At 72.4% G+C, this 109,604-nt stretch carries 115 protein-coding genes (1 of these 115 running past the window's edge); 67 read left to right on the forward strand and 48 right to left on the reverse strand.

All coding sequences use genetic code 11. The features are described 5' to 3' along the window. The coding region (gene rpoB, locus J4573_RS46560; RefSeq protein ID WP_208262852.1) for a DNA-directed RNA polymerase subunit beta at positions 1–1,971 on the forward strand (1,971 nt) is incomplete at its 5' end. Between the two features lie 252 nt (positions 1,972–2,223). On the opposite strand, the gene J4573_RS46565 is transcribed toward rpoB, so the two are convergent. Continuing rightward, positions 2,224–2,637 (reverse strand): VOC family protein, encoded by a 414-nt coding sequence (locus J4573_RS46565; RefSeq protein WP_208262853.1) that lies wholly within the window; start codon positions 2,635–2,637, stop codon positions 2,224–2,226. Between the two features lie 87 nt (positions 2,638–2,724). Here J4573_RS46565 and J4573_RS46570 point away from each other — a divergent pair, with 87 nt between their 5' ends. Then, the gene (locus tag J4573_RS46570) at positions 2,725–3,765 is read left to right on the forward strand and encodes a helix-turn-helix transcriptional regulator (RefSeq protein WP_307797479.1); all 1,041 of its coding nucleotides are present in this window, start codon (positions 2,725–2,727) and stop codon (positions 3,763–3,765) included. 25 nt (positions 3,766–3,790) lie between these two features. Here J4573_RS46570 and J4573_RS46575 read toward each other — a convergent pair whose 3' ends face one another. Beyond that, the gene (locus J4573_RS46575) at positions 3,791–6,181 is read right to left on the reverse strand and encodes an ATP-binding cassette domain-containing protein (protein ID WP_208262855.1); all 2,391 of its coding nucleotides are present in this window, start codon (positions 6,179–6,181) and stop codon (positions 3,791–3,793) included. Positions 6,182–6,424: 243 nt separating this feature from the next. Here J4573_RS46575 and J4573_RS46580 point away from each other — a divergent pair, with 243 nt between their 5' ends. Further along, positions 6,425–7,399 carry a GlxA family transcriptional regulator gene (locus J4573_RS46580; RefSeq protein ID WP_208262856.1) on the forward strand — a complete coding sequence of 325 codons (975 nt, stop codon included), beginning with the start codon at positions 6,425–6,427 and terminating at the stop codon, positions 7,397–7,399. A gap of 85 nt (positions 7,400–7,484) precedes the next feature. Beyond that, positions 7,485–8,087 (forward strand): cysteine hydrolase family protein, encoded by a 603-nt coding sequence (locus J4573_RS46585; RefSeq protein WP_208262857.1) that lies wholly within the window; start codon positions 7,485–7,487, stop codon positions 8,085–8,087. Positions 8,088–8,122: 35 nt separating this feature from the next. Here J4573_RS46585 and J4573_RS46590 read toward each other — a convergent pair whose 3' ends face one another. After that, positions 8,123–8,992, reverse strand: coding sequence for a LysR family transcriptional regulator (locus J4573_RS46590; protein WP_208262858.1), 870 nt, complete (start codon positions 8,990–8,992; stop codon positions 8,123–8,125). A gap of 101 nt (positions 8,993–9,093) precedes the next feature. Here J4573_RS46590 and J4573_RS46595 point away from each other — a divergent pair, with 101 nt between their 5' ends. The 3 genes from J4573_RS46595 (at position 9,094) to J4573_RS46605 (ending at position 11,459) form a co-directional block, all read left to right on the forward strand. After that, positions 9,094–9,633: a dihydrofolate reductase family protein gene (locus J4573_RS46595; protein ID WP_208262859.1), complete on the forward strand. Its 540-nt coding sequence runs from the start codon at positions 9,094–9,096 to the stop codon at positions 9,631–9,633. 97 nt (positions 9,634–9,730) lie between these two features. Beyond that, the gene (locus tag J4573_RS46600) at positions 9,731–10,288 is read left to right on the forward strand and encodes an RNA polymerase sigma factor (RefSeq protein WP_208262860.1); all 558 of its coding nucleotides are present in this window, start codon (positions 9,731–9,733) and stop codon (positions 10,286–10,288) included. Then, positions 10,281–11,459, forward strand: a complete 1,179-nt coding sequence (locus tag J4573_RS46605) for a CU044_5270 family protein (protein WP_208262861.1) — start codon at positions 10,281–10,283, stop codon at positions 11,457–11,459. Before J4573_RS46600 ends, J4573_RS46605 begins: the two co-directional genes overlap by 8 nt. Before the next feature lie 58 nt (positions 11,460–11,517). Here J4573_RS46605 and J4573_RS46610 read toward each other — a convergent pair whose 3' ends face one another. Together J4573_RS46610 and J4573_RS46615 are read right to left on the reverse strand one after the other, a co-directional pair. Further along, positions 11,518–12,015 (reverse strand): methyltransferase family protein, encoded by a 498-nt coding sequence (locus J4573_RS46610; RefSeq protein ID WP_208262862.1) that lies wholly within the window; start codon positions 12,013–12,015, stop codon positions 11,518–11,520. Continuing rightward, positions 12,012–12,626 (reverse strand): TetR/AcrR family transcriptional regulator, encoded by a 615-nt coding sequence (locus J4573_RS46615; RefSeq protein ID WP_208262863.1) that lies wholly within the window; start codon positions 12,624–12,626, stop codon positions 12,012–12,014. The genes J4573_RS46610 and J4573_RS46615 overlap by 4 nt, the downstream gene beginning before the upstream one ends. 117 nt (positions 12,627–12,743) lie before the next feature. Here J4573_RS46615 and J4573_RS46620 point away from each other — a divergent pair, with 117 nt between their 5' ends. The 4 genes from J4573_RS46620 to J4573_RS46635 are packed head-to-tail and all read left to right on the forward strand — an operon-like array spanning position 12,744 to position 17,477. Beyond that, positions 12,744–13,136 carry a GntR family transcriptional regulator gene (locus J4573_RS46620; protein ID WP_208262864.1) on the forward strand — a complete coding sequence of 131 codons (393 nt, stop codon included), beginning with the start codon at positions 12,744–12,746 and terminating at the stop codon, positions 13,134–13,136. Then, positions 13,133–14,023 (forward strand): ABC transporter ATP-binding protein, encoded by an 891-nt coding sequence (locus tag J4573_RS46625; protein WP_208262865.1) that lies wholly within the window; start codon positions 13,133–13,135, stop codon positions 14,021–14,023. The genes J4573_RS46620 and J4573_RS46625 overlap by 4 nt, the downstream gene beginning before the upstream one ends. Next, positions 14,020–15,129 (forward strand): ABC-2 membrane transporter-related protein, encoded by a 1,110-nt coding sequence (locus tag J4573_RS46630; RefSeq protein WP_208262866.1) that lies wholly within the window; start codon positions 14,020–14,022, stop codon positions 15,127–15,129. The genes J4573_RS46625 and J4573_RS46630 overlap by 4 nt, the downstream gene beginning before the upstream one ends. Next, positions 15,126–17,477 (forward strand): penicillin acylase family protein, encoded by a 2,352-nt coding sequence (locus J4573_RS46635; RefSeq protein ID WP_208262867.1) that lies wholly within the window; start codon positions 15,126–15,128, stop codon positions 17,475–17,477. The genes J4573_RS46630 and J4573_RS46635 overlap by 4 nt, the downstream gene beginning before the upstream one ends. Positions 17,478–17,479: 2 nt before the next feature. Here J4573_RS46635 and J4573_RS46640 read toward each other — a convergent pair whose 3' ends face one another. Next, the gene (locus J4573_RS46640) at positions 17,480–17,926 is read right to left on the reverse strand and encodes a PaaI family thioesterase (RefSeq protein WP_208262868.1); all 447 of its coding nucleotides are present in this window, start codon (positions 17,924–17,926) and stop codon (positions 17,480–17,482) included. Positions 17,927–18,019: 93 nt separating this feature from the next. Between J4573_RS46640 and J4573_RS46645 the strand changes: the two genes are divergently transcribed. Together J4573_RS46645 and J4573_RS46650 are read left to right on the forward strand one after the other, a co-directional pair. Beyond that, positions 18,020–19,018: a tyrosine-type recombinase/integrase gene (locus J4573_RS46645; protein ID WP_208262869.1), complete on the forward strand. Its 999-nt coding sequence runs from the start codon at positions 18,020–18,022 to the stop codon at positions 19,016–19,018. Between the two features lie 43 nt (positions 19,019–19,061). After that, positions 19,062–19,427 (forward strand): MerR family transcriptional regulator, encoded by a 366-nt coding sequence (locus J4573_RS46650; RefSeq protein ID WP_208262870.1) that lies wholly within the window; start codon positions 19,062–19,064, stop codon positions 19,425–19,427. 33 nt (positions 19,428–19,460) lie between these two features. On the opposite strand, the gene J4573_RS46655 is transcribed toward J4573_RS46650, so the two are convergent. Further along, positions 19,461–19,895: a MarR family winged helix-turn-helix transcriptional regulator gene (locus J4573_RS46655; RefSeq protein WP_208262871.1), complete on the reverse strand. Its 435-nt coding sequence runs from the start codon at positions 19,893–19,895 to the stop codon at positions 19,461–19,463. Positions 19,896–19,992: 97 nt separating this feature from the next. Here J4573_RS46655 and J4573_RS46660 point away from each other — a divergent pair, with 97 nt between their 5' ends. Continuing rightward, positions 19,993–20,850, forward strand: a complete 858-nt coding sequence (locus J4573_RS46660) for an NAD(P)H-binding protein (protein WP_208262872.1) — start codon at positions 19,993–19,995, stop codon at positions 20,848–20,850. Here the strand turns inward: J4573_RS46660 and sigJ are convergent, their stop codons facing one another. Then, positions 20,851–21,726 carry an RNA polymerase sigma factor SigJ gene (gene sigJ / locus J4573_RS46665; protein ID WP_208262873.1) on the reverse strand — a complete coding sequence of 292 codons (876 nt, stop codon included), beginning with the start codon at positions 21,724–21,726 and terminating at the stop codon, positions 20,851–20,853. It lies immediately after the preceding gene. Between the two features lie 67 nt (positions 21,727–21,793). Next, on the reverse strand, positions 21,794–23,158 hold the full coding sequence (locus J4573_RS46670; RefSeq protein WP_208262874.1) for an FAD-binding oxidoreductase: 1,365 nt from the start codon (positions 23,156–23,158) through the stop codon (positions 21,794–21,796). Between the two features lie 109 nt (positions 23,159–23,267). On the opposite strand from J4573_RS46670, the gene J4573_RS46675 reads away from it, so the two are divergent. Both J4573_RS46675 and J4573_RS46680 read left to right on the forward strand, forming a co-directional pair. Beyond that, positions 23,268–23,828: a TetR/AcrR family transcriptional regulator gene (locus tag J4573_RS46675; RefSeq protein WP_372443033.1), complete on the forward strand. Its 561-nt coding sequence runs from the start codon at positions 23,268–23,270 to the stop codon at positions 23,826–23,828. Positions 23,829–23,838: 10 nt separating this feature from the next. Beyond that, a complete protein-coding gene (locus tag J4573_RS46680) occupies positions 23,839–24,450 on the forward strand; it encodes a DUF4865 family protein (protein ID WP_208262876.1) in 612 nt (203 codons plus the stop codon). On the opposite strand, the gene J4573_RS46685 is transcribed toward J4573_RS46680, so the two are convergent. Beyond that, positions 24,416–25,219 carry a polyprenol monophosphomannose synthase gene (locus tag J4573_RS46685; RefSeq protein ID WP_208262979.1) on the reverse strand — a complete coding sequence of 268 codons (804 nt, stop codon included), beginning with the start codon at positions 25,217–25,219 and terminating at the stop codon, positions 24,416–24,418. The two genes, J4573_RS46680 and J4573_RS46685, sit on opposite strands and share 35 nt — an antisense overlap. 123 nt (positions 25,220–25,342) lie before the next feature. On the opposite strand from J4573_RS46685, the gene J4573_RS46690 reads away from it, so the two are divergent. Continuing rightward, positions 25,343–25,966, forward strand: a complete 624-nt coding sequence (locus J4573_RS46690) for a class I SAM-dependent methyltransferase (protein WP_208262877.1) — start codon at positions 25,343–25,345, stop codon at positions 25,964–25,966. Positions 25,967–26,003: 37 nt separating this feature from the next. Further along, positions 26,004–26,966 carry a helix-turn-helix transcriptional regulator gene (locus J4573_RS46695; RefSeq protein ID WP_208262878.1) on the forward strand — a complete coding sequence of 321 codons (963 nt, stop codon included), beginning with the start codon at positions 26,004–26,006 and terminating at the stop codon, positions 26,964–26,966. Here the strand turns inward: J4573_RS46695 and J4573_RS46700 are convergent. Beyond that, positions 26,963–27,739 (reverse strand): TetR/AcrR family transcriptional regulator, encoded by a 777-nt coding sequence (locus J4573_RS46700; RefSeq protein WP_208262879.1) that lies wholly within the window; start codon positions 27,737–27,739, stop codon positions 26,963–26,965. The genes J4573_RS46695 and J4573_RS46700 overlap by 4 nt on opposite strands. A gap of 97 nt (positions 27,740–27,836) precedes the next feature. Between J4573_RS46700 and J4573_RS46705 the strand changes: the two genes are divergently transcribed. Further along, positions 27,837–28,781, forward strand: a complete 945-nt coding sequence (locus tag J4573_RS46705; RefSeq protein WP_208262880.1) for an ATP-binding cassette domain-containing protein — start codon at positions 27,837–27,839, stop codon at positions 28,779–28,781. Further along, on the forward strand, positions 28,781–29,623 hold the full coding sequence (locus tag J4573_RS46710) for an ABC transporter permease (protein WP_208262881.1): 843 nt from the start codon (positions 28,781–28,783) through the stop codon (positions 29,621–29,623). Before J4573_RS46705 ends, J4573_RS46710 begins: the two co-directional genes overlap by 1 nt. Positions 29,624–29,669: 46 nt before the next feature. On the opposite strand, the gene J4573_RS46715 is transcribed toward J4573_RS46710, so the two are convergent. From J4573_RS46715 to J4573_RS46735, 5 genes are all read right to left on the reverse strand, one after another. Continuing rightward, the gene (locus J4573_RS46715) at positions 29,670–30,176 is read right to left on the reverse strand and encodes a GNAT family N-acetyltransferase (protein ID WP_208262882.1); all 507 of its coding nucleotides are present in this window, start codon (positions 30,174–30,176) and stop codon (positions 29,670–29,672) included. Positions 30,177–30,184: 8 nt separating this feature from the next. Continuing rightward, on the reverse strand, positions 30,185–31,282 hold the full coding sequence (rsgA, locus tag J4573_RS46720) for a ribosome small subunit-dependent GTPase A (protein ID WP_243774710.1): 1,098 nt from the start codon (positions 31,280–31,282) through the stop codon (positions 30,185–30,187). A 169-nt stretch (positions 31,283–31,451) separates the two neighbouring features. Then, the gene (locus J4573_RS46725; RefSeq protein WP_243774711.1) at positions 31,452–32,903 is read right to left on the reverse strand and encodes a SulP family inorganic anion transporter; all 1,452 of its coding nucleotides are present in this window, start codon (positions 32,901–32,903) and stop codon (positions 31,452–31,454) included. Between the two features lie 18 nt (positions 32,904–32,921). Continuing rightward, entirely contained in the window at positions 32,922–33,509 is a 588-nt protein-coding gene (locus tag J4573_RS46730; RefSeq protein WP_208262884.1) for a carbonic anhydrase, read from the reverse strand. A gap of 119 nt (positions 33,510–33,628) precedes the next feature. Then, positions 33,629–34,030 carry a hypothetical protein gene (locus J4573_RS46735; protein ID WP_208262885.1) on the reverse strand — a complete coding sequence of 134 codons (402 nt, stop codon included), beginning with the start codon at positions 34,028–34,030 and terminating at the stop codon, positions 33,629–33,631. A gap of 278 nt (positions 34,031–34,308) precedes the next feature. Here J4573_RS46735 and J4573_RS46740 point away from each other — a divergent pair, with 278 nt between their 5' ends. The 14 genes from J4573_RS46740 to J4573_RS46805 all read left to right on the forward strand — a co-directional run bounded on the left by J4573_RS46740 (position 34,309) and on the right by J4573_RS46805 (position 47,858). Further along, positions 34,309–35,652, forward strand: a complete 1,344-nt coding sequence (locus tag J4573_RS46740; protein ID WP_208262886.1) for a hypothetical protein — start codon at positions 34,309–34,311, stop codon at positions 35,650–35,652. Positions 35,653–35,766: 114 nt separating this feature from the next. Beyond that, positions 35,767–36,504, forward strand: a complete 738-nt coding sequence (locus J4573_RS46745; RefSeq protein WP_208262887.1) for a response regulator transcription factor — start codon at positions 35,767–35,769, stop codon at positions 36,502–36,504. Beyond that, entirely contained in the window at positions 36,501–37,964 is a 1,464-nt protein-coding gene (locus J4573_RS46750) for a sensor histidine kinase (RefSeq protein WP_208262888.1), read from the forward strand. The genes J4573_RS46745 and J4573_RS46750 overlap by 4 nt, the downstream gene beginning before the upstream one ends. An 89-nt stretch (positions 37,965–38,053) precedes the next feature. Continuing rightward, positions 38,054–39,301: a bifunctional glycosyltransferase family 2/GtrA family protein gene (locus J4573_RS46755; RefSeq protein WP_208262889.1), complete on the forward strand. Its 1,248-nt coding sequence runs from the start codon at positions 38,054–38,056 to the stop codon at positions 39,299–39,301. Further along, positions 39,301–41,424 carry a glycosyltransferase family 39 protein gene (locus J4573_RS46760; protein WP_208262890.1) on the forward strand — a complete coding sequence of 708 codons (2,124 nt, stop codon included), beginning with the start codon at positions 39,301–39,303 and terminating at the stop codon, positions 41,422–41,424. Before J4573_RS46755 ends, J4573_RS46760 begins: the two co-directional genes overlap by 1 nt. 21 nt (positions 41,425–41,445) lie before the next feature. Next, positions 41,446–43,485, forward strand: a complete 2,040-nt coding sequence (locus J4573_RS55790; RefSeq protein ID WP_279575832.1) for a glycosyltransferase family 39 protein — start codon at positions 41,446–41,448, stop codon at positions 43,483–43,485. Between the two features lie 39 nt (positions 43,486–43,524). Beyond that, complete coding sequence (locus J4573_RS46770; protein ID WP_208262892.1) at positions 43,525–43,923, forward strand: YdeI/OmpD-associated family protein; 399 nt, start codon at positions 43,525–43,527, stop codon at positions 43,921–43,923. Positions 43,924–43,973: 50 nt separating this feature from the next. Continuing rightward, positions 43,974–44,258 carry a hypothetical protein gene (locus J4573_RS46775; RefSeq protein WP_208262893.1) on the forward strand — a complete coding sequence of 95 codons (285 nt, stop codon included), beginning with the start codon at positions 43,974–43,976 and terminating at the stop codon, positions 44,256–44,258. Continuing rightward, entirely contained in the window at positions 44,258–45,115 is an 858-nt protein-coding gene (locus J4573_RS46780; RefSeq protein ID WP_208262894.1) for an FAD:protein FMN transferase, read from the forward strand. Before J4573_RS46775 ends, J4573_RS46780 begins: the two co-directional genes overlap by 1 nt. Then, positions 45,115–45,693, forward strand: a complete 579-nt coding sequence (locus J4573_RS46785; RefSeq protein ID WP_208262895.1) for a ferric reductase-like transmembrane domain-containing protein — start codon at positions 45,115–45,117, stop codon at positions 45,691–45,693. Before J4573_RS46780 ends, J4573_RS46785 begins: the two co-directional genes overlap by 1 nt. Beyond that, on the forward strand, positions 45,690–46,820 hold the full coding sequence (locus J4573_RS46790; RefSeq protein WP_208262896.1) for an NADH-ubiquinone oxidoreductase-F iron-sulfur binding region domain-containing protein: 1,131 nt from the start codon (positions 45,690–45,692) through the stop codon (positions 46,818–46,820). Before J4573_RS46785 ends, J4573_RS46790 begins: the two co-directional genes overlap by 4 nt. 11 nt (positions 46,821–46,831) lie before the next feature. Further along, positions 46,832–47,020, forward strand: coding sequence for a ferredoxin (locus J4573_RS46795; protein ID WP_208262897.1), 189 nt, complete (start codon positions 46,832–46,834; stop codon positions 47,018–47,020). 58 nt (positions 47,021–47,078) lie between these two features. Then, positions 47,079–47,384 (forward strand): 4a-hydroxytetrahydrobiopterin dehydratase, encoded by a 306-nt coding sequence (locus J4573_RS46800; protein WP_208262898.1) that lies wholly within the window; start codon positions 47,079–47,081, stop codon positions 47,382–47,384. Further along, positions 47,385–47,858 (forward strand): TIGR00725 family protein, encoded by a 474-nt coding sequence (locus tag J4573_RS46805; protein WP_208262899.1) that lies wholly within the window; start codon positions 47,385–47,387, stop codon positions 47,856–47,858. Positions 47,859–47,896: 38 nt separating this feature from the next. Here J4573_RS46805 and J4573_RS46810 read toward each other — a convergent pair whose 3' ends face one another. Then, on the reverse strand, positions 47,897–48,193 hold the full coding sequence (locus J4573_RS46810) for a winged helix-turn-helix transcriptional regulator (RefSeq protein WP_208262900.1): 297 nt from the start codon (positions 48,191–48,193) through the stop codon (positions 47,897–47,899). Positions 48,194–48,359: 166 nt separating this feature from the next. Between J4573_RS46810 and J4573_RS46815 the strand changes: the two genes are divergently transcribed. Both J4573_RS46815 and J4573_RS46820 read left to right on the forward strand, forming a co-directional pair. Beyond that, positions 48,360–48,653 (forward strand): DUF1330 domain-containing protein, encoded by a 294-nt coding sequence (locus J4573_RS46815; RefSeq protein ID WP_208262901.1) that lies wholly within the window; start codon positions 48,360–48,362, stop codon positions 48,651–48,653. 61 nt (positions 48,654–48,714) lie between these two features. After that, positions 48,715–49,155 carry an RBBP9/YdeN family alpha/beta hydrolase gene (locus tag J4573_RS46820; RefSeq protein WP_208262902.1) on the forward strand — a complete coding sequence of 147 codons (441 nt, stop codon included), beginning with the start codon at positions 48,715–48,717 and terminating at the stop codon, positions 49,153–49,155. A 145-nt stretch (positions 49,156–49,300) separates the two neighbouring features. On the opposite strand, the gene J4573_RS46825 is transcribed toward J4573_RS46820, so the two are convergent. The 4 genes from J4573_RS46825 to J4573_RS46840 all read right to left on the reverse strand — a co-directional run bounded on the left by J4573_RS46825 (position 49,301) and on the right by J4573_RS46840 (position 51,644). Continuing rightward, on the reverse strand, positions 49,301–49,666 hold the full coding sequence (locus J4573_RS46825) for a nuclear transport factor 2 family protein (protein ID WP_208262903.1): 366 nt from the start codon (positions 49,664–49,666) through the stop codon (positions 49,301–49,303). Between the two features lie 127 nt (positions 49,667–49,793). After that, positions 49,794–50,582 (reverse strand): SDR family NAD(P)-dependent oxidoreductase, encoded by a 789-nt coding sequence (locus J4573_RS46830; protein WP_208262904.1) that lies wholly within the window; start codon positions 50,580–50,582, stop codon positions 49,794–49,796. A 31-nt stretch (positions 50,583–50,613) separates the two neighbouring features. Beyond that, positions 50,614–50,817: a DUF397 domain-containing protein gene (locus J4573_RS46835; RefSeq protein ID WP_208262905.1), complete on the reverse strand. Its 204-nt coding sequence runs from the start codon at positions 50,815–50,817 to the stop codon at positions 50,614–50,616. After that, the gene (locus tag J4573_RS46840; protein WP_208262906.1) at positions 50,814–51,644 is read right to left on the reverse strand and encodes a DUF5753 domain-containing protein; all 831 of its coding nucleotides are present in this window, start codon (positions 51,642–51,644) and stop codon (positions 50,814–50,816) included. The genes J4573_RS46835 and J4573_RS46840 overlap by 4 nt, the downstream gene beginning before the upstream one ends. Positions 51,645–51,752: 108 nt before the next feature. Here J4573_RS46840 and J4573_RS46845 point away from each other — a divergent pair, with 108 nt between their 5' ends. Both J4573_RS46845 and J4573_RS46850 read left to right on the forward strand, forming a co-directional pair. Beyond that, complete coding sequence (locus J4573_RS46845; protein ID WP_243774712.1) at positions 51,753–52,202, forward strand: ATP-binding protein; 450 nt, start codon at positions 51,753–51,755, stop codon at positions 52,200–52,202. Between the two features lie 56 nt (positions 52,203–52,258). Beyond that, positions 52,259–52,843, forward strand: coding sequence for a dihydrofolate reductase family protein (locus tag J4573_RS46850; RefSeq protein ID WP_208262908.1), 585 nt, complete (start codon positions 52,259–52,261; stop codon positions 52,841–52,843). A gap of 15 nt (positions 52,844–52,858) precedes the next feature. On the opposite strand, the gene J4573_RS46855 is transcribed toward J4573_RS46850, so the two are convergent. Both J4573_RS46855 and J4573_RS46860 read right to left on the reverse strand, forming a co-directional pair. Then, entirely contained in the window at positions 52,859–53,857 is a 999-nt protein-coding gene (locus J4573_RS46855) for an RNA polymerase subunit sigma-70 (RefSeq protein ID WP_208262909.1), read from the reverse strand. 78 nt (positions 53,858–53,935) lie between these two features. Then, positions 53,936–55,372, reverse strand: a complete 1,437-nt coding sequence (locus tag J4573_RS46860; RefSeq protein WP_208262910.1) for an MFS transporter — start codon at positions 55,370–55,372, stop codon at positions 53,936–53,938. Positions 55,373–55,460: 88 nt separating this feature from the next. Here J4573_RS46860 and J4573_RS46865 point away from each other — a divergent pair, with 88 nt between their 5' ends. Then, positions 55,461–56,036: a TetR/AcrR family transcriptional regulator gene (locus J4573_RS46865; protein ID WP_208262911.1), complete on the forward strand. Its 576-nt coding sequence runs from the start codon at positions 55,461–55,463 to the stop codon at positions 56,034–56,036. Positions 56,037–56,059: 23 nt separating this feature from the next. Here the strand turns inward: J4573_RS46865 and J4573_RS46870 are convergent, their stop codons facing one another. Then, on the reverse strand, positions 56,060–56,230 hold the full coding sequence (locus tag J4573_RS46870; RefSeq protein WP_208262912.1) for a hypothetical protein: 171 nt from the start codon (positions 56,228–56,230) through the stop codon (positions 56,060–56,062). Further along, positions 56,227–58,074, reverse strand: a complete 1,848-nt coding sequence (locus J4573_RS46875) for a hypothetical protein (protein ID WP_208262913.1) — start codon at positions 58,072–58,074, stop codon at positions 56,227–56,229. Before J4573_RS46875 ends, J4573_RS46870 begins: the two co-directional genes overlap by 4 nt. Positions 58,075–58,210: 136 nt before the next feature. Here J4573_RS46875 and J4573_RS46880 point away from each other — a divergent pair, with 136 nt between their 5' ends. Next, complete coding sequence (locus J4573_RS46880; protein ID WP_208262914.1) at positions 58,211–58,660, forward strand: cupredoxin domain-containing protein; 450 nt, start codon at positions 58,211–58,213, stop codon at positions 58,658–58,660. A 3-nt stretch (positions 58,661–58,663) separates the two neighbouring features. Continuing rightward, entirely contained in the window at positions 58,664–59,968 is a 1,305-nt protein-coding gene (locus J4573_RS46885) for a hypothetical protein (protein WP_208262915.1), read from the forward strand. 796 nt (positions 59,969–60,764) lie between these two features. On the opposite strand, the gene J4573_RS46890 is transcribed toward J4573_RS46885, so the two are convergent. Next, entirely contained in the window at positions 60,765–63,038 is a 2,274-nt protein-coding gene (locus J4573_RS46890; protein WP_208262916.1) for an ATP-binding cassette domain-containing protein, read from the reverse strand. A gap of 100 nt (positions 63,039–63,138) precedes the next feature. On the opposite strand from J4573_RS46890, the gene J4573_RS46895 reads away from it, so the two are divergent. After that, the gene (locus J4573_RS46895; RefSeq protein ID WP_208262917.1) at positions 63,139–64,113 is read left to right on the forward strand and encodes a helix-turn-helix transcriptional regulator; all 975 of its coding nucleotides are present in this window, start codon (positions 63,139–63,141) and stop codon (positions 64,111–64,113) included. 16 nt (positions 64,114–64,129) lie between these two features. On the opposite strand, the gene murJ is transcribed toward J4573_RS46895, so the two are convergent. The 4 genes from murJ to J4573_RS46915 all read right to left on the reverse strand — a co-directional run bounded on the left by murJ (position 64,130) and on the right by J4573_RS46915 (position 68,281). Beyond that, entirely contained in the window at positions 64,130–65,740 is a 1,611-nt protein-coding gene (murJ, locus tag J4573_RS46900) for a murein biosynthesis integral membrane protein MurJ (RefSeq protein WP_307797482.1), read from the reverse strand. Between the two features lie 47 nt (positions 65,741–65,787). Further along, the gene (locus tag J4573_RS46905) at positions 65,788–66,372 is read right to left on the reverse strand and encodes a TetR/AcrR family transcriptional regulator (protein WP_208262918.1); all 585 of its coding nucleotides are present in this window, start codon (positions 66,370–66,372) and stop codon (positions 65,788–65,790) included. 85 nt (positions 66,373–66,457) lie between these two features. Then, on the reverse strand, positions 66,458–67,237 hold the full coding sequence (locus tag J4573_RS46910; RefSeq protein ID WP_208262919.1) for an alpha/beta fold hydrolase: 780 nt from the start codon (positions 67,235–67,237) through the stop codon (positions 66,458–66,460). A 60-nt stretch (positions 67,238–67,297) separates the two neighbouring features. After that, on the reverse strand, positions 67,298–68,281 hold the full coding sequence (locus tag J4573_RS46915; protein WP_208262920.1) for a LysR family transcriptional regulator: 984 nt from the start codon (positions 68,279–68,281) through the stop codon (positions 67,298–67,300). A gap of 84 nt (positions 68,282–68,365) precedes the next feature. Here J4573_RS46915 and J4573_RS46920 point away from each other — a divergent pair, with 84 nt between their 5' ends. Together J4573_RS46920 and J4573_RS46925 are read left to right on the forward strand one after the other, a co-directional pair. Continuing rightward, entirely contained in the window at positions 68,366–69,424 is a 1,059-nt protein-coding gene (locus J4573_RS46920; protein WP_208262921.1) for an aminotransferase class V-fold PLP-dependent enzyme, read from the forward strand. A 55-nt stretch (positions 69,425–69,479) separates the two neighbouring features. Further along, complete coding sequence (locus tag J4573_RS46925; RefSeq protein ID WP_208262922.1) at positions 69,480–70,619, forward strand: serine hydrolase domain-containing protein; 1,140 nt, start codon at positions 69,480–69,482, stop codon at positions 70,617–70,619. Positions 70,620–70,725: 106 nt separating this feature from the next. Here J4573_RS46925 and J4573_RS46930 read toward each other — a convergent pair whose 3' ends face one another. Next, positions 70,726–71,760: a 3-oxoacyl-ACP synthase III family protein gene (locus J4573_RS46930; RefSeq protein WP_208262923.1), complete on the reverse strand. Its 1,035-nt coding sequence runs from the start codon at positions 71,758–71,760 to the stop codon at positions 70,726–70,728. A gap of 218 nt (positions 71,761–71,978) precedes the next feature. On the opposite strand from J4573_RS46930, the gene J4573_RS46935 reads away from it, so the two are divergent. The 3 genes from J4573_RS46935 to J4573_RS46945 all read left to right on the forward strand — a co-directional run bounded on the left by J4573_RS46935 (position 71,979) and on the right by J4573_RS46945 (position 75,700). After that, complete coding sequence (locus tag J4573_RS46935; protein ID WP_208262924.1) at positions 71,979–73,046, forward strand: ACP S-malonyltransferase; 1,068 nt, start codon at positions 71,979–71,981, stop codon at positions 73,044–73,046. Positions 73,047–73,160: 114 nt separating this feature from the next. Then, positions 73,161–74,960, forward strand: a complete 1,800-nt coding sequence (locus J4573_RS46940) for an acyl-CoA dehydrogenase (RefSeq protein WP_208262925.1) — start codon at positions 73,161–73,163, stop codon at positions 74,958–74,960. Between the two features lie 164 nt (positions 74,961–75,124). Beyond that, positions 75,125–75,700 carry a TerD family protein gene (locus tag J4573_RS46945; protein WP_208262926.1) on the forward strand — a complete coding sequence of 192 codons (576 nt, stop codon included), beginning with the start codon at positions 75,125–75,127 and terminating at the stop codon, positions 75,698–75,700. 113 nt (positions 75,701–75,813) lie between these two features. Here the strand turns inward: J4573_RS46945 and J4573_RS46950 are convergent, their stop codons facing one another. Both J4573_RS46950 and J4573_RS46955 read right to left on the reverse strand, forming a co-directional pair. Then, the gene (locus tag J4573_RS46950; RefSeq protein ID WP_307797483.1) at positions 75,814–76,260 is read right to left on the reverse strand and encodes a RidA family protein; all 447 of its coding nucleotides are present in this window, start codon (positions 76,258–76,260) and stop codon (positions 75,814–75,816) included. 22 nt (positions 76,261–76,282) lie between these two features. Then, positions 76,283–77,965, reverse strand: a complete 1,683-nt coding sequence (locus tag J4573_RS46955) for a class I adenylate-forming enzyme family protein (RefSeq protein WP_208262927.1) — start codon at positions 77,963–77,965, stop codon at positions 76,283–76,285. A 173-nt stretch (positions 77,966–78,138) separates the two neighbouring features. Between J4573_RS46955 and J4573_RS46960 the strand changes: the two genes are divergently transcribed. The 4 genes from J4573_RS46960 (at position 78,139) to J4573_RS46975 (ending at position 80,979) form a co-directional block, all read left to right on the forward strand. Next, a complete protein-coding gene (locus J4573_RS46960; RefSeq protein WP_208262928.1) occupies positions 78,139–78,924 on the forward strand; it encodes an HAD-IIA family hydrolase in 786 nt (261 codons plus the stop codon). 184 nt (positions 78,925–79,108) lie between these two features. Beyond that, complete coding sequence (locus tag J4573_RS46965; protein ID WP_208262929.1) at positions 79,109–79,390, forward strand: hypothetical protein; 282 nt, start codon at positions 79,109–79,111, stop codon at positions 79,388–79,390. A 117-nt stretch (positions 79,391–79,507) separates the two neighbouring features. Then, the gene (locus tag J4573_RS46970) at positions 79,508–80,317 is read left to right on the forward strand and encodes a DUF3152 domain-containing protein (RefSeq protein WP_307797485.1); all 810 of its coding nucleotides are present in this window, start codon (positions 79,508–79,510) and stop codon (positions 80,315–80,317) included. A gap of 38 nt (positions 80,318–80,355) precedes the next feature. Further along, positions 80,356–80,979: a YigZ family protein gene (locus J4573_RS46975; protein WP_208262931.1), complete on the forward strand. Its 624-nt coding sequence runs from the start codon at positions 80,356–80,358 to the stop codon at positions 80,977–80,979. Between the two features lie 37 nt (positions 80,980–81,016). Here the strand turns inward: J4573_RS46975 and J4573_RS46980 are convergent, their stop codons facing one another. From J4573_RS46980 to J4573_RS46990, 3 genes are all read right to left on the reverse strand, one after another. Then, positions 81,017–82,024: a GlxA family transcriptional regulator gene (locus J4573_RS46980; protein WP_208262932.1), complete on the reverse strand. Its 1,008-nt coding sequence runs from the start codon at positions 82,022–82,024 to the stop codon at positions 81,017–81,019. A gap of 7 nt (positions 82,025–82,031) precedes the next feature. After that, positions 82,032–82,643, reverse strand: a complete 612-nt coding sequence (locus J4573_RS46985; RefSeq protein WP_208262933.1) for a cysteine hydrolase family protein — start codon at positions 82,641–82,643, stop codon at positions 82,032–82,034. A gap of 109 nt (positions 82,644–82,752) precedes the next feature. Further along, positions 82,753–83,304, reverse strand: a complete 552-nt coding sequence (locus tag J4573_RS46990; RefSeq protein ID WP_243774713.1) for a CGNR zinc finger domain-containing protein — start codon at positions 83,302–83,304, stop codon at positions 82,753–82,755. Positions 83,305–83,387: 83 nt separating this feature from the next. On the opposite strand from J4573_RS46990, the gene J4573_RS46995 reads away from it, so the two are divergent. After that, the gene (locus J4573_RS46995; RefSeq protein WP_243774714.1) at positions 83,388–84,284 is read left to right on the forward strand and encodes a DMT family transporter; all 897 of its coding nucleotides are present in this window, start codon (positions 83,388–83,390) and stop codon (positions 84,282–84,284) included. Between the two features lie 119 nt (positions 84,285–84,403). Continuing rightward, a complete protein-coding gene (locus J4573_RS47000) occupies positions 84,404–85,108 on the forward strand; it encodes a 2OG-Fe(II) oxygenase (RefSeq protein ID WP_208262934.1) in 705 nt (234 codons plus the stop codon). Here the strand turns inward: J4573_RS47000 and J4573_RS47005 are convergent. The 8 genes from J4573_RS47005 to J4573_RS47040 are packed head-to-tail and all read right to left on the reverse strand — an operon-like array spanning position 85,105 to position 90,996. Beyond that, a complete protein-coding gene (locus J4573_RS47005; protein WP_208262935.1) occupies positions 85,105–86,331 on the reverse strand; it encodes an MFS transporter in 1,227 nt (408 codons plus the stop codon). The genes J4573_RS47000 and J4573_RS47005 overlap by 4 nt on opposite strands. Beyond that, a complete protein-coding gene (locus J4573_RS47010) occupies positions 86,328–86,810 on the reverse strand; it encodes a MarR family winged helix-turn-helix transcriptional regulator (RefSeq protein WP_208262936.1) in 483 nt (160 codons plus the stop codon). Before J4573_RS47010 ends, J4573_RS47005 begins: the two co-directional genes overlap by 4 nt. 19 nt (positions 86,811–86,829) lie before the next feature. Continuing rightward, on the reverse strand, positions 86,830–87,087 hold the full coding sequence (locus tag J4573_RS47015) for an Ada metal-binding domain-containing protein (RefSeq protein ID WP_208262937.1): 258 nt from the start codon (positions 87,085–87,087) through the stop codon (positions 86,830–86,832). After that, positions 87,084–87,554 (reverse strand): hypothetical protein, encoded by a 471-nt coding sequence (locus tag J4573_RS47020; RefSeq protein WP_208262938.1) that lies wholly within the window; start codon positions 87,552–87,554, stop codon positions 87,084–87,086. The genes J4573_RS47015 and J4573_RS47020 overlap by 4 nt, the downstream gene beginning before the upstream one ends. Continuing rightward, positions 87,521–88,291: a methylated-DNA--[protein]-cysteine S-methyltransferase gene (locus J4573_RS47025; protein ID WP_208262939.1), complete on the reverse strand. Its 771-nt coding sequence runs from the start codon at positions 88,289–88,291 to the stop codon at positions 87,521–87,523. Before J4573_RS47025 ends, J4573_RS47020 begins: the two co-directional genes overlap by 34 nt. Continuing rightward, positions 88,281–89,003, reverse strand: coding sequence for an RNA polymerase sigma factor (locus tag J4573_RS47030; RefSeq protein ID WP_243774715.1), 723 nt, complete (start codon positions 89,001–89,003; stop codon positions 88,281–88,283). The genes J4573_RS47025 and J4573_RS47030 overlap by 11 nt, the downstream gene beginning before the upstream one ends. Positions 89,004–89,056: 53 nt before the next feature. Further along, on the reverse strand, positions 89,057–89,722 hold the full coding sequence (locus J4573_RS47035; RefSeq protein WP_208262940.1) for a response regulator: 666 nt from the start codon (positions 89,720–89,722) through the stop codon (positions 89,057–89,059). Next, positions 89,719–90,996, reverse strand: a complete 1,278-nt coding sequence (locus J4573_RS47040) for a sensor histidine kinase (RefSeq protein ID WP_307797487.1) — start codon at positions 90,994–90,996, stop codon at positions 89,719–89,721. Before J4573_RS47040 ends, J4573_RS47035 begins: the two co-directional genes overlap by 4 nt. 203 nt (positions 90,997–91,199) lie before the next feature. Here J4573_RS47040 and J4573_RS47045 point away from each other — a divergent pair, with 203 nt between their 5' ends. Together J4573_RS47045 and J4573_RS47050 are read left to right on the forward strand one after the other, a co-directional pair. Continuing rightward, a complete protein-coding gene (locus tag J4573_RS47045) occupies positions 91,200–92,852 on the forward strand; it encodes a sensor histidine kinase (protein WP_208262941.1) in 1,653 nt (550 codons plus the stop codon). A gap of 68 nt (positions 92,853–92,920) precedes the next feature. After that, positions 92,921–93,601, forward strand: coding sequence for a response regulator (locus J4573_RS47050; RefSeq protein ID WP_208262942.1), 681 nt, complete (start codon positions 92,921–92,923; stop codon positions 93,599–93,601). Here the strand turns inward: J4573_RS47050 and J4573_RS47055 are convergent. Beyond that, positions 93,564–94,163 carry a DedA family protein gene (locus tag J4573_RS47055; RefSeq protein ID WP_243774716.1) on the reverse strand — a complete coding sequence of 200 codons (600 nt, stop codon included), beginning with the start codon at positions 94,161–94,163 and terminating at the stop codon, positions 93,564–93,566. The two genes, J4573_RS47050 and J4573_RS47055, sit on opposite strands and share 38 nt — an antisense overlap. Between J4573_RS47055 and J4573_RS47060 the strand changes: the two genes are divergently transcribed. The 3 genes from J4573_RS47060 (at position 94,162) to J4573_RS47070 (ending at position 96,212) form a co-directional block, all read left to right on the forward strand. Next, positions 94,162–94,827, forward strand: a complete 666-nt coding sequence (locus J4573_RS47060) for a DUF1707 SHOCT-like domain-containing protein (RefSeq protein WP_243774717.1) — start codon at positions 94,162–94,164, stop codon at positions 94,825–94,827. The genes J4573_RS47055 and J4573_RS47060 overlap by 2 nt on opposite strands. 82 nt (positions 94,828–94,909) lie before the next feature. After that, positions 94,910–95,554, forward strand: a complete 645-nt coding sequence (locus tag J4573_RS47065) for an HAD family hydrolase (RefSeq protein WP_208262943.1) — start codon at positions 94,910–94,912, stop codon at positions 95,552–95,554. Positions 95,555–95,642: 88 nt separating this feature from the next. After that, positions 95,643–96,212 carry a hypothetical protein gene (locus J4573_RS47070; protein WP_208262944.1) on the forward strand — a complete coding sequence of 190 codons (570 nt, stop codon included), beginning with the start codon at positions 95,643–95,645 and terminating at the stop codon, positions 96,210–96,212. A gap of 59 nt (positions 96,213–96,271) precedes the next feature. Here the strand turns inward: J4573_RS47070 and J4573_RS47075 are convergent, their stop codons facing one another. Continuing rightward, positions 96,272–96,982, reverse strand: a complete 711-nt coding sequence (locus tag J4573_RS47075) for an SDR family NAD(P)-dependent oxidoreductase (RefSeq protein ID WP_208262945.1) — start codon at positions 96,980–96,982, stop codon at positions 96,272–96,274. 103 nt (positions 96,983–97,085) lie between these two features. Then, entirely contained in the window at positions 97,086–98,147 is a 1,062-nt protein-coding gene (locus tag J4573_RS47080) for a tyrosine-type recombinase/integrase (RefSeq protein ID WP_208262946.1), read from the reverse strand. 198 nt (positions 98,148–98,345) lie between these two features. Here J4573_RS47080 and J4573_RS47085 point away from each other — a divergent pair, with 198 nt between their 5' ends. Both J4573_RS47085 and J4573_RS47090 read left to right on the forward strand, forming a co-directional pair. Then, positions 98,346–98,816, forward strand: coding sequence for a hypothetical protein (locus J4573_RS47085; RefSeq protein ID WP_208262947.1), 471 nt, complete (start codon positions 98,346–98,348; stop codon positions 98,814–98,816). A 314-nt stretch (positions 98,817–99,130) separates the two neighbouring features. Next, positions 99,131–100,927 carry a hypothetical protein gene (locus J4573_RS47090; RefSeq protein ID WP_208262948.1) on the forward strand — a complete coding sequence of 599 codons (1,797 nt, stop codon included), beginning with the start codon at positions 99,131–99,133 and terminating at the stop codon, positions 100,925–100,927. Between the two features lie 19 nt (positions 100,928–100,946). Here J4573_RS47090 and J4573_RS47095 read toward each other — a convergent pair whose 3' ends face one another. Then, positions 100,947–101,792 carry a LysR family transcriptional regulator gene (locus J4573_RS47095; protein ID WP_208262949.1) on the reverse strand — a complete coding sequence of 282 codons (846 nt, stop codon included), beginning with the start codon at positions 101,790–101,792 and terminating at the stop codon, positions 100,947–100,949. Between the two features lie 83 nt (positions 101,793–101,875). Between J4573_RS47095 and J4573_RS47100 the strand changes: the two genes are divergently transcribed. The 7 genes from J4573_RS47100 to cydC form a co-directional block, all read left to right on the forward strand. After that, positions 101,876–102,349, forward strand: a complete 474-nt coding sequence (locus J4573_RS47100; RefSeq protein WP_208262989.1) for a cupin domain-containing protein — start codon at positions 101,876–101,878, stop codon at positions 102,347–102,349. Positions 102,350–102,364: 15 nt separating this feature from the next. After that, a complete protein-coding gene (locus J4573_RS47105; protein WP_208262950.1) occupies positions 102,365–102,727 on the forward strand; it encodes a DoxX family protein in 363 nt (120 codons plus the stop codon). Between the two features lie 306 nt (positions 102,728–103,033). Further along, positions 103,034–104,191, forward strand: a complete 1,158-nt coding sequence (locus J4573_RS47110) for an MFS transporter (protein WP_307797493.1) — start codon at positions 103,034–103,036, stop codon at positions 104,189–104,191. 121 nt (positions 104,192–104,312) lie between these two features. Beyond that, positions 104,313–105,557 (forward strand): cytochrome ubiquinol oxidase subunit I, encoded by a 1,245-nt coding sequence (locus J4573_RS47115; protein ID WP_208262951.1) that lies wholly within the window; start codon positions 104,313–104,315, stop codon positions 105,555–105,557. Between the two features lie 45 nt (positions 105,558–105,602). Beyond that, entirely contained in the window at positions 105,603–106,346 is a 744-nt protein-coding gene (locus tag J4573_RS47120) for a cytochrome d ubiquinol oxidase subunit II (protein ID WP_243774718.1), read from the forward strand. A gap of 9 nt (positions 106,347–106,355) precedes the next feature. After that, positions 106,356–108,017: a thiol reductant ABC exporter subunit CydD gene (gene cydD, locus J4573_RS47125; RefSeq protein ID WP_208262952.1), complete on the forward strand. Its 1,662-nt coding sequence runs from the start codon at positions 106,356–106,358 to the stop codon at positions 108,015–108,017. Further along, positions 108,014–109,604, forward strand: the 5' portion of a protein-coding gene (gene cydC / locus J4573_RS47130; RefSeq protein WP_208262953.1) for a thiol reductant ABC exporter subunit CydC. Its footprint extends 65 nt past the window's final position; 1,591 of the gene's 1,656 nt are visible here — the first part of the coding sequence; its start codon is at positions 108,014–108,016; the stop codon falls past the right edge of the window. The genes cydD and cydC overlap by 4 nt, the downstream gene beginning before the upstream one ends.

Here is a 109,604-nt window from a genome sequence, read left to right on the forward strand (position 1 = left end):
AAGCTGACCGATCAGATCGACTACCTGACGGCCGACGAAGAGGACCGCTTCGTCATCGCGCAGGCCAACTCGCTCATGAACGAGGACGGGACCTTCACCGAAGCGAAGGTTCTGATCCGCAAGAAGGGCGGCGAGGTCGAGCTCGTTCCGCCGGGCGAGGTCCAGTACATGGACGTGTCGGCGCGGCAGATGACCTCGGTCGCCACGGCGATGATCCCGTTCCTGGAGCACGACGACGCCAACCGTGCGCTGATGGGCTCCAACATGCAGCGCCAGTCGGTCCCGCTGCTGCGCAGTGAGGCTCCGCTGGTCGGCACCGGCATGGAGTACCGCGCGGCCGTGGACGCCGGCGACGTGATCGTGGCCGACAAGGCCGGTGTGGTCGAAGAGGTCTCCGCCGACTACATCACGATCATGAACGACGACGGCACGCGGACGACGTACCGCGTGACCAAGTTCAAGCGCTCCAACCAGGGCACCTCTTACAACCAGAAGCCGATCGTCGAAGAGGGCGACCGCATCGAGTCCCGGCAGGTCATCGCCGACGGTCCGTGCACCGACGAAGGCGAGATGGCGCTGGGTAAGAACCTTCTGGTGGCGTTCATGCCGTGGGAGGGGCACAACTACGAAGACGCGATCATCCTGAGCCAGCGTCTGGTGCAGGACGACGTCCTCTCCTCGATTCACATCGAGGAGCATGAGGTCGACGCGCGGGACACCAAGCTGGGGCCTGAGGAGATCACCCGGGACATCCCGAACGTCTCCGAAGAGGTCCTGGCCGACCTGGACGAGCGCGGCATCATCCGCATCGGTGCCGATGTCGTCCCCGGCGACATCCTGGTCGGCAAGGTCACGCCCAAGGGCGAGACCGAGCTGACGCCCGAGGAGCGGCTGCTGCGCGCGATCTTCGGTGAGAAGGCGCGTGAGGTGCGTGACACCTCGCTGAAGGTGCCGCACGGTGAGCAGGGCAAGGTCATCGGGGTCCGGGTGTTCTCGCGCGACGAGGGTGACGAGCTCCCGCCGGGCGTGAACGAGCTGGTCCGCGTGTACGTGGCTCAGAAGCGCAAGATCACCGATGGTGACAAGCTCGCGGGCCGGCACGGGAACAAGGGCGTCATCTCCAAGGTGCTGCCGGTCGAGGACATGCCGTTCCTCGAAGACGGCACCGCCGTCGACATCGTCCTCAACCCGCTCGGTGTCCCTGGTCGTATGAACGTGGGACAGGTCCTGGAGACCCACCTCGGGTGGATCGCCGCCCAGGGCTGGAACCTGGACGGCGTCGAGGAGGAGTGGGCCGGGCGGCTGCGCGAGATCGGCTTCGACCACGTCGAGCCGCGCACCAACGTCGCCACCCCGGTCTTCGACGGCGCCAGCGAGGAGGAGATCATCGGTCTCCTGGACGCCACGCTGGTCAACCGCGACGGCGGCCGGATGGTGCAGCAGAGCGGCAAGGCCCAGCTGTTCGACGGCCGGTCCGGTGAGCCGTTCCCGCACCCGATCTCGGTGGGCTACATCTACATCCTGAAGCTCCACCACCTGGTCGACGACAAGATCCACGCTCGCTCGACCGGCCCGTACTCCATGATCACCCAGCAGCCGCTCGGCGGTAAGGCCCAGTTCGGCGGCCAGCGCTTCGGTGAGATGGAGGTCTGGGCACTGGAGGCCTACGGCGCCGCCTACGCCCTCCAGGAGCAGCTGACCATCAAGTCCGACGACGTCCTCGGCCGCGTGAAGGTCTACGAGGCCATCGTCAAGGGCGAGAACATCCCCGAGCCCGGCATTCCGGAGTCCTTCAAGGTCCTCATCAAGGAAATGCAGTCGCTGTGCCTCAACGTCGAGGTCCTGTCCAGCGACGGCATGTCCATCGAGATGCGCGACACCGACGAGGACGTCTTCCGCGCCGCGGAAGAGCTCGGCATCGATCTCGCCCGCCGCCCGAACGAGGGCGCGATGAGCATCGACGACGTCTAGGAGTCGACGCACCGAACGACCGACGGCCCGAGTGCCCGTCCGCCACCCGGCGGCGGGGCGTTCGGGCCGTCGCCTTTCCCAGCGCCCGCGCGGGACGGTTGCCGCGTCCACCTGCACCACAGCAGCGTCGCCCGCCGCCTCGAGCAGATCGGCCGGGCCCTCAGCATCGAGCTCACCGAGCTCACCGAGCCCGCCGGGCTGGTCAGGGCCCGGGTCGCCCTGACCGCCTGGCGGCTGTTGGAGGCCTGAACGTCACGCGGCGCTGACGTCCACGACCCACGTGACGCCGAAACGGTCCTTGAGCATCCCGTACAGGGGCGCCCACTGCGCGGGGCCGAGCGGCTGCACGATCGTCGAGCCCTCGGAGAGCCGCTTCCAGTACTCGGTGACCTCCTCGGCGCCGTCACCGCGCACCGACACGAAGAAGGCGTTCTCGCCCGGGCTCCACGGCAGGCTGGACGGCACGTCGTAGGCCATGACGCTGAGGCCGTTGCCGGCGGTCACCTGGCCCCACATCACCTGATCGGCCTCCGACGGCTCCTGGACGGCGCCCGCGTCCCTGTAGGTGATCACGACCAGGTCCCCGCCGAACGCGGACTGGTAGAAGCCGAGCGCGGCGCGGGCGTCGCCTCGGAAGTTCAGGTGGGTCGTGGTCTTCACGGACATGATCGACTCCTCTTCGTTTGCTGTGATGGCCACGCTCGCAGGAGAAGAGGACAGGTTGTGGCCGCTACTTGCGGCAGTATGGAGATCGTGCAGAAGACTTCAGGGCGGCTGCTGGCCTTGCTCTCGCTGCTGCAGGCGCGGCGCGACTGGCCGGGGGCGCTGCTGGCCGAACGGCTGGACGTCAGCCGGCGGACCGTTCGCCGCGACGTCGACCGGCTCCGCGAGCTCGGCTACCCGATCGCGGCCATCAAGGGGCCGGACGGCGGGTACCGGCTCGACGCGGGGTCGCAGCTGCCGCCGCTGCTGTTCGACGACGAGCAGGCCGTCGCCCTCGCCATGGCGCTCCAGATGGCCACCACGGCAGGGGCGGGCATCGAGGAGGCGGCGGCGCGCGCCCTCACCACGGTCCGGCAGGTCATGCCCGCACGGCTGCGCCACCGCATCGACACCTTGCAGGTCACGGCGGTCGAACGTCCGTCCAGCCGACCGCAGGTCGACAGCGGCGTTCTCATGACGCTGAGCGCGGCCGTCCACGCCTGCGAGGAACTGCGCTTCGACTACGGGGCGGACGAGGACGCGCCGCAGCGGCGGGTGCAGCCCCACCACCTGGTCGCCTGGGGCGGACGCTGGTACCTGGTCGCCTGGGATCTCGATCGCGATGACTGGCGTACGTTCAGGGCCGACCGGATCACCCCGCGCATCCCCAACGGCCCGCGCTTCAGCCCGCGCGAGCTACCCGGTGGAAACGTTTCCGCCTTCGTGACCGGCAGGTTTCTCGGCTCAAGCGGACCAGAGGGCCCGGGCGGCTTGGACCGGTCGGGTGGCTCGGTGGGCTTGGACGGGGCGCGCGGCTTGGGGGAGTGGCCGTGCTGGGGTGAGGTGATCCTCGACCTGCCCGCGGGCGAGGTGTCGCCGTACGTGCGTGACGGGGTCGTCGAGGAGCTGGGGCCGGGGCGCTGCCGTCTTGTTCTCGGCTCCTGGTCGTGGATGGGGCTGGCCGCATCCATCGGCAGGTTCGACGCGGACATCGAGGTCGTCGGCCCGGCGGAGCTCAAGGAGGCGTTCGCGCGCCTGGCCAGGCGTTATGGCAGCGCCGGAAACGAGACGCGGCGCGCGCGACAGCCCTGAGGCCGTCGCGCGCGCCGGGTCCGCGTCAGGCGCCCACGTAGTCGGCGAGGTGCTCGCCGGTGAGGGTGGAACGGTCGGCGATGAGGTCGGCGGGCGTGCCCTGGAAGACGATCTTGCCGCCGTCGTGGCCTGCGCCGGGGCCGAGGTCGATGATCCAGTCGGCGTGCGCCATGACGGCCTGGTGGTGCTCGATGACGATGACCGACTTGCCGGCCTCGACGAGGCGGTCGAGCAGGCCGAGCAGCTGCTCGACGTCGGCCAGGTGCAGGCCGGTGGTGGGCTCGTCGAGGATGTAGACCCCGCCCTTGTCGCCCATGTGGGTCGCCAGCTTGAGCCGCTGGCGTTCACCGCCCGACAGCGTGGTGAGCGGCTGGCCGATCGTGAGGTAGCCGAGACCGACGTCCGCCAGGCGGGACAGGATGCGGTGCGCGGCGGGGGTGCGGGCCTCGCCGTCGCTGAAGAACGCCTCGGCCTCGGTGACCGGCATCGCCAGCACCTCGCTGATGTTCTTGCCGCCCAGGTGGTATTCCAGCACCGAGGCCTGGAACCGCTTGCCCTCGCACTCCTCGCAGGTGGTGGAGACGCCGGCCATCATGCCGAGGTCGGTGTAGATGACGCCGGCGCCGTTGCAGGCGGGGCAGGCGCCCTCGGAGTTGGCGCTGAACAGCGCGGGCTTCACGCCGTTGGCCTTGGCGAACGCCTTGCGGATCGGGTCGAGCAGGCCGGTGTAGGTGGCCGGGTTGCTGCGCCGCGAGCCGCGGATCGGGGTCTGGTCGATCGCGACCACGCCCTCGCGGCCCGCGACCGAGCCGTGGATCAGCGAGCTCTTGCCCGAGCCCGCGACGCCGGTGATGACGGTCAGCACACCGAGGGGGATGTCGACGTCGACGTTCTGCAGGTTGTGCATGGAGGCGCCGCGCACCTCCAGCTGCCCGGTCGGCTTGCGGACCTCGGGCTTGAGCGAGGCGCGGTCGTCCAGGTGCCGCCCGGTGAGGGTGCCGCTGCCGCGCAGGCCCTCGATGGTGCCCTCGAACACGACCTCGCCGCCCTCGGTGCCGGCGCGCGGGCCGAGATCGACGACGTGGTCGGCGATCACGATGGCCTCGGGCTTGTGCTCGACGACCAGCACGGTGTTGCCCTTGTCGCGCAGCCGCAGCAGCAGGTCGTTCATCCGCTGGATGTCGTGCGGGTGCAGGCCGATCGTGGGCTCGTCGAAGACGTAGGTGACGTCGGTGAGCGCGGACCCGAGGTGGCGGATCATCTTGGTGCGCTGCGCCTCGCCGCCCGACAGCGTGCCCGCCGGGCGGTCCAGGCTGAGGTAGCCGAGCCCGATCTCGACGAACGAGTCCAGCAGGTGCCGCAGCGAGGCCAGCAGCGGCGCGACCGACGGCTCGTCCACGCCGGTCACCCAGTCGGCGAGGTCGGTGATCTGCATCGCGCAGGCGTCGGCGATGCTGATCCCCTTGATCTTGGAGGAGCGGGCCTCCTCGCTGAGGCGGGTCCCCTCGCACTCGGGGCAGATGGCGAAGGTGACCGCCCGTTCGACGAACGCCCGGATGTGCGGCTGGAGCGAGTCGACGTCCTTGGACAGCATCGACTTCTGGATCTTGGGGATCAGGCCGTCGTAGGTGAGGTTGATGCCGTCGACCTTGATCTTGGTCGGCTCCTTGTAGAGGAGGTCGTTCAGCTCCCGCTTGGTGAACTTCTTGATCGGCTTGTCCGGATCGAAGAAGCCGCAGCCGCGGAAGATCCGGCCGTACCAGCCGTCCATGGTGTAGCCGGGGATGGTGAGCGCGCCCTCGTTCAGCGACTTGTCGGCGTCGTAGAGCTGGGTGAGGTCGATGTCGTTGACCGAGCCGCGGCCCTCGCAGCGCGGGCACATGCCGCCCAGGATGCTGAAGCTGCGCCGCTCCTTGACCTTCTGCCCGGACTTCTCGATGGTGACCGCGCCCGCGCCGCTGATCGAGGCGACGTTGAACGAGAACGCCTGGGGCGAGCCGATGTGCGGCTGCCCGAGCCGGCTGAACAGGATCCGCAGCATGGCGTTGGCGTCGGTGGCGGTGCCGACGGTGGAGCGCGGGTCCGAGCCCATCCGCTGCTGGTCCACGATGATCGCGGTGGTCAGGCCGTCGAGCACGTCGACCTCGGGCCGCGCCAGCGTCGGCATGAAGCCCTGGATGAACGTGCTGTACGTCTCGTTGATCATCCGCTGCGACTCGGCGGCGATCGTGCTGAACACCAGCGAGCTCTTGCCGGAGCCCGAGACGCCCGTGAAGACGGTCAGCCGGCGCTTGGGCAGCTCGACGCTGACGTCCTTCAGGTTGTTCTCACGCGCGCCGGTCACGCGGATCAGATCATGGCTGTCGGCGACGTGCTCCTCGGGCCGCTGCGCGCCCGTCGTCGTCGGCTTGCTCATCGTCTCTCCATATCCGTCGGGCGGGGGCCGCCGTCTGCGGTGATCACTGTCTACCTGATCCGGCCGCCATCAGGGACATCAGGGCCATTCGGTCGCCTTCGGTCACGTTAAGGCCTGCCCGGCGGCCGTGGCTTCTCGATTCCTGATCGGTCCGGTCAAGGATCGGCCAGGCCCGGGGCGATGTCCGGATATGACAGAAGCTTGTCATAGCGGTCGGACGGTTTCATTGGTGACAATGGGTGCATGTCCGCTCCGCACCGTGTCGTCCTCGCCGTGTTCCCCGACGTCGATCTTCTCGACGTCACCGGGCCCGCCGAGGTCTTCGCCCTGGCCAACCGGGAGATGTCCGGCCGTACGCCGTACGAGGTGTGCCTGGCCGCGCCGGAGGGCGGCCTGGTGCGCACCAGCGCCGGGGTGCGGCTGGCCACCGACCTGAGCTTCGACCAGGTCGGCGACCGGGTGGACACGCTGGTGGTCCCGGGTGCGGTGGACGCGACCGGCGCCCCGGTGATCGACCCGGAGGTGGTGGCCTGGATCGAGACCACCGCGCCGCACGCCCGCCGGGTCGCCTCGGTGTGCGTCGGGGCGCACATGCTCGCCGCCGCGGGGCTGCTGGCGGGCCGTAGGGCGACCACCCACTGGGCGACCGCCGACCGGCTGGCGGCCGACCACCCCGACATCACCGTGGATCCCGATCCGATCTACGTCCGTTCGGGGAACGTGTGGACGGGCGCGGGCATCAGCGCCTGCATGGACCTGGCGCTCGCGCTGGTCGCCGAGGACCACGGTGAACGGCTCGCGCTGACGGTCGCCCGGCAGCTGGTGATGTACCTCAAGCGCCAGGGCGGGCAGAGCCAGTTCAGCGTCCCGCTGTGGCAGGCGCCGACCGAGCGCCGCGAGATCGACGAGCTGCGGTCCTGGATCGCCGCGAACGTGACCGAGGACCTGTCGGCGGCAGCGCTCGCCGACCGGATGTGCCTGAGCGAACGCCACTTCACCAGGGTCTTCCGCAAGGAGACCGGCGTTACCCCGGCCGCCTTCGTCGAGGAGGCCCGGGTGGAGACGGCGCGGCGGCTGCTGGAGGGCACCGACGAATCGCTCGAACGGGTCGCCGCCGAGTGCGGCCTGAAGACGCCCGAGACGCTGCACCGGGCGTTCCGGCGGCGGCTCGGCACCACCCCGGCGGCCTACCGGCGAAGGTTCCGCACCGCCGCCTAGCCCGCTTCCACCACGACCCCACGACACCCGGCCTGGTCAGGCCGGTGGTTCACCCTGCACGAAGTCACGAAATCTGGAGGATGAAATGACCGTTTCCACCACCCTGCGCGACGTGATCGGCCTGGACAACGACCTTCCGGCGCTCTCCGGCAGCACCCTGATCATGATCGACTTCCAGAACACCTACACAACCGGTGTCATGGCGCTGCCGGGCGCCGACCGTGCGCTGGACGCCGCCGCCGAGCTGCTGGAGCGCGCCCGCGCCGCGGGCACCCCAGTGATCCACATCGTGAACGACGGCGGCGAGGGCACCCCGTACGACATCCGCGCCGAGATCGGCGAGATCGAGCCCCGGGTGGCGGCCAAGGACGGCGAGGCTGTCGTGGTGAAGGGCTTCCCGAACTCCTTCCACGAGACCGAGTTGCTGGAGGTGCTGCGCAAGCAGAACGCCGGGCCCGACCTGGTGCTGGCGGGCTTCATGACCCACATGTGCGTCCAGTTCACCGCCCAGGGAGCGTTCAATCTCGGCTACCGGCCGACCGTCGTGGCCGAGGCGTGCGCGACCCGGCCGCTCGCGGGCCCGGACGGCTCGGCGGTCCCGGCGGACGTCCTGCACAACGCGGCCCTGACCACGATCGGCGACATCTTCGGCCTCGTTGCCGCCAAGGGCGCCGACCTGCCCGCCTGACCTGCGGATGGTGGCCGGGTATCGATGCCTGGCCGTCAGTATCCGGCGTCGCGTACGGCGTCCCGGAGGGCGTTGCTGAACGCGGTCGTGGCCGGGGGATCGGGCGGGTCGCCGTAGGTGGCCAGGTAGACGCGCCGCCGGAAGCCGGGCACCTCGGTGGCCTCGATTCCGGCGGCCCGGTGGGTGCGCAGCGCCAGCCTCGGCATGGTGGTCACGCCCATCCCGGCCGCGACGAGCGCCTGCTCCACGATCGCGTCGTCGCTGGTGTACGCGATGTGAGGGGTGAATCCGGCCCGCTCGCACGCCTCGACGAACTCGCGGCGGCAGTGCACGCAACCGGCGATCCAGGCCGCGTCCCGGTGGTCGAGCAGGCTCTGGCCGGGGGAGAGGCTGAGCAGGTACATCGGGTCGTCGAAGAGATGGACGGCCCGGACGTCGTCCGGCGGGTCATCGTCGTACCGGAAGATCACGGCGGCGTCGGTCTCGCCGTCCCGCAGCATGGTCAGCGCCACCTGCGGGTGGGCCTCCACCAGGCTCAGCTCGACGCCGGGATGATCACGCCGCAGGATCGCGGCGGCCGGTGGCACCAGGGCGGCCAGCGCCGACTGGAACCCCGCCAGCCTGACCCGCCCGGTCCGCAGCCCCACCATGGCCGACAGCTCGGCGCTGGCGGCGTCGACCCGTCCGATGATCTCGGCGGCGCGGCGGGCCAGCTGCTCGCCCTCGGGCGTGAGCCGGATGCCCCGGCCGACCCGCTGAACGAGCCGCGCGCCGGTCTCTGCCTCCAGCCGCGCCAGGTGGTGGCTGACCGACGGCTGTGAATAGTGGAGCTGCCGCGCCGCCTTGGTGACCGAGCCCTGGGCTGCGATCGCCGCCAGGACGCGTAGCCGGACGAGATCCAACATTCATCAAGCCCATCTATGAGTAGCCGCCGTTATTGACATTAGACGCATGGGTCGGTGTCCGGCGAGGCTGAGGGGAAACAGCGCTCACGAGGGGAAAGCCCATGGCAGGCAAGGTTCTGTGGCACGTGACGATGTCCCTGGACGGCTTCATCACCGGCCCGGACGACTCGATGGACTGGGTCTTCAGCCAGACCGACCGTTCCGAGCTCGGCCACGCGGCGATCGACACGATCGGGGCGATCCTGGCCGGCCGGCGCGGCTATGAGGTCAATCGCGGGCCGCGCGACAAGCCCTACGGCGGTGCCTGGTCCGGGCCGATCTTCGTGCTGACCCACCGGCCGCCCGCCGAGGACGACCCTGAGGTGACGTTCCTGTCCTGCGACGTGGCCGAGGCGGTGTCCATCGGCCTGAAGGCGGCCGACGGGAAGAACCTGGCGCTGTTCGGCGCCGACATCCCCCGCCAGTGCCTCCAGCTGGGACTGGTCGACGAGATCCTCCTGCACCAGATCCCGATCCTGCTCGGCGACGGCGTCCGCTTCTTCGCCGACGCCGCCCTCGCCGAGCCCGTCCGGCTGGAGCGGATCGAGTGCGCCACGTCAGGCCAGATCACCGACTTCCGCTTCCGTCCGCTCAAGCCCTGACCGCCAGGCCCTGACCTGGACAGACCCCAGAGGGGAAAGTGTTCGCGGCTGCGGGTGATACCTATGTGACCGCCATCCGCGCATGGAAAGGCATCACATGACAGGGGATCCCCCGCCCCACCCGGCCGAGCGTTTCGACGAGGTCTTCGACGCCTACTTCGCCGAGATCCACCGGTACGCGGCCAAGCGGCTCGGGCAGGACGCCGCCGCCGACATCGCGGCGCAGACGTTCCTGGAGGCGTTCCGGCAGCGGCGCCGCTACGACCCGGACCGCGCCGGCGTGCGCACCTGGCTGTACGGCATCGCGACCAAGGTGATCGGCAAGCACCAGCGTTCGGAGACGCGGGCGCTGCGGGCCAGGGCCCGGCTCGGTCCCGGCCGCGAGGGTGCCGAGCACGCCGAACGCGTCGAGGCGCGGGTGAGTGCCCAGGGACTGCGGGGCGAGCTCGCCGGGGCGATCGCGGCGCTGCCGCGGGGGCAGCGCGACGTGCTGCTGCTCGTGGCGCTCGCCGACCTCAGCCACGACGAGATCGCGGCGGCGCTGGGGATCCCCTATGGCACGGTCGGCTCCCGGCTGAACCGTGCCCGAACCACGTTGCGCAAGGCGCTGGGCGGGACCAATCCGATGCTCACTTTGGAGGAACAGCATGGATGAGATGCGGATGGTCCGGGACGCCTACGCCGAGCCCGCGCCGCCCACCGCCCAGGAGATCGCGCGGGCGAAGGCGCTGCTGAACGACCCGCCGCGCCGCCCGGTGCGCCGACAGTGGTGGGGCTTCGGCGGTGTCGTCGTGGTGGGCGCCGCCGCGGCCGTGGCGATCTCTCTCACCGGGGGAGGCACGTCCGGCACGCCGGGCGGTCCCGCGAGCACGACCAGCCTGGACGCCAAGGGTGCGGTGCTCGCCGCGGCCTACAACGCCGAACGGCAGCCGCTCGGCAAGTACTGGTACAGCAACTCGCTCGACGGTCAGGCGTACATCATGCGCGCCACGACCGGGACGTACGCGATCACCGGTGCGACGGCGGAGTCGTTCAGCTGGTTCGGCGTGAAGAAGGGCATGGGGGAGGCCTACTTCGCCCGCGACCTGCCTGCGCACCCGCAGACCGCGCGCGACACCGAGTTGTGGCGCAAGGCCGGATCGCCGACGAGCTTCCACGTGTGGTCCAACGACCACTACTACACCTACCCCGGCAAGGTGTCGCCGAAGTGGCGTTCGAGCGGACCGGAAGTCGGCTCCGACCCTCGCGGCGGCGGCAAGTTCCTGGTCGGCCTGACGACCGAGGAACTGCAGAAGCTCCCGACCGACCCGGCCGCGCTCGCCGCGAAGTTCCTGGACATGAGCGGTGACGGCAAGGACCCGATGAGCAAGGCCATGGGGATCCGCGGCGGCAAGGCGGCCCCGGCGGCGCTGGCCAGAATGAGGATCGCCAGGGTCGGGGGGCTGCTGAACGGCGCGCCGATGCCGCCGAAGGTGCGGGCGGGCCTGATGCGGGCCCTGGCCGACCAGCCGGGCATCTACGCGATCGGCCGCGACACCGACGCGCTGGGCCGTACCGGCGTCGCGCTCGCCTCCGACGACCGGGCCTCGACGGTCACCGGCGAGTGGGGCGGGCCGAAGGCCGAGCGGGGGACCTACCGCTCCCGCTCGGTGATCATCTTCGATCAGCGGACCGGCGGGGTGCTGGCCCAGCAGGAGGAGCTGACCACGCCCGGCGGCCCGTACTCGGAGATGAAGCCCGGCTTCATCATCAACTACGTGGCGGCCCGCTCGTCCAACTGGACCGACACCAAGCCTGGCCCCCCGGCCGAGCTGCCGTTCCGCTGACCCGGCAGCTCTGAGATCGCCCGCGTCCGCCGACCCCGGTGGGCGCGGGCGATCTGCTTTACGGCAGCGGATCGTACGGGCGCAGCCTCGGCAGCCAGCCCGGGACCGCGTCGCGATAGCGGTCGTAGGCTTCGCCGAACGTCCTCGACAGCGTCGGCTCCTCGTACCACCGCGCGAAGCTCCACATCGTCAGCCCGGCGACCACCGCGTAGACCAGCAGCACGGGGCGCGCGAGCAGCAGTCCCTGGCCGACGATCGCCGCGACGACCGCGACGTACATCGGGTTGCGGACGTAGCGGTACAGCCCGCCCACCACCAGGTTCTCGGTCGGCGCGACCGGCGCGGGCGTGCCCAGCCCCTCGTTCACGAAGCGGGCGAACGCGTGCACCAGCACCACCGCGCCGCCGACCAGCGGGATCAGGCCGAGCGCCCGGAGCGGCGGCCACCAGTCGCCCGCCTCCCACTGCGTCAGCCACCAGGGGATCAGGCCCGCGACGGTGCCGGGCGCGAGCGCCATGAACAGCGAGCTGCCCGCTGCGGCATCCCATTTCCTCATACGTCCCTCCTCGTGCTTTCCACGATGAGCGGGAGCACGGCCTTGAAGGTGTCCAGGACCTCCTCGACCGGGTGCCATTGGTAGCCGTCGATCGTCCGTGACAGGGCGAGGCCGTCCAGCAGCGCCCACACCACGTGCATCCCGACCTGCGGATAGCCCTCCTCGGGCGGAAACAGCGCGGCGTACATCTCCTGGCAGGACCGCATGAAGCGCCGGTCGACCTCGACGAACGAGGCGGCGAGGTCGGGATCGGTGCGCGCCGCGACGACCAGCTCGACGCTGACGGTGAACGCGGGGCCGCTGAGCGCCCGCCACAGCAGGTCGACGGAGGCCTCGAACCTGTCGGCGCCGGGGTCCAGGTCGTTCATCGCCTGCAGGAACTCCTCCTGGCGGCGTTCGAAGACGTGCTGGGCCGCCGCGCTGAGCAGGTCGGCCTTGGTCGGGAAGTGGTGGAGCAGCGCGCCCAGCGAGACGCCGGCGCGATGGGCGACCTCGGTCGTGGTGGTGGCCCGGTAGCCGCCCTCGACGAGGGAGTCGTAGGTGGCGTCCAGGAGCGCCCGGCGCGTCTCGGCCGTGCGCTGCGCCTGCGTGCGGCGCGCCCTGGGTGGCATGCGAGCAGCATCCGCCCGAAACCGTAAACCGTCAATGTTTCTTGTTTCCGCCCATCGTTGACGGTCTAACCGGTTAGCGTTCTATAGTGCTAGGCAACTAGATAAATGGAGCTTTGGATGATCGAGTTTCATCTGGACACCGGGTCGGGGCTCTCCCCGTACCTCCAGCTGGTCCGGCAGGTCCGGCAGGCGCTGCGGCTCGGGCTGCTGCGCGAGGGAGACCAGCTCCCCACGGTCAAGGAGGTCGTCGCGCAGCTGGCGATCAACCCCAACACCGTGCTGAAGGCCTACCGCGAGCTGGAGCACGACGGGCTGGTCGCCGCCCGTCCCGGCGTCGGGACCTTCGTCACCCGGACGCTGACCGACACCTCGCTGGCCGCGCACGGGCCACTCCGCCAGGAGCTGCGGCGCTGGCTGGCCAAGGCCCGGATCGCCGGCCTGGACGACGAGAGCATCGAGGCGCTGTTCATGACGACCTTTCGGTCCTCCGCTCAGGAGGACATAGCATGACCGCCGTTCTGCGGGCCCAGGGGCTCGGCAAGAAGTACGGGCGGCGCTGGGCGCTCGCCGACTGCACGCTGGACATCCCGTCCGGCCACGTGGTGGGGCTGGTCGGCCCGAACGGGGCGGGCAAGACGACCCTGCTGAACATCGCCTGCGGCCAGCTGGCACCGACCGCCGGGACCATCGAGGTCCTCGGCGACCGGCCCGGCAGCGGTCCCGGCCAGTTGGCCAAGGTCGGCTTCGTCGCTCAGGACACCCCCACGTACGCGGGCCTGACCGTGAACGACCACCTGAAGCTGGGCGCCAAGCTCAACCCGCGCTGGGACGACGCGCTGGCCCGCGACCGGATCGCACGGCTCGGCCTCGACCCGGACCGCAAGGCCGGGAAGCTGTCGGGCGGTCAGCGCGCCCAGCTGGCCCTCACGCTCGGCATCGCCAAACGGCCCGAGCTGCTGATCCTGGACGAGCCCGTCGCGGCCCTGGACCCCCTGGCGCGCCGGGAGTTCCTGCAGATCCTGATGGAGGCGGCCGCCGACCAGCAGCTGAGCGTCATCCTGTCCTCGCACCTGGTCTCCGACCTCGAACGGTCCTGCGACTACCTCATCGTGCTGGTCGACTCGCGCGTGCAGATGAACGGCGAGGTCGACGAGCTGCTGAACACCCACCACCGGCTCACCGGCCCGCGCCGCGACGCCTCCCGGCTGCCCGGCGACCAGCACGTCATCTCTGCCAGCCACACCGACAGGCAGAGCACGTTCATCGTCCGCACCACCGCCCCGATCCACGACCCGGCCTGGTCGGTCAGCCGGGTCGGCCTCGAAGACCTCGTCCTGGCCTACATGAGCAAGTCCGCCGAAGCGGGCAGCCGCCCCGTCCTGGAGGTACAGCGATGATCTGGCTGACCTGGCGCCAGCTGCGCGCCGGAGCGGCGATGCTGGCCGCGGCGCTCGCCGCGCTCGCCCTCCTGCTGGCCGTGACCGGCCCCGGCCTGTCCGACGACTTCTCCAAGGGCAGCGCCGCCTGTGTCACCCAGAACGACGGCTGCTCGCAGTTCTTCCAGACCTTCTACCACGACAACCAGGCGCTCTTCCTCATCACGGCCGTCGTCGTGATGCTCGTTCCGGCGCTGGTCGGCCTGTTCTGGGGCGCGCCGCTCATCGCCCGCGAGCTGGAGGCGGGCACGCACCGGCTGGTCTGGAACCAGAGCATCACCCGCACCCGCTGGCTCGCGGTCAAGCTCGGCCTCACCGGCCTGGCCGCGATGGTCGCCGCCGGCATCGGCGGGCTGGCGGTGACCTGGTGGGCGGGGCCGGTCGATAAGGCGGCGGCGGGCAACACCCCCGGCTTCCCGCGGCTCGGCGCCGTCCTGTTCCCCGCCCGCGGCATCGTGCCGATCGGGTACGCGGCGTTCGCGTTCGCACTCGGCGTCGCGCTCGGGATGCTGATCCGCCGCACCCTGCCCGCGATGGCGATCACCCTCACCGTCTTCGCCGCTCTGCAGGTGGCCATGCCCCTGCTGCTGCGGCCCCACCTGATCCCCGCCCAGCACTCCTACTTCAGGATCGACCCGGCGACCAACGTCGACTTCATGGAACGGGCGAACGGCGGCCCACTGAACCTGACCCTCAAAGCGCAGGTGCCCACCGACACCAGCGCCTGGGTCCTGTCGCAGCGCCTGGTGGACAAGGCGAGGCACACGGTCCACGGGGCGTTGCCCCTGGCCGCCAACGGGCCCTGCAACGCACCGCCGCCATCTCAGGAGCAAAACCAGGGGCCTCAGGGCCAGGGCCCAGGACAGGGCCAGGCAGGGAAGACTTCGCCGCCGGGTGAAAAGCAGTGCTTCGACGAGATCGACCGGCTCGGGTACCGGCAAGAGGTCACCTATCAGCCCTCCAGCAGGTTCTGGACGTTCCAGGTGATCGAGACCGGTATCTACACCGCTCTCGCCGCGCTGCTGGCGGGATTCAGCTTCTGGTGGATCCGGCGCCGCCTGACATGAGGCTCAAGCGCGCGCCGGCCGCCGTCATCGCGTCGCTCATGGTCGTGGGCGCCCTGGTGGTGTGGCGGATGAACGCGACTTCGACGGCCGGGGAGCAGCACTACTCGGCACAGATCCGCCGTACCGAGCACGGCATCCCGCACATCACCGCCAAGGACTATGGAGGCCTGGGCTACGGGTACGGCTATGCGTTCGCCCAGGACAACCTGTGCGTCCTTGCGTCGTGGGTGGTCACGTTGCGGGGCGAGCGCTCCCGGTACTTCGGGGCCAGGACGATGTCGGACGACCCGATCGAGCCGACGCGCAACATCGCCAGCGACGTCTACTACAAGGGCCTGCGGCAGTCGGGCGTGATCCAGCGCGAGCTCGACCGCCCGGCGCCGCACGGCCCGACGGCCCAGCTGCGTTCGATGGTCGACGGGTACGTCGCCGGCTATAACCGCTACCTGCGCGACACCGGCGCCGCGAAACTCCCGGATCCGTCGTGCCGTGGCAAGGACTGGGTCCGGCCCATCACCGCGATGGACATCTGGACCAGCGTCGTCGACACCAACCGCACCGAATCGAGCACGCGGTTCAAGGAGGCGATCGCGCTCGCGGTGCCCGGCGGCGGAACGGCCGCTCAGCATTCGGCGCCGCCCAAGAAGGGCGCGAAGCTGGTCGGGCCGGGGAGCAACGCGTGGGCGCTGGGCCGCAAAGCGACGCGCAGCGGGAACGGCATGCTGCTGTCGGACCCGCACCGTCCCTGGAACGGGATCAGCCGCTTCTACCAGGCACAGCTGACCATTCCCGGGGTCCTGAACGTGTCGGGGGCCGGTCTGTACGGCACGCCGGTGCTCCAGCTCGGGCACACCGCAGGGTTGGCGTGGACGCACACGACCTCCCACGCCCAGCGCTACTCCCTCTACAAGCTGACCCTCGTTCCGGGTAAGCCCACCCGCTACCTGGTGGACGGCAAGCCCGAATCCATGCGCGAGCAGAAGGTGAAGGTCACCGTCCAGGACGCGGGCCAGACCTTCACCGTCACCCGCACTCTCTACAGCTCGCGCTATGGGCCGGTGCTGGCGAACGAATGGACGGACAAGACCGCGTACGCCCTCGCCGATGTCAATGCCGTCAATCTGCGTTCGGCGAGCGAATGGCTGGCGATGGGCGCGGCCCAGAACCTCACCCAGTTGCGCGCCGTGCAGACCGCCTACCAGGGCTTGCCGTACGTCTACACGCTCGCCACCGACGCGAGCGGGACCGCCTACTTCGCCGACGCCTCGGTCGTCCCGAACGTCACCGACGCCCTGGCGGCGCGCTGCCGCGCCACCGGAGGCGAGTCCGAAGGCTCGTCGGTCCTGGACGGCTCGAGATCGGCCTGCGGCTGGGGCAGGGACGCCGACGCCATCGAGCCGGGCATCTTCGGGCCGAGCCGCTACCCGACGCTGACCCGCACCGACTACGTGGCCAATTCCAACAACGGTCCCTGGCTGGTCAACCCCTCCGCACCGCTCACCGGCTATCCGCGCATCTACGGCGGCGGCCGCACCGAACCCAAGCTCCGGCCGCGCCTGAGCCTCGACCTGATCGCCCAGCGCCTTTCAGGTGCGGACGGACTGGGCCCTTCCCGCTTCACGCTGCCGACGCTGCAGGCCGCCGCCACGACCAAACGCAACCTGAGCGCCGATCTCGGCCGCGCCGACGTCGTGGCCGCCTGCCGCGCTCACCCGTCACTGACCGCCACCAGCGGCCGGCGGATCGACGTACGGCAGGCCTGCGACACCCTCGCCTCGTGGAACGGCCGGGCCGGCCTCGATGGCAAGGGCGCCATCCTGTGGCGCCAGTTCTTCACTCAACTGGGCATCGACCACCCCACGTCCAAGGATCAGCGATGGCGGGTCCCGTTCGACCCCAGGCAGCCGCTCACCACACCACGCGGCCTCAACGGCGACAGCCCGGCCGTACAGCACGCCTTGGCGGACGCCGTCGAGTTCTTCCAGACCAACCGCATCCCGGTGACCCTCACCCCAGGAGCCGCCCAGCACTACGCCTCCGTCCCGGTCCCCGGGTGCACCGACGACGAGGGATGCTTCGACCGCATCGACCCGTCCGGTGATCTCGGCAATGGGGGCCGCTACGACGACATTCAGGACGGTTCCAGCCTCATGATGGCCGTCGAGATGACGCCGACCGGGCCGCGGGGCCGCACCCTGCTCACCTACTCCGAGTCCGCCGACCCCACCTCGCCCCATCACGCCGACCAGACCGCTCTGTTCTCCCGAGGCCAGTGGGTCACCGAGCGCTTCACCGAGTCCGAGATCAATGCCGCTCCGGGCCTCACCACCCGCACCGTTCACAATTGAGGTCAGCCGGAGCGGACGGTCTGGATGAGGGCCGTGGCGGTCGCGACGGCGACGGTCTTGCCGTCGGGGCCGATGAGCTCCCCGGCGAGGTAACAGACGTCGCGGCCGCGCTGCACGATGCGGCCGTGACCGACGATCCGTCCCGGGCGGGCCGGGCGCAGGAACTGGACGTGCAGGTCGAGCGTCGGGGCGAACTGGTCCTCGGGCAGCGTCGCCACCAGCGCGGGGCCTAGGGTGTCGTCGAGCATGGCCGCCAGGAACCCGCCCTGGACGACCCCGACCGGGTTGAGGAACTGCTCGCCCGCCTCGAACGCGACCTCGATGGTGCCCTGGTCGGGGTCGATCGCCACCAGCTCCCAGCCGAGCAGGGCGGCGGCGGGCGGCATGGGGGCCCGGCCCTCGATCGCGTCCCAGAACTTCCCGCGCCGTCGTTGTGCGTCGATCTCCATGCGTGACAGTGAAGCAGTCGCCTCGGACCTCTCGCGGCGCGCCCGGCCGGGATCGGCGTGCGATACGGGGCCGCGTGCGATCATCGGACGACGATGCTTCAGCCTGTTCCGGCGCCGTCGGCGCTCACCATCGCCGAGGTCCCGCCGTCGCGGAACCCGTTCCTGGTGTACGTGGCGTCGCTGGAGGGCGCCCGTTCGCGCCGGGTGCTGAGCGCGTGCCTGCACCGGATCGCGGCGATGCTGCTGGAAGCGGGCGGCAGGCGGGTCGGTCCGCAGCCGGGCGTGGACTTTCCCTGGTCTGCCCTGCGAGCCGAGCACACCGCCGCCCTGCGAGCGCTGCTCGGCGAGCAGAACGTCGAAGAGGACGAGGGGCCGCGCGGCTGGTCCCCGGCCTACAAGAACCAGCACCTGTCCGCCCTGCGCGGGGTGCTGAAGGCCGCCTGGCGGCTGGGACTGATGGGCACCGACGACTACCAGCGCGCCCAGGACGTTCCGAACTTCAAGGGGACGCGCCTGCCCGCCGGGCGCAGCATCCACGCCGAGGAGTTCGCGGCGCTGCTCCGGGTCTGCGCCGCGGAGACGTCGCCTGCGGGACGCCGGGACGCGGCGTTGTTCGCCACCCTCTACTCGACGGGCGCGCGTCGTTCGGAGATCGTCGGCCTGCGGCGCGAGCACTACGACCCCGGTGAACGCTCGCTGCGGATCGTCGGGAAGGGCGACAAGGAGCGGTTCGAGTACCTGCACGAGGTCGCGGCGAGCCTGCTCGGGGCGTGGCTGGCGCTGGACGAGCGGCCGACCGGGCCGCTGTTCAAGCCCGTTCACCGGTCCGGGGCGATCCAGCATCGCCCGCTGACCGACGCGGCGGTGCGGAACGCGCTGATCAAGCGCAGGCGTGAGGCGGGCCTGCCGCCGATGACCCCGCACGACTTCCGCCGCACGTTCATCGGCGACCTGCTGGACGCCGGAGTGGACCTGGCGACCGTTCAGCAGCTGGTCGGCCACGCCAACCCCGCCACGACCGCCCGCTACGACCGGCGGCCCGAGCGCCGGCGCCGCACGTCGGTGGACAAGTTGTCGTTCCCCGCGGTGTAGTGGAAACTGACATCGATGTGAGGTTCTAGGCCCGAGGTGGGACATGCGGATCGGTGAACTGGCCCGGCGGACCGGGGTGAGCGAGCGGTCGCTGCGCTACTACGAGCAGCAGGGGCTGCTGGTGGCCGACCGCACCTCGGGCGGCCACCGCGACTTTCCCGAGGTTGCAGTCGACCGGGTGATCCGCATCCAGGAGCTCTTCGCGGCGGGCCTGAACAGCGCGAAGATCGCCGAGCTGCTGCCGTGCATGCGGGACGCGGACGGCGGGCCGTCGGCGATCGCCACGCCGCGGCTGACCGCCGACCTGGTCGCCGAGCGCGACCGCATCAACCGCCTGATCTCCGACCTGGTGCGTTCCCGCGACGTGCTGGACGAGGTCATCGACGCGGCGGCGATCCGCGCGCGCTGATCCGGCCTCGGCAGTCGCTCGTAGCGGTCTGCCTCAGCGGTCGGTGTCGGCCGCCAACTCGAACGCCGCCTGATTGATCTTCTTGAGCGCGCTGATCAGGTGCGCTCGTTCCTCGCCGGTCAGGGACGCGGTGACCTGCTCTTCCAGGCGCCGCCGGTCCTGCTCGACCGGCTCTCTCAGGTCGCGTCCCGCATCGGTGAGCCAGAGGCGGACGAGCCGGTTGTCCTTGTCGTCGCGGCGGCGGGTGAGCAGCCCGGCGGCCGACATCCGGGTCGCCATCTTCACCACGGTCGGCGTGGTCACGTGCAGGGCCGTGGCGATCTCGCCGGGCGTGCTGCCGTCGCGTTCCCACAGCACCGCGAGCAGGTGGTTCTGGCCCTCGTGCAGCCCGTGGCGGCGCATCGCCCCGTCGGCCAGCGCGCGCAGCAGCTTGTTGGTGTGGCCGTGCAGGTCGAGGAACTCGGGCATCGTGGGGTCTCCGGCAGATCGATTGACGGCTAATCATTTACCGGCTAACGTTCTGCTCCGAAAGTCGCTAGACGGCTAATGAGTCTTGAGGAGTCCGATGATACTGGTCACCGGCGCCACCGGAAGCATCGGCGGCGCGGTCACGCGCCTGCTGGACGCCGCCGGCGCCTCCGTCCGCGTCCTGGTCCGCGATCCCGCCCGCGCGGCGGCGCTTCCCGAACGTGCCGAACGCGTCGTCGCCGACCTGTCCGATCCCGCGACGCTGGCCCCCGCCTTCGAGGGCGCCGCCAAGCTGTTCCTGCTCACCCCGGGCATCGGCACCGACATGGCCGCCAGCGCGGTCGCCGCCGCCCAGGCCGCGGGCGTCGGCCACATCGTGCTGCTGTCGTCCACCAACGTGCTCGGCGACCCGGTGTCGGCGATGGGGCGCTGGCATCACGAACGCGAGGAGATCGTCCGCGCCTCGGGCATCCCCGCCACGATCCTGCGCCCGGACGGGTTCATGACCAATGCCCTCCAGTGGGCGGGCACCATCCGCGAGGGCGGGTACGTGTTCGACCCGCTCGGGCCCGGCCGCATCGCGGTGATCGACACCGCCGACATCGCGGCCGTGGCCGCGCTCGTCCTCACCGAGGACGGCCACCAGGGCCAGGAGTACGCCCTGACCGGCGGCGAGGCGCTCACCGTGGCCGAGCAGGTCGCGGCCATCTCGGCGGCGATCGGCCGCGACCTGAAGGTGCGCCCGGCGGGGACGCCCGAGGAGGCGGTCCGGGCGCGCTTTCCCTCCGGGGCGCCGCCCGTGCTCGCCGAGGCGCTCATCGACGCGATCGAACGGGTGCGCGCCGCCCCCGAAGGGCTGCGCACCGACACTTTCGAGCGCCTGGTCGGGCGCCCGCCGGTGACGTTCGCGGACTGGTGCGCCCGCAACGCCGGGGCGTTCGCGGGCGCCGCCTGATCAGTGGTCGAGGAAGGCGACGTCGAGGCGGCTCAGCCGGTCGGGGTCGGCGAGGATGTCGATGGCGGCGATCTTGCCGTCGGCGATGGTGAAGCACAGCACCGACTGCGGCACGCCGTCGTCGGTGCTGACCACGCCTGCGGAGCCGTTCACCAGCGCCGGGTGCGCGGCGTAGGTGCTGGCGAACCTGCTGAACGACAGCGCCTGACCGGCCACGGCCTTCCGTCCGCGGATCACCCGCATCGCGCCGGTGTCGGCGCGCAGCACCACCTCCGGGTCCAGCAGCGCGACCAGTGACTCCAGGTCGCCGCCGCGCGCGGCGGCGATGAAGGCGTCGACGACGTGGCGCTGGGTCGCCAGGTCCGCGTCGGGTTCCGGGGCTGTGCCCTGCACCCGGCGGCGGGCGCGGCTGGCCAGCTGGCGTGCCGCGGCGGGGGAGCGGCCGACCACCGAGGCGATGTCGTCGTAGGGCAGCGCGAACATGTCGTGCAGGACGAACGCCAGCCGTTCGGCGGGCGCGAGGGTCTGCAGCACGACCAGGAGGGCCAGACCGACCGAGTCGGCGACCACGGCCTCCTGTTCGGGGTCGATCCCCTCTTCCCAGCTGATGATGGGGTCGGGCATGTGCACGTCCAGCGGATCCTCGCGCCGCGCCACCCGGGAGCGGAGCATGTCCAGGCACACGCGCCCGACCACCGTGGTCAGCCAGCCGCCCAGGTTCTCCACCTCGTCGGCGTCGGAACGGCTGAGCCGCAGCCACGCCTCCTGGACGGCGTCGTCGGCCTCGGTGAGCGATCCGAGCATCCGGTAGGCGACCGACTTCAGCCGGGCCCGATGGGCCTCGAACCGGTCGGCGAGAAAATCGACGTCGTTCATCGGCCACACCCCTCGTTCACGGTCTCCATCTAGATGACGGATGGGGCGCGGCCGATGTGACCGGCGATCAGGCCGGGCGGATGTTGCGGTTGAAGCGGAAGCGGTTCTGCGGGTCGTAGGCGGCCTTGAGGACCGACAGGCGCTCGTAGGTCCCGGGGTCGTAGCCGCCCCGGGTCTGGGCCTCGTCGGCGTCCTGGCCGTAGCCGTAGATGAAGTTGAGGTTCTGGCCGACCGTCCAGGGCGCCAGGGCCTGGCGTATTAGGGCGAAGCGTTCGCGGACCTCGTCGGGGCCGTCTCCGCCGGGTCCGTGCCCGCTGATGATCCGGACGATGTACTCGGCGTCGCGGTGGTCCACCGCGACCTGCGCCGGGCCGCGCTTGCGCAGCGCGCCGCCGAGGTGGCGGATGTCGGTGACGACCGGGACCGGCGAGTCCGGACCGGCCGCCTTGAGCAGGGCGTGCAGCGTGTCGGGGGTGAGGTCGCCGAGCAGCGCGTTGGTCGCGGCGTAGGCGTGCGGGTCGGCGGGGTCGCTGTGGATGGTCTCGCTCTCGCTGTACGGCATGGAGCGCAGATCGTCCTTGATGCGGTCGCCGACGGCCCGCAGCGGCGCGACCAGGCGCTCGCCCTCCTCGGCCGGGCCGTTGTAGGCGATCCGGAACGAGGCGACGTAGCGTCCGCGCAGCGGCGGCGGGAGCTGCGGCAGGTCGGGGAAGCCGATCATGGTGACCGACGAGGTGAGCTCGTCGGGCGCCCCGGCGGTCAGCCGCCGCCACGCCTCCAGGGCCTCCTCGATGAGCGGGGTGTCGAAGATCAGCTGGCCCCCGTACACGGTGGCGACCGGGACGAGTTCCAGCTCCAGGGCGGTCACGACGCCGAAGTTGCCGCCCGTGCCGAGGACGGCGCCGAACAGCTCGTCGCCCGGCTCCAGGCGGCGCAGCCTCGCGTCGGCGGTGACGATCTCGATGGCGCGGACATGGTCGGCGGCGTAGCCGAACTGCCGGGCCAGGATCCCGACGCCGCCGCCCAGGGTGTAGCCGACCACGCCGACCGAGGGCGAGGACCCGTTGAGCGGCGCCAGCCCGTACGCGGCGGCCGCCTCGATCAGGGCGCCCGCGCGGACCCCGGCGCCGATGCGGCCCACGCGCGCCTCGGGGTCGATCTCCACCCCGTCAAGGCGCCGGGTGCCGATCAGCACGCCGTCCTCGCCGGTGGCGACCGAGAGCCCGTGGCCGGTCGCCTGCACGGCCACCGGCAGCCCGTTGTTCGCCGCGTACTCGACGGCGAGGCGGACGTCCTCGGCATCGGCCGCACCGGCGATCAGCGCCGGCCGGTGGGCATACGCGGTCTGGAAGCCGGAGATCTCCTCGTCGTAGCCCGCGTCGCCGGGTCGGAAGATCGGACCGGTGAAGGTGTCGAGTGCGATGTCGTTCATGACTCCATGCTGTCCCGGCCCCTCTCATAAGTCCAAGACATGATCCTTCTTGCCTCCAGAAGCAATGCTTATGCACGGACTGTAGATACTAGTAGGTACAATGATCTCCGTGGACACCTCCGAACGGCTCATAGAGACCACCCGCGACCTGCTGTGGGAGCGCGGCTACGTCGGCACCAGCCCCAAGGCCATCCAGCAGCGTTCGGGCATCGGCCAGGGCAGCATGTACCACCACTTCGACGGCAAACCGGATCTGGCGCTCGCCGCGATCACCCGTACCGCCGAAGAGCTCCGCGCCCAGGCCGAGGCCGAGCTCACCGGGCCCGGCACGGCGGTCGAGCGCGTGGCGGCCTACCTGCGCCGCGAACGCGAGGTCCTGCGCGGCTGCCCGGTCGGCCGCCTCACCCAGGACCCGGACGTGATGGCCGACCCGACCCTTCGCGGCCCGGTCCAGGAGACGTTCGCCTGGATCCGCTCGCGCATCACCGACGTGCTGAACGAGGGCCGCGAGCGCGGCGAGGTCGACGCGGTCCTGGACCCGGTCGCCACCGCCGCCACGGTCGTCGCGGTCCTCCAGGGCGGCTACGTCCTGGCCCGCGCCGCCGGCTCGGTCGAGCCGTTCACCCAGGCCATCGACGGTGTCCTCGGCCTGCTCACGCCGCGCGCCTAGGAGCAGCGACATGTATGCGATGCAGTACGCCTTCAAGCTGCCCGCCGACTACGACATGCAGGGCCTGCGCGAGCGCGTCTCCAAGGCCATGCACACCCTCGACGAGCGCGCCGGGCTGGCGTTCAAGGCCTACATGTTCCGCGACGCCGGCGTCGACGGCTCCCCGGTCAACGAGTACGCCTGCCTGTACCTGTGGCACGACACCACCGAGATGAGCCGTCTCCTGCTGACCGGGGACGACAGGTTCCAGAACATCATCCGCTTCTTCGGCCGCCCGGCCGTCCAGCACTGGACGGGCATCGACGTCGTCACGGGCCCGGCCCGGGGCGTCGCGCCGATTCATGCCTCGCGCCGGGTGACGACGCTGCCCGTCTACGCCGATGACGAGGACGGCATGGCCTTGTCACGCGCGGTGGAGCGGGAGACCGAGGAGCTGAAGAGGCTGTCGGTACGCGAAGGGGTGCACACGGCCGCGCTGGCGGTCGATCCGAGCACGTGGCAGCTGCTGCGGGTGGTGCTGTGGGAGCATGCCGTCCCGGCCGACGAGCAGGCGACCGAACGCTATGAGGTCATGCACGTTTCGACGCCTAGCCCTTACGGGACAGGCCTCGGCGGAGTTTGAAGGGCATCAGGGCGGACTCCAGCTGCACGGCCAGGCTCATCTTGCTGGCGCCGTCGCGGCGTTCCTCGAAGCGGATCGGGACCTCGACGATCTTGAGGCCGCGCTTGACCGTGCGGTAGTTCATCTCGACCTGGAAGGCGTAGCCGTTGCTGGCGACGCTCGCCACGTCGATGGCGGCCAGGGTCTCGCGGCGCCAGATCTTGAAGCCCGCGGTGACGTCGCGGATGCGCATGTGCAGCAGGACGCGGACGTAGAGGTTGGCCCAGGCCGACAGGAACTTGCGGTGCAGGGACCAGTTGTCGGCCAGCTCGCCGCCGGTCGCGTAGCGGCTGCCGATCACCACGTCGGCCTGCGTCGACAGCAGCGTGCCGAGCATCTGCGGCACGGCCTCGGGCGGGTGGGACAGGTCGGCGTCCATCTGCACGACGAACGCGGCGCCCTGCTCCAGGGCGTGGCCGATGCCGGCGACGTAGGCGCGGCCGAGGCCGTCCTTGGTGGTGCGGTGCAGGACCGAGAGCCGGTCGGCGCCGTACTGCTCGGCGGCCAGGCGCTCGGCGAGCTCGCCGGTGCCGTCGGGCGAGGAGTCATCCACGACGAGGACGCGCAGGCCCGGCATCGGCAGCGCGAACAGGGCCGCCAGGATGGTCGGCAGGTTCTCGGCCTCGTTGTAGGTCGGCATCACCACCGTGACGGCCTCCGACGCCCACGGGTCGGGCAGCCGTACGGCATCGGCCGCCCGCGCCGCGACCCCCTCGGGCGCGGCCGTCATCGCGTCACGTTCGATCATGGGATCCGTTCCGGTGTCGGCGCTGCTCTCCGTCGAGATCAAGCCTAGCCGTAGCCGATCAGACCCGGAGCGCGAGCGCACCGGCGGGGAGTAAGGTCGGCGATCATGACCGAGACCGCCACGCGCGAGGCTTATGACGGCCTCGCCGACACCTATGCCGAGCTCTTCACGACCGCATTCGAGGGCAACCCGCTGGACCGGGGGATGCACGACGCGTTCGCCGAGCTCGTCACCGGGGCCATCGCCGACCTGGGGTGCGGCCCCGGGCGCGTGACCGCCTACCTGCACTCGCGCGGGCTGGACGTCTTCGGCATGGACCTGTCGCCGCGCATGGTGACGCTGGCCCGCCAGGCCTACCCGGACCTGCGGTTCGAGCAGGGGTCGATGACCGGCGTTCCGGTCGAGGACGCCTCGCTGGGCGGGATCGTCGCGCGCTACTCGGTCATCCACACGCAGCCGGAGGAGCTTCCGGTGATCTTCGCGGAGTTCGCCCGGGTCCTCGCGCCGGGCGGGCATCTGCTGATCTCCTTCTACGCCCATGACGGCGCGGAGCTGGCGGAGCCGTTCGACCACAAGGTCACCCGCGCCTACAGGCTGTCGCCCGACGGCGTCGCGGGGCTGCTGGCCGAGGCCGGGCTGAAGGAGATCGCGCGGCTCGAACGGCAGCCGAACGAGGGCGAGCGGTTCCTGCAGGGGTGCCTGCTGCTCCGCAAGGACCCCGCCGTCTAGGACGGAAACCGTCCTAGATGCCGGGGATACTGGGATCATGGCGGACACCCCGGCGCGGCTCTTCAGCCTCCTGTCGCTGCTGCAGACCCCGCGCGAATGGGCCGGCAGCGAGCTCGCCGAGCGGCTCGGCGTCACCTCGCGCACGATCCGGCGCGACATCGACCGGCTGCGCGAGCTGGGCTACCCGGTCGAGGCGACGATGGGGCCCGAGGGCGGATACCGCCTGGTCGCGGGCGCCGCGCTGCCTCCGCTGCTGCTGGACGACGAGGAGGCGGTGGCGATCACGGTGGGGCTGCGCACCGCCGCCGGGAACGCGGTGGAGGGCATCGGCGAGGCGTCGGTACGGGCGCTGGCCAAGCTGGAGCAGGTCCTGCCGTCGCGGCTGCGCCGCCGGGTGAGCGTGCTGAACACCGCCACCGTGGCGATGCCCACCTCGGAGGGGCCGCGCGTGGACCCCGATGTCCTGGCGCTGGTCGCGGCGGCCGCCACCAACCGGGAACGGCTGCGGTTCGCCTACGCCGGCGCCGACGGGACCGGGAGCCGCCGCCTGGTGGAGCCCTACCGGCTCGTCGCGACGGGCCGCCGCTGGTATCTGGTCGCCTACGACAACGAGCGCGACGACTGGCGGATCTTCCGGGTGGACCGCGTGCGCGAGCCGCATCCGACCGGCCAGCGCTACCAGCCCCGGGGTATGCCCGAGGAGGACGCGGCCGCGTTCGTCGCGAGCAAGATGTACGCCGGGCTGCCCACCTACACCGCGACGGTGACCCTGCACGCCCCGGCCGAGCAGATGAAGCTCAGGCTCGGCGAGGACGCCGGTGTCATCACGCCGATCGACGAGAGCACCTGCCGGCTGGACGGGCACGCCGACACGGTCGCGTGGCTGGCGTCGCGGCTGCTGATGCTCGGCTGCGAGTTCGAGGTCCACGAGCCGCCCGAGCTGCGGCGGTATCTGCGCGACACGGCCGGGCGCGCCGAACGTGCCGCCCATGGTTCTTAGGCTTCGGCTGCTGATTCCTCGTTCTCGAGGGCCCGGACCGAGGGGGTGAGCCCGAGCGTCGGGGCGAGCGTGGCGCCGATGGCGTTGAGGACCCTCTCCAGGCCGTAGTCGAAGCTCTCCTCATCGGTCATGTGCGGCTGCTGGGCGTCCATCACGACGCGGGTGAAGATCGGATGATCGCCGGACCGCATGATCTGGTGGACGTAGCCGGCGTTCCTGCGCATCCAGTCGTCCTGGGTGAGCCCGGTACGGCGGGCGAGATCCAGCCACATGACCTCGGCTCGGGTGAAGTTGTCCACGTAGCCGTTCAGCAGCCCGACCAGGCTCAGCATCTCGTCGATCGAGATGCCCACGTCGAGCGCGCCCAGGCCGAACTCGGTCACGCGGAGCTGCTCGGGCCCGTACATGGGCGTGCCGCGCTGCACGGTGTGGAGCCACGAATGCCGTAGCTGCATGGCGCGGTACTCCCGCGCCATGGTCTCCAGGTCGGCCCGCCAGTCGCCGGTCGGCCCGGCGGGCAGGTCCATCTCGCCGTAGACCCTGTCGACCATCAGCTCGATCAGGTCATCGCGCGAGGGGACGTACCGGTAGAGCGACATCGCGCCCGCGCCGATGTCGGCGGCGATCTTCCGCATGGAGGCGGCCTCGATGCCCTCGGCGTCGGCGATGCGCACCGCGGCCTCGGTGATCTGGTCGCGGCTGTAGGCGGGCCGCGGGCCGCGGGCCGGGCGTTCGGGCCGCATCCAGATGTTGACGTACTCGGTGTCCTTCACCCGTCACCTCCCTCCGGAGAATTCTAGTTGCGTACATCGTACCCAGTAATTTAGCCTGAGCCCACTAACCGCGTACGGCGTACCCAATGGAGGGATCATGGCCGATCCGATAGTCATCGCCGAGGATCTGCACAAGAGCTTCGGCGACACCCACGCCCTGCGAGGGCTGGACCTGCGAGTCCCCGCGGGCTCGGTCTGCGGCGTGCTCGGCCCGAACGGCGCGGGCAAGACCACCGCCGTGCGGATCCTGGCGACGCTGTCGGACCCCGACTCCGGGCACGCCCGCATCGCCGGGTTCGACGTCACCCGCGACGCCGACAAGGTGCGGGCGCGGATCGGACTCGCGGGACAGCACGCCGCCGTCGACGAGAAGCTGACCGGGCGCTCCAACCTGCGGATGTTCGGGCGGCTGTATCACCTGCCCCGGGCACAGGCGCGGCGGCGGGCCGACGAGCTGCTGGAGCGCTTCGGGCTGATGGACGCCGCCGACCGCCCGGTGGGCGGCTACTCGGGCGGCATGCGGCGCCGCCTGGACGTGGTGGCCAGCCTGATCCTGCGCCCGCAGGTGCTGTTCCTGGACGAGCCGACGACCGGCCTGGACCCGCGCAGTCGCGGGGAGATCTGGGACAGCATCCGCGAACTGGTCGCCGACGGCACCACCGTGCTGCTCACCACCCAGTACCTGGACGAGGCCGACCAGCTCGCCGACGACATCGCCGTCGTCGACCACGGCCGCGTCGTCGCGACCGGCACCCCCGATGAGCTCAAGGCGACGATCGGCGACCGCCTCGACGTCGAGGTGGAGGACCCCTCGTCGCTGCAGGCGGCGGCGACGGTCATGAGCGGCCTGGCGGGGGCCGATCCGGCGATGACCGCCGCCGACCGGCTGAGCGTCGCGCTCCCCGGGGCGGGCACCCGGCTGGCCGACATCGTGCTGGAGCTGGATCGCGCCGGGGTGTCGATGGCCGATGTGAGCCTGCGCCGGCCCACTCTGGACGAGGTGTTCCTGCGCCTCACCGGCCGTGAGAAGGAGACCGTCTGATGGCGACGCACACCGTTACCGCCCCCGCCCCCGCGGGTTCCCTGACCACCCGCCTGCGCTGGACGGTGGCGGACGGGATCACCCTGATCGGGCGCGAGGTGGCCCGGCTCAGGCAGGAGCCCGGTGAGCTCATCGCCATGCTCATCTTCCCGGCGATCATGGTCGTGCTGTTCGGTTACGTCTTCGGCAGCGCGATCAAGGTGCCCGGCGGCGGCAACTACCGCGAGTACCTGATGCCGGGGCTGTTCACGATGGTGACGTTCACCGCGACCATGGGCGTCACGCTGCGGGTGGCCACGGACGCCGCGCGGGGCGTGATGGACCGGTTCCGTTCGATGCCGATGGCCCGCTCGGCGGTCGCGTTCGGGCAGAGCGGCGCCGACTCCCTCATGGGCGTCCTGGCGATGATCGTCATGGTGGTCACCGGCCTGGTGGTCGGCTGGCAGGCGCACCGCGGCGTCTGGCCCACCGCCCAGGCGTTCCTGCTGCTGATGCTGTTCCGGTACGCGCTGGGCTGGCTGGGCGTCTGGTTCGGGCTGGTGGTCAAGAACGAGGAGGTCGCCGACCAGCTGATCCCGCTGAGCCTGCCGGTCACGATGCTGTCCAACTCGTTCGTCCCGACCGCGGGCATGCCGGACTGGCTGCGCTTCATCGCCGACTGGAACCCGGTCAGCGCGCTGACCGCCGCGTGCCGCAAGCTGTTCGGCAACCCCGGAGTGCCGACCGGCCACACGGCCTGGCCGATCGCGCATCCCGTCGCCGCGGTGCTGCTGTGGTCGGTGGTGCTCCTGGCCGTCTTCGTCCCCCTGTCGGTCCGCACCTACAACCGGCGCGGCCGGTGATCCCGGGGTCGGCGGCGGCATCGGCCGCCGACCCCGAGATCAGACGTCAGACGCCGAACGGCGCCGCGTACCGGACCGTCCCGGCCGGCGCCGTCGAGGCACCGTCCAGAACGAGGGCCATCAGCGCCTCATCGGGATACTCGAACGCCGCCTTGATCCCCAGGCCCGAGGCCCGTTCGAATCCGAACCTCGGGTAGTAGTCGGGGTGGCCGAGTACCACGGCGAGCCGTTCTCCCTGGTCGCGCGCCGCGTCCAGGGCGGCCCGCACGACCGCGTCGCCCACGCCCCGCTTCTGGAAGCCGGGCAGCACGGCGACCGGGGCGAGGGCGAGCGCCTCCGCCTCGTCGACGTGGCAGCGGGTCAGCAGCGCGTAGCCGATGACCCGCCCGCCAGGCTCCTCGGCCACCCACGACAGGCCCGGCAGCCAGGCCGGGTCGGTGCGGAGCGCGTCCACGAGCTCGGCCTCGGCGGGCTGCTCGAAGGCGGCGGCGTTCACCGCGTGGACGGCCGCGATGTCGCGGCCCGTCTCGGTCCTGGTCGTCCAGCCGTTCATGGTCCCCCTCACCGGTCCCGGCCTCCGCGCAGCTTGTAGGCCTGCCGCTGCGCCTTGGCGATGGTCTTCCATCTGCCGGCGCGTTCGGCGCGGAGCCTGGCGTCGGTGCGCGCGGCGATCCATTCGTTCTCCCGCCTCAGTTTGCGATAGCTGTCCAGGCGGCGCCGCGGCAGGGTGCCGTCCTCGATGGCGGCGAGGACGGCGCAGCCCGGCTCGGTCTCGTGCACGCAGTCGCCGAACCGGCACTCCTGCGCCAGTTCCTGGATCTCGGCGAAGGTGTGCTGCAGGCCTTCGGCGGCGTCCCACAGGCCCACGCCGCGCAGTCCGGGCGTGTCGATGAGGACGCCACCGCCGGGCAGCGCTAGCAGCTCGCGGCGGACGGTGGTGTGGCGGCCCTTGCCGTCCTGGGCGCGGACGGCGCCGGTCGCCAGCCGTTCGTCGCCCAGCAGCGCGTTGCCGAGCGTGGACTTGCCCGCACCGGACGTGCCGATCAGCACGACCGTGCCGGTGAGCACGGCGGTGGCCGCCTCCAGGCCCTCGCCGGTGGTGGCGCTGACCGCGATGACGTCCACGCCGGGTGCGGCGTCGGCGACCTCGGCCGTCTCGGTCTCGACGATGCCGGGGTCGGCGACCTGGTCGGCCTTGGTGAGCACGACCACCGGCCGTGCCCCGCTCTCCCAGGCCAGGGCGAGCTGGCGTTCGATGCGTCCCAGGTCCACCGCGATCTCGAGCGACACGACGATGGCGACGGTGTCGACATTGGCGGCCAGGACCTGCCCCTGGGCGCGGCGGGAGACCGAGGACCGCACGATGGCGGTGCGGCGGGGGAGCAGCTCCACGATCGCGGGCTGGTCCCCGGGCCGCAGCCCCGCCCAGTCCCCGGTGCAGGGCGCCTGCGCGGGGTCGTCGGGCGAGGCCACGGCGGTGGTGTCGGCCCGCAGGGGGCCGTGTTCGGTGATGACGTCCGCCTGGCCGCGGTCGACGGCGACGATGCGGGCGGGGATCAGTCCGGCGTCACGGTGCCGGGTGAACTCGTTCTGGCGGTCCTCGTCCCAGCCGTAGCCGGTCAGGGCGTGCGGGAACGCGGAAGGAAATGCGGAAGACAACGTCTTGAAACCCTTGGGTGAAGGGGCTTCGGCGACGCGCGCGGACAGAGCCGGGTTATGGGTCAGCCGAGAGCCCGGGAAATGAGGATGGCCTGAATGCTGCTGCGGGCAGCAACCATCACGAAGACGGCCATTCAACTCACCTCCCTCAAAGAGCTCCGGCCGCCGATCATACCTCCATGACCGGAACGGCGACGGGTCCATTTTCGTTGTGGCCGTCCGCCCAGGTGGTGAGGGCGGTCCGGCAGGCGTGGTCGAGATGCCGCAGGCCCGCCAGGTCCAGTTCGATCGGGCGGTCCTTGGGCAGCGCCTCCAGGGCGCCGAGCATCTTGGGCAGGCGCAGGAAGGTGGCGTTGCCGCTGATGGCGACGTCGATCGTGCCGTGGCCGGGGTCGTGGACTTCGACGTGGACGTGCGAGGTCTCCCAGGCGATCTTCAGGACGGCCAGCAGCAGGCCGAGCAGCACGCCCTCGGAGAGGTTCAGGGCGACCACGGCCGCCGCGGTGGCGACCAGGATCACCGCCTCGCCGCGGTGCTCGCGCCACAGCGGCGGGAGCTGGGCGAGCGGCATCAGTTTCCAGCCCGCGTGCACCAGCACCCCGGCGAGCGCCGCGAGCGGGATGGTCTCCAGCGCCGCCGGGAACAGGGCGGCGAACAGCAGCAGCCACAGCCCGTGCAGCCACCGCGACGCCTTGGTCTGCGCACCCGCCTGGACGTTGGTGGCGCTGCGCACGATGACGGCGGTCATCGGCAGCGCGCCGAGCGCGCCGCAGACGGTGTTGCCGACGCCCTGGGCGAGGAGTTCCTTGTCGTAGTCGGTGCGCGGCCCCTCGTGCATGCGGTCGACGGCGGCGGCGCTGAACAGGCTCTCGGCCGAGGAGATCAGGGCGAATGCCACGACGGTGCCGAGCATGCCCACCTCGGCCAGCCCGGCCAGGTCGCTGGTGCCCGGCGGCTGGATCGCGTTCGCCAGCCCCCGCACCTGGAGCTTGGCGACGGGCAGGTCGAGCAGGGCGGTAGAGGCGGTGGCCAGCGCGACCGCCGCGAGCGGTGCGGGAACGGCGCGTACCTGGCGGGGCAGGTACCGCCATCCGGCCAGCAGCGCGACCGTTCCCGCACCGAGGGCCAGGGCGGCGAGCGCTCCGGACGAGCCGAGCCCGCCGGTGGCCATGCCGGGCAGGCCCGCGATCTTGCCGAGGCCCGAGCCGGGCGCCTTGGCGTCGGCCATGGCGTACAGCTGCCCGGCGATGATCGTGAGGCCGATCCCGGCGAGCATGCCCTCCACGACGGCGACCGAGATGGCGCGGAACCACCGGCCCATCCGCAGCACGCCCAGCAGGACCTGCAGCAGCCCGGCGGCCAGCACGAGCGCGCCGAGGGCGCCCAGCCCGTACCGCTGGACGGCCTCGAACACCAGCACGGTCAGCCCGGCGGCGGGGCCGCTGACCTGGAGGCTGCTGCCGGGCAGCAGCCCGACCAGCAGCCCGCCGACGATGCCGGTGACCAGGCCGAGCTCGGCCGGGACTCTGGAGGCGACGGCGACCCCCACGCACAGCGGGAGGGCGACGAGGAAGACGACAAGGGACGCGGCGGCATCGCGCCGCAGGGTGGCGGGGATCATCGGGTCCTCGATCGCGGGTCAGAGGGGGAGGAACGCGCGGGCGGCGGGCTTGTAGGCCAGCACCGAGCCGGTGTGGACCTGGTAGTACCAGGCGTGCAGGCCGATCTCGCGGCGTTCCAGGCGGCCCTGGATCGCGGGGTAGGTGGCGAGCCGGTCGAGCTGGGCGAGCGCGTGGCTTTGGACCGCCTCGGCGAGCTCGGCGTCGTCGGGGACGCCGGTGAACGCGCCGGGCGGCGAGGCGTCCGACAGCCAGCGGCGCAGCGCGGGCAGCGCGGTGAGGTCCTGGCCGCGTACCAGGGCGCCGACGGCGCCGCAGTGCGAGTGCCCGCACACGATCACGTCGGAGACGCCGAGGACCTCCACGGCGAACTCGATGGTGGCGGTCTCCCCGGTCGGCCGTTCGGGCCGCCAGGCGGGGACGATGTTGCCCGCGGTCCGCAGCTCGAACAGGTCGCCGGGGCCGGCGCCGGTGATCAGGGACGGGATGACGCGGGAGTCGGAGCAGGTGATGAACAGGGCCAGGGGCGACTGGCCCTCGGCCAGCCGGTGCAGGCCGGTTCCGGCGCGTGCGCGGAACGAGCGGGCGTGGTCGATGAACGATTGCATGCCAAAGACCTCCAGGGGCGCCGTCGGCAGGGCGGCCGCGTCGATGGAGTGAAAGGGGAGCTGAGACAGGTGTGAGGCAGGTGAAGGTCAGGCCGGGCGAGCGCGGCCCGGACGGCGGCTCAGTGCCGGAAGACCTGGAGAAGGGCCGAAACGTCCCCTGTGACCTGCCTGCTCACGCTGTGCAGGTGGGCCTCGATACGGCCGGGCGCTGGAAGGCCGCGCGGCGTCCCGGCGTCGCGGGGGAGCGTCATGACCGGGATGGCGGCCTTGGCGAAACGAGGCTCGGCGGCGATGGCGTGGACGCGGGCCGTCGGCGGCGCGTCGGGGATCTCGTTCGGGTGGTCGTGGCGGTCGGCGGCGAGCGTGCCGGTGACCGTGCTGGTGACCGACGCCCGCTGGCCGCCGCCGGGACCGTGGTGGGTGCCCGCGGCGGTGTCCGCCCGGAGCGGGCAGAGACCGATGATCATCAGGAGGGCCGCGGTGAGCAGCAGGGTGAGGACGGTCGTGCCGCGCCGGGTCACCGCCGGTTCCCCCTCCGCTCGCCGGGCCGCTTATTGATCTGTCGATCGTGAGGATAGGGGCGCGGCGGCCCACGCGGGCGGCGTCTCGCTGAACTATGCGCGAACTCACACTCACTCTCCGTGCCTTTGTCATGAAAGGAGTCAGGATGAGCCACTGGCGCGCGTCCGCGCACAAGATCACGATCTGGGGTGAACAGTTTCGCGACATGTCTCGTTGTGGTGCCCGGTGCCGGTTATGGTGAAAGAGGCGGAACCCGAGCGAATCAGGGGCGTGACGGGTGGACGAGCAGGACACAGACGGCGTGCGGACGCCGCCGGAACGGTCCATGGAGCCGGCTCGCGTGGCGGCTGCGGTCGACCGGGCGGCGGCGGACCGCATCGAGGACATCTGGAACACCGTCGCGCCGGCCGCGGGCGAGGCCGCCAAGCTGGCCGTCGCGATCACCGAGCCGGTACGGCAGGTGGCGAGCGAGGCCACCGCGCTCGCCGCGACCCGGATCGTCGAGCAGGTCGCCGGAACGCCCGCGATGAAGGTCGTGGAGCAGGCCGCGCGGGACGCGGCGGTGAAGGTCGCCACCTCGGCCGCCGAGAAGGCCGTCATGGAGGCGCGCGCCGCCGCCGGGTCCAACGCCCTCACCGGCACCGCCATGGAGGCGGCCACGACCGCGCTGGAGCTGGCCGGGCAGGCCGCTCAGCACCCGATGGCGATCGCCGCGCGCCGCCTGGCCGCGAGCAACCCGTTCGCGCGCGCCGCCACCGCGACCGCGCTGGACATGGCCGGCCGGACCGTGTCGGCGCCGATCGTCCAGGCCGCCACCAAGACCGTGGTGGACGTCGCGCTGGACGCGGTCGCCGACGTCGCCGTCGAGGTCGCCCTGGACGTGGGCAGCGACGTGGTGGTGAGCGTCGTCCGGCAGACCGCGCTGGAGGCCGCCCGCGACGTCGCCGGGGCGGTCCGCGGCCGCGCCCAGGACGCCGTCGCGCTCGCCGAGCTCAGCCCGGTCACCGCGGCCGCCGCCGACGTCGCGACCAAGGCCGTCGGCAGCGACGCGGTCCGTTCGGCCACCGGCCTGCTGGCGTCGGCCGCGCAGAGCTCGCTGGCCCGCACCGCGCGCGGCCTGGCCGCCCAGGCCGCCACCCGCGCCACCGCCTACGCGATCGAGGTCGTGATGGCCGAGCTGATGCGCGAGGCGCTCAAGCTCGCCATGAAGGAGGCGCTGCGCGAGCTCATGCGCGACGTCGCCAAGGACGTGGTCGTCGAGGTCATGAAGACCACCTGGGTCGCCGGCACCCGGCCCGCGCCGCCGCCGTCGGAGACCGGCGCGACCGTGACCGGCCTGGTCACTCGTGCCGCCGGCAAGGTCATCACCAACCCGGCCACCGGCCGGGCGCTGGAGACCGCCACGGGCATCGCGATCCGCGTCACCGCCAAGACCGCGCCGCGCGTCGTACCCAAGATCGCGATGAGCTCCCTCAAGAACGCCTCTCGCTACCGCGGCCGGACCCGCAGCAACCCCCGTAGCAACCCCGCGGGCACCGACCACCCGGTGCCCGGCGTCGTCCAGACGCCCGTCGGCACCGCGGTCCGGCGGCCCGAGCAGCCCACCGACAGGGCCTCGTAGATCCCGCAGAGTCCCTGGACACCCGATAAGGGCCTGCTCAGAAGTTCGTGAAAGAACGATGAAAATGGCCCCTCCAGGGACCTTGGCCCGCTAGCCCCTCGTTACCGTGGGTGCATGGAGCCTGGAACCCAGGGGGCGACGCCCGCCCGCCTGCTCGTGGTGGACGACGAACCCGCCGTACGGGAGTCGCTGATCAGCAGCCTGGAGTTCGAGGGCTACGCGGTCGAGGAGGCCTCCGACGGGGCGATGGCCCTGGAACGGGTGCGCGCCGACGAGCCGGACCTGGTCGTCCTGGACGTCCTCATGCCGCGCATGGACGGCCTCACCGCGTGCCGCCGGATGCGGGCGGCTGGCGCCCGGATGCCGGTGCTGATGCTCACCGCGCGCGACATGGTCGGCGACCGCGTGACCGGCCTGGACGCCGGCGCCGACGACTACCTGGTCAAGCCGTTCGAGCTCGACGAACTGCTCGCGCGGGTGCGCGCCCTGCTGCGCCGCAGCGCGATGGCCGCGCCCGCCGCGGGCGGTGGCGACGCCAAGGCCGAGGAGACCCTGGCGTTCGACGACCTGCGCATGAACACCCTGACCCGCGAGGTCACCCGGGCCGGCAAGCCGCTGGAGCTGACCCGCACCGAGTACATGCTGCTGGAGATGTTCCTGCTGCACCCGCGCCAGGTCCTCACTCGCGAGCAGATCCTGGAGACGGTCTGGGGCTTCGACTTCGAGCCCGCCTCCAACTCCCTGGACGTGTACGTGATGTACCTGCGCCGCAAGACCGAGATCGACGGCCTGCCCCGGCTGGTCCACACCGTCCGCGGCGTCGGCTACGTGCTCCGTTCGGCGGCGCCGTGACCCGCCGCCTCACCCTGCGCGCCCGCCTGGCCCTGCTGGCGGCGGTGGCGGTCGCGCTGGCGGTGGCGGTGTGCGCCGTCACCAGCTGGTTCCTGGTGCGCGGCCAGCTCTACTCCGAGATGGACCGGCGCCTGCAGGCGATCGGCGGCGGCCCGCCCCCGTCCGGTCCGGAAGGCGATCCCGGCCCGGGCGGCCGGCGCGATCAACATCTCCGCGATGTCATCTACACGGCCCTGCAGCAGTGCGGCAGTTCTCCGGCTGCCTCGCCCTTCAGCGGGCGGATGTTCGGCCCGACGCAGATGATCCAGGCGGTCAGTCCTGAGGGCAAGGCGTGCACGTTCGCCGACGCGGGGTCGATCACGGTCACCCCGGCCGACGTCCAGGTCGCCAAGGCCGAGACGTCCAAGGCACTGCACGACGGCAGCGGCGTCGACTCGTCGGGCAACCGGATCGACGTGCGGGTGTTCACCCGGCCGGTCATCACCGACAACGGCACCACGGTCGGGGCCGTGTCCTACGCACTGCCGCTGGACGAGGTCCAGGGGCCACTGGACCGGCTCGCGGTGCTGATGCTGGTGGTGTCGGCGTTCGGCGTGCTGATCGCGGCCGGAGCGGGGCTGGTGATCGCGCGGACCTCGTTGCGGCCGGTGGACGAGCTGACGGGCGTGGTGGAGCACATCGCGCGGACCGAGGATCTGGACACCCAGATTCCGGCGGAGGGCGCGGACGAGATCGCGCGGCTGAGCAGGTCGTTCAACACCATGACGGCCGCGCTGGCCGCCTCCCGCGACCGGCAGCAACAGCTCATCGCCGACGCCGGGCACGAGCTGCGCACACCGCTGACGAGCCTGCGCACCAACATCGACCTGCTGCTGCGTTCACAGGACACCGGGCGCGAGCTGGACCCGGCCACCCGGCACCGGATGCTGGTGAACGTCAAGGCGCAGATGCTGGAGCTGTCCAGTCTGGTCGGGGACCTGCTGGAGCTGGCACGGCCTGAGCAGGAGGAGCCGGTCCGCGAAGAGGTCGCGCTGCACGAGGTCGTCGACCGGGCCGTCGAACGCGCCCGGCTGCGCGGCCCGGACCTGCGGATCGAGGCGGTCACCAAGCCCTGGTACGTGCACGGCGACCGCGGCTCGCTGGAGCGCGCGGTGGTGAACCTGCTGGACAACGCGGTGAAGTTCAGCCCGTCCAGCGGGTCGATCGACGTGCGGCTGGCCGACGGGGAGCTGACCGTCCGCGACCACGGGCCCGGCATCGCCGCCGAGGACCTGCCGCACGTGTTCGACCGGTTCTACCGTTCGACGTCGGCGCGCAGCCTGCCCGGCTCGGGCCTGGGCCTGTCGATCGTCGCCCGGGTGGTCGGCGAGAGCGGCGGCCAGGTGCGCCTGGATCCCGCCGAGGGCGGCGGCACAATGGCCCGGGTGCGGCTGCCCGGCACGGCGACTCCTGAGGACTGATGTGACGGCCGGAGCCTTTCTCATCCGGCATTAAGGAACGGCTCAGCCCGCTCCCACACCGGTTGACGAGCTTGGTTCTCATGAGCCACATGGTCACCGACACGGCCCCTCCCGCCGGGCCGCTCCCACCCGAGCCGGATCCCGGCCGGCGGGAGCGCCTGGTCGAGGTGGTCGTTCCCGTCTACAACGAGGCGCACGTCCTCGAGGCCAGCATCATCAGGCTGAACGCCTACCTGGCCCGGACGTTCCCCTATTCGTTCCGCGTCACGATCGCCGACAACGCCAGCACCGACGCGACCTGGAGCGTCGCGCGGCGCCTGGAGGCCGAGCTGCCGCACGTGCGCGCGGTCCGGCTGGACCGCAAGGGCCGCGGCCGGGCGCTGCGGCACGTGTGGAGCGGCAGCGACGCCGACGTCGTCGCCTACATGGACGTCGACCTGTCGACCGATCTGGACGCGTTCCTGCCGCTGGTCGCGCCGCTGATCTCCGGGCACAGCGACCTGGCGATCGGCAGCCGCCTGTCGCGCGGCTCGGCGGTCGTGCGCGGACCCAAGCGCGAGCTGATCTCGCGCTGCTACAACCTGCTGCTGCGCACGGCGCTGGCGGCGCGGTTCACCGACGCCCAGTGCGGGTTCAAGGCGGCGCGCACCGAGATCGTGCAGGCGCTGCTGCCGTCGGTGGAGGACGAGGAGTGGTTCTTCGACACCGAGCTGCTGCTGCTGGCCGAACGGAACGGGCTGCGCATCCACGAGGTGCCGGTCGACTGGGTCGACGACCCCGACAGCCGGGTGGACGTGCTGCGGACCGCGATGGACGATCTGAGGGGGATGGCACGGGTGGGACGACGGATGCTGACCGGCGCGTTCCGGGCACCGGTGGGCGGCAGGCCGCGGCCTGAGCTGCCCACCGGGATGGCCCGGCAGCTGCCCAGCTTCGCCGTCATCGGCGTCATCTCCACGCTGGCGCAGCTGGTGCTGTTCGTGCTGCTGCGCACGGTCACCGGTCCGTTCGCGGCGAACGCGCTGTCGCTGGTCATCACCGCGATCGGCAACACCGCCGCCAACCGCCGCTTCACCTTCGGGGTGACCGGTTCGCAGGGCGCGTTCCGGCAGCAGGTCGAGGGCGGGGTGGCGTTCCTGCTCGGGCTGGTGCTCAGCACCGGCGGGCTGGCGCTGCTGCACGTGCTGGCGCCGGACGTCTCGCGGGCGGTGGAGGTCACCGCCCTGGTCGTCGCCAACGGCGTCGCGACCCTGGTGCGCTTCCTGCTGATGCGCGCCTGGATCTTCCACCCGCGCCGCCTGCGGGTGAGCATCGACGAGTCTGGGGGACAGGACTGATGACGACTCAGCAGATCTCACCGCCTGAGGCGGAGGGTCGCGCCGGGTCCGCCGAACGAGGCCGGCTCGCCCGGCTGTTCCTGGGGCGGCCGGAGGAGCCGCGCTGGGTGCGGCCCGCACTGTGGGCGATCCTGGTGGCCGCGGGCGTGCTGTACGGGTGGGGCATGTCGGCCAGCGGCTACGCCAACTCCTACTACTCGGCCGCGGTCAAGAGCGGGTCGCAGAGCTGGAGCTCGTTCTTCTTCGGCTCGCTGGACACCGGCAACTTCATCACCGTCGACAAGCCGCCCATGTCGCTGTGGGCGCAGGAACTGTTCGCGCGGGTCTTCGGGTTCGGCAGCTTCAGCCTGCTGTTCCCCGAAGTGCTCATGGGTGTGGCGGCGGTGGCGCTGCTCTACACGACGGTGCGGCGCGCGTTCGGCTACCCGGCCGCGCTGATCGCGGCGGGCGTGCTGACGCTGACGCCGATCACCGTGGCGATCAACCGGGACAACAACCCCGACACGCTGCTGGTGCTGCTGCTGGTCGCGGCGGCCTGGGCGGCGCAGAAGGCGATCGAGTCGGGACGGCTGCGGTGGCTGCTGGCCTCGGCGTTCTTCGTCGGCTGCGGCTTCAACACCAAGATGCTCCAGGCGTTCCTGGTGGTCCCGGCGCTCGCGCTGGCCTACCTGATCGCCGCGCGGGCCGGGGTGGTGCGCCGGATCGTGCACCTGCTCGCGGCGGGCGCGGTGATGGCGGTGTCCAGCTTCTGGTGGATGGTCGTCGTCGACCTCATCCCCGCCTCGTCGCGGCCGTTCATCGGCGGCAGCACCGACGGCACGGTGTGGGACCTGGTCATCGGCTACAACGGGCTGGGCCGCATCTTCGGCGAGAACAACGGTCCCGGCGGCGGCCGGGGCGGCCCGGGCGGAGGCGGCGGCTTCGGCGGCACCTCGGGCGCGGGCCGGATGTTCAACGACATCCTCGGCGGCCAGATCTCCTGGCTGCTGCCGTTCGCGGCGATCGCGCTGGTCGCCGGTCTGGTGCTGCTGTGGAAGCGGCCGCGCGTGGACCTGGCGCGGGCCGGGCTGCTGATCTGGGGCGGCTGGCTGGCGGTGCACTTCGTGGTGTTCAGCTTCGCCGAGGGCACCTTCCACCCGTACTACTCCACGGCGATGGGCCCGGCGATCGCGGCGCTCACCGGCGCGGGCGCGGTCCTGCTGTACGGCGCCTACCGGCGTTCGGCGGTGTGGGCGGTCGTGCTTCCGGCCGCGGTCGCGATCACTGGGGTGTGGGCGTTCATGCTGCTGAACCGCACGCCGGACTGGAACCCCTGGCTGCGCTGGGTGGTCGTCGCGGCGACGGTGCTCGCGGTGGCCGCCCTGGTGGCGGGCCGCCTGGTGCGCGGCGGTGGGCGGGCGGTGACGGTCGCCGGTCTGGCGCTGGCGGTCCTGGCCGGGCTCGCGGGCCCGGGCGCCTACGCCGCCTCGGCCGCGTCCTCCACGACCAACGGCACCAACCCGCTCGCTGGCCCCTCCACCGGGATGGGCTTCGGCGGTCCGGGCGGGATGCCGGGCGGCGGATCGCGCCGGGGCGGTTTCCCTGGCGGCTTCCCTGGCGGGGGCGCGCCTCCCGGCGGGATGCCGCAGGGCATGGAGCGCGGGCAGATGCCCGGCGGCGGCCAAGGCGAGATGCCGAAAGGGCAGACGCCGGGAGGCCAGTCCCAGGGCGGGCAGCGGTCCGGCGGCATGGGCGGCGGGCCCGGCGGGGAGGCCAGCCAGGCGATGATCTCCTACCTGGAGAAGCACCGGAACGGCGCGCAGTGGCTGCTTGCGGTCAGCAGCGCCCAGCAGGCCTCCTCGATCATCATCTCGACCGGGCAGCCGGTCATCGCGATGGGCGGTTTCACCGGAAGCGACCCGGCGATGACGGTCGCCAAGCTGCAGCAGTACGTCAAGGAGGGCAAGCTCCACTACGTCATGGTGAGCGGCCAGGGCGGCGGCTTCGGCCCCGACCGCGGCAACTCCGAGGTGTCGGAGTGGGTGCGCAAGAACGGCACCCTCGTCCAGCCGAGCGAGTACGGAGGATCCTCGTCCTCCTCGTCCTCCTCGGGCAGCGGCGCGCAGCTGTACTACCTGCGCTGATCCCGAGAACTAGGGGGCATGATGACTGCGACACTGTCTCGACCTGATCCGGTGCGGGCGCTGCGCGGCAGCGAGCACGACCCGCCGTGGGCGCGGCCGGCGCTGCTGGTGCTGCTGGTGGTCACCGCGGTGCTGTACGTGTGGGACCTGGGCGCCTCGGGCTGGGCGAACTCGTTCTACTCGGCGGCGGTGCAGGCAGGCGCGTCGGACTGGAAGGCGTTCTTCTTCGGCTCCTCCGACGCGGCCAACGCGATCACGGTGGACAAGACGCCGCTGTCGCTGTGGCCGATGGAGCTGTCGGCTCGGATCTTCGGGGTGAACGCCTGGAGCATCCTGGTGCCGCAGGCGCTGATGGGCGTGGCGACCGTCGGCACGCTGTACGCCACGGTCCGGCGCGGTTTCGGCGCGGGCGCGGGGCTGCTGGCGGGCGCCGCGATGGCGCTCACGCCGGTGGCGGCGCTGATGTTCCGCTTCAACAACCCCGACGCGGCGCTGGTGCTGCTGCTGACGCTCGGCGCGTACGCGCTGCTGCGGGCGCAGGAGAGCGGGCGGACCGGCTGGCTGGTGCTGGCGGGGTCGATAGTCGGCTTTGGGTTCCTGGCCAAGATGATGCAGGCGTTCCTGGTCGTGCCGGTGTTCGCGCTGGTCTACCTGGTGACGGCGCCGACGCCGGTGCGGCGCCGGATCTGGCAGCTGCTGCTGGCCGGGGCCGCGCTGCTGGTGTCGGCGGGCTGGTGGGTCGCGATCGTCGCGCTCGTTCCGGCGTCGTCGCGGCCCTACATCGGCGGGTCGCAGCACAACAGCGTGCTGGAGCTGGCGCTGGGCTACAACGGGCTCGGGCGCCTGAACGGCAACGAGACCGGCGGGCTCGGCAACCTCAACCAGGACGCCGGGTGGGGCCGGATGTTCGGCGCCGCGATCGGCGGTCAGATCGCCTGGCTGCTGCCCGCCGCGCTGATCCTGCTGGCGGCCGGGGTGTGGCTGACGCGCCGCGCCCCGCGCACCGACCCGCAGCGCGCCGCGCTGGCCACCTGGGGCGGCTGGCTGCTGATCACCGGCGGGATCTTCAGCTTCATGCAGGGGATCTTCCACGAGTACTACACCGTGGCGCTGGCGCCCGCGATCGCGGCGCTGGCCGGGATGGGCGCGGCGATGCTGTGGCAGCGCCGCCGCATGCCGGTCGCGGCGCTGGCGCTCGGGGCGACGGTGGCGGCGACGGCCGTGTGGTCGTACGCGCTGCTGTCGCGGGCGTCGGGCTGGAACTCCTGGCTCGGACCGGCGGTGCTGGTCGGCGGGCTGCTGGCGGCCGGAGGGCTGATGGCGGTCGGTTCGCTGCCGCGTGCGGCGGCGCTGGCGACGGCCGGGCTGGCGGCGGTGAGCTCGCTGGCGGGTCCGGCCGCGTACACCCTGGACACCGTCAACACCGCGCACACCGGCGCGATCGTCACGGCGGGCCCGGCGACCGGGCGCGGCCCGGGCGGCTTCGGCGGACGCGGCGGTCCGGGCGGGATGCGCGGCATGCGCCCGCCCGGTACGCAGGGGCAGTTCCCTGGCGGTGGCCAGTTCCCCGGGGGTGGGCAGTTCCCGGGTGGCGGCCAGTCGCGTGGCGGTCAGCAGGGCGGCGGTCAGCAGGGTGGCGGCGGAGGCGGCGGGTTCCGTGGCGGCGGTGGACCGGGCGGGCTGCTGGACGCGACCACGCCCAGCGCCGCGCTGACGGCGGCGCTGAAGGCCAACTCCGGCTCCTACACCTGGGTGGCGGCGACGGTCCGTTCCAACAACGCCGCCGGGTACCAGCTGGCCACCGGCAAGCCGGTGATGGCGGTCGGCGGGTTCAACGGCACCGACCCGGCGCCGACGCTCGCGCAGTTCCAGCAGTACGTGCGCGAAGGCAAGATCCACTACTTCATCGGCGAGGGCACCGGCCGTGGCGGCGGCCGGATGATGGGGATGGGCTCTGGCAGCAGCGGCAGTGACACCGCTCAGCAGATCTCCGAATGGGTCGCGGCCACCTACACCGCCACGACCGTGGGAGGGACGACCGTCTACGACCTCTCCAATTGAGGAAACGCACGTTCCGCAATGGCTTATAGCGTCAGCCGCATGACAGAGCACAGCGGAACGGAAGCGGTCGTCTTCGGCGACGCCGAAGCGTGGGAGGACTGGCTCGTGGGCAACCACGACCGGTCCTCCCACGTGTGGTTGAAGATCGCCAAGAAGGGGTCGCGGGCCTCCACGGTCACGATCGGGCAGGCGCTGGAGGTCGCGCTGTGCCACGGCTGGATCGACGGGCACCGCAAGGCGCTGGACGAGAACTACTACCTGCAGCGCTACTCCCCGCGCCGGCCGCGCAGCAACTGGTCCTGGATCAACGTGCAGCTTGCGCGGGCCCTCATCGAGGCGGGACGCATGCGGCCCGCTGGTCTGGCGGCGATCGAGGCCGCCCAGGCCGACGGGCGATGGGCCCGGGCCGAATCTCAGGGGCGGCAAGGCTCTCGTTAAGGACGCTCTCATGATCGCCTCGCAAGGTGGGAGGTGAGAAAGGGGGCGTCATGGAAGGCAGTGCGGAAAGGGATCGGCGCCGTTCGGTGGTTCGCCGGATCACCGCGGTGACGGCGGCCGCCTCGCTGGCCGCCACGGCCGGGATCGCGGCGCTGCTGGGCGCGGCCCAGCACGAGAAGGCCACCACCGAGAACACCGGGGCGACCACCTCCGACACCGGCGAGTCCGGTACGGGGACGACGAGCGGCGACGGTTCCGGGGACGGGCTGACCAAGTCCGATCAGGCGCCCAGCAACACCGACGACCAGGGCACGGTCCGTTCGGGGGGTTCGTGATGGAGACGGCGCAGCAGAGCTTCCCGCTGTGGGGAGGCGAGGCGGTCGTGGCCGTCACCGACTCCGGTCGCCTGGGCGCGGCGCGGGCGGCGGCGGACCGGGTGATCGCGGACGTGGACGCGGCGTGCAGCTGGTTCCGGTCCGACTCGGATCTGGCGCGGGTGAATCAGGGCGCGGGTGAACAGGTCCGGGTCGGGCCCGTTCTGCTGGAGACGCTGGCGGCGGCGCTGCGGGCCGCTCGGCTCAGCGGTGGCCTGGTCGATCCGTTGCGGACGGCGCCCTGGGAGGGCGTCGAGGCCGGGGACGGCTGGGTGCGGATCCCGGCGGGCACCGAGCTGGATCTCGGCGCGATCGGGAAGGCGTTCGCGGCCGACACCGCCGCGCAGGCGGCGGCCGAGGCGACGGGGTGCGGCGTGCTGGTGTCGCTGTGCGGTGACCTGGCCGTCTGCGGCCCGCCGCCGAGCCGGGGCTGGTCCGTGCGGGTCGCCGAGGATCACCGGGACGGCGCGTACGGCCATGACCACGGCCAGGACATCGCGCTGACGACCGAGGGCGGGCTGGCGACCTCGAGCCTGACCGTGCGGACGGTGCGGCTGCCCGGCGGCGGCGTCGGCACCCACATCCTGGACCCGCGTTCGGGGCTTCCGGTGCGGGGGCCGTGGCGGACGGTGTCGGTGTGGGCGGGCGACTGCGCGGACGCCAACACCGCGACGACGGCTGCGCTGGTTCGCGGCGCGGGCGCGGTGCGCTGGCTGGAGCGCACCGGGCTACCGGCCCGGCTCGTGCACGTCGACGGGTGGGTGAAGACGGTCGGCGACTGGCCGCAGGAGGACGTCGATGTGAAGGTGGCCGGCTGATGGCGCTCTGGTTCGCGGCCCGCGCGTTCGGGCTGGTGTCGCTGACGCTGCTCACGGCGGTGATGGTGCTGGGCCTGCTGGTGGCGGGCCGTCCGCGCCGCTCGTACGTGGTGACCGCGCTGCACCGGTCGCTGGCGCTGATGTCGGTCGCACTGATCGCGCTGCACGTGGCGACGGTGGTGCTCGACGGTTACGTGCCGGTCGGCTGGATCGACGCGGTGGTGCCGTTCATGTCGTCCTACGAGAGGTTCTGGCAGGGGCTGGGCACGGTCGCGATCGACGTGCTGCTGGCGCTGGTGGTGACGAGCCTGCTGCGCGGCCGGCTGGGTCCGCGCGCGTGGCGGGCGGTGCACTGGCTGGCCTATCTGTGCTGGCCGGTCGCGCTGGTGCACGCGCTGGGCATCGGAACCGACTCGGTGATCGTGATGGGTGTGGCGGCCGCGAGCGTGGTCGCCGTTGGCGTGGCCGCGGTGGTGCGGCTGAGCCGGGGGCGACGGACCGCCGCCAGGCGGCGTCCGGCCGGGAGCGGCCGGGGACAGGAACACGGACGGGCGATGGTCGCGGGAGGTGCGCGATGACGGTGACTGCGAACAACATGCGGCTGCTCGACACTACAACGCCGTCCCCGCAGGACGGACCCGTGGCGCGGCCCGGTGAGCTGGGACCGCTGGTCGAGGAGATCGCCGAGGCCGGGCTGCGCGGCCGGGGCGGCGGCTGGTTCCCCACGGCCCGCAAGCTAGCGGCGGTGGCGGGCGCCTCCAGCCGTTCGCGTCCGCCGGTCGTGGTGGTGAACGCGATGGAGGGCGAGCCGCTCAGCGCCAAGGACGCCCGGCTGCTCGCGCACGCGCCTCGGCTGGTCGTCGAGGGCGCGCTGGCCGCCGCGCGGACGATCGGCGCGCACCGGGTGATCCTGGCGGTGCCCGAGGGAACGCCCGTGCCACCGGGACTGGACGTCGAGGTTCGGGAGGGCCCGCGCCGTTTCCTGTCGGGGCAGGAGACCGCGCTGGTCAACTGGCTGAACGGGGGATCGGCGGTGCCGACGAGCACCGTCCCGTACCGCAAGGGGGTCGGCGGGCGGGCGACGCTGGTGAGCAACGCCGAGACGTTCGCGCATCTGGCGCTGATCGCCCGGTACGGCGCGCGGTGGTTCCGTTCGGAGGGCACGGCGGAGGCGCCGGGCACCACGCTGATCAGCCTCTCGGTCGGCGACGGCCCGCCCATGGTGCTGGAGGTGCCGGTGGGCACGCCGGTGAGCGAGATCCTGCACGCCGGGGGAGTGTCCTTCCCGCCCGACGCGGTGCTGTTCGGCGGGTTCGGGGGTGCGTGGCTGAACGGCGCGCACGCGTGGTCGCTGCCGCTGTCGCCGGGCCCGCTGGCGGCGGCGGGCGCCGCGATGGGCGCGGGCATCGTCGCGGTGCCGCCGCCCGGTCGAAGGGGCCTGGACCAGACGGCCTCGATCGTGGAGTGGATGGCTGCGCAGGGCGCGCACCAGTGCGGCCCGTGCACGTTCGGGCTGCCCGCGGTCGCCGCCGACCTGCGCGAGCTGGCCGACCGTCCGGGGACGGCCGACGCGCGGGCGGCGCTGGTGCGGCTGCGGCGGCGCCTCGGCCTGCTGCCGGGACGCGGCGGCTGCGCGCATCCCGACGGTGTTGCACGGCTGGTGGGGTCGGCGCTGGAGGTCTTCGGCCGGGAGCTGACCAGGTGAAGGGGGAGAACGTGAGGCTGGAGATCGACCGGATCGCCTGCGACGGCGCGGGCCTGTGCGCCGAGCTGCTGCCGGAGCTGATCGAGCTGGACGAGTGGGGCTACCCGATCATGAACGATCCGCAGGTCCCCGACGAGCTGCGCTCGCCCGCGCGGGAGGCGGTCGCGCTGTGCCCTCGGCTGGCGCTGTATCGCCGCTGATCCCCGGGTGATGTACTCGGTGGTGAAGGCGCAGGCGTCACCGAAGGGAGATCTGGCCATGGCGACCCGGGACCTGCTGGACGAGGCGGCCATCGCCGCCGAGCTGGACAAGCTGCCCTCCTGGAGCCGGGACGGAGCGGAGATCCGCCGCCAGATGAAGGCGCCGTCGTTCATGGCGGGCATCGAGCTGGTGGCGGCGGTCGCCCGCGCGGCCGAGGACGCCGACCACCATCCCGACATCGACATCCGCTGGCGCACGCTCACGTTCGCACTCAGCACCCACAGCGCGGGCGGGCTCACCGGCAAGGACTTCGAGCTGGCGCAGCGGATCGACGAGCTGGCGTCGGCGCACGGCGCTGAATAGATGCCGCTGCAGGTGGCGGTGTGCGGTCCGCGCAACTGCCCCGAGGCCGACTGGGCACACGCCTACGAGGTCGGACGCCTTCTGGCTGAACGCGAGGCGGTACTGGTGTGCGGCGGTCACGGCGGGGTGATGGCCGCCGCCGCCGCGGGCGCCCGCTCGTCCGGCGGCATCGTCGTCGGCGTGCTACCGGACGCCGACCGGGTGAACGCGGGCCCGGACTTGACGGTCGCGATCCCGACCGGGCTGGGCGAAGCCCGCAACAACGTCATCGTCAACGCCGCCGACGCGGTCATCGTGGTCGGCGGCTCGTGGGGCACGCTGTCAGAACTGGCACTGGCGATGCGCGCCGGACGGGCCCCAGTGGTGCAGCTGGGCGGCTGGCGGGTGCTGGACGAGCAGGGCCGCCCGCTCTCGGGCATCCGCCACGCGGCCACGCCGCAGGAGGCGCTCGCGCTCACCGGCTTGTGGGCCTAGCGACGAGCCCTTGGTGCTACTTCCAGTGGGCGAAGCCTTCACGTCCTCGTGGGCTCCTGATCGTTGTCCTCTTGCTCCTGCGCCCAGGTGATCGCCCACTCGTCGAGCGGACGGAGGGCGTGACCGAGTGCCGTCCCCAGCCGAGTGAGCTCGTATCCATCGGCCGAGGGCGCGATGATCCCGCTCGATGTGAGTTCGCGGAGCCGCTGATAGAGGACGCTGGATGACAGACCGTCGCACCGTGCCAGCAGCGCGCGGGCACCAAGCGGCCCCGCGCGCAGCTCCCAGAGAATGCGCAGCGCCCACCGACGGCCGAACAGGTCCAGCGCGGCCATGAGGGGATGGCCGGTCGTCGATCCACGGACTGGTGATCCTGGGCGCGGCGTCGGCATGACTCTCCTTGCGTTTCGTTATTCGAAACACTAGCATCCACTCGACGTTTCTGATTTCGAAACGACCAACCCGTAAGTCAGATGCACTCATCCCAACACTGGAGGTTCGATGCCTAAGGGCTACTGGGTCAGCGTCTACCGCACCATTGCAGACCCTGAGAAGCTGGCTGCCTACAACAAACTGGCCGGTCCGGCGGTCCGGGCCGGGGGCGGTCGGACCCTCGTCCGTGGCGGTCGGGTCGTGGCGTATGACGGCGGAATCGCCGAGCGCACCGTCCTGGTCGAGTTCGACAGCTTCGAACAGGCCGTCGCGGCCCGCGAGAGTGCGGCCTACCAGGAGGCGCTGGTCGCGCTCTCCGACGGCGTCGAGCGCGAGTTCCGCATCGTCGAAGGCATCGACTGACCGAGGTCCAGGCCTCCTCATGCTGATGTAGGCGGAGCGACGAGTGAAATGGTGGTGGGCAGTGGTCGCGTACGTCATCATCCCGGGCATCGACGGCTCGGACGAGCAGCACTGGCAGACCTTGTGGGAGCGGCAGTGGGGCACCTCAGCGGTGAGGATTTCGCCTGCTTCGTGGTCGGCTCCCGATCTGGATGACTGGGTCGACGCTGTCCAGGAGGCGTACGACGACGCTTCCCGGCGGGACAGCCAGGTTGTGCTGGTGGCCCACAGCCTGGGCTGCTGGGCGGCGTCCACCTGGCTGAACAAGAACCCCTCAAGCCCGGCAGGCGGCGCGTTCCTGGTCGCGCCGCCCGACCCGCACGGGCGGGCGTTCCCGCGCCAGGCAGCCGCCACGTTCACCCAACTGTCGGCACAACCGTTGCCGTGTCCGGCTCTGGTGGTGGGCAGCACCAACGACCCGTACTGCAGCCCCGAGGCAGCCGCCGGGTTCGCGGCGCGGTAGGAGGCGCGATGGCACCTGGCGGGCGCGTGCGGACACCTCAACTCCGCCAGCGATCTGGGCGCGTGGCAGCACGGCCGGGAACTCCTGGACTCGCTGGCCCATCGTTGATCTGTAAGGCGTCAGGCGCGAGGGCTGGGATTCCCCATCAATCTGTGACCACGCTGGCGTGCGCCGCGATCACTTTCCAGCGTCCTTGGCCATCCTTGATCCACGTTCTGGTATAGCGCATCCGGGCGTGGAAGGCCGCGCCGCCCGAGGTGCCCGCGAGGGTGCCCAGGAACCAGGTGACGCCGGTGGACCCGTCGACGAGGACCTGCAGTTCTTCCTCCTCGAGGCGGCTCAGCGACTGGGCTCCTGAACGCTGGAGTTCGAGATCGTCCTGCTTGCCGTAGGTCGACCCGTCGAAAGTGAAGATCAGGCGGTCGTCGAGGAGCTCGTCGAGGGCGTCGGCGTCCGCGGCCAGCTGGGCCGCTTGGAGGCGGCGTTCGGCCGCGCGCAGGTCTTCTTCCATCGTGGTTCCTCCAGGTCAAGGCGGGGACGACCGGCACTCCTCCCCTGATGAAGATCCATTCTTGCTCGACCCCGACGTCCTCCGCGACTTGAAGACTGCCGTTCTCCCCTGTGGGACTGAGCTCGAGCTAGTGCGTGGAGAAGCCGCCGTCGACGAACAGCGCCTGCCCGGTGACGTAGGCAGATGCGGCGCTCGCCAGGAAAACGGCGGCGCCGGCGAAGTCCTCGGCGAGTCCGTTCCGCCCGATCATCGTGCGGGCGGCCAGAGAAGCGACCCTCTCCGGATCGCTGGAGATCCGGGTGTTGAGCGGGGTCATCACAAACCCCGGCACGAGGGTGTTGCAGGTGACTCCGTGCGGCGACCACGCCTCGGCCTGGGAGCGGGCCAGTGCTTCCAACCCGGCCTTGGACACCCCGTAGGCGCCGCTCTGCACGAACGCGCGGTGCGCCTGCTGGGACGAGACGTGGATGATCCGCCCGAACCCGCGCTCGGCCATCCCCGGCCCGAACCGTTCGCCCAGTAGGAACGGCGCCTCCAGGTTGACCGCCATGGTGGCGTCCCAGACGTCGTCGCCGAGCTCGCCCATCGGCGGCCGCAGGTTGATCCCGGCCGAGTTCACCAGGATGTCGGGCTCGCCGAACGACTTGACGACGTCCTCAGCCGCGGCCCGTACACCCTCACGCGACGACAGGTCGGCGCTGACCCATGCGGCCCGGCACCCGTACGCCTCCAGGTCCGCGACGGCAGCGGCGAGCTCAGCCTCACGCCGCGCCACGATCACCACGCTCGCACCCGCCCGCGCCAGCGCCCCGGCGATCGCGCGACCGATGCCAGAGCTGCCTCCGGTCACCACGGCGACCCTGCCGTCCAGGGAGAACAGCTCGGACAAGTAGGCGGAGGAGGGCGGGTTCGTCATGACCGCAACACTACGAGAGGCCGATTGCGGCCTAGAGGCTGGGCATGTCCAGCTCGTCGTCCTTGATCTTGGCGACCAGGCGGGCCAGCTCGGGCCGTCCGATCTCCAGGTACCCGGTGTCGGGGCTCTTGCTGTCACGGATGCCAACGGCAGTGGACAGGTCGCCCAGTTCAACGCAGTCTCCGCCGGTGCCGCCACCGCCGGACCTGGTGCTCTTGCGCCACTCGATGGTCACTGGAGAAGCTCCAACTTCTTTGCTACCAATTCGCGCGAACCCTCTTCAGATAGGGCTCTCGCTCCAATTCGGTCATACCGTAGCGCCAGTTCCCTGACCTCGGATGGGTCATGAACCAGTCTGCCCTCCAGTTGGGCCCAAACGTAGGCCACCTCGACACCCTTTGCGGTCGTGATCAACTGGAATCCCCCTCCAACGCCAGCGTGAAGCCTGGCGGAGGACGGGACAATCCGCATGCTCGCCCCAGGAGACAGTTCCAGGAGAGCGTTGAGCTGCTCCCGCTTGACCTCGACGGGCATTGGCGGGTCTAGAGCGGACTCGTCGATCAGGGTCCACAAGGACATCTTGGGCAGCTGATCGCGCAGATCCTTGGTCCGGCTCATCCGCCTGCGAACCGCGTCATCGATGTCGTACACGAGCTGGAACTGCCGGATCAGCTCCCGGGCATAGCCCTCCGTCTGCAGGGGCACCGGGACCAGATCCGGGATGCATACCTTGACCACAAGCGCACCCTTCTCAAAGTCGAAGAGTTGCTTCCACCAGTCCTCATCACTGCCGAGAAGCACCGCGAACTTGCGCCAGGCAATGAAGGTCGTCCCCCAAGCCTGATCTAGAGCCCTGGCGTGCTCCTCGGTGATGTGGAGCCGGTTGGCCTCGTAGTTGCCGATCCCCTGCCGGTCTGCAGTTCCTACACCCTCTGAGGCAGCGTTGATGATGTCGGCGACGGCTTGGAGGGTGAGATTGCGTCGCTGACGCTCTCTTCGCAGGTTGACGGCTATGCAGTGCCAGAACGAGTCCTCTGGGTTCAGTGACTCTGCGACACCCATAAATGACTCCCACGTGTAGGAAATCGCCGACAACTCGTGGCGAGAGCAACGCTAGCCCGTCAGTCTGTGACGTGCGACACAAATCCCGAACCTTACGGACACTGACTCATGGCGGAAGCTCCCGTGTGGCACCACGCACCTGCGTTCAACCAAGACCGTCCCCACTACGCGCTCGCTCTGGCGATCAAGCCGACGGCGGTAGCCGTGGCCCGTGAGCTGGTGAAAGCGGCGCTGCAGGAGTGGGAGGCGACCTTGTTCTGCGACGACGCGGTCTTGGTGACGAGTGAGTTGGTGACCAATGCCGTCCGGGTGGAGCCCGAGAAGCTCGTCTTCATGATCGATTACGTGGTGGCCGACGGGCTGCTGAACCTGTCGGTCTGGGACGACGGTCCGGGCGTTCCCGAGCCGCGAGAGCCTGACTTCGTGAACGAGTCGGGCCGCGGGCTGTGGATCATCGAGAACCTCAGCCGCACGTGGGGCTGGGAGCCCACGCCGGGACTCGGAGGCAAGATCACCTGGGCCCAGCTGGGATGCGGTGAGGAAACTGCCACCGATTAGGTTTCCGCGTCGCGTCCGTCTTTATGTGTGAGAGCGACTCACGGGAGGCTGGCACGATGCGGAAACTGACCTTCGGCATGAACGCGACCCTGGACGGCTACATCGCCGCGCCCGGCGACGACCTCGGCTGGAGTGGGGGAGAGGGACCGGACTCGTCGCCGAGTGACGAGCTGTTCCAGTGGTGGTCCGACCGGGTGGACGCGACCGATCTGGCGCTGTACGGGCGCAAGCTGTGGGAGGCGATGAGCCCCCACTGGCCGACCGCCGACGAGCAGCCGGGTGCCTCACCGGCGGAGATCGAGTTCGCGCGCCGCTGGCGGGACATGCCGAAGGTGGTGTTCTCGTCGACGATCGACAAGGTCGACTGGAACACCCGCCTGGTCACCGGCGACGCGGTCGCCGAGATCTCCCGGCTCAGGGCCGAGGACGGCGGCCCGATGGACATCGGCGGCGCGACGCTCGCCGGGACGGCCATGCGGGCCGGACTGATCGACGAGTACGTGATCGTCACCCACCCGGTCCTGGTGGGCGGCGGCACGCCGTTCTTCACCGCGCTGGACGGCTGGGTGAAGCTGAACCTGGTCGAGACTCGGACATTTCCCGGCGGCGTGCTGCTGACCCGGTACGAGACGAGGCGATGAGGGAATCCTCGCTGATCACAGCGTCGCGGGCAGGCCCAGCCATGGTTTGTCGGTGGCGTCGAACCCGGTGAGCTCGGTGATCTTCGCGTCGACGATGTGCAGGACCGCGATGGTGAACAAACGGTATTCCGGGTCGTCGGGGGCACGCAGGTACAGCGCGGCGGCGGGCATGCGGTTGACCGTCGTGGCGATGCATCGCCAGTCGTCCTTGCCGCGCTGGAAGAGCCCACCGGAGACCCAGCCGTCCACCGCGTCCTTGGCCGTGACGATCACGGTGCCCGGGTCGGGCAGCATCGCGAAGCGCAGGTCCTCGCGCAGCAGGGCCATCAGGCCGTCGACGTCGTTGCGCTGATGGGCGTCGATGTAGGACTTCACCACGCCGCGCTCGTCATTCGACAGCTCGTGCGTGGCCGGGCTCCGCCAGTCCAGGCGGCGGCCGGGCAGCTGCTCGCGCATCGTCACGCGCGCCCGCTGCAGTGCGCTGGTCACCGATGCGACGGTCAGCTCGAGGGCGTCGGCGGCCTTCGACGCCGGCCAGCCGATGACGTCGCGCAGGATGAACACCGCCCGCTGCCGCGGCGGCAGATGCTGGACGGCGATGATGAACGCCAGCTCGATCGTCTCCCGCGCCACCACCGATTCCTGCGGGTCCTCCGGGAGCATCCGGTCGGGGTAGGGCTGCAGGTAATGCAGTTCCAAGCCCGCGCCCGCGGGCACGGGTGTGCGGTCGTTGCGCTTGTCCAGGAAGTCGAGGCAGGCGTTCGTCGCGATCCGGTACAGCCAGGTCCGCAGCGCGGCGTTGCCCTTGAACGACTCCCGCTTGTTCCACGCCCGCAGGAACGTCTCCTGCGTCATGTCCAGGGCGTCCTCGTAATTCGCGAGCATGCGGTAGCAGTGCACCTGCAGCTCACGCCGGTAGCGCTCGGTGATGAGCGCGAACTGCGCCGTGTCACTTGAGCGGGCCGCCGCGATGAACGCGGCCTTGTCGGCGCCTGCCGGGCTGGCGTCGGTCATGGTCGTCAATCCTTCCACCGGTGGTGAGGGGCTACCAGGACTGACGACGTGGCGGAGGATTTCTGATCGGTGGCCGCGTCAGCGGCTTGTGGTGTTCTCGGGAACGCGGGGGGCCGGGCTTGCCGGTCGTGCCGGCTCGGTGCTCCTGATCAGCCACAGGCCGGTGAACACGGCTGTGGCCAGGGTGACGATGCCGGCGACGATGAAGGCGCTGTTGAGGCCCGCCTCGAAGGAGGCGCCGCCGGACTGGCGGGTGCGGACGACGGCTCCGAGCAGCGCCACGCCGAGGACCGCGCCGATCTGCCGGGTGGTGCTGCTGACGCCTGAGGCCAGGCCGCCTTCCTGGGGGTTGACCGCCTGGATGGCGGCGCCGGTCAGCGGGGACATGGTGAGTGCGAAGCCGATGCCGACGACGGCGAGGCGCCACCACACGTTGGCGTAGGGGGTGTCGGCGTGCACGAAGCCCAGGGCCAGCAGTCCCAGCCCAGCCAGTGCCAGGCCGATGGTGACCATGATCCGGAAGCCGTGCCGGGCGGCGAGGCGTCCCGCGAACGGGCTGACGATGACCATCGCGAGCGTGGCGGGCAGGGTCTGCACCCCGGCTCGCAGGATCGAGGTGCCCTGGACGTAGACGAAGAACTGGGAGAAGAAGAACGACGAGCCCATGAGCGCGAAACCGACCACGACCATCGCGGTGTTGGAGACGGTGAACAGCCGTTCCCGGAAGAGCCGCAGGGGCAGCATCGGTGCCGGAACCCGCGCTTCGACGACTAGGAAAGCGGCGAGGATCACGGCCGCGGCGGCGAAGCTGCTCAGGATCACCGGTGAGGTCCAGCCGCGGGAGCCGCCCTCGATCAGCCCGTAGGTGAGCGCCCCCACACCCAGGACGGACAGGGCCGTTCCGGGGACGTCGATCGCCGGGGCGCCGGGGTTGCGGGAGTCGTTCAGCACGCGCAGGCCGGCGACCAGCAGGACCGCGCCGACGGGCAGGTTGACCAGGAAGATGGCGGGCCAGCCGAAGGCCTCCACCAGAACGCCACCGGCCACCGGCCCGGCGGCCAGGCCGATTCCGCTGAATCCGGCCCACAGCCCGATCGCCCTGACGCGTTCCTGCGGAACCGGATAGGCGGCGACGAGCAGGGCCAGCGAGGCGGGGCTGAGCGCCGCGGCCCCGATGCCCTGGAGCACCCGCCCGGCGATCAGCCAGCCGATCGAGGGCGCGACCGAGCACAGGGCGGACGCGGCGGTGAACACCACGACGCCGGCCAGGAACATCTTCTTGCGGCCGAAGCGGTCGGTGAAGACGCCGCCCGACAGCAACAGCATGGCGACCAGCAGCACGTAGGCGTCGACGATCCATTGCAGCCCGGTCAGCTGGGTGTGCAGCCGTTCCTGCATGTCGGGCAGTGCCGCGCCGACGATCGTGTTGTCCAGCAGCACCATGAACTGCCCCAGGCAGGTCACCGTGAGCAACAGCGCCCGGTTCGGCGCGGCCACCGGCGGTACAGACGTCATCCATCCTCCTAATGCAGTTTGCTACTGCGTTAGGAAGGTAACTGATGGGACGCGTTAACGCAACTGGCAACTGCGCTAAGGTGGCGCCATGGAAGAAATGAAGCCGGTCCGGCGGCCCGGCGGGCGCAGCGCCCGTGTCGGGGCCGCGGTGCATCAGGCCGTCACGGACCTGGTCGCCGAGCGCGGCTACGGCGAGTTCACGGTCGGTGACGTCGCGGCCCGCGCGGGCGTGGCCGATACCAGCGTCTACCGCCGGTGGGGCACCCTGGAGGCCCTGCTCACCGACGTGGCGCTCACGCGCCTGAACACGCAGTCACCGATGCCCGACACCGGGAGCCTGGCCGGTGACCTGCACGCCTACGCGGCCCAGGTGGCGCGCGAGATCACCGGACCCGACGGCCTGGCGGTGCTGCGCCTGACCGTCGCCCTGTCCAACCGGGGCGAGGCGGGTCTGCGGGCGCGTGACGACTTCCTCGCCGAACGCACCAAGTTCGTGCAGGCCATGCTCGACCGCGCCGCCGAACGCGGCGAGCAGCCACCCGACGTGATGGGCGTGCTCGACCACGTCATGGCCCCGATGTACATCCGCGTCCTGTTCGGCGCGGGCCCGCTCACCCCCGACTACATCGCCGGACTGGTCGACCGGCTGCTGGCGCAGGCCTGATCTCTGGCTGCTTCCGGGTGAGGTCAGGAGGCGTCGGTGTGCTCTTCGTCGTCGCCGCGGCGGCGGTCCCGCCAGATCACGAAGGCGATCACCGCGACGACGATGAAGGTGGGCACGAAGAACGGCAGGGCGGTGATGGCGGAATGGGTGGCCAGGACTCCGTCGGCGCCTGTCACGCCGTTCACGCCGTTCACGCGGGGACCTTGGGACGGACCGGCTCGGGCCGCTTGGCGCCCTCGGGGGGTAGCGAGCGGGAGATCCGCGACACGCCCCAGCCGAGCGAGATGATCAGCACGAGGGTGCAGAACAGCACGACCGCAGAGCAGGCCAGCCACAGCCAGCCGGGCACGCCGCTCTTCAGCTCGCGCTGCAGGATCTTCTTCTCGCTCTGCACGGGGCGGGTGAAGTGCTGTGCGGCGGGCAGTTCCTTGGCGCCGATCGCCGGATCGTTGGGCAGGTAGACGGGCACCCCGGCCAGGGTGCGGCCGTCGTGGATGCGGATCAGGGTCTTCCAGTCGCCGTGGACGGGCATCGGCTCGCGGGTGCGGTAGACGCCCTGCCCCTCCTTGATCAGGTGCTGGACCTGCAGGCCCTCGCCCTGCCAGCCGGTGACGGTGACCCAGGCGGGGTCGTCGACGGCGCCGGGCGGCGACAGGACGATCTTGGCGTTGGCGGTGCGGTGGGCGGCGTCGCCGTGGGTGTCGGTGAGGGTGACGGTGGCGCTCTGGCCGTGCGGGACGTTGATGATGAGGCCGTTGGCGATCGCGGCGGCGACCCCGGCCAGGGATACGGCCAGCAGCGTCCGGGAGATCGCGGGGCGGGGCAGGCGGCCCTCCAGCCCTTCGGCGAGCATCGCGCCGCACAGGCCGCCGGCGACGCCGCCGACCACGGCCATGATCATGCCTTCGACGAGGATGTCGGTGGTCCAGGGCAGCCGCATCGCGACGTGGCTCCAGCCGTACTCGGCGCCGAACCCGGCGGTGCCGATGAGCACGCCGCTGACCGCGCCGAGCGCGAGCGGTCGCCGGGCCAGGGCGAGCGCGGCGAGCTCCACGCAGAGCGCCTCGGCGAAGTACAGCGGGACGGCCGCCCACAGTTCGCCGATGACGCCGCCGACGATGAGCGAGACGCCGCCGCGTACCAGCATGTAGAACACGACCGCGAAGATCGCGCCGCCGCGGCCGACCCACAGGCGGGCGGCGACCAGGGCGCACCCGGCGGCCAGCGCGATCAGCAGCGGCTGGTGGACCAGGCGGAACTGGGTGACGCCGAAGTCGTACTCGGCCTGGAAGACCGACAGGCCGACCAGCAGGCCGCCGGCCATCATGCCGCGGCGGATCCAGCGGGCGGCGGCGGGCGGCTCCTCGCCCTCGGAGCCGGACCAGGCGCGGCGGCCCTCGCGTTCCAGGATCATCATGGCGACCAGCGAGAGCCCGGCGCCGCCGATCAGCATCAGGTGGGTGGGGCCCCACAGGGTGACGTCCTGGCCGAAGATGCGGTGCCAGATGTCGTCGAGGGGGAAGCCGAGCAGCGCGTAGAACCCGGCTCCGGCGAGCAGGACGCCGCCGGTCGGGGCGTACCAGTCGCGGGTGATGCGCACGGCGGCGGCGCCGGGGCGTTCGCCCTTGGGCAGCGTCACGGCCAGCACTCCGGCGGTGAAGATGCCGAACAGGCCGATGAGGATCGGGTAGTGGGCGATGTTGGCCAGCGGGCCCTCGTCGCGGCCGTGCGAGATGTGCAGGGAGATGTCCCAGTACATGCCGAGCAGCGCGGTGAGCAGGGACGCCAGCGCCACCACCGAGGGCAGCGCGGCCCAGCCGGGCAGGCCGCGCCCGGGGCCGCGTTCGGAGAGGGCGGCGAGCCGCGCCAGCACGTTGATCTTGCCGGTGCGGTGTCCCCAGCCGAAGACCAGCAGGAACGTGGTGAGGACGGCCGCGGCGCCCGAGGCGATGAAGACCTGGTCAAGCGCTGCGCCGCCGGCGGGCTTGTTCTGCGCCGCCGCCAGCTGCAGGGCGGCGGTCAGTCCTGTGTCGTTCACTCGCTCCCACACGGGTCACTCCCATTGCCGACCAAACGGTGATTGAACGCCCCCCGAATGGAGTATGTCATCCGTCTATGTGTCATTGTCTAGTGTCACCGTCTGTGGTGTTAGCCACCGGATCGAAGGGAGCGACATGCGACGCGCGGCGCGATGGACCGTGATGGCGGCGTTGACCGCCGGGATGCTGGTGGCCGCCGCGGGATGCGGCAAGCCGGCGCCGGACTCCGGGGGCTCGGCGTCCGGGGGCTCCGCGCCGTCGGGGAGCTCGGGCGGGTCCTCCCCGGCACAGACCGCCGGAACCCGCTCGCCGGGTAAGACCGATGTCACCACCGTCACCGCCACCGTCACCCGGGGGAAAGTCCAGACCGCCCGCAGGACGGTGAAGGTGCACCTGGGCTCGACCGTGCGGATCACCGTCACCAGCGACGCAGGCGAGGAGTTCCACCTGCATGGCTACGACCGCGAGCTGGAGCTTCAGCCCGGCCGTCCCGGGACGCTGCAGCTGGTCGCCGACAAGCCGGGGGTGTTCGAGGCCGAACTGCACCACTCGGGGGCCCGCGTCTTCGAGCTGCAGGTGAGCTGACCGGTGCACGTCCTCGCGCACGGGCTCGGCGGCCGCACCGACCTGCCCATGGACGCCGTCACCGCGATCATCGGCGGCGGCGCGGCGGTCGCCGCGTCGTTCCTGGCCCTGACGGCGGCGTGGCGCCGCCCGCGGCTGAGCCCGGACGCCGGGCGGCCGCTGCCCGCCCGGATCGCCCGCGTACTGGACTCGCGCGCGCTGACGGTCACCGGGCGGGTGCTGGCGTTCGCCGCGACCGCGTTCGTGCTGGTGGTGGCGGTGGCCGGGCCCGGTACCGACAGCCGCAACCTGGCGCCGTGGGCGCTGTTCGTGACGTTCTGGGTGGGGCTGGTGCCGGTCAGCGTGCTGCTCGGCCCGGTGTGGCGGCGCGTCAACCCGCTGAGGACCCTGCACGCCGCGCTGTGCGCCCTCACCCGCACCGGCGCCCAGGGCCGGCGCCCGCTGTCCAAGCGGCTGGGTTACTGGCCCGCGGCGGGGTGGCTCACCGGGTTCGTATGGCTGGAGCTGGTCGCCCCGCATCGCTCGGACCCGCGCCTGGTCGGCGCGCTGATCTGCGGTTACGCAGCGTTGAACGTGGGCCTGGCCTGGGTGTACGGGCGGGACTGGTTCACCCGCTGCGACGGCTTCGAGGCCTACTCCAGCCTGATGGCGCGGCTGTGCCCGATCGGGCGGCGCGCGGACGGGACGCTGGTGCTGCGGACCCCGCTGACCGGGCTGATGCGGGTCACCGGCGAGGCGGGGCTGACGGCGGCGGCGTGCGTGCTGATCGGCTCGACCGGCTTCGACGGGATCACCCGCACCACGTACTGGCGCGACAACGTCGACCCGACCAGCATCGTCGCCGGGACGCTGGGCCTGGCGGCCGCGATCGCGGGGGTCGCGGTGCTGTACGTCGGCGCGCTACGGGTGAGCGCGGCGCTGACCGGCGACGATCCCGCCGAGCTCCCCGGCCGCTTCGCCGCGACGCTGCTGCCGATCGCGTTCGGCTACACCCTCGCGCACTACTTCTCGTTCTTCATGCTCGAGGGGCAGATGACCTTCATCCTGGCCAGCGACCCGTTCGGCACCGGCCTGAACCTGCTCGGCTCGACCGGCTACCGCGTCGACTACGGGCTGGTCAGCCCCACCATCACCGCCCAGGTCCAGGTCAACGCGATCGTCCTGGGGCACATCGGCGCCACCATCGCCGCGCACGACCTGGCCCTGCGGACCCAGCCGCCCGGACGGACGCTTCTCGGCCAGCTTCCGATCGCCGCCGTCATGGTCGCCCTGACCTGCGCCGGGCTGTTCGCCCTGCTCAGCGGCTGACTTCTTGCGGCGCTGGACCTCCTTGACCGCGGCGCCGGCCGCGATCAGGACCGGCACCCAGAACTTGCTCGTGCCCAGGATCACCGCCAGCCAGCCCGGCGGCGAGACGTCGGGCAGCGGCAGGTCGGGCAGGGAGATGCCGGGCAGCGGGATCGACGGCAGGTCGATCTTGGGCAGGTCGACGTGCGGCCAGGGCACGTACGACAGCAGCACCTTGATCAGCGCGCCGACGCCCAGCAGCCCGAACGCCACCTTGCCGACGGCCGCGACCACCAGCCGCGAGGCGTACAGCTTGGGGTAGCGCCGCGCCAGCTCCTCGCGCCGCTCAGCCCGGGTGCCCGGGGGAGGCGTGAACGAGACCTTCTCGGCCTTGGCCTTGTCGTCGTCCTTGCTCTCGTCCTTGGCCTTGTCCTGCTTGCCCTGGTCCTTCTTGGCGTCGTCGGGCTTGGGCGGTACGAGCTCGACGCGGCCGGCCTGGCCGTCGCGCAGGCCGAGCGGGTCGAAGGCCACCACGATCTTGGCTTCGCCGTGCTCGACCTCGCCCTTGATCAGGACCTCGTCCTGTTCGGCGGCCTGCTCGCCGTCGACGTAGAGCCTGATGACGCGCTGCCAGCCGGTCCGTTCGGTCTCGATCTCCAGGCGGTGTCCCTGGTGGTCGAGCGTCCATCGGCCGCCGTTGCCTGCCCCTGCGCTGTTCACCCTTCCAGGTTGCCGGGCGCGGGGGCGGGCTCGATGCGGCCGATGCGCTATCGCCGTATAGACCAAAGTCGGTGCATGCTGCCACCGGACGGCACGGTCAGGCGGCGCGGGCGACGTCGCGGCGCAGGTGCTCGGCGGTTCTGGAGCCGGTGTCGGCGAGCAGGTCGGCGGGCGTTCCGGCGAAGATCACGCGGCCACCGTGCTTGCCGCCGCCGGGGCCGAGGTCGATGATCCAGTCGGCGCGTTTCACCACGTCGAGGTTGTGCTCGATGACGATGACGGTGTTGCCGGCGTCCACGAGGCGGTCCATGAGCGCCACGAGGGTGTCGACGTCGGCCATGTGCAGGCCGGTGGTGGGCTCGTCCAGCACGTACACCGCGCCGGTCTCGCGCAGCCGCACGGCGAGCTTGACGCGCTGGCGCTCGCCGCCCGACAGGGTGCTGAGCGGCTGGCCAAGGCCCAGGTAGCCCAGCCCGACCTCGTTCAGCGCCCGCAGCCGCGACACGATCTTGGCGCCGCCGTTGCCATTGCCGCCGCCGTGCTCGGTGAAGAAGGCCAGCGCTTCCTCGGCGGTCATGGCCAGCACGTCGACGATGGTGCGGCCGTGCAGGGTGTGCGCGAGCGCCTCGGGGCGGTAGCGGGTGCCGCCGCAGGCCGGGCAGCGGGTGGTGACCGGGTCCATGTAGGCCAGGTCGGTGACGGTGAAGCCGTTGCCGTCGCATTCGGGGCAGGCGCCCTTGGAGTTGAAGCTGAACAGCCCGGCGTCGGCGCCGCTCGCGTCGGCGAACAGGCGCCGGATCTGGTCCATCATGCCGAGATAGGTGGCGGGGCTGGAGCGGCGCGAGGCGGCGATCGCCGACTGGTCGACCACGATGGCGCCGGGGTGCGCGCCGACCAGCACGCGCGACACCAGGGTGCTCTTGCCGGATCCTGCGACGCCGGTGACGACCGACAGCACGCCGGCGGGGAAGCGCGCGGTGACGTTGGTGAGGTTGTGGAGGCGGTCCGCGGTGACGGTCAGCCAGCCGGTCGGTTCGCGGAAGGCGTCCTTGACGCCGGTGCCGCGGCGCAGCGCGATCCCGGTGGGGGTGTCGGCGCGTTCGAGCTGGGCGAGGGTGCCCTCGAACACGACCTGGCCGCCGGCGGTGCCCGCGCCGGGGCCCATGTCGACGATGTGGTCGGCGACGCGGATGACGTCGGGGTCGTGCTCGACCACCAGCACGGTGTTGCCGCGGTCGCGCAGCTGGCGCAGCAGGGCGTTCAGGCGGCCGACATCGCGCGGATGCATGCCGACGCTGGGCTCGTCGAAGATGTAGGTCATGCCGGTGAGGCTGGAGCCCAGGTGCCGTACGACCTTGAGCCGCTGGCCCTCGCCGCCCGACACCGTGGAGGTCTCGCGGTCCAGGCTGAGGTAGCCGAGGCCGATCTCCTCCAGCCGCCGCAGCCGGGTGACGGCGGTCGCGGCGACCGCTTCGGCGCCGCCGCCCCGGATGCGGCCGAGCGCCGCGATGAGGTCGCTGATCTCCATCCGGCAGTGGTCGGCGATCGAGTGGCCGTCGATGCGGGCGGCGAGCGCGTCCTGGTTCAGGCGGGCGCCGTCGCACAGCGGGCAGGTCCGCTCCGTCGTGACGCGCAGCGCCGCCTCACGGTTCTTGTCCGACAGGGAGCTGAGGTCGCGGTTGATCCACAGCCGTTCGAACCGGTCGGCCAGGCCCTGATAGGTGTTGCCGCTCGCCAGCTTGAAGCCCTTGCCGTGCAACAGCAGCTCCCACTCCTCCTCGGTGTACTCGCGCAGCGGCTTGTCGGGGTCGAACAGCCCGGATTTGGCGTACAGGCCCCACTGCCAGGTGCCGGGGGCGACCTGGGGGAAGTCGATGGCGCCCTCGTTCAGCGACTTGGAGGTGTCCAGCAGCTTGTCCAGGTCCAGCCGCACCACCCGGCCCAGGCCGTCGCATTCGGGGCACATGCCGTGCGGGTCGTTGAAGGAGTAGGCGCCCGCGCCGCCCGCGCTGGGGGTGCCGTAGCGGGAGAACAGCACGCGCAGCACCGAGTGGATGTCGGTCATGGTGCCGACGGTGGAACGGGAGTTGCCGCCGATCGGTCTCTGGTCGACGACGATCGCGGTGGACAGGTCGTCGATGACGTCGGCGTCGGGGCGTTCGTGCTTGGGCAGCCGGTTGCGGATGAACCAGGTGAACGTCTCGTTCAGCTGCCGCTGCGACTCGATCGCGATGGTGTCGAAAACGATCGAGGACTTGCCCGATCCCGACACCCCGGTGAACACCACGATCTTCTCCTTGGGGATGCGCAGGGAGACGTCCTTGAGGTTGTTCTCCCGGGCCCCGCTGATCACGATGTGGTCGCTGTGCACGCTGCTCCTCCTGATCGTTTCGCCGGCTTTTCACCGGCGATGCCGAGGCTATGAGCGAATGAGGTCAGGGCCTGTCCTCATTGCGGGGATACTGGGGTAGGTGACCGACACCTCTGCCCGGCTGCTGTCTCTGCTGTCGCTGCTGCAGACGCGCCGCGAATGGACCGGCCCGGAACTGGCGCGGCGCCTTTCCGTCAGCGCCCGCACGGTCCGCCGCGACGTGGACCGCCTGCGCGACCTGGGCTATCCCGTGCACGCCACGCTGGGGTCGGTGGGCGGCTACCGGCTGGAGGCGGGGACGGCGATGCCGCCGCTGCTGCTGGACGACGAGGAGGCCGTCGCGATCGCCGTGGGGCTGCGCGGTGCGGCGGGCGGCGCTGCGGGCGGTGCGGTCGCGGGGATCGAGGAGACCTCGCTGCGGGCGCTGGCCAAGCTGGAGCAGGTGCTGCCGGACCGGCTGCGGCGCCGCGTCGGCGCCCTGCACACCCATTCGGCGCCACTGGCGGAGCCGCCTGCGGGCCCGGCGGCGGATCCGGAGACGCTGACGCTGCTGGCCTCGGCCAGCCGTGACCGGGAGCGGGTCCGGTTCGGTTACCGGGCCAAGGAGGGCGATCAGACCAGGCGGCTGGCCGAGCCGCAGGGGCTGGTGTGGGCGGGGCGCCGCTGGTACCTGGTGGCCTGGGACGTGGAGCGGGCCGGCTGGCGGACGTTCCGCGTCGACCGCATGGACGATCCCGCCGGAACGGGGGTGCGGGCGGGCCCGCGTGAGCTGCCGGGCGGCGCGAGCGCGGCGGAGTTCGTGCGCGGGGCGCTGGCGGCCTCACGGCCGTCGGTGCAGGCGGTGCTGCTGGTGCACGTTTCGGCCGAGGAGCTCGCCGACCGGTACCGGGTGAGCGACGCCGAGGTGGAGCCGGTGGACGAGCACTCCTGCGTGCTGCGCCTGGCCGCCGACTCGATGGAGTACACGGCGTTGCGGATCGCCTATCTGGACGTGGATTTCGAGGTCCGTGAGCCGGCCGAGCTCGCCGACCGGCTACGCGAGCTGGGTGCGCGCCTGGTCCGCGCCGCCGGCTGAGGGGCGCGGGCGGGGGTCAGCGGTGGCGGGCGAACGGGAAGGCGCCGACCACGATCCCGAACTCGGGGACCCGCATCCAGCGTGAGGCCGCCGCGTACAGCCCGGCTCCGGCGAGCGCCACGGCCGCCAGCGTCGCCAGCGATCCGGCGCGGCCGTCACCGGCGGCGGGGCCGATGAGGGCCAGGACGGCGAGGGAGGCGAGCGCGGCGGGGATCACGGCGGCCGACATCCGGGCGTGGCTGGTGGCCAGGCGGTGCCCGTCGATGCGGCCGAGCTTGCGCCGCAGTACGTGCGCGCCGATGAGGGCTCCGGCGGTGTAGCCGGTGGCCGAGCAGCCCGCCATGACCGCGACCAGGAGCGGGCCGTGCACCAGGTGGGCGGCGGTGAGGGCTCCGGTGGCGGTGACGGCGGCGACGGTGATGCCGATCAGGGCCTGGGTGCGGGTGTCCTGCAGGGCGGCCAGCGTCCGCATCATGATCTGGTACGCGGCGAACGGCACGAGCGCGACGCCGAAGACCGCGACGGCGGGGCCTGCCTGGGCGGCGCCGCCGGGGCCGAACAGCACGGTGGTGATCTGCGGGCCGAGCAGCACCAGCGCGGCCGCGACGGGCAGCAGCACGACGCCGGTGAGGCGCAGGCTGCGTGACAGGTCGGCGGTCACGGCCGCCAGGTCGCGGCCGGCGGCGGCGCGGCTCATGCGGGGCAGCATCCCGGTCATCACGGTGACCGCGATCACCGCGTAGGGGAGCTGGAAGAGGGTGTAGGCGTTGCCGTAGACGGCGATGGCGCCGGGCGCGGCCTTCGACATGAGCCGGGTGGTGCACAGCACGGCGGCCTGCGCGGCCAGCACCGAGGTGAGCGTCCATCCGGCCAGCCGCAGGATGCGCCGTACGCCGATGCCGCGCGGGTCGGCCTTGGGCCGCAGGCGGAACCCGGCGCGGCGGCTCGCCCAGGCCAGCACGAGCATCTGGGCGATCACCCCGCCGGTGGTGCCGATCGACAGCACCAGGCTCTGGGCGGGGGTGAGGTCGCCCAGCCGCTGGGTGCCGCCGATCAGCAGGTAGACCCCGGCGGTGGCGATGACCACGAGGTTGTTGGCGGCGGGCGCCCACATCGGGACGGTCATCTTGCCGCGCGCGTTGAGGACGGCGGCGAGCGCGGCGCTCATCCCGTAGAAGAAGATCTGCGGCAGGAAGAAGCGGGTGAAGCCGATCGCGGCCTCGCGCTGCGCGCCGTGGAACCCGACCGCGTACACGCTGACGATCTGGGGTGCCAGCAGCACCGCGACGAGTGTCGCGGCGCCGAGCAGGTAGATCACCAGGGACAGCAGCCGCCGCGCGTACAGGTCGCCGGCGGCGCGGTCCTGCTCGGCGGCCCGTACCAGCAGCGGCACCATGACGCTGGCGAGCGCGCCGCCGAACAGCAGTTCGAACAGTGCGTTGGGGAAGGTGTTGGCTGCGGTGTAGCTGGAGGCCAGGCCCGAGGACAGCCCGATCGCGGCGCCCATGGCCAGCACGCGCAGGAAGCCGGTGGCGCGCGAGGCGACGGTGGCGATCGCCATCGCCCTGCCCGCGCGCACCAGATCGTCGCGTTCGGCCGTGCCGCCCATGCCGCCCCCTTCGCGCACCGTTCGGTCCCTTCAGTGTGCCCAACGTTATTGGCAGGGCGCCAGTTTCAGGTCCGGTGGGGCGCCAGCAGGTCCCCGACGTCCTCGCGCAGCGCGGCGGCGAGATCACCGTCGCCGGTGAGCGCCCAGACGATCAGGGTGCCGTTGTAGGCGACCTGGACCGCGCGGGCCAGCCGCCGCGGGTCGGCGGCGGGCGTGAGGAGCCCGGCGGCCGAGGCCTCGCTGAGCAGCGCGGCGATCTGGTCGCGCATGGCGTGGGCGTGCGCGGCGGCGTGCGCGCGGAACTCGGGGTCGGTGAGGTCCAGTTGCAGGAACGCCAGGCTGTTGGCCATCTCCTCGGGCGTTCGGACTCCCCTGGCCAGGTCGGCGAGGGCGGCGTGCAGGGTGTCGAGCGGGTTCTGGTGGTCGCGGCGGGCCCGTTCGAACGGTTCGCGGGCGCCGTCCTCGGCGCGGCGCGCCAGCGCCAGCAGGAGGCCGCGTTTGGAGCCGAACCGCTGGACCAGGGTGGCGGGGGACAGGCCCGACTCCTCGGCGACCACGCCGAGGGTGAGCCGTCCGGGGCCCATCCGGCCGAGCGCCCGCGCGGCCGCGGCCAGGATCGCCTCGTCGCTGGTGGTGCGCGGTCGTGCCACCGGCCGTCCTCCCCAGGGTTAGTGAATGCTCGTTCGTAAACCCTATCAACCCCGGGACCAGCGGCGCCGCCTCAGCCGGGGCGGGTCAGTCGAGGATGAAGCCGCGGACCAGGTCGACCAGCTCGGCGGGGCGTTCGAAGATCACCATGTGGCCGCTGTCGATCTCGGTGTAGCGGCTGCCGGAGATGCCCTCGTGCAGCGCGGACGGGCCCCAGCCGGGCACCATCTGGTCCTGGGTGAGCCCGACGACCAGGGTCGGCGCGGTGATGCCGGGCAGCAGGCCGCGGATGTCGACGCGCAGGTCCAGGTCGATCTGGCGGTCCAGGCCCGGTTCGCGCGATCCGGACGCGACGGCCTCGGCGATGCCCTGCTCGCCCATCGCCTCGACGAACGCGGGGCTGAAGCCGCACAGCACGGCCATCCGGTTGAACAGCTGGAAGTCCTGGGCGACCAGGTCGCGCCAGAGCTGGAACATCAGCCGCTGGCGGGCGTCGCCGGTGTACGGCCAGCCCGCGACCAGGACCAGGCGGCGCACCAGGCCGGGCCGCAGCGCGGCGGCGGCCGCGGCGACCACGGCGCCGAGCGAGAACCCGACCACGTCCGCGGGCCCGTCGGCGGCGGCGCGCGCCACGGCGGCGACCTGCCCGGCCAACCCCTCCACGCTCAGCTCACCGCCGCCGTCGGTGGTCTTGCCGCTGCCGCTGAAGTCGGGGCGGATGACGGTGCGCGCGTCGGTGAAGGCGTGCACGAGGTGGGCCCAGTTGGTCTCGCCGCTGCCCTGGGTTCCGTGCACCAGCACCAGGCCCGGGCCGTTGCCCTCGGCCGCGTAGTGGACGGTGGCGTCTTCGACGGTGATGGACGGCATCGGTGTCTCCCTCGTGGGCGCGCGGCGTCACGAAGGTTATGGCGCCCCGGCACGCGGGCGTCAAGAGGCGGCGTGCGCCTGATCATCGTCTCCGGCTGTCTGGAAATGCCGGAATTTGTGGGGCGGCGGGTGCGGATGGGGCTGGTGATGGCGCGCGGCGGCGGCCAGTTCGTCCAGCAGAGCGGCGACGGCGGGCGGCCGTGGCCCGGCGGGCACCATCGCGGTGACCTGGCGGCGGCCGAGCGCCGGCAGCGGCGGCAGGGCCAGGCCCGGTTCGCGGTGCAGGGTGAACGCCATCGCGGGCAGCGCGGTGACGGCCAGGCCGCGCGCGACCAGGCGCTGCACGGCGATGTGGTCGTCGGTGGCGAACGCGATCCGGGGCTGGAATCCGGCCTGCTCGCAGGCGCGCAGCAGGTGGCCGCGGCACCGCTGGCACCCGGTCGCCCAGGTCTCCTGCGCCAGCTGCTCCAGCCGCGGCTCCTCGCCGGCCGCCGGGTCGGCGAGGGGGTGGGTGTCGGGGACGGCGACCAGGATCGGGTCCTCGCACAGCGCCACCTCACGGAAGCGGGCGTCGGCGTCGGGCGGCCCCTGCGGGTAGGAGAACACCACGGCCAGATCGACCTCGCCGCAGCGCAGCGCCTCCAGCGCCTGGGGCGGTTCGGCCTCCATCAGGGTGACGGTGACGCCGGGGACGCGGCGGTGCAGCGCGGCGAGCGCGTCGGGCAGCAGCGCGGCCGTGGCGGTGGGGAACACCGCGGCCCGTACCCGCCCGGCGCGCAGCCCGGCGATGGCGGCGATCTGCTCCTCGGCGTCGGCCATGCGGGTCATGACGTCCTCGACGTGCTCGACCAGGATCCGGCCGGCCTCGGTGAGGCGGACGCCGCGGCCGTGCCGGATGACCAGCGGCGTGCCGACCTCGGCCTCCAGCCGGGCGATGTGGTGGGACACGGCGGGCTGGGTGTAGCTGAGGGCCTTGGCGGCGGCGGTCATCGACCCCCGCCGCGCCACCTCGCGCAGGATCCGGCCGCGGTGCAGGTCCAGCATGGCCCCAAGCTATCAATCAGATTTATGGGCAGTGCAGAAGATGCCACTTTGACCTATGGCTCGGCGAGTGGCGATGATCGGAGCATGAGCATCTCGATCTCCGACGCGCAGCGCGAGTTCGCCCCGGGCGTCGTGTTCCTCAATACCGCCAGCTACGGGCTGGCGCCCAGGGCCGGGCACGAGGCGATGCTGGCCTCCGAACGCGACCGGGCCGCGGGGCGCCTGACGACCGCGATGGGCGACGAGGCGGTGGCCCGCTGCCGGGCCGCCTACGCGGCGCTGATCGGCGTGCCGCCGCAGCGGGTCGCGATCGGCCCGCAGGTCGCCTACTTCGTCGGCCTGGTCGCCGCCTCGCTGCCTTCGGGCGCGAGTGTGCTGGTCGCCGAGGAGGACTTCACCTCGGTGCTGTTCCCGTTCCTGGCCCGCCCGGACCTGACCGTCCGCGCCGTACCGCTGGACAAGATCGCGGGCGCGGTGGACTCGGCCGTGGACCTGGTGGCGGTGTCGGCGGTCCAGTCGGCCGACGGGCGGGTCGCGGCGATGGAGGACTTGATCGGAGCGGCGCGCGCGCACGGCGCGCGGATCATGCTGGACGCCACACAGGCGGCGGGCTGGCTGCCGCTCCCGGCCGACCGCGTCGACCTGATGGTGACCGGCGGCTACAAGTGGCTGCTGGGGCCGCGCGGCACCGCGTTCCTCAGCGGCACCGAGGAGGCCCTGGCGAGCCTCCCGGCGATGGCGGCGTCGTGGTACTCGGGCGCGGACGTGTGGGATTCGCTGTACGGGCCGCCGCTGCGGCTGGCCACCAACGGGCGCCGCCTGGACCTGTCGCCCGCCTGGCAGTCGTGGCTGGGGCACGCCCCGGCACTGGAACTGCTGCAGCAGGTGGGGGTGCAGGCCGTGCACGAGCACGACCTGGCGCTGGCGAACAGGTTCCGTGCGGGTTTGGAACTGCCGCCGGGGGATTCGGCGATCGTGTCACTGCCCGTCCCGGACGGCACCGCCGAACTGCTGGCCGAGGCGGGCGTGGTCGCGGCGGTGCGGGACGGGCGGCTGCGCTGCTCGTTCCACCTGAGCAACACCGCCGCCGACGTCGACCGCGCGCTGGAACTGCTGGCCGCGCCGGTGGCCGCCGCCCGCTGATACCCGGCGGGATCCGGTCTGGTCTCCGCGTCCGGTCCGATTTACCGTGCGTTACATGAGCGAGATCAACGGCTCGTGCCAGGACCGGTTCGGCGGCGTACGGGAGGCGCTGGCCGCCTCGCTGGTCCTGGACGGCGCCGGCGCGTCGGCGGCGGTGTTCGTGGACGGCGAGCCGGTCGCCGACGTGTGGGGCGGGTACGCCGACCCGGCGCGGACGCGGCCGTGGGAACGCGACACCATCGTCAACGTCTGGTCGACGACCAAGCCCATGACGGCGCTGTGCGCGCTGATCCTGGCCGACCGGGGCGTCCTGGACCTGGACGCGCCGGTGGCCCGCTACTGGCCGCAGTTCGCGCAGGCGGGCAAGGAGAACGTGCTGGTGCGGCATCTGCTGTCGCACACCGCGGGCCTACCGGGCTGGACCGAGCCGCTGCCCACCGAGGCCCTGTACGACTGGGAGGCGGCGACGTCGGCGCTGGCGCGGCAGCGGCCGGCGTGGGAGCCGGGCACCGAGTCGGGCTATCACGCCTTCACCCAGGGATATCTGGTCGGCGAGGTGATCCGCCGCGTCACCGGCGTCAGCGTCGGCACGTTCTTCGCCGAGCAGGTCGCCGGTCCCCTGAACGCCGACTTCCACATCGGGCTGCCGGCCGAGCACGACCACCGGGTCGCGCCGATCATCCCCGCGCCGCCCGCGACCGAGGGCCCGGCGCTGGAGGCGGAACGGACGCTGGCGCGCCACTGGGGCAATCCGCGATTCTCGGCCGACACGGCGAACACGGCGGAGTGGCGGCGCGCGGAGATCCCGGCGGCGGGCGGGCACGGCAACGCCCGTTCGGTCGCGCTGGTGCAGTCGGCGCTGGCGTGCGGCGGCGCGGTGGGCGGGGTGCGGCTGCTGTCGGAGGCGGGCTGCGAACGGGTGATGCAGGAGCAGTCCAACGGCAAGGACCGCTGCCTGGGCGTGCCGCTGCGGTTCGGGATGGGGTACGGGCTGCGCAGCGACGAGCTGCCGATCTCCCCGAACCCGCGCACGTGCTTTTGGGGTGGGTGGGGCGGTTCGCTGGTGGTGGTCGACCTGGACGCGCGGATGACGGTCGCTTACACGATGAGCCACATGCTCAACCCGGGAACCCTCGGCGACGACCGTGGCCTGGGCATCGTCCTGGCCGCCTACGCGGGCCTGGCCGCCGGCTGAGTCACCGGCTGAGCCGCAGAGGAATCGCGGATGGGCCGCGGATGGGCCGCCGGGTGGCCGGCCGGGGCTGGTGAGCGGGCCCGGCCGGCCGGTGTCCTCCGTCCGTTCAGGCGGCCATGCGGTCTTGCGGCGGCGGCCACATGATGAGCGCGTGGCCCCAGGTCAGCCCGGCCCCGAACCCGGCCAGCAGCACCAGCTCTCCTTCCTCGATGCCGCGGGTGCGGGCGACCTTGTCCAGCGCGTAGGGCAGGCTGGCGGCGCCGATGTTGCCGACGTCCTGCCCGGCGATCACCATCTGGGCCGGATCCAGCCCGGCGTCGGCCGCCAGCGAGGCGACCAGTTTGGGGTTGGGCTGGTGCGGTACGACCAGCGCCAGGTCGCGCGGTTTCACGCCGCCGGAGTCGGCGGCCTCGGCGACCACCTTGGGCAGGATGTCCACGATGAAGCGGCGCACGGCCCGGCCGTCCATGTGGATGGTGTGCCCGAGGGCGGCCAGCGTGCCCGGCCCGGCCGGCATGCGGCTGCCGCCGGCGGGGATGAGCACGTCGCCGGCGCGGGTGCCGTCGGCGCCGAGCGCCATCGAGGTGATCCCGTAGGGCGGCGCGGCGGGGCCGACGACCGCGGCCGCCGCGCCGTCGCCGAACAGCGCCGCTGTGGCGCGGTCGCCAGTGTTGAGGAACTTGGAGTACACCTCGACACCGATGACCAGCACGTGCGGTGGCGCGCCGCGCTGGGTGGACAGCCACCCGACGGCCGCCTGCAGCCCGTAGACGAACCCGGTGCAGGCCGCCGCGACGTCGAACGCGGCGGCCCGGGTGGCGCCCAGCACCGCCTGCACCCGGCAGGCGGTGGAGGGCCCGAGCTCGTCGGGCGTCGAGGTGCCCAGCACGATCAGGCCGATGTCGCCGGGTTCCAGGCCCGCGTCGGCCAGAGCCCGCCGCGCCGCGGCCGCCGCCAGGTCTGATGCCGCCTGACGCGGGGCGGCGACGTGCCGGTGGCGGATGCCCGTCCGGCCTTCGATCCAGCCGGGGTCCAGGCCCATCGCACGCGACAGGTCATCGCTGGACACCCGCTGGTCGGGGAGATACGAACCGGTGCCTCGGATCGCCCAACTCCGAGGTTCGGCCGGCCGCCCGTCCATGTCACTCCTCCCGTTCCGGCCCTAAGGGGGTGGGCCGGAGGTTCCGTTTCCTCTGTTCCCATCGGCGCCGGCGCGAGACACTGACGGCACAGACTGTTGTCAGACCGATCCCTTGCGTGAATAATCCCATTTCATAACTTTCGTTCCATAACTCTCTGTCAAGCGGTCTTTATCTAGTAGGGAAACCCAACCTTCCTGACAGGTAAGGAGACCCCCGCGTGTCCTTCGCTTTCGCTCCCGGCTGGACGCACGAACTCAAGCCAGACGATGTCTGCGCCTTCCTGTTTCCGGGCACCGGATCGGCCGCGGCCCCCGATCTTCTGGCACTGTCGGCCGCAGGGCCCTCGGCCCCCCGAATCATCGGTGATGTGGTCGATGCCGTCGACGAAGGGTTGCCGCGCTCGGGGTGGCCCTCGATGCGCTCGATCCTGGTGAACGACCCCGCCTCCTACCGGGCGGCGGCGCGCAGTCCCGGCGTCGCGCAGCTGGCCGCCTACGCCACCTCGGTGTCGGTGGAGCGGGTGCTGCGCGCCGAGGGCCTGGCTCCCGGGTTCGCGATCGGGCAGAGCTTCGGCGAGATCGCCGCGATGGTCTGCGCGGGCGTGTTCAGCGTCAGCGACGGCGCCCGGATGGCCGTCAGCCTGGTCGGGGTGCTGTCGCGCCGCGGCGAGGGCGGCGGGATGGGCCTGATGGAGGCAGACGAGGACGCCGTCCGCGACTGCATCGAGCAGACCGGCGAGTCGCAGGTCGTGGTGGCGTGCCTGAACGCGCCGGGCGTCACGGTGGTGTCGGGCCCGGACGGGCCGCTGGAGGCGGTGCTGGCCGCCGCCGTGCAGGGCGGCATCCGCGCGGTGCGCCTGGCGGTGCCCTACCTGTCGCATCATCCGGCGATGGCCGGCGCCGACGACGAGTGGTACGCCATGATCCGCGCGTTCGACCAGCGGCCGCTGGAGCTGCCGGTCTACTCCCCGGTGCGGGGCCGCGCCTACCGCGACGACGACGACCTGCACCGCGCGCTCACCGACTGCATCGTCAAGCCGGTGCGGCTGCCGGAGATCCTGCGGGCCGTGCACGCCGCCGGGACCACCGCGTTCACCGAGGCCGGGGCGGGCAACGCGCTGTGCCAGTGCGCGCGCCTGACCATCCCGGGGGTGCCGACGCTGGCGCCGCTGCGCGAGCGCCGTCGCGCCCCGGCCAGCGGCGCCGACGAGCCGTCCGGGCCGTCGGTGAGCAAGTCCGCGCCGGGCATCTCCGGCGTCCCCGCCCAGGGCAAGCCGATGGACTGACCCCCCCGGGGGGCCCGCACGGGCCCCTTGTGTGCGTTGCGGACCGGCGCTCCGCGTCCGGCGCCGCGTCCGGCAGCGCGTTCCACAGTGACCGTCCGACGACAGGAGCGCAGCATGGGCACCACCCCCGAACCCGACACCGGCCTGCTGCGTTTCGTCCGCGGCCCGGGCCTGGCCGCCAAGACCCAGGCGCGCCTGAACGAGGCGATCCCCGGCGAGTTCTTCGGCTACCCCGACGGCCTCACCGTCCAGGACCGGCACGCCCTCACCTACCGGCGGCTGCGGCACGCGGGGCTGACCGCGCCGCCGGCGACCGAGCTGCTGGCCGAGCCGCCCGCGCTGTGCGCCCTGCTGGAACGTGCCGCGATCGCCGACCCGGGGCTGTTCCACCTGATGCTGCTGCACTACACGCTCGCGCTCGGCCCGATCCTGATGTTCGGCACCGAGGAGGAGGGGCCGCGCGAGGCCCGCGACTCGCTGGAGTCGATGGACTCGTTCGGCGCGCTGCTGATGACCGAGGTGGGGCGCAGCAACAGCCATCTGGCGCCGCGCACCCTGGCCCGCTACGACGCCGCCACCCGCGAGTTCGTGCTGTCGACCCCCGACGGGGAGGCCGCCAAGTTCCCCACCAACACCGCCCATCCGGCACTGGCCAAGACCGCCGCCGTGTACGCCACCCTCGAGCACGAGGGCCGCGAGCACGGGGTGTTCGTGTTCGCGGTGCCGGTGCGCGGCCCCGGCGGCCAGATCCCTGACGGCGTGGAGATCGTCCCGGCGCCCGACACCACCGGCCTGATGGTCGACTACGCGGCGGTGCGGCTGCGCGAGCTGCGGGTGCCCTACTCGGCGTGGCTGCGCGACGACGCCCGCATCGACGCCTCCGGCGCGTTCCACGACCCGGCGGGCAGCGCGGCGGCGCGCCTCACCCGGTCGATGGGGATCGGCCCGGCGGTGTGGCGGGCGGTGGTGTCGGTGTCGGCGGCGATCACCCGCGCGTCGGCGGTCGTGCTGCACGAGCACGCGGCCGGGCGGGTCACGCTGGGGCGGCTGGCGCCGCGCCATCCGCTGACCGGCTACCGCAACATGGGCGAGGCGGTGCTGGGCTCGCTGGCCTCGGCGTACGCGCTGACCGCGGTCGCCGGCCACGTCAAGCGCCCGGCGGCCGGTGCGGCCGCGGGGCCTGCTGGTCCGGAGGCGACGTGGGCGCCGTGGTCGGCGGTGGACCGCGACCTGGCGCTGCTGAAGGCCGCCGCCACGTTCGAAGCGCAGGACACCGTGGCGATGTGCCGGGTACGGTGCGGCGCGCCGGGGTTCGCCGGCACCGACCGCCTGAACGGCTACCGGGGCCTGTCGCACGCCTACATGAACGCCGGCGGCGACAACGAGCTGATCTTGTTCGACACGGCGCGGGCGATGGCCGACCTGGACCGCTACACCCCGCCCGCCCCGGCCGGTGACCTGGCCGAGGACGCCGACCTGGCCTCGCCGCAGGTGTGGCTGCACGCCGCGGGCGAGAGCGAGCGGCGGCTGCGCGACCGCCTGTCCGCCCGGGTCTCCGAGGCGTTGGAGGGCGGTCAGGACCCCTTCCACGCCTGGAACGACAACCTGGCGCTGGCGCAGGCGACCGCGCTGGCCTGCGCCGACCGCACCATGTTCGAGATCGTCGCCGCCGCCTCCGAGGAGGGCCCGGCCGAGCTGGCGCCGCTGCTGCGGCTGTTCGCGCTGGACCGGCTCGAGCGGCGGTCGGGGTCGCTGCTGAACGAGGGCGTCGCCGGGCCGGGGCTGGCCGACCGGATCTGGGCGGCACGGCGTGAGGTGTGCGACGAGCTGGCGCCGCGCGCGGGCGCGATCGCGGCCGCTCTGGACGTCCCGCCCGAGGTCACGGCCCCGACCGCGTTCGTCCTGCCCGGCTGACCCCTGCGGGCAGGCCCTCACGGCGATCTGGTGGCGATCTTCCTGGGGCGCCACGCCGTGGGCGAAAGCGGGCAGGGAACCGTCACCGGTTGACTACCGTTCTCCTAACAGACCGCGCCGGTCGCCAAGGGCTCGCGCGGCGGTGTCTATGGAGGTGCACAACAGTGGGAGTCAGTCTGAGCAAGGGCGGCAACGTGTCGCTGACCAAGGAGGCTCCTGGACTGACCGCGGTCGTGGTGGGTCTGGGCTGGGACGTACGGACCACCACGGGGGGCGACTTCGACCTCGACGCCAGCGCCCTGCTGACCTCGCAGGAGCAGAAGGTGCTGTCGGACAAGCACTTTGTGTTCTTCAACAACCTCAAGAGCCCCGACGGCTCGGTCGAGCACACCGGCGACAACCTCACCGGTGAGGGCGAGGGCGACGACGAGCAGATCAAGGTCAACCTGGCCACGGTGCCGGCCGAGGTCGCCAAGGTCGTGTTCCCGGTGTCGATCTACGACGCCGACAACCGGCAGCAGAACTTCGGCCAGGTCCGCAACGCCTTCATCCGGATCGTCAACCAGGCCGACAACAGCGAGATCGCCCGCTACGACCTCACCGAGGACGCCTCGACCGAGACCGCGATGGTCTTCGGCGAGCTGTACCGCAACGGCGAGGAGTGGAAGTTCCGCGCGGTCGGCCAGGGCTACGCCTCGGGCCTGGCGGGCATCGCCTCCGACTACGGCGTGAACGTCTGATCTTCCTGGATCGGATGTGAGGGCGCCCCGGCCGCTGCGGCCGGGGCGCCCTCATTCGGTTCCGCGCCGGTGCAGTGGTCAGGGCCGGTGCGATGGCTTGGGCGGCGCGGTGGTCAGGCGGGGATGACGGCGAGCGCGTCGATCTCCACGAGCAGGTCGGGGCGGACCAGGCGGGACACCTCGACCAGGGTGCTGGCGGGCGCGAAGGCGGCGGGCACGATCTCATCGCGCGCGGCGCGCATCACCGCGACCTGCGTGACGTCGGTCAGGTAGTAGCCGATCTTGACGACGTGGTCCCAGTCCGCGCCGGCGGCGGCGAGGGCGGCGTGCAGGTTGGCCAGCACCTGCCGGGTCTGGGCGGCCAGGTCGCCGACCCCGACCAGCTGCCCGCCTGCGTCCAGCGCGATCTGGCCGCTGACGGCGACCAGGCGGCCGGGCGCGTCGGCGACCACGACGTGGCTGTAGCCGGGGCCGAGCGCGAGCCCGGGCGGGTCGATCTCGGTGTGCGAGCGCGGGTGCGAGTGCGGGTGCGAGCGCGGGTGCGAGTGCGGATGCGTCACAAGATCCACGGTAGCGCGCGGGTCAGGTGAGCAGTTCCTCGCGCAGCCGGGTCTTCAGCAGCTTGCCGCCGGGGTTGCGGGGCAGTTCGGTGTCGCGGAACCACACATGCTCGGGGATCTTGTATGCGGCGATGCGTTCGCGCAGGAACGCCCGCAGGTCGGTGACGTCGAGCTTGCTGCCGGGCCGCAGCACCACGACGGCGCCGACCTCCTCGCCGAGGATCTGGTGGGGGACGCCGATGACGCCGCAGTCGGCGACGGCGGGGTGCTCGTACAGGGCTGCCTCGACCTCGGCGCAGTAGATGTTCTCGCCGCCGCGGATCAGCATGTCCTTGGCGCGGTCGACGATGTAGACGAACCCGTCGGAGTCCAGGCGGGCCAGGTCGCCGCTGTGGAACCAGCCGCCGGAGATGGCCTGCGCGGTGGCCTCGGGCCGCCCCCAGTAGCCCTTGATGACGTTGGGGCCCTTGATGAGCAGCTCGCCGACCTGCCCGGGCGGCAGCTCGTCACCGGCCGGGCCCACGACCTTGACGTCGCAGACGGCGACGGGCGGGCCGACGCTGTCGGGGCGTTCCAGGTAGTTGGCGCCGCTGTTGTAGGTGGTGACCGAGGAGGTCTCGGTGAGGCCGTAGCCGTTGCCGGGGACGCGGTCGGGCAGCCGCTGCTTGATGGTGTCGACCAGGGCGGGCGCGGCGGGCGCGCCGCCGTAGCTGACGCCGGTGAGGCTGGAGGTGTCGTGGGCGGCGAAGTCGGGGTGGGTGAGGACCTGCCAGGCCATGGTCGGCACGCCGCCGAACCCGGTGACCCTCTCGCGTTCGATGAGCCGCAGCGCGATGCCGGCGTCCCACTTGTACATCAGCACGACGGTGCCGCCCTGCAGCGCGCTGGTGACCAGGATCGAGTGGCAGCCGGTGGCGTGGAAGAACGGGACGCTGAGCAGCGTCACACGCGGCTGCGGCGCCATCAGCTCCTCCAGCGCGCGGCCGGCGCGCACCCCGCCCGACAGGGTGCCGTAGGCAAGGCTCACGGGGTTGGTGGTGATGTTGCGGTGGGTGCCGAGCGCGCCCTTGGAGCGGCCGGTGGTGCCGGAGGTGTAGAAGATCGTGGCGTCGTCCTCGGGGCCGATGTCGACCGGCGGCAGGTCGGCGCCGGGGGTGACGGCGCCGAGCACGTCCTCGAACGGGCGGGCGCCGTCGGGGATGGGGCCGGTGGCGCGGGCGACGATGACCTTCACGTCCATGCCGGGCAGGGCGGCGGCGAGCCGGCCCGCGCGCTGGGCGTCGGCGACCAGGACGCGGGCGCCGCTGTCGCGCAGCCCGTACTCCAGCTCCACGGCGGTCCACCAGGCGTTCAGCGGGACCACGACGGCGCCGGCGGCGGCCGCGGCCCAGAACGTCACCGACCATTCGGGGTAGTTGCGCATCGCGATCGCGACCCGGTCGCCCTTGGCGACGCCGTAGTCGTCGATGAGGCGGCGTGTCAGCGCGGCGACGCGGTCGTGATGGTCGGCGAAGCTGATCCGCTCGTCCTCGTACACCAGGTAGGGGGCGTCGCCGTGGGCGCGGGAGATCTCCAGGATCTGCCGCAGCGTGGTGGGGGCGTTCTTCCAGACGCGGGTGGCGACCCCGCCGATGTCGATCTCGTCCATCTCGAACGGCTGTCCGGGGGCGGTCATCGCCGCCCGCACCTCTTGGACGCTCCTCATGCGCGCACCTCCGCGGGGTGGCGGGCCGCGCCCCCGCGCTCCATCGCCGAACGCGGTTCGGCTCGCCTGCGGCGAATCTATGGGCCGGGCGCGGCGAGGGTCAATGCGCCGCCGCGAAGATCGTGTCCGGTCCAAGGTCGTTAAGGCGGGCCGCGACCTGCCAGAATGGGGCCATGACCGAGCGCAGGCCGATCGAGTACTGGCTGTCGGACATGGACGGGGTGCTGGTGCACGAGGGCCAGCCCGTCCCTGGGGCCGACGAGTTCATCCGGCGGTTGTCGGCGTCGGGAAAGCGGTTCCTGGTGCTGACCAACAACTCCATCTACACCCCGCGGGACCTGTCGGCGCGGCTGCTGACGCTCGGGCTGAGCGTGCCCGCCGAGGCGATCTGGACCTCGGCGCTGGCGACCGCGCGGTTCCTGGCCGACCAGCGCCCCGAGGGATCGGCGTACGTGATCGGCGAGGCCGGGCTCACCACCGCGCTGCACGAGGCCGGGTACGTGCTGACCGACCTGGAGCCCGACTACGTGGTGCTGGGGGAGACCCGCACCTACAGCTTCTCCCAGATCACCCGCGCGATCCGGCTGATCGAGCGCGGCGCCCGGTTCATCGCCACCAACCCCGACCCGGTCGGGCCCTCCCCGGAGGGATCGCTGCCGGCGTGCGGCGCCGTCGCCGCGATGATCACCAAGGCGACGGGGGTGGAGCCCTACTTCGTCGGCAAGCCCAACCCGCTGATGATGCGCGCCGCGCTGAACGTGATCGGCGGGCACAGCGAGAGCACCGCGATGATCGGCGACCGGATGGACACCGACGTCGTCGCGGGCGTGGAGGCCGGGCTGCACACGATCCTGGTGCTGACCGGGGTGACCCGCAAGGAGGAGGTGGAGCGCTTCCCGTTCCGCCCCTCGCGCGTGGTGCCCTCCATCGCCGACGTCATCGACCTGATCGACGACTGACACGGTCACCGATCTCCGATCACGATCACCGATCGCCGCTGAGACGATCAGCGCGCTGTACTGGCGGGTACGGCGCGTTCGGCGCGGCTTCACGTACGCGCCGGTGCGCGGTCACGGGCCCGTCGGGCGCCGCGGGGAGTGTGCGGGGCGTAGGACCTTCCGCTCCTCACCTCACGGAGGCGTCATGACCGAGACCACCGACGCGCGGCCGGGCCGCGCGTCCACCGACCTGGCCCCGATCGAGGACGTGCTGCGCAGCACCGAGACCGCGGTGATCGAGCTGGTGCACGGCAGCGTGCGGGTCACCCGGACGATGCTGCCCGACGCGGTCGCGCGGCCGACCGAGACCGTCGACCGGTTCTTCGAGGTCGCCGAGCGGCTGCTGGCCGCCTCGCGCCGCTCGGCGCTCGGGCTGGCCGGGTTCGTCGAGTCGGGCTTCGACGGCGCCGAGCGCTGGGCGTCCTGACCTCACCGCCCCCCGATTCTCCGGTGAACCGGCAGGTCGCGGCTTGATCACCTCACGGTGCGGGTACGATCCGCGCTGATCATGAATCGGGGGGCTCATGAACGACGTGGCCGGCACGTGCGCGATCTGAGGGAACACACCGCGGCGCCGCAGCGGCGCGGCCGCCCGCGCGGCGGCCGTGGCCGCCGCGGCTGGGGCGTGCGGGGCTGGGGTGTCGCGGCGGGCGCGGCGCTGGTGGCGGGGATCGGCGCGGCGGCGTTCGCGCTGGCACCCGGCGCCGCCGCACCGCCACCGGCGGCCGTTCCGCGCGGCGCGCATCTGCCCGTACCGCCCGTGCAGCGGCACGCGGCGGCGGCGCGGGTGGTGAACGGGCGCCGGCAGCCGCCGATCGTGCGGGTACCGGACTCGGCCGGCGGCCACTACCAGGTGGTGCCGGGCGGCGCCGCCGCGCCCGCGCACTCGCGCGGCACGGTCGTGCGCTACATCGTGGAGGTCGAACGCGGCCTGCCGATCAGCGGCGCCGGCTTCGCCGCGCAGGTCCACCGGGTCCTCAACGATCCGCGCAGCTGGGGCCACGGCGGGAGGCTGCGGTTCGTGCGGGTCAGCCACGGCCCGGCGCGGGTGCGGGTGTCGCTGACCAGCCCGGACATGGTCGACCGGATGTGCGCGCCGCTGAACACCGCCGGGCAGCTGTCGTGCGGGCGGGACGGCCGTTCGGTGCTGAACGCGCGGCGCTGGGGGCAGGGCGCCGCCAGCTACGGCCGTGACCTGGCCACCTACCGCGAGTACCTGATCAACCATGAGGTGGGGCATCTGCTGGGCCACGACCACCGGCAGTGCCCGGGCCATGGCCGGCGGGCGCCGGTGATGGTGCAGCAGACCAAGTCGCTGCAGGGCTGCCGCCCCAACCCGTGGCCGTTCCCCTGACCTGGGGCGGCGCGGCCGGGCCGTAGACTTGCGCCACCATGCGCATGATCAGACGGGCGGGCTCGCACGAGCTGGAGGTGCGCCGCTCGCGGTTCGTGTGCACGCTGGCACGGGCGCATTCGCCCGAGGAGGCGGCGGCGTTCCTGGCGGCGCACCGGCGCGCGCACCGCGACGCCACCCACAACTGCACCGCCTACGTGCTGGGCGAGCACGGCGAGCTCACCAGGAGCAGCGACGACGGCGAGCCGGCGGGCACGGCGGGCGTGCCGATGCTGGAGGTGCTGGTGCGGCGCGGCCTCACCGACACCGTCGCGGTCGTGACGCGGTACTTCGGCGGGGTGAAGCTGGGCTCGGGCGGTCTGGTGCGCGCCTACGGGCAGGCGGTGTCGGCGGCGGTGGACGCGGTCGGCGTGGTGGAGCTGCGCCCGGTGGTGACGGTGACGGCGCGGCTGGACCACGGATCGGCGGGCCGTTTCCTCACCGACCTGCACGGCCGCGGCCTGCAGCCCGTGGACGTCCGCTACGCCGCCGACATGCAGGCCGACGTCGCCGTCCCGGCCGAGGGGGTCGGGGAGTTCGCGGCGTGGGCGGCCGAGGTCACCGCGGGCCGCGCCGCGCTGACCGAGGGCGCGCACGGCCACGTGGAGGTCCCGGTCGACTGACCGCCCCCGCCCCTCGCCTGTTGACCGGCGGCGGTGCTCATCGCGGTGAACGTGCGGTACGTCCCGTCCTTGGGACATCGGGGGCCGGAGGGTCGAGAGGTGGGGCCGGGGGCCGGGAGCGCAGGCGGCGCAGCATCCGGGCGTCGGTGAATCCGACGGCGCGGGCGGCGGCGTCGGTGGTGGCGCCCTGGGTGATGAGGTGCTCGGCGCGTTCCAGCCGCAGCAGCTGCTGGTAGCGCAGCGGGGTGAGGCCGGTGGCGGCGCCGAACAGGCGGGTGAGGGTGCGTTCGCTGACGCCGGTGGCTGAGGCCAGGTCGGTGAGGGGCAGCGGCTGGGCGTAGCGGGCGTCGATGCGGTCCTGGACGCGGTGGACGACGTCGCTGAGGTGCGAGCGGTGCCGCAGCATGGCGCTTGTCTGGTGGTCGTCGCCGTTGCGGCGGGCGTAGACGACCATGGCGCGGGCGACGCGTGCGGCGGCGCCTGGGCCGTGGCGGGCGGCGATGAGGTGCAGGGCCAGGTCGATGCCGCTGGCGATCCCGGCGGAGGTGACCACGCGGCCGTCGGTGACGTACAGGACGTCGCGGACCAGGTGGGCGCGGGGGTGGCGGCGGGCGAGCTCGTCCTGTAGCTGGTGGTGGGTGGTGCAGCGGCGGCCGTCCAGCAGCCCGGCGCGGGCCAGGGCGAACGCTCCGGCGCAGACGCTGGCGACGGTGCCTCCCGCCGCGTGGTGATCGGCGAGGCGTCCCAGGGTGGCCGCGCTCAGGTGCCCGTACCGTCCCGCCTCCGCCACAGGGGTGGCGCCGGTGTCTGGGGGCTGTGTCCAGCGCCAGCCGGGGACCAGGACGATGTCGGCGGGGTCCAGGGCGGGCCAGGTGGTGTCGGCGGTGACGGGCAGTCCCTGGGCGGTGGGGACGTCTTTCTGCTCGGCGATGTAGCGCAGCCGGTAGGGGTGGCCGTGGTCGGCGGCGGTGGAGAACACCTGGGCGGGCCCGGCCAGGTCCAGCAGGTGCACTCCGGGGGCGAGCAGGAAGACGATCTGGGTCACGATCCGGTCATCTCATGGTGGCGGCCGCGGGCGCGAGGTCGTCGAGCGCGGCGAGGGTGGCGAACCGCCCGGCGAGGGCGTATTCGGTGCGGGCGATGATGTCGGCGGTCTGCAGGGTGGCGGGGTCGGCGAGGATCTCGGCGATGCCGCGTCCGGGCGGGGCGTCGCGGTGCTCGATGGGGAAGGTGGCGGTCGCGTCGGTGACGAAGGTGACCTCGAAGCCGAGGTCGCCGGCCAGGCGCGCGGTGGTCTCGCAGCACTGTTCGGTCTGGATCCCGCACACCACCAGGTGGCGGATGCCTGCGGCGGTGAGCAGCTGCTGCAGGTTGGTGGTGGTGAAGGCGTTGCGGGAGGTCTTGGTGATGACGGGCTCGCCGTCGCGGGCGTCCAGGCCGTCCATGAGCCGCACGTGACCCGACGGCGGGTCGAAGGGGGTGCCCGAGCCGGGTTCGGAGTGCAGGACCCACACGACCAGGTCGCCGGCGGCGCGGGCGGCGTCGACCAGGCGTGCGGTGCGGCCGGCGATGTCGGGGGCCGACACGGCCTGCCAGGAGGGCCTTTGCCGGAAGGATTCCTGGACGTCGATGACGATCAGTGCGGTGCCGGTGCTGGTGTTCATGCCTTCGATGGTGCCGGTGCCGGTGGGTGGTGGACCAGACACTATCGCGCCGGTGACCGGAACGATCCGGTCACCCGTGCCGGTCATCGGTGCCGGTCGCCGGTGGTGGTCATTTGTGGCGGGCGCGGAAGGCGGCGGCCTTGGCGCGGTTGCCGCAGCCGCTCATGTCGCACCAGCGGCGCGACTGGCGGCGTGACAGGTCCAGGTAGAGGCGGGTGCAGTCGCCGGACTGGCATTCCTTGATGTGGCGGGCGTCGGGTCCGCCGAGCAGTTCGACGGCGGCGCGGGCGGCCGCGGCGAGCGCGCCCGCGATGTCGCCTTCGCGCCGCACGCCGGGGCCGTCTGCGCCGGTGGTGAGGGCGGGGGCGGGCGGCGGCGCGGCGGCCGCCCGGTTGATCACGTCCGCGTCGGCGGGGGCGGGCGGTTCGCCGTGGGCGGCGTTCAGCGCGCTCCGGTAGATCGCCTCGCGCAGCCGCACGGCGGCGGCGAGGTCGGCGGCGCCGGCGTCCGGGGCGGTGGTGAGCAGGCCCGCCGCCGCTATCCATGCGGTCAGGTCGGCGGGTGCGGTGAGCACGTCCTGGCGGGCCGGGGAGCGGCGGTGCATGACGGTGCCGGCCAGGTCCAGCGCGACGTCGCCGCTGACGAAGGTGAACTCCACCATCCCAGCATAACCACCTTGACAGGTTAATCGGCGCGCTCCCAGACTGATAACCGTTCAGAACGGTTAGCGATGGAGGTCGTGGCATGGTGACGCGGACCCTGGAGCGGGCGCCTGCGGGCCCCTCGTCCCCGACGACGTGGCCGGCCGCGGCGATGCCGCCGCTGTTCGTGGTGCTGTGGAGCAGCGCGTTCATCGCCGGGATCATCGGCGTGGACGCGGCGCCGCCGCTGCTGCTGATCGTGACGCGGTTCGTGCTGGCGGGGCTGCTGCTGGCGGGGGTGGCGGTGGCGCTGCGGATGCCGTGGCCGCGCGGCCGGGCGCTGGGGCATGTCGCGGTGACCGGGGTGCTGATCCAGGCGGTGCAGTTCGGTGCGCTGTACTGCGCGCTGGGCATGGGGATGCCGGCGGGGGTGGTGGCGCTGGTGCAGGGGTTCAGCCCGGTGCTGGTGGCGCTGGCGTCGGCGCCCGCGCTGGGAGAGCGGGTGTCGCGGCGCCGCTGGGCGGGTTTCGCGCTGGGCGCGGCGGGTGTGGTGGTGGCGGTGTCGGACCGGGTGGCGTTCTCGGCGGCGGCGGTGCCGCTGGCGATCGCGGGCCTGGCGGGCCTCAGCGCCGGAACGGTCTACCAGAAGCGCTACGCCTCCGACATGCATCTGATCACGGGGACGGCGGTGCAGTTCCTGGTGGCGGCGCCGCTGGTGGCGGCCGCGTCGCTGGCGTTCGAGACGCCGCAGGTGGCGCACTGGGGGTCGTTCGGCGCGGCGATCGCGTGGATGGTGCTGGTGAACTCGGTCGGCTGCTTCCTGCTGCTGAACCTGATGCTGCGGCGTTCGTCGGCGAGCCGGGTGTCGACGTTGTTCTTCCTGACGCCGTCGGTGACGGCGCTGATGGCGTGGCTGATCGTGGGTCAGTCGCTGAGCGTGGCGGCGCTGGCGGGGCTGGCGCTGGGCGGCGCGGGGGTGCTGCTGGCCTCCCGTTCCTGACCGGTCGCGGCTTCCTGACCGGTCGCGGCCCGGGTCGCGGCCCAGGCGCAACCGGGGTGCAACCGGGCGGGGCGCGGCGGGGTTGCAGGGGGGTGACCGTGTCGTCTGGAAGGACTCTCATGCCAGCCCAGCAGACTCTGCCCGCCATCGACTGGGAGCGGGCCGCGCTCGACCTGGACCGCACCGGTGTCGCGGTGACGCCGCCGCTGCTGACGCCCGCGCAGTGCTCGGAGGTCATCGGGTTGTACGAGCGGGACCGGGTGTTCCGCAGCACGGTGGTGATGGCCCGGCACTCCTTCGGGCAGGGCGAGTACCGCTACTTCTCCGCGCCGCTGCACCCGATCGTGGCGGGCCTGCGCGAGAGCCTGTACCCGCCGCTGGCCAAGATCGCCAACCGGTGGGCGGGCCTGCTGGACGAGCCGCCCTTCCCCGGCGATCTGGAGGGGCTGACGAAGGCGTGCGCGGCGGCGGGGCAGCACAAGCCGACGCCGCTGCTGCTGCGCTACGGCCCCGGTGACTACAACTGCCTGCACCAGGACGTGTACGGCGACCTGACGTTCCCACTCCAGGTCGCGATCATGCTGAACGAGCCGGACGCCGACTTCACCGGCGGGGAGAGCGTGTTCGTGGAGCAGCGTCCCCGCGCGCAGTCGCGGCCGATCGTGGCGCGGCCGGGCCGCGGCCAGGGATTGATCTTCCCGGTGCGGCAGCGGCCGGTCCCGTCGGCGCGCGGCCACAGGCGGGTCGCGATGCGGCACGGGGTGAGCCAGGTGCTGTCGGGTGAGCGGCACGTGCTGGGCGTCATCTTCCACAACGCCCGCTAGCTCTCCCGTTCGGCCGCCGTCTGGTGGGTGCGCAGGGGCCGGTTGACGGCTCCGACGCACACGACGGCGCCGGCGGCGGCGAGACCTCCGGCGACCAGTGCGGCGGGTGCTCCGGTGAGGGAGGCCAGGAGCCCGCCGCGCACGTTGCCGAGCTGGGGTCCGGCGACGCCGATGACGTGGTCGACGGCCGACACGCGGCCGCGGTAGCGGTCGGGCGTCTCGAGCTGGACGAGCGCGCTGCGGGTGATCACGGCGATGGTGTCGGCGGCGCCGGCGGCGGCCAGGCAGGCCAGCGCGAGCCAGAGCGGCTCGGCGAGCCCGAATCCGGCCAGCGCCAGGCCCCAGATGGTGGCCGCGGCGAGCTGGAGCAGGCCGCTGCGGCCCGCCCGCGTCACGATCCCCGAGAAAAGCCCTGCGGTCAGGCCTCCGACGGCGATCGCCGACAGCAGCAGCCCGAGGGTGCGGGGGTCACCGCCGAACCGGACCTGGTTGATCAGCGGGAACACCGCGATGGGCATCGCCAGGCCGGTCGCGGCCAGGTCGGTGGCGAACGACCCCCACAGGACCGGCCGCCGCACGATGATCCCCCACCCGCCCGGCGCCGCCCCCGCCGCTCCTGGTTCGCGTACCGCGGGCAGGGCGGGCAGGCGTGCGATGCCGGCCAGGGATGCGGCGATGGCGGCGCACTGGATGCCGTAGGCGGCGGGCTGCCCCCAGGTGGCGAGGACGACTCCGGCCAGGGCGGGCCCGGTGAGCAGGGCCGCCTGGAAGGCGATGTTCTGCAGGGCGAGCCCGGCGGCGACCTGGCCTGCGGGCAGCAGCCGGGCGGGCAGGGTGCGCCGGGCCGGTGCCGCCAGCGCCCCGCATCCGGCCTGCGCCGCGACCAGCGCGAGCAGCAGCAGGACCGACCCGTTCCCCAGCATCGCCTGGGCGGCGAGCGCGGCGGCGAAAAGGGCCTGCCCGGCGGTGGCCGCCCGGATCAGGGTCCTGCGGTCCAGGGCGTCGGCGAGCGACCCGCCGATCAGCCCGAACGCCAGCATCGGCACACCTGTGGCGAGCCCGATCGTTCCCGTCCAGGCGACGCTGGCGGTGAGGTCCCAGACCTGCTGCAGGACGGCGACGACGGCGATCTGCTGGCCGATCGAGGCGAGCGAGGACCCGATCCACAGGCCGCGGAACGCCCGGTCGCGCAGCGGCCGCACATCGGCCAGTCGCCGGGTCACGGCGGGTCGAGGTGGGCCAGGATCCGTTCCTTCATGGGCCTGGCCGCAAGGACGCGCTCGAGCTGGGTGACGACGGCGCTGAGGGCGTGGGGCACCTCGTCGTCGAGTTCGGCGATGGCGGCCTCGGTGGCTCGCCACTCGGCCTCCAGGAACGGGATGAGGTCGCGCCCGCGCGCGGTGAGGGTGACGCGGCGGGTGCGGGCGTCGGGGCCGGGTTCGGTGTCGACGAGCCCTTCGCGGCGCATCGCCGAGATCGTCTGGCTCATCGCCGAGTGCGAGCGTTCCAGCGACTCGGCGAGCTCGCGGATGGTGAGGGGGCCGGTGTGGGCGAGGCGGATCAGCGGGTAGGCGAACCGGGGCCGCACGCCCTGGATGCCGCGGTCGGTGTAGAGCGACTCGATCTGGCCGTCCAGGCTCGCCAGCAGGGTGTGCAGGGCGTGCCAGCGGCCGGGTGCGGCGGTCGGGTCCGAAGATGTCACAGCACTAATATAACAGTGCTCATAGATTGGTGGGGCTCGCGCGCCGGCTGGCGTAGGCGGCGGGCAGGCAGACGGCGCAGGGCCGGTAGCCGCAGGCTTGGGCGGTGGCTTCGTCGGCGAAGAAGACGCGGTGGGCGGTGTAGTGCCCGGCGGCGATCCAGCGGGCGGCGCTGGGGCAGTCCAGCCGCCCGTACACGCGCAGCCGCCGGTGGCCGCCCAGCGTGCCGGGATGCGGGCTGTCGTAGGGGCCGCCGGGTCCCAGCAGCCGGTAGGTCACCGGTGGGCGAGCTGGATGAGGGCGCCGTCGTCGATGAGCCAGACGCTCCCGTCGGCGGCGGCGCCCCGCAGCCCTTCGGTGGCGTGGTGTCCGGCGAGGCCGGGCAGGGCGGGGTCGGCCAGGCCGGCGAACGCGATGGTGGCGGAGGCACGCCAGATGCCGGTCTCGGCCAGGCGGCGGCCGGGCCCCGCCCACCCGGCCGCGGTGTCGGCGATCACCCAGGCGTCGGGTGCGCCGGCGGCCAGCCGGGTGGCGGGCCGCAGCCACGACGCGGCACGGGCGGGCCAGGACACCACCGCGCCGATCTCGCCCGCCCACGCCCGCTGGAACGCCTCCGCCGCCTGGCGGGCGGCGGGGGAGCGTCCGTGACCCACGTTCACCAGGTGCGCCCCGCCGGCTTCCAGCAGTCGCAGGACGGTGGCGAGCTCGGGTGTCACGCGGCGGCGCCGGGCTTGCAGTGCAGGCACGGCCGGTACCCGGCGGCCTGGGCGGCGGCCAGGGTGCGAAATCCCTGCCGGTGCCCGTCGGTGATGCGGCGGGCGTCGCTGCAGGTCGGGTAGCACACGATGCCGGTGGTGTCGCTGCCGATGAAGTGCACACCGCCCGCGGCCCACCCGGCGACCTGGTCGAGGTTGACGTTCTCGGCGCGCAGCAGCCGCTCCTTGGCCTCGGCGCCGAACACGTACTGCCCGACCGTCCCATCCGAGCGGGTGACGCGGTGGCAGGGGATCAGCAGCGGCACGGGGTTGCGGCCCAGCGCCGACCCGACCGCCCGCACCGCCTTGGGCGACCCGGCCTGCCGCGCGATCCACGCGTAGGGGCGGGTCTGCCCGCGCGGGATGGTCGCGGCGGCGCGCAGCACCGAGGCCTCAAAGTCGCTGAGGCCGCGCAGGTCCAGCCGCAGGGTCCCGAGCCTGCCGGTGCGCAGCGCGGGCAGCAGCCCGGCGGGCGGCTTGTCGGCGGGCAGCAGCGGCCGCGCGAACCGGTCGCGGAACGCGGCGGCGAACGCCTGGTCGTCCAGGCCGGCGCGCAGGTAGGCGACGCCCTGGTCGGTGAAGGCGACCTGCAGGCCCGCCAGGGCGCCTTCCATCGGGCCCTCGACGTGGACCCGGCGGGCGACGATGCGGTCCAGCAGGGTATCGGGCGCGCCCGCCGGCAGCCCTGCCAGGCCCTCGGCCAGCGGGTCGGGGAATTCAGAACGCATGGGGTGCCCCCTTGGAGTCGTGCAGCTTGCGGAGCCGGGCCAGGCCCCGGGAGATATGGGATTTGACGGTGCCCTCGGGCACGTCCAGCACGGCCGCGATCTCGGCGATCGGCAGGTCGGCGGCGTGCCGCAGCACCACGGCGGCGCGTTGGGCCTCGGGCAGCTGGGCCAGCAGGCCCGCCAGTTCCCGGCCGGTCTCGTGCCGGGCCGCGGCCGCCTCGACGCCCTCGGCGGGGTCGGCGGGGTCGGGCGCGGCCTCCAGCGGGCCGGGCGGCGGTTTGCGGGCGGCACCGCGGCGGCTGTTGCGCCACAGGTTCATCAGGATGGTCAGCAGCCACGCCCGGGGGCGCAGCTCGGCGATCCTGCCGGGTTCGTAGCCCAGCAGCGCCCGGTAGGCGCGCAGGAACGCCTCGGCGGCCAGGTCCTCGGCCTCGGCCCACCGCCCGCACAGCCGCAGCGCGGTGGAGAACACCGGCGTGCGATAGGCGTCATAGAGGACCACGAACCCGCCGTCCAGGTCGTCACCCAGCGCCGCCACCACCGCGGCCGCCACCTCGTCAACAGCCTCGGCGGGGTCGGCGGGGTCGGCGGCGCAGGTGGCCGTGTCGCCGGTCTCGGCGCCTGCCGCGGGCTCCGCCCGGTCCCGCGCGGCGCGGGCGGGGGAGTCGCGGGAGCCCGGGGTTCCGGCGGCCGGGATGAGCATGTCGTCCATTACCGTCACATCCCCTGAACCCCGCGCCGCCGCCCCCGGTTGCACCCCTGGGGTCAGCTGAGCCAGCCGGGCTTGATCATCCCCGATTCGTAGGCCAGCACCACCAGCTGCGCGCGGTCGCGGGCGCCCAGCTTGGCCAGGATCCGGCTCACGTGCGTCTTGGCCGTCGCCGGGCTCAGCACCAGCCGGGCGGCGATCTCCTCGTTCGACAGGCCCGCCGCGACCAGCTCCAGCACCTCCCGTTCCCGGTCGGTGAGCGCGTTCAGCTCCACGGCGGGCGGCGGCGCGGTGATCCGGGACGCGAACTCGGCGATCAGCCGCCGCGTCACCGTCGGCGCCAGCAGCGCGTCGCCGCGCGCCACGACCCGCACCCCGTGGATCAGCTCGGGCGGCTCGGTGTCCTTCACCAGGAACCCGCTGGCCCCGGCCTTGATCGCCCCGTACACGTAGTCGTCGAGGTCGAACGTCGTCAAGATCACCACCTTGACGGTCTCCAGCCGCGGATCCGACACGATCCGGCGGGTGGCCTCCAGGCCGTCCAGCACCGGCATCCGGATGTCCATCAGCACCACGTCGGGGCGCAGCTCACCGGCCAGCGACACCGCCCGCTCGCCGTCGCCGGCCTCGGCGACGATCTCGATGTCGGGCTCGCCCTCCAGGATCGACCGGAACCCGGCCCGCACCAAGGTCTGGTCGTCGACCAGCACCACCCGGATCATTGTCCGATCTCCTCCGTCCGTTCACCCGGATGTGGCAGCGGCAGCCGCGCCCACACCCGGAACCCACCGCCCGGGCCCGGCCCGGCGGTCATCTCACCGCCCACCGACGCGGCACGCTCGGCCATTCCCCGCAGCCCGTTGCCGCTGCCGCCGCCTCCCGCCTCACCCTGCTCGGCTGCATCGGCGGCGCCACCGGACTCCACCGAACCACCCGGCCCGCCGGCACTCCCCGCCGGGGTCGGGCCGACGCCGTCGTCGTCGATCTGAACGATCACCGCCTCGGTTGTACAACGGATCTGCACGGTGGCGGTACTCGCGGCGGCGTGTCGCACCGCGTTCGTCAGCGCCTCCTGCACGATCCGGTATCCGGCCAGGTCCACCGGCGCGGGCAGGTCCACGGCCGGCGGCGGCCCCGACAGCGTCGCCTTCAGGCCCGCAGCCGACGTCTGCTCCAGCAGCTCACCCACGCGTGACAGGGACGGCGCGGGCGCCACCGGCGGCCCGCCGTCCTGCTCGTCCACCTGCCGCAGCACGCCCAGCACCCCGCGCAGCTCCCGCAGCGTGTCCTTGGACGCCCGCTTGATCGCCTCGAGCGAGGCATAAGCCCGTTCGGGGTCGTCGCGGCGGTGCAGCGCCGCACCGGCCTGCACGTTGATCAGCGAGATCTGGTGGGCGAGCACGTCGTGCAGCTCCCGCGCGATCCGCAGCCGCTCCTCGGCGGCGCGCCGCAGCGCCTCCTGCTCGCGGGTCCGCTCGGCCTCGGCGGCCCGCTCCTCGATCGCCGCGATGTGCTGGCGCCGGTTGCGCACGTACTGCCCGAGCGCGATCACCGGCAGCAGGAAGAACGTCACCCCGGCGACCGACTCGGCGCCCGCCAGCTGCTCGGCGGTGGTGTTGCCGCCGGTGCCGCGCCACAGGTTCATCAGCACGAACCCGGCGTTGATCGCCGCCGTCGCCGCCAGCGACACGAACAGACGGCACTCCACCGCCGCGGTGTACAGGGCGATCACGAACGCCAGCCCGATCGGCCCGTCGGGGAAGCCCATCGAGTAGTACACGACCGCCGTGATGATCGTCGCCCACAGTGTGATCACCGGGTGGCGGCGGCGCACCACCAGCACCAGGCAGCACGCCGTGATCAGCAACCCGCCCGCCGGCCACATCGGCCGGTCCGAGGACCGCACGCTCAGCTCCGACATCACCAGCGTCACGGCCCACGCGCCGACCGCCAGGACCAGGTCGCCGCGCGCCGGCGTCCACCAGGTTCGCCTCACGGCCCCAACGGTAGTTCAGGAGATCGCACCCGGGCGGCCCGCCGCACCGCGCTGGACCGCCCGTGGACGCCCACTGGACCGCGATCCAGCCCCCGCCGAGCCCCTTCCGAGCCCTCGCCGAGCCCCCTTCAGGCCGCCGGACAGCGCCCCACCCTTGACTTTCGTCAGTAACGGCGCAGATCAACCGCTTGTAGCGTGACGGTGTGAACGAACGGGGACGCCCGCAGGGGCACGGGCAGCCCACGACGCGCCGCGGGCTGATCCGGGACGCGATCTTGTGGGTGCTGCTGGCCACCCCGGTGGTGATCGGAAACCTGGCGCCGCCCGAGCCGCGCCGCCCGCTGTGGTGGCTCACCCTCGCCGGGACGCTGGCGCTGGGCGCGGCGATCGCCGCCGGGCGCCGCCACCCGCTGGTGCCGCTGCTGGTGGTGACGTTCCTGCTGCCGCTGCAGGGCAACTTCGCGTTCGCGCTGCCGGTCGCCGCCTACCTGGCGGGCCGCCGCACGCCCCGCGCCCAGCCCGTCGTGTGGATCTTCACGGTGACGTTCGCGGGCGGGACGCTGCTGAACATCGCCCGCGGCATCGACGTCACCTCCTGGTTCCCGCTGACGCTGTGGTTCGTGCTGCTGGCCGTGCTGCCGTGGCTGGCGGGCCGGTACTGGCGGCAGTACCAGGAGCTGGTGCACGCCGGCTGGGAACGCGCCGAGCAGCTGGAACGCGAGCACCGCATCGTCGCCGAACGCGAACGGCTGCGCGAACGCGCCCGCATCGCCCAGGACATGCACGACTCCCTCGGCCACGAACTGGCACTGATCGCGGTCCGCGCGGGCGCGCTGCAGGTCGCACCCGATCTGCCCGAACGGCACCGCGCCGCGGCCGCCGACCTGCGCGCGGGCGCGGCCGACGCCACCGACCAGCTGCGCGGCATCATCGGCGTGCTGCGCGAGGACCACCTGACCTCGGGCGGCGGCGCCGATCGCGGGGAGGCGGCCGTACGGCCCGCACGCGAGAGCATCACCGACCTTGTGGACCGCGCCCGCGGCTCGGGCATCGACGTCACCCTCACCGCCACCGACACCGGCGAGGACGCAGAGGCGGGCGCGGAAAGCAGGGAGCAGGCGCCGATGGTGGCGCTGGCCGCGCACCGCCTGGTGCAGGAGGCCCTCACCAACGCCGCCAAGCACGCCCCCGGCGCCCCCGTCACCGTGACACTCGCCCGGCCGCATGGCCGGACCGTCGTCACCGTCACCAACACCGCGCCGCCCGGCGGGCCGCGCCCGCCGGGCCCCTCGGGCGGTCTCGGGCTGACGGGCCTCACCGAACGGGTCCGCCTCGCCGGAGGCACCCTGACGACCGGCCCGACACCGGCGGGCGGGTTCCAGGTCACCGCGGACCTGCCCGACGACCCCGCACCGCCCGCCGGTACCGGCCTGGAGGGCACCGGGCCGCCGACCGCGCGGCGGCTGGCCAGCGAACGCCGCCAGGTCCGCCGGGGCCTCATCACCGCGATCACCGTGCCCGCCGCGCTGGTGGCGTTCCTGTCGGCGATCATGCTGGGGTACTACGCGTACTCCACGCTCAACTCGGTGCTGGCCCCCGCCGACTACAACGCGCTGCGCACCGGGCAGCCCCGCGCCGACATCGAACGCGTCCTGCCGCGCAACGAGCTCCTCAACTCCGCCGACATCGCCGCCCAGTTCCCCGCGCCGCCGCCCGGCAGCGCCTGCCGGTTCTACCGTTCCGACGGCAACCTGCTGGGCGTCGGCACCGTGTACCGGCTGTGCTTCACGGCCGGCCGCCTGGCCGCCAAGGACGCCGTACGGCCCAACGCCGCCGCCGACCACCGCACACCCTGAACCCGCTGAACGCGCACCGAACGCACCGAACGCACCGAACGCACCTGAACGCAAGGAGAGGGACACACGTGATCCGGGTACTGCTCGCCGACGACGAGGCGATGATCCGCGCCGGGGTCCGCGCGATCCTGTCGGCCGACCCCGGCATCGAGGTCACCGCCGAGGCCGCCGACGGCCACGAGGCGATCGAGCTGACCCTCGCGCATCGGCCCGACGTGGTCCTGCTGGACATCCGCATGCCCCGCCTGGACGGCCTGGCCGCCGCCGCCGAACTGCGCCGCGCCGCCCCCGCCACCGCCGTGATCATGCTCACCACGTTCGGCGAGGACGAGTACATCGCCCGCGCCCTGTCCGACGGCGCCGCCGGATTCCTGCTGAAATCCGGCGACCCCCGCGAGCTCATCGCCGGCGTCCACGCGGTCGCCGGCGGCGCCGCCTACCTGTCGCCCAAGGTCGCGCACCGCCTCATCACCGAGCTGAGCGGCGGCCGCCTCTCCCACGCCGCCACCGCCCGCCGCCGCACCGGCGCCCTCACCCCCCGCGAACGGGAGGTGCTGACCCTGGTCGGCGCCGGACTGTCCAACGCCGAGATCGCCGCGCGGCTGCACGTCGTCGAGGGCACCGTGAAGGCCTACGTCTCGGCCATCCTCACCCGCCTGCAGGTCAAGAACCGCGTACAGGCCGCGATCGTCGCCTACGAGGCCGGGCTGGTCAACGCAACCGGACCCGGCGCCGCAGGTGCCGGGTGACCTCGACGGCCACCGTCACCGACAACGCCAGCCCGAGCCCGACCGCCACGCCCTTCAGCGGGTCGTTCTCGAACGCCATCCCGCCCGCGTAACCCAGCACCACCCCGTACAGCGCCCAGCTGACCGCCGCGACGCCCGCGAAGAACGCGAACGGCCGCGCCCGGTACCCGACCGCGCCCATCGCCATCGTCACCGCCGTACGGCCGCCCGGCACGTACCGCGCCACCACCAGGATCAGCCCGCCGCGCTCGGCCAGCACCGCCGACGCCCACGCCAGCGCACGGGCCCGCCGCGTGCCCGGCCGCATCCGCGCCAGCCTGCCGCGCGACCGGCGCCCCACCAGGTACGACACGTGATCCCCGGCGAACGCGCCCAGCGCCGCCAAGGCCACCACCGGCGCGACCCGCAGCTCACCCGACGCCGCGTACACCCCCGCAGTGATCACCATGCTCTCGCTCGGCACCACCGGGAAGAACCCGTCCAGCATCGCCACCGCGAACAACGCCGCGTAAAACCACGGCGACGACACCGCCGTGTGCACCACATCCATGATCGCGTCCATGCGGGAAACGCTAGAAACCGCAGGCAGGCGCGCACATCGCACCAACGGCGCCCGCCACCCCCGACCATCGGCAGGTCCCGCGTCCGTCCTGCGAACGATGTACGGCCGGTTCGTCACGCCGGAGGACGATCCGGGCACCGCTCCGGCCGCATCCTGGAACCACCACCACACCGACCGGGAGCACACGATGCACCGCACGTCACAGGCCCAGACCCAGGCCCAGCCGCACACCGATCAGGCGATCGTCCGCGCCTCCGACACCGACCGCGACATCGCCATCGAGACCCTGCGCGACGCCCTGGCCGAAGGCGCGCTGGACACCGCCGAACACGACCGGCGCCTCCAGCAGGCCATGACGGCCACCACCATGGGCGACCTGGCCGCCCTCACCGCCGACCTGCCGGTCTCCCGCGCCTCCCTCACCAAGCGCGAGGCGCAGCGCCGCGACGCCGACAAGCGCGAGTGGTTCAACGAATGGGGCCACTGGGCGGGCGGCGCCGTGATCATGACGGCGATCGGGGGGTTCACCAGCGTCCAGGCGGGCGAGCTGAAGTACTTCTGGCCGATGGTGCCGCTGGGCATCTGGGCGGCGATCCTCATCTCCTACGCCATCTGGCCCGGCAAGGACGACCGCCACGGCCTGCCCACCCACCGCCACCACTGAGGCCGGTCCGCGTTCACGGGAAACCGGCTCGAGGGAAACCGGTTCGCGTCGCCGCCCCGTCGTGCAGCAGACTGGGCCGACTGTGAGCAACCTGCACATCTTCGACATGGACGGCACGCTGCTGGCCGGGTCCACCGCCAACCTCGAGGTCGCCCGCCGCCTGGGCACCCTGCCCGAACTGCACGCCCTGGAGGCACGGTTCTCCGCAGGCGAGCTGGACACCCGGGGGTTCTCCGCCGCCATCCACGGCCTGTGGCGCACGCTCACCCCCGCCGACGTCGCCGCCGCCTACGCCGCCGGGCCGTGGCTGACCGGCATCGCCGACGTCTGCGCCGACATCCGCCGCCGCGGCGAGCACTCGGCCGTCATCACCATGTCACCGGACTTCTTCGCCCACCACCTGCTGGAACTGGGCTTCGACGACGTCGTCGCCTCCCGCTTCCCGCCGCTGCCGTTCACCGCGCCGCTGGACCCGGCCGGGATCCTCACGCCCGCCGACAAGGTCACCATCGCCGACCGGCTGCGCGCCCGCCACGGCCTGGACCCCGGCCGCTGCGTCGCCTACGGCGACTCGATGTCGGACGCGCCGCTGTTCCGCCACCTGCGCAACACCGTCGCCGTCAACGCCGACCACCACCTCACCGAGATCGCCGCCCTGCACTACAGCGGCCGCGACCTCACCGCCGCCTACGCCCTGGGCCGCGGCCTGCTCACCACCCCCAACTGACCCTCCGGGGGCGGCTCGACGCCGCCGGGGGTACCGAAACCCGCAAACATCCGTCGCGATCCGCATCACCGCGCCTACCGTGGGTGACATGCCCCGCCCCCTGCGCTTCACCGGCTCGAGCTCGCGCGGCCCGGCCCGTTCCACCGCGGCGCTCACCCTGCTCACCGTGACCGGCGCGACCGCCGTGTGGGCGGTCGTGCAGGTCGCCGAGCACGCACCGCGGCCCGGCCACGGCGACCTGTCACCGACCTCGGTCACCAGCAGCGCCGCCCCCGACCGTCCGGCGTCCCGGCGGGCCCCCGCGCCGCCGGGAGCCTCGACCGTGGGCCCCGCGACGACCGGCGCCGCCGACCCGGCCCTGCCCGGCACCTCCGGGGTGGGCGTGCCCGGCACCTCAGGCGTGGGCGCGCCTGGCACCGGAACGGCCTGGCCCGGCCATCCGATGCCTCACCACCCCGCCCCTGGCACGCACGCCCCCGCGCACGCGCCGTCCCACAAGCCCGCCGGGGGAGCGCACTCCGGAAAGGGTCAGCAGGGCGGCCAGGGCCAGTCCGGGCAATCGGCGGCGTGGATCCGCGCCGAATGCGCGCGCCGCTTCCCCGGCGGCCCGCGCCGCAGCGCCTGCGTCACCTACCTGCAGCAGGCCATGGGCCGCTGACCAGCTGCGCCCGCGCGGACCGGCGCGCTCTCGTGGACCGGCGCGCTCTCGTGGACGGCCTACCAGGGGCTGGCGCCGTCGCGGTCGAAGTAACCGCCGGTCGGGCCGTCAGGGCCGACCAGCGCCAACCGCACGATCATCTCGGCGCCCTCCTGCACGGTCTGCAGCCCTGTGTTGCCGTTCAGGTCGGTCTTGGTGAAGCCGGGCTCCACCGAGTTGACGCGCATGGCGGGGAACGCCTTGGCGTACTGCACGGTCAGCATGTTGAGGGCGGTCTTGGACGCCGGATAGGCCACGCCCGGGTAGGCGTGGTGCGGCGTGCCGGGGGTGCCGGCGCGGGTGAGGGAGGCCAGGCCGCTGCTGACGTTCACCACGACCGGCGCCTGCGAACGCTGCAGCAGCGGCAGGAAGGCGTGCAGCACCCGCACCGGCCCGTACACGTTGGTCTCGAACGTGCGCCGCATCATTTCGGCGGTCAGCCCCTCGGCGCCGATCACGGTGCCGTCGTCGTTCATCTCGTTCTGGATGCCCGCGTTGTTGACCAGCACGTCCAGCCCGCCGCCGGCTTCGATGGCCTCGGCGGCGGCCTGTACGGAGGCGTCGTCGGTGACGTCGAGCTGCACGGCCCGCGCCCCGATCCGCTCGGCCGCGGCGCGCCCGCGTGCGGCGTCGCGGCTCCCGACGTAGACGGTGTGGCCCTCGGCCACCAGCTGCCGCGCCGTCTCGAGCCCCAGGCCCTTGTTCGCTCCAGTGATCAATGTCGTCGTCATGTCAGCAACGCTAGGATTTAGAGCGCGCTCTAAGTCAAGCGGCCTTCCGCCACCGATCTTCAGCGCCCGGGGGAGTAGCGGCCGACCACCCTGCGCCCGCTCCCTACGACTCCTCGCCGGAGTGGTCCAGCAGGGGGTGGATCCGCATGGCCGCCTCGAGCTCCCCCGGCAACTCGTCGCGGTAACGCCCCAGCGTGGACAGGTCCGAGTGACCCAGTACGCGCCGCACCGCGTCCATGTCGGTCGCCGCCGCGAGCAGATGCGTCGCGGTGGTGTGCCGCAGCCCGTGCGGCGTCACGCCACGGCGGCTGCCGGGGTCGACGCGTTCCCGCACCCGGTCGATCACCGCCTGAACGTCGCCGCGCGCCAGCCGCCGCCCCCGCCACGACAGCAGCAGCGCCCTGCCCTCCACGCCCCGGTCCAGCCGCGGGCGGCCGCCCGCCAGGTAGGCGTCCAGCACCGCGGCGACCGGATGGGGGAGAGGAACGTCCCTGGTCCGCCCTCCCTTCCCGAAGATCCGCCAGTAGCGGGTGCCGGCGTTGACGAAGAAGTCCTCGGCGTCGGCGCGCGTCAGCTCCGACACCCGCGGCCCGACCGCCGCCAGCAGCAGCACGATCAGCGCGTCGCGCAGCTCGGTCCGCTGATCGGAGCGCCTGCCCGGCTCGGCGTCGGGCTGTTCGGCGAGCCGCCGCGCCGCGCCCATCAGCCCGGTGGCCTGCTCGGCCGTCAAAGCCCGCCGCTCGGCGCGCAGCCCGCCCCGCTCCCTGGCCCGTACGGTCGCGGCCTGCATCGGGTCCAGGTGCACCCATCCCGACAGCGCGGCGTGCTTGAAGAACGCCGACACCGACCTGCGGAACCGCGCCTGGGAGGCGGCGCTCTGCAGGGGAGCGGCGCCGGGGGAGCGGGCGTCCCCCGCCCGACCGGCGGCGCGGCGGCCGTCGGGTTTGCGGGCGAACCGCAGCAGCACCTCGTCGACGTCGCCGCCGGTCAGGTCGTCCAGGATCCGCTGCGGACCGGCCAGGGAAGCGAAGGTCTGCACGTCCCGGACGTAGACCTCGGCGGTGCCGGGCGCCAGCCCGCCGGTGTCGGCCCGCGCCCGGACCATCTCGGCGTACAGGTCGGCGGTCTCGGCGACGGTGAGCCGCTGAACATCGGTGGGACGCACACCGCCGGACGCTACCGCCCGCCACCGACAGAACCCGAGAACGGACACCAGATGCAAAACCAGACAGAACCCCCATTCTGTCCGGTGTGGCGAATCCGCCGTTCTTCGCGGCGGGAATGCCCGCGAAACCGGTGCGTTCGCACCTATCGCCAGGTGAAATGATCCAGGGGACACCGGGCGGAGACGGGAGGGGCGGCCGTGCTGGACGAGGGACTGTTCGAACACGTCGGCGAGGTCGTCAGGGGATCGGCGCCACGCGATCTGGGCGAGCTGCGCGTCATGGTGCGCCGCAACGGCGTCAAGGCCTGGTTCGGCGACGCCGCGCCGCACCGCGAGCACTACGAGGCGCAGGTCATCGGCGCCGACATCCTCAGCCAGGCACGCACGCACGCCCTGGAGATCGGTTTCCACGCCGAGCACTCCAAGGCCGCCGACAACGACGCGGCGCTGCAGCCGCTCATCGCCGGTGAACCGGCATGGCGCGCCGAGCTCGGGCCCAGCGCCGAGGCTGGCGCGTTCATCGGCCCGGCCAACTGGCGCCGCGTCTCGGAGATCTGGCTCGATCCCGACCTGGACGACGCCGACATCGCGTTCGAGATCGGCGTGCGGCTCGTGGAATACATGACCGCGCTCGAGCCGCACCGCCGCGGCAGCAGCAGCACGCCCTGAGCTCCCGAGCCCCTGACCCACGGCCCACGGGCCCACCAGGCACCGCCGGCCCGGCGCGTCCCGACACGCCTCGCGCCGCCATTTCCGGCCGCCGAAAACCCCGCTCCAACCTCGACATACACTGCTAATTCGGCATACATCAGCACCATTAAGAAATGCTGATCTCGCAATTGCGGGCACACGGAACCGCTCTATAAGGTAGGCATCGGGGCTCGGGAAATTAAAACCTCCACCAGGGGAGTCCTGTGCCGGACAACGCGGGAAAAGAAAACATCCGAACCGTCGTCAACAGGCGCTATAGAGAACTTGTCCGAATGGCCTATCTTGTGCTTCCGGATGATCTCGCCAAACACGACCGGCTCATCCACGCGCACTGGATCGTCAACCAGAGCCTGCCGCGCGGCCCCCGCCGCCCGCGAGCCGACCTGTACGAGAAACTGCGCCACCAGGTGCTCCGCAAGGCGATGCGGCCCGCCCACACCGGCCGCGCACGCCTGGGCCCCTGGCTGCGGCTCCAGCCCGCCACCAGCACCGACGACGACCTCGCCCTCACCACCGAACTCGGCAGGCTGACCGCCGAGGAACGCGCCGCCTACGTGCTGCTGCACCTGGAATCCATGCCCGCTGACGACGCCGCCGGCCTGCTCGCCGACCTCGGCGTCCCCGACCCGGCCGCCGCGCTGCGCGGCGCCGCCGCCATCGACGAGCACCTGCCGCCGCTGGACCAGGACGCGCTGCTGGCCCGCCCGCCGATGGACCCCACCATCACCCGCCTGTACGGGCACCGCACCCACCCGGCGATGTCGCGCCCCACCCTGGCGATGTTCGCCGCGGCCACCGCCGCCGTCGCCGCGGCGGCCGCGCTCACCTTCGCGTTCGGGCATCCCTGGGCCAGCGCCGGCGACAACGGCCCCGCCGCGCACGCCGCCGGCGGCCGCCCCGACCACCTGACCCGCACCAGGCCCGGCGAATGGGAGCGCACCACCCGCCTGGACCTGGACACCTGGCCGGCCCGCGGCGACCTCACCGGCGACGACGCCTTCACCTCCGGCGCGCTGGCCGCCTGGAACGCCGCCTCCACCCGCGACCGCGACATCACCCGCGACCACGCCGACCCCGGCCCGCCCGACGCCGCACCGCAACTCCTGTACGCCGGCCACGCGGGTTCGGCGCGAGTGGCGCTGCTGCACGACTCCTCGCGCGTCGCCCGCTACACCGAGGACCGGGGGACCACCGCCCTGGAACTGTTCCCCGAAGGCCGCCTGCTGCCCGGCGGCGCCAGCCCGCTGCGCCTGGCACCCGGGAAACTCTTGATGCCGCCGTGGGTGACGGCGGTGAAGTCGGCGGCGCTGGACGGCGGCCGCGCCCACTGGCAGCCGGTGAACGTGGCGGGTGGTGTCGCGTCGGTCCCGGCGGTGCCCGTCTCGAGCGGCTGCGCCCGCGGCCCGGTCCTGGAACTGCAGCAGCCCACCATCGCCCACGGCCGCCCCTACACGATCATCGACCTGGGCGGGCTGCAGTCGGCGAACCTGCTGTACGAGCCACCACCACCCGCACCGGTACGGCGCCTGGGGCCGCACCAGGTCGACTCGGCGCCCGAGGCGGTCCCGTGGGGGTTCCAGCTGTGGGGCAAGCTGGCGTGCAGGCCCGCGGGCCCCGCCGCCGTCACCGGGCACGGCCCTGGCAGCGTCGAGATGGCGATGGCGTGGGAGTTCTGGGCGGGGAACCTGCCCGACGGCGGCGGCCGCGGCCACTGGGTCTGCACCCGCTACGGTCTCGGCGACGGCGGCAGCCGCACCTACGCGACGCTGCTGGACGACCGCGGCGCGACCCTCACCGGGCAGCGCAGCGGCACGTGGGACTGCAGCCGCCTGCAGCGCGACGTGGTCAGCGGCACCTGGTGGAAGTCACCGAAGGGACGCTGGTACTACCTGGCCGCCGCCAGCCGCCGCGTGGTGATCCTGGCCGCCGACGGCCCGTTCTCCCACCCGGCGGTGAAGAAGGGCTTCCTGGTCGCCCAGGGCCCTAAGGGCGGTCAGCAGCCGCCCGGCAAGGTGAGCCTGCAGGCCGAGAACTACGACCACCACCCCATGCCGATCTTCCAACGCTGAACCCCCGCCCCGCTGAGAGTCAGTCGCGGAAGGCGGCCCGCGCGGCCTGCACGAACGAGCGGATCAGCGGGGTGTCGTCGCGGGCCGCCACCACCACCGGGCTCGGCGGCATGTCGGCCAGCGGCACCACCGCCAGCCCCTCGGGCGGCTCGTGCCCGAGGGGGCCGATTCCGACGGTCCCGTTCCACAGCACGGCGTGCAGGCACTCCTGCACGACCCGCACCACCGGGCCGTGGCGGGGCTCGCCGCCGTGCCAGTACGACTGCCAGAGCGGCTCGGTGCCCTCGGGGAAGCGGAACCATTCCCGGCCCGCCAGGTCGGCGAGTTTCACCTGGTCGCGTTCCGCCAGCGGATCGCCCGCGCGCAGCACCGCACCGACCGGGTCGGCCCGCAGCTCATGCACGCGCAGGCCGGTCTGGTCGAACGGGCCGCGGGTGAGGGCGACGTCGACGAGCCCGGCGCGCAGCCCGCAGGTGGGGTCGGTGAGGTCGGTGTCGCGGACCAGCACCTCCACGTCGGGGTGCCGCTCACGGTAGGCGGCGGCCAGGCGCCGCGCGCCCGGGTCGGTGCCATCTCCCAGAATCCCCACGGTGATGGTTCCGGCTCCGGCGGCCGCCGCGACCCGTACCCGCGCCCGGTCGGCCTGGTCCAGGAGCACCCGCGCCTCCTCCAGCAGCACCATCCCCGGCTGGGTGAGCGCCACCCCGGACGGGGAACGCCGGAACAGGACGGCACCGACGTCGGTCTCGAGCTGTTTGATGGCGCGGCTGAGCGGCGGCTGGCTCATGTGGAGCCGCGCGGCGGCCCTGCCGAAATGGAGTTCCTCGGCGACGGCGACGAAATACCGCAGCGTGCGCAGCTCCATAAACGGCCACGATACCCGCGCGGTATCACCCCCACCTAAACGGTCCTGGACAGCGGTGACGCGCAGGCGGTGGACTCGTGGACATGACCGCCGACAATGACGTGCCGGTATCGGTGGTGGGCCCGGGGGACGGGGAGACCATCACGCTCGGCACCACGACGTTCCGTGTCCTGGAGGACGGCAGCAACACCGGACATCGGCTGGGGATCGCCGAGTCGGTCCTGGCGCCGCACACGCCGGGGCCTCCGCAGCACCGGCACGCGCAGCACGACGAGGGGTTCTACGTCATCTCCGGGATGGTGCGCTTCACCGTGGGCCGTGACAGCCATGACGCGGTCGCGGGGACGCTGGTCATGGTTCCGCCAGGTGCGCCGCACACTTTCGAAAACCCCACCGATGAGCCCGCCGTGATGCTCAGCACGTTCACACCCGACCTGTACGTTCAGTATTTCCGTGATCTGGAGAAAATGTTCTCCGGGGGAGAGCCGCCATCTCCAGAAGCCCACATAAAGGCGATGGGCCGTTATGCCACGACTCCCGCCACCGAATTCCACTAAAAGGGAACCATTTAAATGCACGTCGCCTATTGGATCTTCGCCGATCTGCTCGCCGCGTTCTACCTGTACGCGGGCTTCATCAAGATCGTTCGTTCGCGTGAGCGGCTCGAGCCGATGATGCAGTGGGTGGACACCACGCCGATGCCGGCCGTCCGGGCGATCGGCGTGGTCGAGGTGCTCGGCGCCCTGGGGCTGATCCTGCCGCCACTGACGGGAATCGCGTCCTGGCTGGCGTTCGCCGCGGCGACGGGATTCGTTCTGCTGCAGCTCGGCGCGACCCGCGTTCACCTCAGGCGCGGCGACCGCCAGATCGTTCTCAACATCGTGCTCATCCTCGCCGCCGCCGTCACGGCGTGGCTCGCGACGACCTGGCTGTGACACGACGAGCCGTGACACGACGGCGCACGACCATGGAAACCCTGGGATCAGCCCCTCTTCCGAGAGGCTCTCCCCTTGGTCGATAATGTACATTATGTTAAGTAGAGCTGGTCGAGGGCCCCGGAGCTGCGATGTCGTGATCACGCTCCCCCGGTTGTGGTGACCCGCTGGTGCAGGACCTGCAGTACGACGCGGCCGGCAGCGGGCGCCCGTGAACCGGGAGGCGGCCCGGCGCGGGCGCGGCGTAGAGTGCGGGGCATGACGTGGCGACATTGATCCTTACCTGAGTCGAGGCTGGCGCGCCGCCTGTACGCGTGCGCGTTCTTTGAGGACTTCGTCCTGCTGTACCCGGTGTACGCGCTGCTGTTCGCCGACGCCGGGCTGTCGACCGCGCAGATCTCCTCGCTTTTCGTCATCTGGTCGCTGACGGGCCTGGCGCTGGAGGTGCCGTCGGGTGTGTGGGCGGACGCGTTCTCCCGGCGGCTGCTGCTGGTGGCCTCTCCCCTGCTGACCGGCGCGGGTTTCGCGCTGTGGACGTGGCTGCCGTCGTATCCGGCGTTCGCGGCGGGGTTCGTGCTGTGGGGGCTGGCGACGGCGCTGCGGTCGGGGACGTTGCAGGCGCTGGTGTACGAGGAGCTGCAGCGGATCGGCACCGCGTCCTGTTATGCGCGGCTGATCGGGCGGGCGCAGGCGATCGGCGTCACCGCGATCATGGTGGCGAACGCGGCGGCCGCGCCGGTCATGGGCGTGGGCGGTTACCGGGCGCTGGGCTCGGCGAGCGTCGCGACGTGCGTGGTGTGCGCGGCGATCGCCTGGACGCTGCCCGAGAGCCGTGAACGGGGTCGCGAGCGCGGCGGCGAACCGGACGGCGGCGACGACACTGAGGACGTCGGGGATGGGTCGTCGATGGCGGCGGTGTGGCGCGACGGGTGGGCTCATGTGCGGACCGCGCCGGGTGTGCGGGGCGGTGTGGTTTTGCTGATGGTGGTGATGGGCTGCAGCGCGGTCGATGAGTACGTGCCGGTGCTGGCGCGGTCGACGGGGGTGGCGGTGGCGGCGGTTCCGCTGCTGGTGCTGGTGGTCAGCGCCGGTGAGACGGCGGGCGGGTGGCTGGCGGGCCGGGACACGGCGTGGCTGAATCCGGCGCTGGCGGTGGCGGGTGTGTGCCTGGCGGTGGGCGCGCTGTGGGGGCGGCCTGCGGGGATGGTGCTGGTGGCGGTGGCGTTCGGGGTGACGCAGTGGGCGATCGTGGCGGCGGAGACGCGGCTGCAGGAACGCATCGCCGACCGGTCGCGGGCGACGGTGATGTCGCTGGCGGGCCTGGGTTCTGAGGTGATGGCGGTGCTGGCCTACGCGGGGTACGGGCTGGGGTCTGCGTGGGCGGGGCCGGGTGTCCTGTTCGCGGTGGCGGCTCTCCCCTATCTGGTGGTGGCCGTCGTGCGGCGCGTACATCCCGAGATGTAGGCGCCGCGGGGGCCGTGGGCCGTCAGATGCACGGCAGGTGCCCGCTGGAGCCGGATTCGCGGGGCGGGGCTGGTTGGTCATGCTCTGGAGCCGTGGACGAATCGGCCGAGGAGGGTACGGGATGGACGCGCTGATGCTGGCGCGGGTGCAGTTCGCGGTGACGGCGGGGTCGCATTTCCTGTTCGTGGCGCTGACGCTGGGCCTGGCGACGCTGGTGGCGGTGATGCAGACGCGCGCGACGCTGACCCGCAGCGCCGTGCACGAGCGGATGGTGCGGTTCTGGGGACAGCTGTATGTGATCAATTATGCGGTCGGGATCGTGACGGGCCTGGTCATGGAGTTCCAGCTCGGGTTGAACTGGAGCGGGATGACCAAGGTGACCGGCGGGGTGTTCGGGGCGCCGCTGGCGATGGAGACGGTCGTGGCGTTCTTCGTCGAGGCCACCTTCCTCGGTTTGTGGATCTTCGGGTGGGGTCGGTTGAACCGGTGGCTGCATCTGGCGCTGATCTGGGTCGTGACGTTGACGGCGTATCTGTCGGCGTTCTTCGTGCTGGTCGCCAACGGCTGGCTGCAGCGCCCGGTCGGCTACGAGATGGTGAACGGGACGGCGCGCCTGACCGATCTGGGTGCGGTTTTGAGCAACCCGACGGGGGTGCTGGCGTTCTTCCATGTGCTGTTCGGCGGGTTGCTGACGGCGGGGTTCTTCATGGCGGGCGTGAGCGCGTATCACCTGTTCCGCCGGACGGCGGAGACCGAGTTCTTCCGCCGGTCGATGCGGATCGGGCTGGTCACGGTGATCGCCGCGGTGATCCCGGTGGTGATCTTCGGTGGGACGCAGTTCCAGTACGTGCAGCCGACCAAGTCGGCGGGCAGTGACAAGGGTTTGGCGGCGCAGGCCGACTTCGTGGCGCGGTTCGGGCCGGGCGACTACATGGCGCCGCAGCAGGCGCAGCTCGGCGAGACCATCATGATCTTCGGGTGGTCGCTGATGGTCCTGGTGGCGCTGGTCGCGCTGGTGAAGCTGCCGTTCGGGCGGTGGCTGGTCCGCGGCCGGATCTTCCACACGCTGATGATCGTCGCGGTGCCGCTCCCCTACCTCTCGATGATCGCCGGGTGGGTGTTCCGTGAGGTGGGGCGCCAGCCGTGGATGGTGTACGGGGTGCTGAAGACCAGGGACGCGGTGTCCGACGTCGACCCTGGGCTGATCACGGTGTCGTTCGTGGCGTTCACGGGACTGTTCGCGGTGCTGATCGCGGTGAACGTGTGGCTGCTGGCGCGGTTCGCGCGCAAGGGCCCCGAGGCGGCGCGGCTGGGTGCTGCTCCCCCGCCGGTGCCGTCCGAGCCGACGCTGACGCCGACGTTCTGACGCGGGCGCACACGTTCTAGACCGAGAGACCGCAGGAGCTGAGTGATGGAACTTTTGGCCGTGGTGATGCTGGCGGTGTTCGCCGGCGGGTATCTGGTGCTGGCCGGCGCCGACATCGGCATGGGCATGCTGCTGCCGGTGCTGGGCAAGTCGCAGGACGAGCGGCGCCTGGTGATCGCCGGGATCGCGCCGTTCTTCCTGGGCAACGAGGTGTGGCTGGTGTCGACGGCGGGGATCGTCGCGGGCGCCTTCCCGGGCCTGGAGCATGATCTGCTGACCGGGCTGTTCCCGTTGTTCGTGGTGCTGCTGACCGGCTGGGTGGTGCGCGACATGGGGTTGTGGCTGCGCGGCCGGGTCGATGCGGCGGCGTGGCGGTCGCTGTGCGACGGGCTGATCGTCGCGGGAAGCTGGGCGCTGGGACTGTCGTGGGGCGGCGTGCTGGGGTCGATCCTGTTCGGCGGCGGTATGAACGCCGGTTCGGCCGTGGGGATGGTCCTGGCGGCGCTGTTCGCCGCGCATGGCGCGGGTCTGGCGCGGTGGCGGCTCACCGGTGTGCTGGTGGAGCGGGCGCGGCGGATCCCCTCCAGCTATCCGGTGACGGGTGTGGCGCTGGTGGCGGTGATGGTCGCCGCCGGTGCGCGGCTGTCGCTGTCGGACGCGGCCTCGACCGGCACGGCGTTGTCGGCGACGGCGGTTTTGACGGCGGTGATGCTGCCGCTGCTGGTCGCCTCGCAGGCGCTGGTGTGGTGGACGTTCCGTGACCGTGTCGTGTCCCCCACCTACCTGTAGGAGCTCGGTGTGAAGGCGGTGGAACGGCGTCTGCTGCGAATGGTGCCGCGGCGGGCGATGACGGTGCTGGGGGCGCTCGCCCTCGCGCAGGGTGTGCTGCTGGTGGTCCAGGCGGACCTTCTCGCGCGGGCGATCGCCGGTCTGGACGCGGGGTGGCTGGTGCCGCTGGCGTGCGTGGTCGCCGGCCGCGCGGCGCTGACGTGGGCGTCGGGCGGCATCGCGGCGCGTGGCGGTGCGGCGGTGAAGGCGCGGCTGCGCGCGGGCCTGCTCCGCGGCGGCGCGGGACGCGATGGCGGCATCACGGGCGATGGCGGTGCGGTGGGCGGTGCGGGGGCGCGGGTGACGTTGCTGACGCGCGGCCTGGACGCGATCGACCCGTTCTTCACCGGGTATCTGCCGCAGCTGCTGGTGGCGTGCCTGGTTCCGCCGCTGGTGCTGGCGCGGCTGGCGGTGGCGGACTGGCCGTCTGCGGTGGTGGTGGCGGTGACGGTTCCGCTGGTGCCGGTGTTCGGTGCGCTGGTGGGGCTGCGGACGGCGGCGCTGACCGGCCGGCAGTGGGCGCTGCTGGCACGCCTGGGCGGCCATTTCCGCGACGTGCTGGCGGGACTTTCGACGCTGCGGTCGTTCGGGCGCGCCGGTCACCAGTCGGGCGTGGTCCGCGACCTGGCCGACGAGCATCGCCGCGCGAGCGTGCGGGCGCTGAAGGTGGCGTTCCTGTCGTCGCTGGTGCTGGAGCTGGTGTGCGCGCTGTCGGTGGCCGTCGTCGCGGTCCCGGTCGGTTTGCGGCTGCTGAACGGTGACATGCCGCTGGTGACGGGTCTGCTGGTGCTGATCCTGGTGCCTGAGGCCTACCTCCCCCTGCGCGCATTGGGCGCCCGGTTCCACGCCTCGGCCGAGGGAGTCGCCGCAGCCGAACAAGCGTTCGAAGCCCTGGATGGTGAAGATGCCCCGGAACGCCCGGAAGCGGGGGTCGTCCTCCCCCACCGTGCGCCGGAGATCGTGCTGGAGGACGTCACCGTCCGCTACCCCGGCGCCGAGCACCCCGCGCTGGACCGGGTGTCGCTGCGGATCGCACCAGGTGAACGCGTCGCGGTCACCGGCCCGTCGGGCGCGGGCAAGTCGACGCTGCTGCTGGTGCTGGCCGGGCTCGTCGCCCCCGAATCGGGACGCGTCCTGGTGAACGGCGTGGACCTGGCCGACCTCGATGTGGCGGCGTGGCGGCGCGGCCTGGGATGGGTGCCGCAGCGCCCGCACCTGTTCGCCGCCTCCATCGCCGACAACATCGCGCTCGGCTCCCCCGACGCCACCCGCCCGCAGGTCGAGGACGCGGCGCGCGCCGCGGCGGCCGAGGACTTCATTCACGACCTGCCGGGCGGCTACGACACGGTCCTGGGCGAACGCGGCACGGGCCTGTCGGCCGGGCAGCGCCAGCGGCTCGCACTCGCCCGCGCCTACCTGACCGGCGCGCCGCTGATGCTGCTGGACGAACCGTCGGCGCGCCTGGACCTGCGCAGCGAGAACGCGCTCGTGCGGGCGGCCGGACGGCTGCTTGAGGACCGTACGGCGCTGATCGTGGCGCACCGGCCCGCGCTGGTGGCGCTGGCCGACCGGGTGGTGCGGATCGAGAACGGCCGCGCCGACACGAACCTGCGCAAGGAGGTCGCGGCGTGAGCGGGATCTGGAACGCGATCCGGCCGCACACCCCCCGCCTGGCCGCAGCCGCGCTGGCGTCGGCCGCGGCGGAGCTGTGCGGGCTGGGACTGGTCGCGGCGGCGGCGTGGCTGATCGCGCGCGCCGCGCAGCAGCCCGCCCTGGCGGCGCTGTCGGTGGCGATCGTGGCGGTACGGGCGTTCGCCGTCGCCAAGGGCACGCTGCGGTATGTGGAGCGGCTCGCCGGGCACGATGTCGCGCTGCGTGCGCTGACCGAGCTGCGCGGACGGGTGTTCGACGCGCTCGCCGCACGCCGCACCGGCGGCCCGCGTGACGGGGACGCCCTGACGCGGATGGTGTCGGACGTGGACGCCGTCCAGGACCTGCTGCTGCGCTGCGCCCTGCCCGCCATCGCCGCAGCCGCATGCGGCATCGCCGGCGTCGCGGTGGCCTTCACGGCGGTTCCGGCGTCGGCGGTCGTCGTCGCGGCGGGCCTGCTGGTCGCCGGGGCGGTCGTTCCGGCGCTGGTGTGGTGGCGCGGCGGGCAGGCCGCCGACCGCGCCGCGCAGGCCCGCGCGGAGCTGTCGACGCGGGCACTGGACGTGCTGGAGGGCGCGGACGACCTGGCCGTGTTCGGGGCGGCCGGCCGCTACCGGGACGCGGCCGAGTCCGCGTCGCGGCGGCTGGCGCGCGCCGAGGCGTCGGCGTCCCGGATCTCCATCGCGACCTCCGCCGCGGGCTTCGCCGTCCAGGGCGTGACGGCGATCGTCGCGGCGTGGGCGGCGATGCGGGCGGGCGCCGACGAGGTCGCGACCGCCGTGGTGGCGTTGTCGGCGCTGGTGGCGGTCGAGTCGGTGCTGCAGCTGGCGGGCGCGGCGCAGCGGCTGCGGGAGATCAGGCCCGCCTGCGCCCGCGTGTCCGCGCTCCTTGAGCAGGCGCCGCAGCGGCCGGTCGACGAAACCGTGGCCGCCGGTGGGCCGGTCGCGGTGGAACTGCTCGGCGTGCACGTGAACTACGGCGGCCGCACCGCGCTGGCCGGGATCGACCTGCGCGTGGAGCGGGGCCGCCGGGTCGCGATCGTCGGCGCCAGCGGCGCGGGCAAGAGCACCCTGCTCGCCGCCGTCGCCGGTGAAGTCGCCCTGGAGGCCGGGACGGTGACACCGGAATCGCATGGCGCCGTACGGGGCCTGATGCAGGACGCGCACGTGTTCACCGCCTCCATCCGCGCCAACCTCCTGGTCGCCCGCCCGGACGCGACCCCGCGGCAACTGGAGGCGGCGGCGCGGCGCGCCCGCTTCACCGACGTCGTGGACGCGCTGCCGGACGGGTGGGACACCGTCGTCGGGGACGGCGGCCGGGGAATGTCGGGAGGGCAGCGGCAGCGGCTCCTGCTGGCACGCGCCCTGCTGGCCGACCCGCCCGTGCTGCTGCTGGACGAGCCCACCGAGGCCCTGGACCCCGACGCGGCCGACGCGATCACCCGTGAGCTGCTGAACTCGCCCGGCGGCGGCACGCTGCTGCTGGTCACCCACCGTCTCGCCGCCCTCGACGCCGCCGACGAGGTCATCGTCATGGACCGCGGCCTCCTCGCGCAGCGCGGACACCACC

Origin of the sequence: Actinomadura barringtoniae (assembly GCF_017573505.1) — a bacterium.
Taxonomy (GTDB): Bacteria; Actinomycetota; Actinomycetes; order Streptosporangiales; family Streptosporangiaceae; genus Spirillospora; species Spirillospora barringtoniae.

What these genes read in the sequence shown, in the direction of transcription:
- J4573_RS46710 (WP_208262881.1), top strand. Translation starts at nt 28,781, where the DNA reads ATGGCGACGCACACCGTTACCGCCCCCGCCCCCGCGGGTTCCCTGACC.
- J4573_RS47030 (WP_243774715.1), bottom strand. Translation starts at nt 89,003, where the DNA reads ATGGACGACATGCTCATCCCGGCCGCCGGAACCCCGGGCTCCCGCGAC.
- J4573_RS46615 (WP_208262863.1), bottom strand. Translation starts at nt 12,626, where the DNA reads ATGCCACCCAGGGCGCGCCGCACGCAGGCGCAGCGCACGGCCGAGACG.
- J4573_RS46655 (WP_208262871.1), bottom strand. Translation starts at nt 19,895, where the DNA reads ATGCCCGAGTTCCTCGACCTGCACGGCCACACCAACAAGCTGCTGCGC.
- J4573_RS47105 (WP_208262950.1), top strand. Translation starts at nt 102,365, where the DNA reads ATGCACGTCGCCTATTGGATCTTCGCCGATCTGCTCGCCGCGTTCTAC.
- J4573_RS46815 (WP_208262901.1), top strand. Translation starts at nt 48,360, where the DNA reads ATGCCTAAGGGCTACTGGGTCAGCGTCTACCGCACCATTGCAGACCCT.
- J4573_RS47090 (WP_208262948.1), top strand. Translation starts at nt 99,131, where the DNA reads ATGGCCTATCTTGTGCTTCCGGATGATCTCGCCAAACACGACCGGCTC.
- J4573_RS47060 (WP_243774717.1), top strand. Translation starts at nt 94,162, where the DNA reads ATGCGGGAAACGCTAGAAACCGCAGGCAGGCGCGCACATCGCACCAAC.
- J4573_RS47120 (WP_243774718.1), top strand. Translation starts at nt 105,603, where the DNA reads ATGGAACTTTTGGCCGTGGTGATGCTGGCGGTGTTCGCCGGCGGGTAT.
- J4573_RS46630 (WP_208262866.1), top strand. Translation starts at nt 14,020, where the DNA reads ATGATCTGGCTGACCTGGCGCCAGCTGCGCGCCGGAGCGGCGATGCTG.
- J4573_RS46845 (WP_243774712.1), top strand. Translation starts at nt 51,753, where the DNA reads ATGGCGGAAGCTCCCGTGTGGCACCACGCACCTGCGTTCAACCAAGAC.
- J4573_RS46580 (WP_208262856.1), top strand. Translation starts at nt 6,425, where the DNA reads ATGTCCGCTCCGCACCGTGTCGTCCTCGCCGTGTTCCCCGACGTCGAT.
- J4573_RS46775 (WP_208262893.1), top strand. Translation starts at nt 43,974, where the DNA reads ATGGAAGGCAGTGCGGAAAGGGATCGGCGCCGTTCGGTGGTTCGCCGG.
- J4573_RS46965 (WP_208262929.1), top strand. Translation starts at nt 79,109, where the DNA reads ATGACCGAGACCACCGACGCGCGGCCGGGCCGCGCGTCCACCGACCTG.
- J4573_RS46695 (WP_208262878.1), top strand. Translation starts at nt 26,004, where the DNA reads ATGGCGGACACCCCGGCGCGGCTCTTCAGCCTCCTGTCGCTGCTGCAG.
- J4573_RS47095 (WP_208262949.1), bottom strand. Translation starts at nt 101,792, where the DNA reads ATGGAGCTGCGCACGCTGCGGTATTTCGTCGCCGTCGCCGAGGAACTC.
- J4573_RS46620 (WP_208262864.1), top strand. Translation starts at nt 12,744, where the DNA reads ATGATCGAGTTTCATCTGGACACCGGGTCGGGGCTCTCCCCGTACCTC.
- J4573_RS46760 (WP_208262890.1), top strand. Translation starts at nt 39,301, where the DNA reads ATGACGACTCAGCAGATCTCACCGCCTGAGGCGGAGGGTCGCGCCGGG.
- J4573_RS46915 (WP_208262920.1), bottom strand. Translation starts at nt 68,281, where the DNA reads ATGCTGGACCTGCACCGCGGCCGGATCCTGCGCGAGGTGGCGCGGCGG.
- J4573_RS46995 (WP_243774714.1), top strand. Translation starts at nt 83,388, where the DNA reads ATGGTGACGCGGACCCTGGAGCGGGCGCCTGCGGGCCCCTCGTCCCCG.
- J4573_RS46850 (WP_208262908.1), top strand. Translation starts at nt 52,259, where the DNA reads ATGCGGAAACTGACCTTCGGCATGAACGCGACCCTGGACGGCTACATC.
- J4573_RS46810 (WP_208262900.1), bottom strand. Translation starts at nt 48,193, where the DNA reads ATGGCCGCGCTGGACCTGTTCGGCCGTCGGTGGGCGCTGCGCATTCTC.
- J4573_RS47000 (WP_208262934.1), top strand. Translation starts at nt 84,404, where the DNA reads ATGCCAGCCCAGCAGACTCTGCCCGCCATCGACTGGGAGCGGGCCGCG.
- J4573_RS46975 (WP_208262931.1), top strand. Translation starts at nt 80,356, where the DNA reads ATGCGCATGATCAGACGGGCGGGCTCGCACGAGCTGGAGGTGCGCCGC.
- J4573_RS46690 (WP_208262877.1), top strand. Translation starts at nt 25,343, where the DNA reads ATGACCGAGACCGCCACGCGCGAGGCTTATGACGGCCTCGCCGACACC.
- J4573_RS46805 (WP_208262899.1), top strand. Translation starts at nt 47,385, where the DNA reads ATGCCGCTGCAGGTGGCGGTGTGCGGTCCGCGCAACTGCCCCGAGGCC.
- J4573_RS46610 (WP_208262862.1), bottom strand. Translation starts at nt 12,015, where the DNA reads ATGAGGAAATGGGATGCCGCAGCGGGCAGCTCGCTGTTCATGGCGCTC.
- J4573_RS47075 (WP_208262945.1), bottom strand. Translation starts at nt 96,982, where the DNA reads ATGACGACGACATTGATCACTGGAGCGAACAAGGGCCTGGGGCTCGAG.
- J4573_RS46685 (WP_208262979.1), bottom strand. Translation starts at nt 25,219, where the DNA reads ATGACGGCCGCGCCCGAGGGGGTCGCGGCGCGGGCGGCCGATGCCGTA.
- J4573_RS47100 (WP_208262989.1), top strand. Translation starts at nt 101,876, where the DNA reads ATGACCGCCGACAATGACGTGCCGGTATCGGTGGTGGGCCCGGGGGAC.
- J4573_RS46785 (WP_208262895.1), top strand. Translation starts at nt 45,115, where the DNA reads ATGGCGCTCTGGTTCGCGGCCCGCGCGTTCGGGCTGGTGTCGCTGACG.
- J4573_RS46650 (WP_208262870.1), top strand. Translation starts at nt 19,062, where the DNA reads ATGCGGATCGGTGAACTGGCCCGGCGGACCGGGGTGAGCGAGCGGTCG.
- J4573_RS46960 (WP_208262928.1), top strand. Translation starts at nt 78,139, where the DNA reads ATGACCGAGCGCAGGCCGATCGAGTACTGGCTGTCGGACATGGACGGG.
- J4573_RS55790 (WP_279575832.1), top strand. Translation starts at nt 41,446, where the DNA reads ATGACTGCGACACTGTCTCGACCTGATCCGGTGCGGGCGCTGCGCGGC.
- J4573_RS46660 (WP_208262872.1), top strand. Translation starts at nt 19,993, where the DNA reads ATGATACTGGTCACCGGCGCCACCGGAAGCATCGGCGGCGCGGTCACG.
- J4573_RS46770 (WP_208262892.1), top strand. Translation starts at nt 43,525, where the DNA reads ATGACAGAGCACAGCGGAACGGAAGCGGTCGTCTTCGGCGACGCCGAA.
- J4573_RS46990 (WP_243774713.1), bottom strand. Translation starts at nt 83,304, where the DNA reads ATGGTGGAGTTCACCTTCGTCAGCGGCGACGTCGCGCTGGACCTGGCC.
- J4573_RS47070 (WP_208262944.1), top strand. Translation starts at nt 95,643, where the DNA reads ATGCCCCGCCCCCTGCGCTTCACCGGCTCGAGCTCGCGCGGCCCGGCC.
- J4573_RS46645 (WP_208262869.1), top strand. Translation starts at nt 18,020, where the DNA reads ATGCTTCAGCCTGTTCCGGCGCCGTCGGCGCTCACCATCGCCGAGGTC.
- J4573_RS46725 (WP_243774711.1), bottom strand. Translation starts at nt 32,903, where the DNA reads ATGATCCCCGCCACCCTGCGGCGCGATGCCGCCGCGTCCCTTGTCGTC.
- J4573_RS46865 (WP_208262911.1), top strand. Translation starts at nt 55,461, where the DNA reads ATGGAAGAAATGAAGCCGGTCCGGCGGCCCGGCGGGCGCAGCGCCCGT.
- J4573_RS46800 (WP_208262898.1), top strand. Translation starts at nt 47,079, where the DNA reads ATGGCGACCCGGGACCTGCTGGACGAGGCGGCCATCGCCGCCGAGCTG.
- J4573_RS46625 (WP_208262865.1), top strand. Translation starts at nt 13,133, where the DNA reads ATGACCGCCGTTCTGCGGGCCCAGGGGCTCGGCAAGAAGTACGGGCGG.
- J4573_RS46925 (WP_208262922.1), top strand. Translation starts at nt 69,480, where the DNA reads ATGAGCGAGATCAACGGCTCGTGCCAGGACCGGTTCGGCGGCGTACGG.
- J4573_RS46600 (WP_208262860.1), top strand. Translation starts at nt 9,731, where the DNA reads ATGACAGGGGATCCCCCGCCCCACCCGGCCGAGCGTTTCGACGAGGTC.
- J4573_RS46730 (WP_208262884.1), bottom strand. Translation starts at nt 33,509, where the DNA reads ATGCAATCGTTCATCGACCACGCCCGCTCGTTCCGCGCACGCGCCGGA.
- J4573_RS46715 (WP_208262882.1), bottom strand. Translation starts at nt 30,176, where the DNA reads ATGAACGGCTGGACGACCAGGACCGAGACGGGCCGCGACATCGCGGCC.
- J4573_RS46790 (WP_208262896.1), top strand. Translation starts at nt 45,690, where the DNA reads ATGACGGTGACTGCGAACAACATGCGGCTGCTCGACACTACAACGCCG.
- J4573_RS46930 (WP_208262923.1), bottom strand. Translation starts at nt 71,760, where the DNA reads ATGGACGGGCGGCCGGCCGAACCTCGGAGTTGGGCGATCCGAGGCACC.
- J4573_RS46590 (WP_208262858.1), bottom strand. Translation starts at nt 8,992, where the DNA reads ATGTTGGATCTCGTCCGGCTACGCGTCCTGGCGGCGATCGCAGCCCAG.
- J4573_RS46605 (WP_208262861.1), top strand. Translation starts at nt 10,281, where the DNA reads ATGGATGAGATGCGGATGGTCCGGGACGCCTACGCCGAGCCCGCGCCG.
- J4573_RS46985 (WP_208262933.1), bottom strand. Translation starts at nt 82,643, where the DNA reads ATGAACACCAGCACCGGCACCGCACTGATCGTCATCGACGTCCAGGAA.
- sigJ (WP_208262873.1), bottom strand. Translation starts at nt 21,726, where the DNA reads ATGAACGACGTCGATTTTCTCGCCGACCGGTTCGAGGCCCATCGGGCC.
- J4573_RS46940 (WP_208262925.1), top strand. Translation starts at nt 73,161, where the DNA reads ATGGGCACCACCCCCGAACCCGACACCGGCCTGCTGCGTTTCGTCCGC.
- J4573_RS46780 (WP_208262894.1), top strand. Translation starts at nt 44,258, where the DNA reads ATGGAGACGGCGCAGCAGAGCTTCCCGCTGTGGGGAGGCGAGGCGGTC.
- J4573_RS47025 (WP_208262939.1), bottom strand. Translation starts at nt 88,291, where the DNA reads ATGCGTTCTGAATTCCCCGACCCGCTGGCCGAGGGCCTGGCAGGGCTG.
- J4573_RS46830 (WP_208262904.1), bottom strand. Translation starts at nt 50,582, where the DNA reads ATGACGAACCCGCCCTCCTCCGCCTACTTGTCCGAGCTGTTCTCCCTG.
- J4573_RS46880 (WP_208262914.1), top strand. Translation starts at nt 58,211, where the DNA reads ATGCGACGCGCGGCGCGATGGACCGTGATGGCGGCGTTGACCGCCGGG.
- J4573_RS46595 (WP_208262859.1), top strand. Translation starts at nt 9,094, where the DNA reads ATGGCAGGCAAGGTTCTGTGGCACGTGACGATGTCCCTGGACGGCTTC.
- J4573_RS47055 (WP_243774716.1), bottom strand. Translation starts at nt 94,163, where the DNA reads ATGGACGCGATCATGGATGTGGTGCACACGGCGGTGTCGTCGCCGTGG.
- J4573_RS46680 (WP_208262876.1), top strand. Translation starts at nt 23,839, where the DNA reads ATGTATGCGATGCAGTACGCCTTCAAGCTGCCCGCCGACTACGACATG.
- J4573_RS47115 (WP_208262951.1), top strand. Translation starts at nt 104,313, where the DNA reads ATGGACGCGCTGATGCTGGCGCGGGTGCAGTTCGCGGTGACGGCGGGG.
- J4573_RS46575 (WP_208262855.1), bottom strand. Translation starts at nt 6,181, where the DNA reads ATGAGCAAGCCGACGACGACGGGCGCGCAGCGGCCCGAGGAGCACGTC.
- J4573_RS46585 (WP_208262857.1), top strand. Translation starts at nt 7,485, where the DNA reads ATGACCGTTTCCACCACCCTGCGCGACGTGATCGGCCTGGACAACGAC.
- J4573_RS46635 (WP_208262867.1), top strand. Translation starts at nt 15,126, where the DNA reads ATGAGGCTCAAGCGCGCGCCGGCCGCCGTCATCGCGTCGCTCATGGTC.
- J4573_RS46860 (WP_208262910.1), bottom strand. Translation starts at nt 55,372, where the DNA reads ATGACGTCTGTACCGCCGGTGGCCGCGCCGAACCGGGCGCTGTTGCTC.
- J4573_RS46855 (WP_208262909.1), bottom strand. Translation starts at nt 53,857, where the DNA reads ATGACCGACGCCAGCCCGGCAGGCGCCGACAAGGCCGCGTTCATCGCG.
- J4573_RS46920 (WP_208262921.1), top strand. Translation starts at nt 68,366, where the DNA reads ATGAGCATCTCGATCTCCGACGCGCAGCGCGAGTTCGCCCCGGGCGTC.
- J4573_RS46565 (WP_208262853.1), bottom strand. Translation starts at nt 2,637, where the DNA reads ATGTCCGTGAAGACCACGACCCACCTGAACTTCCGAGGCGACGCCCGC.
- J4573_RS46910 (WP_208262919.1), bottom strand. Translation starts at nt 67,237, where the DNA reads ATGCCGTCCATCACCGTCGAAGACGCCACCGTCCACTACGCGGCCGAG.
- J4573_RS46745 (WP_208262887.1), top strand. Translation starts at nt 35,767, where the DNA reads ATGGAGCCTGGAACCCAGGGGGCGACGCCCGCCCGCCTGCTCGTGGTG.
- J4573_RS46825 (WP_208262903.1), bottom strand. Translation starts at nt 49,666, where the DNA reads ATGGAAGAAGACCTGCGCGCGGCCGAACGCCGCCTCCAAGCGGCCCAG.
- J4573_RS46670 (WP_208262874.1), bottom strand. Translation starts at nt 23,158, where the DNA reads ATGAACGACATCGCACTCGACACCTTCACCGGTCCGATCTTCCGACCC.
- J4573_RS46755 (WP_208262889.1), top strand. Translation starts at nt 38,054, where the DNA reads ATGGTCACCGACACGGCCCCTCCCGCCGGGCCGCTCCCACCCGAGCCG.
- J4573_RS46840 (WP_208262906.1), bottom strand. Translation starts at nt 51,644, where the DNA reads ATGGGTGTCGCAGAGTCACTGAACCCAGAGGACTCGTTCTGGCACTGC.
- J4573_RS46640 (WP_208262868.1), bottom strand. Translation starts at nt 17,926, where the DNA reads ATGGAGATCGACGCACAACGACGGCGCGGGAAGTTCTGGGACGCGATC.
- J4573_RS46955 (WP_208262927.1), bottom strand. Translation starts at nt 77,965, where the DNA reads ATGAGGAGCGTCCAAGAGGTGCGGGCGGCGATGACCGCCCCCGGACAG.
- J4573_RS47035 (WP_208262940.1), bottom strand. Translation starts at nt 89,722, where the DNA reads ATGATCCGGGTGGTGCTGGTCGACGACCAGACCTTGGTGCGGGCCGGG.
- J4573_RS46705 (WP_208262880.1), top strand. Translation starts at nt 27,837, where the DNA reads ATGGCCGATCCGATAGTCATCGCCGAGGATCTGCACAAGAGCTTCGGC.